The organism is Marivirga tractuosa (genome assembly GCF_042140215.1).
GTDB lineage: Bacteria > Bacteroidota > Bacteroidia > Cytophagales > Cyclobacteriaceae > Marivirga > Marivirga tractuosa_A.
On the sequence record NZ_CP159478.1, the window covers coordinates 1,211,101 to 1,326,443 of the forward strand.

The 115,343-nt window shown below is 34.9% G+C and carries 102 protein-coding genes and 4 pseudogenes (2 of these 106 only partly in view); 65 read left to right on the forward strand and 41 right to left on the reverse strand.

Going from position 1 to position 115,343, the window contains the following annotated elements:
- Together ABWH96_RS05510 and ABWH96_RS05515 are read right to left on the reverse strand one after the other, a co-directional pair.
- Window positions 1-1,195 carry the 5' portion of a hypothetical protein gene (locus ABWH96_RS05510; RefSeq protein ID WP_375580492.1) on the reverse strand. 236 nt of this gene lie to the left of the window's left edge, so 1,195 of the gene's 1,431 nt are visible here — the first part of the coding sequence; the start codon lies at window positions 1,193-1,195; its stop codon lies off the left edge, out of view.
- Window positions 1,196-1,358: 163 nt separating this feature from the next.
- The gene (locus ABWH96_RS05515) at window positions 1,359-2,075 is read right to left on the reverse strand and encodes a YebC/PmpR family DNA-binding transcriptional regulator (protein WP_375580493.1); all 717 of its coding nucleotides are present in this window, start codon (window positions 2,073-2,075) and stop codon (window positions 1,359-1,361) included.
- A gap of 197 nt (window positions 2,076-2,272) precedes the next feature.
- Between ABWH96_RS05515 and hemN the strand changes: the two genes are divergently transcribed.
- From hemN to ABWH96_RS05545, 6 genes and pseudogenes are all read left to right on the forward strand, one after another.
- Window positions 2,273-3,625, forward strand: a complete 1,353-nt coding sequence (gene hemN, locus ABWH96_RS05520) for an oxygen-independent coproporphyrinogen III oxidase (protein WP_375580494.1) — start codon at window positions 2,273-2,275, stop codon at window positions 3,623-3,625.
- Between the two features lie 294 nt (window positions 3,626-3,919).
- Window positions 3,920-5,431, forward strand: a pseudogene (locus ABWH96_RS05525) (IS1182 family transposase); the annotation flags it as partial.
- A 382-nt stretch (window positions 5,432-5,813) separates the two neighbouring features.
- Window positions 5,814-6,197 carry a group III truncated hemoglobin gene (locus ABWH96_RS05530; protein WP_375580495.1) on the forward strand — a complete coding sequence of 128 codons (384 nt, stop codon included), beginning with the start codon at window positions 5,814-5,816 and terminating at the stop codon, window positions 6,195-6,197.
- A gap of 31 nt (window positions 6,198-6,228) precedes the next feature.
- Window positions 6,229-6,435, forward strand: a complete 207-nt coding sequence (locus tag ABWH96_RS05535; protein ID WP_375580496.1) for a hypothetical protein — start codon at window positions 6,229-6,231, stop codon at window positions 6,433-6,435.
- 83 nt (window positions 6,436-6,518) lie between these two features.
- Window positions 6,519-7,040 carry a hypothetical protein gene (locus ABWH96_RS05540; protein ID WP_375580497.1) on the forward strand — a complete coding sequence of 174 codons (522 nt, stop codon included), beginning with the start codon at window positions 6,519-6,521 and terminating at the stop codon, window positions 7,038-7,040.
- Window positions 7,030-7,200, forward strand: a complete 171-nt coding sequence (locus ABWH96_RS05545; protein WP_375580498.1) for a hypothetical protein — start codon at window positions 7,030-7,032, stop codon at window positions 7,198-7,200. The genes ABWH96_RS05540 and ABWH96_RS05545 overlap by 11 nt, the downstream gene beginning before the upstream one ends.
- Before the next feature lie 29 nt (window positions 7,201-7,229).
- Here ABWH96_RS05545 and ABWH96_RS05550 read toward each other — a convergent pair whose 3' ends face one another.
- Window positions 7,230-8,774 carry a hypothetical protein gene (locus ABWH96_RS05550; protein WP_375580499.1) on the reverse strand — a complete coding sequence of 515 codons (1,545 nt, stop codon included), beginning with the start codon at window positions 8,772-8,774 and terminating at the stop codon, window positions 7,230-7,232.
- A gap of 156 nt (window positions 8,775-8,930) precedes the next feature.
- Between ABWH96_RS05550 and ABWH96_RS05555 the strand changes: the two genes are divergently transcribed.
- The 11 genes and pseudogenes from ABWH96_RS05555 to ABWH96_RS05605 all read left to right on the forward strand — a co-directional run bounded on the left by ABWH96_RS05555 (window position 8,931) and on the right by ABWH96_RS05605 (window position 23,093).
- A complete protein-coding gene (locus ABWH96_RS05555) occupies window positions 8,931-10,091 on the forward strand; it encodes a 2-isopropylmalate synthase (protein WP_375580500.1) in 1,161 nt (386 codons plus the stop codon).
- Window positions 10,092-10,106: 15 nt separating this feature from the next.
- The gene (leuC, locus tag ABWH96_RS05560; protein ID WP_375580501.1) at window positions 10,107-11,510 is read left to right on the forward strand and encodes a 3-isopropylmalate dehydratase large subunit; all 1,404 of its coding nucleotides are present in this window, start codon (window positions 10,107-10,109) and stop codon (window positions 11,508-11,510) included.
- A gap of 6 nt (window positions 11,511-11,516) precedes the next feature.
- Window positions 11,517-12,107: a 3-isopropylmalate dehydratase small subunit gene (gene leuD, locus ABWH96_RS05565; RefSeq protein WP_375580502.1), complete on the forward strand. Its 591-nt coding sequence runs from the start codon at window positions 11,517-11,519 to the stop codon at window positions 12,105-12,107.
- A 285-nt stretch (window positions 12,108-12,392) separates the two neighbouring features.
- On the forward strand, window positions 12,393-13,478 hold the full coding sequence (gene leuB / locus ABWH96_RS05570; protein ID WP_375580503.1) for a 3-isopropylmalate dehydrogenase: 1,086 nt from the start codon (window positions 12,393-12,395) through the stop codon (window positions 13,476-13,478).
- A gap of 230 nt (window positions 13,479-13,708) precedes the next feature.
- Window positions 13,709-14,599, forward strand: coding sequence for a branched-chain amino acid transaminase (locus ABWH96_RS05575; protein WP_013453776.1), 891 nt, complete (start codon window positions 13,709-13,711; stop codon window positions 14,597-14,599).
- A pseudogene (gene ilvD, locus ABWH96_RS05580) lies at window positions 14,599-16,280 on the forward strand (dihydroxy-acid dehydratase). Before ABWH96_RS05575 ends, ilvD begins: the two are co-directional and overlap by 1 nt.
- Before the next feature lies 1 nt (window position 16,281).
- Window positions 16,282-18,015 (forward strand): biosynthetic-type acetolactate synthase large subunit, encoded by a 1,734-nt coding sequence (ilvB, locus tag ABWH96_RS05585; RefSeq protein ID WP_375580504.1) that lies wholly within the window; start codon window positions 16,282-16,284, stop codon window positions 18,013-18,015.
- A 230-nt stretch (window positions 18,016-18,245) separates the two neighbouring features.
- Entirely contained in the window at window positions 18,246-18,779 is a 534-nt protein-coding gene (gene ilvN / locus ABWH96_RS05590) for an acetolactate synthase small subunit (protein WP_375580505.1), read from the forward strand.
- A gap of 143 nt (window positions 18,780-18,922) precedes the next feature.
- On the forward strand, window positions 18,923-19,969 hold the full coding sequence (gene ilvC / locus ABWH96_RS05595) for a ketol-acid reductoisomerase (RefSeq protein WP_375580506.1): 1,047 nt from the start codon (window positions 18,923-18,925) through the stop codon (window positions 19,967-19,969).
- Window positions 19,970-20,364: 395 nt separating this feature from the next.
- On the forward strand, window positions 20,365-21,630 hold the full coding sequence (ilvA, locus tag ABWH96_RS05600) for a threonine ammonia-lyase IlvA (RefSeq protein WP_375580507.1): 1,266 nt from the start codon (window positions 20,365-20,367) through the stop codon (window positions 21,628-21,630).
- Between the two features lie 176 nt (window positions 21,631-21,806).
- Window positions 21,807-23,093 (forward strand): hypothetical protein, encoded by a 1,287-nt coding sequence (locus ABWH96_RS05605; RefSeq protein WP_375580508.1) that lies wholly within the window; start codon window positions 21,807-21,809, stop codon window positions 23,091-23,093.
- Window positions 23,094-23,257: 164 nt separating this feature from the next.
- Here the strand turns inward: ABWH96_RS05605 and ABWH96_RS05610 are convergent, their stop codons facing one another.
- Complete coding sequence (locus ABWH96_RS05610) at window positions 23,258-24,010, reverse strand: hypothetical protein (protein WP_375580509.1); 753 nt, start codon at window positions 24,008-24,010, stop codon at window positions 23,258-23,260.
- A 390-nt stretch (window positions 24,011-24,400) separates the two neighbouring features.
- On the opposite strand from ABWH96_RS05610, the gene ABWH96_RS05615 reads away from it, so the two are divergent.
- The 3 genes from ABWH96_RS05615 to ABWH96_RS05625 are packed head-to-tail and all read left to right on the forward strand — an operon-like array spanning window position 24,401 to window position 26,518.
- Window positions 24,401-24,904 (forward strand): hypothetical protein, encoded by a 504-nt coding sequence (locus ABWH96_RS05615; RefSeq protein ID WP_375580510.1) that lies wholly within the window; start codon window positions 24,401-24,403, stop codon window positions 24,902-24,904.
- 10 nt (window positions 24,905-24,914) lie between these two features.
- Entirely contained in the window at window positions 24,915-25,379 is a 465-nt protein-coding gene (locus tag ABWH96_RS05620) for a DUF2147 domain-containing protein (protein ID WP_375580511.1), read from the forward strand.
- Window positions 25,352-26,518, forward strand: coding sequence for a DUF6268 family outer membrane beta-barrel protein (locus ABWH96_RS05625; RefSeq protein WP_375580512.1), 1,167 nt, complete (start codon window positions 25,352-25,354; stop codon window positions 26,516-26,518). The genes ABWH96_RS05620 and ABWH96_RS05625 overlap by 28 nt, the downstream gene beginning before the upstream one ends.
- A gap of 84 nt (window positions 26,519-26,602) precedes the next feature.
- Here the strand turns inward: ABWH96_RS05625 and ABWH96_RS05630 are convergent, their stop codons facing one another.
- The 8 genes from ABWH96_RS05630 to ABWH96_RS05665 form a co-directional block, all read right to left on the reverse strand.
- Window positions 26,603-27,448 (reverse strand): universal stress protein, encoded by an 846-nt coding sequence (locus ABWH96_RS05630; RefSeq protein ID WP_375580513.1) that lies wholly within the window; start codon window positions 27,446-27,448, stop codon window positions 26,603-26,605.
- 82 nt (window positions 27,449-27,530) lie between these two features.
- On the reverse strand, window positions 27,531-28,427 hold the full coding sequence (locus tag ABWH96_RS05635) for a 1,4-dihydroxy-2-naphthoate polyprenyltransferase (protein WP_375580514.1): 897 nt from the start codon (window positions 28,425-28,427) through the stop codon (window positions 27,531-27,533).
- 2 nt (window positions 28,428-28,429) lie between these two features.
- A complete protein-coding gene (locus ABWH96_RS05640; protein ID WP_375580515.1) occupies window positions 28,430-28,954 on the reverse strand; it encodes a glutathione peroxidase in 525 nt (174 codons plus the stop codon).
- 46 nt (window positions 28,955-29,000) lie between these two features.
- Window positions 29,001-29,324 carry a type II toxin-antitoxin system PemK/MazF family toxin gene (locus tag ABWH96_RS05645; RefSeq protein ID WP_375580516.1) on the reverse strand — a complete coding sequence of 108 codons (324 nt, stop codon included), beginning with the start codon at window positions 29,322-29,324 and terminating at the stop codon, window positions 29,001-29,003.
- A gap of 1 nt (window position 29,325) precedes the next feature.
- On the reverse strand, window positions 29,326-29,544 hold the full coding sequence (locus ABWH96_RS05650; protein WP_375580517.1) for a hypothetical protein: 219 nt from the start codon (window positions 29,542-29,544) through the stop codon (window positions 29,326-29,328).
- A gap of 179 nt (window positions 29,545-29,723) precedes the next feature.
- Window positions 29,724-31,514 carry an arginine--tRNA ligase gene (argS, locus tag ABWH96_RS05655; protein ID WP_375580518.1) on the reverse strand — a complete coding sequence of 597 codons (1,791 nt, stop codon included), beginning with the start codon at window positions 31,512-31,514 and terminating at the stop codon, window positions 29,724-29,726.
- Between the two features lie 36 nt (window positions 31,515-31,550).
- A complete protein-coding gene (ctlX, locus tag ABWH96_RS05660) occupies window positions 31,551-32,495 on the reverse strand; it encodes a citrulline utilization hydrolase CtlX (protein ID WP_375580519.1) in 945 nt (314 codons plus the stop codon).
- Between the two features lie 35 nt (window positions 32,496-32,530).
- The gene (locus ABWH96_RS05665; protein WP_375580520.1) at window positions 32,531-33,448 is read right to left on the reverse strand and encodes a dimethylarginine dimethylaminohydrolase family protein; all 918 of its coding nucleotides are present in this window, start codon (window positions 33,446-33,448) and stop codon (window positions 32,531-32,533) included.
- Between the two features lie 120 nt (window positions 33,449-33,568).
- Between ABWH96_RS05665 and ABWH96_RS05670 the strand changes: the two genes are divergently transcribed.
- The 7 genes from ABWH96_RS05670 (at window position 33,569) to ABWH96_RS05700 (ending at window position 40,703) form a co-directional block, all read left to right on the forward strand.
- Complete coding sequence (locus ABWH96_RS05670) at window positions 33,569-34,957, forward strand: arginine decarboxylase (RefSeq protein ID WP_375580521.1); 1,389 nt, start codon at window positions 33,569-33,571, stop codon at window positions 34,955-34,957.
- A 212-nt stretch (window positions 34,958-35,169) separates the two neighbouring features.
- Entirely contained in the window at window positions 35,170-36,132 is a 963-nt protein-coding gene (locus tag ABWH96_RS05675) for an SDR family oxidoreductase (RefSeq protein WP_375580522.1), read from the forward strand.
- A gap of 521 nt (window positions 36,133-36,653) precedes the next feature.
- Window positions 36,654-36,893: a hypothetical protein gene (locus ABWH96_RS05680; protein WP_375580523.1), complete on the forward strand. Its 240-nt coding sequence runs from the start codon at window positions 36,654-36,656 to the stop codon at window positions 36,891-36,893.
- A 176-nt stretch (window positions 36,894-37,069) separates the two neighbouring features.
- A complete protein-coding gene (locus tag ABWH96_RS05685) occupies window positions 37,070-38,581 on the forward strand; it encodes an NADP-dependent isocitrate dehydrogenase (protein ID WP_375580524.1) in 1,512 nt (503 codons plus the stop codon).
- Between the two features lie 171 nt (window positions 38,582-38,752).
- Window positions 38,753-39,598 (forward strand): hypothetical protein, encoded by an 846-nt coding sequence (locus ABWH96_RS05690; RefSeq protein WP_375580525.1) that lies wholly within the window; start codon window positions 38,753-38,755, stop codon window positions 39,596-39,598.
- 87 nt (window positions 39,599-39,685) lie between these two features.
- Window positions 39,686-40,069, forward strand: coding sequence for a DUF983 domain-containing protein (locus ABWH96_RS05695; RefSeq protein ID WP_375580526.1), 384 nt, complete (start codon window positions 39,686-39,688; stop codon window positions 40,067-40,069).
- Between the two features lie 172 nt (window positions 40,070-40,241).
- On the forward strand, window positions 40,242-40,703 hold the full coding sequence (locus tag ABWH96_RS05700; RefSeq protein WP_375580527.1) for a fasciclin domain-containing protein: 462 nt from the start codon (window positions 40,242-40,244) through the stop codon (window positions 40,701-40,703).
- 1 nt (window position 40,704) lies between these two features.
- On the opposite strand, the gene ABWH96_RS05705 is transcribed toward ABWH96_RS05700, so the two are convergent.
- From ABWH96_RS05705 to ABWH96_RS05720, 4 genes are all read right to left on the reverse strand, one after another.
- Window positions 40,705-41,913: an ATP-binding protein gene (locus ABWH96_RS05705; protein ID WP_375580528.1), complete on the reverse strand. Its 1,209-nt coding sequence runs from the start codon at window positions 41,911-41,913 to the stop codon at window positions 40,705-40,707.
- Between the two features lie 82 nt (window positions 41,914-41,995).
- Window positions 41,996-42,874 (reverse strand): ACP S-malonyltransferase, encoded by an 879-nt coding sequence (fabD, locus tag ABWH96_RS05710; protein ID WP_375580529.1) that lies wholly within the window; start codon window positions 42,872-42,874, stop codon window positions 41,996-41,998.
- Between the two features lie 225 nt (window positions 42,875-43,099).
- Window positions 43,100-43,504, reverse strand: coding sequence for a thiol-disulfide oxidoreductase DCC family protein (locus ABWH96_RS05715; protein WP_375580530.1), 405 nt, complete (start codon window positions 43,502-43,504; stop codon window positions 43,100-43,102).
- Window positions 43,505-46,294 (reverse strand): gliding motility-associated C-terminal domain-containing protein, encoded by a 2,790-nt coding sequence (locus ABWH96_RS05720; RefSeq protein WP_375580531.1) that lies wholly within the window; start codon window positions 46,292-46,294, stop codon window positions 43,505-43,507.
- Window positions 46,295-46,514: 220 nt separating this feature from the next.
- Here ABWH96_RS05720 and ABWH96_RS05725 point away from each other — a divergent pair, with 220 nt between their 5' ends.
- The 14 genes from ABWH96_RS05725 to ABWH96_RS05790 all read left to right on the forward strand — a co-directional run bounded on the left by ABWH96_RS05725 (window position 46,515) and on the right by ABWH96_RS05790 (window position 60,011).
- The gene (locus tag ABWH96_RS05725; protein ID WP_375580532.1) at window positions 46,515-47,186 is read left to right on the forward strand and encodes a succinate dehydrogenase cytochrome b subunit; all 672 of its coding nucleotides are present in this window, start codon (window positions 46,515-46,517) and stop codon (window positions 47,184-47,186) included.
- 16 nt (window positions 47,187-47,202) lie between these two features.
- On the forward strand, window positions 47,203-49,137 hold the full coding sequence (locus ABWH96_RS05730) for a fumarate reductase/succinate dehydrogenase flavoprotein subunit (RefSeq protein WP_375580533.1): 1,935 nt from the start codon (window positions 47,203-47,205) through the stop codon (window positions 49,135-49,137).
- A 26-nt stretch (window positions 49,138-49,163) separates the two neighbouring features.
- Window positions 49,164-49,913 carry a succinate dehydrogenase/fumarate reductase iron-sulfur subunit gene (locus tag ABWH96_RS05735; protein ID WP_375580534.1) on the forward strand — a complete coding sequence of 250 codons (750 nt, stop codon included), beginning with the start codon at window positions 49,164-49,166 and terminating at the stop codon, window positions 49,911-49,913.
- Window positions 49,914-50,079: 166 nt separating this feature from the next.
- Complete coding sequence (locus ABWH96_RS05740) at window positions 50,080-51,681, forward strand: sodium:solute symporter (protein ID WP_375580535.1); 1,602 nt, start codon at window positions 50,080-50,082, stop codon at window positions 51,679-51,681.
- 4 nt (window positions 51,682-51,685) lie between these two features.
- Window positions 51,686-52,123, forward strand: a complete 438-nt coding sequence (locus tag ABWH96_RS05745) for a GNAT family N-acetyltransferase (RefSeq protein ID WP_375580536.1) — start codon at window positions 51,686-51,688, stop codon at window positions 52,121-52,123.
- 2 nt (window positions 52,124-52,125) lie between these two features.
- Window positions 52,126-53,196 (forward strand): alanine racemase, encoded by a 1,071-nt coding sequence (locus ABWH96_RS05750; protein WP_375580537.1) that lies wholly within the window; start codon window positions 52,126-52,128, stop codon window positions 53,194-53,196.
- A gap of 17 nt (window positions 53,197-53,213) precedes the next feature.
- On the forward strand, window positions 53,214-54,359 hold the full coding sequence (locus tag ABWH96_RS05755; RefSeq protein WP_375580538.1) for an amidohydrolase: 1,146 nt from the start codon (window positions 53,214-53,216) through the stop codon (window positions 54,357-54,359).
- A gap of 84 nt (window positions 54,360-54,443) precedes the next feature.
- On the forward strand, window positions 54,444-55,631 hold the full coding sequence (alr, locus tag ABWH96_RS05760; RefSeq protein ID WP_375580539.1) for an alanine racemase: 1,188 nt from the start codon (window positions 54,444-54,446) through the stop codon (window positions 55,629-55,631).
- Window positions 55,632-55,738: 107 nt separating this feature from the next.
- Window positions 55,739-56,176 (forward strand): hypothetical protein, encoded by a 438-nt coding sequence (locus ABWH96_RS05765; RefSeq protein WP_375580540.1) that lies wholly within the window; start codon window positions 55,739-55,741, stop codon window positions 56,174-56,176.
- A 60-nt stretch (window positions 56,177-56,236) separates the two neighbouring features.
- Window positions 56,237-56,914 carry a hypothetical protein gene (locus ABWH96_RS05770; RefSeq protein ID WP_375580541.1) on the forward strand — a complete coding sequence of 226 codons (678 nt, stop codon included), beginning with the start codon at window positions 56,237-56,239 and terminating at the stop codon, window positions 56,912-56,914.
- Window positions 56,907-57,296 carry a membrane protein insertion efficiency factor YidD gene (gene yidD / locus ABWH96_RS05775; RefSeq protein WP_375580542.1) on the forward strand — a complete coding sequence of 130 codons (390 nt, stop codon included), beginning with the start codon at window positions 56,907-56,909 and terminating at the stop codon, window positions 57,294-57,296. The genes ABWH96_RS05770 and yidD overlap by 8 nt, the downstream gene beginning before the upstream one ends.
- Entirely contained in the window at window positions 57,293-58,117 is an 825-nt protein-coding gene (locus tag ABWH96_RS05780; RefSeq protein WP_375580543.1) for a hypothetical protein, read from the forward strand. The genes yidD and ABWH96_RS05780 overlap by 4 nt, the downstream gene beginning before the upstream one ends.
- Window positions 58,086-58,928, forward strand: a complete 843-nt coding sequence (locus tag ABWH96_RS05785) for a tol-pal system YbgF family protein (protein WP_375580544.1) — start codon at window positions 58,086-58,088, stop codon at window positions 58,926-58,928. The genes ABWH96_RS05780 and ABWH96_RS05785 overlap by 32 nt, the downstream gene beginning before the upstream one ends.
- Before the next feature lie 12 nt (window positions 58,929-58,940).
- Window positions 58,941-60,011 (forward strand): hypothetical protein, encoded by a 1,071-nt coding sequence (locus tag ABWH96_RS05790; RefSeq protein WP_375580545.1) that lies wholly within the window; start codon window positions 58,941-58,943, stop codon window positions 60,009-60,011.
- A gap of 2 nt (window positions 60,012-60,013) precedes the next feature.
- Here ABWH96_RS05790 and ppgK read toward each other — a convergent pair whose 3' ends face one another.
- Both ppgK and gcvT read right to left on the reverse strand, forming a co-directional pair.
- Window positions 60,014-60,742 (reverse strand): polyphosphate--glucose phosphotransferase, encoded by a 729-nt coding sequence (gene ppgK / locus ABWH96_RS05795; RefSeq protein ID WP_375580546.1) that lies wholly within the window; start codon window positions 60,740-60,742, stop codon window positions 60,014-60,016.
- A 199-nt stretch (window positions 60,743-60,941) separates the two neighbouring features.
- Window positions 60,942-62,032, reverse strand: a pseudogene (gene gcvT / locus ABWH96_RS05800) (glycine cleavage system aminomethyltransferase GcvT).
- A gap of 217 nt (window positions 62,033-62,249) precedes the next feature.
- On the opposite strand from gcvT, the gene ABWH96_RS05805 reads away from it, so the two are divergent.
- Both ABWH96_RS05805 and ABWH96_RS05810 read left to right on the forward strand, forming a co-directional pair.
- Entirely contained in the window at window positions 62,250-62,459 is a 210-nt protein-coding gene (locus ABWH96_RS05805) for a hypothetical protein (protein WP_375580547.1), read from the forward strand.
- On the forward strand, window positions 62,459-62,731 hold the full coding sequence (locus ABWH96_RS05810) for a type II toxin-antitoxin system YafQ family toxin (protein WP_375580548.1): 273 nt from the start codon (window positions 62,459-62,461) through the stop codon (window positions 62,729-62,731). Before ABWH96_RS05805 ends, ABWH96_RS05810 begins: the two co-directional genes overlap by 1 nt.
- A 15-nt stretch (window positions 62,732-62,746) precedes the next feature.
- Here the strand turns inward: ABWH96_RS05810 and ABWH96_RS05815 are convergent, their stop codons facing one another.
- From ABWH96_RS05815 to ABWH96_RS05850, 8 genes are all read right to left on the reverse strand, one after another.
- Complete coding sequence (locus ABWH96_RS05815) at window positions 62,747-63,448, reverse strand: sulfite exporter TauE/SafE family protein (protein ID WP_375580549.1); 702 nt, start codon at window positions 63,446-63,448, stop codon at window positions 62,747-62,749.
- A gap of 3 nt (window positions 63,449-63,451) precedes the next feature.
- Window positions 63,452-63,871 carry a FixH family protein gene (locus tag ABWH96_RS05820; protein WP_375580550.1) on the reverse strand — a complete coding sequence of 140 codons (420 nt, stop codon included), beginning with the start codon at window positions 63,869-63,871 and terminating at the stop codon, window positions 63,452-63,454.
- Window positions 63,872-63,873: 2 nt separating this feature from the next.
- Window positions 63,874-65,283, reverse strand: a complete 1,410-nt coding sequence (gene ccoG / locus ABWH96_RS05825) for a cytochrome c oxidase accessory protein CcoG (RefSeq protein WP_375580551.1) — start codon at window positions 65,281-65,283, stop codon at window positions 63,874-63,876.
- Between the two features lie 244 nt (window positions 65,284-65,527).
- The gene (locus tag ABWH96_RS05830) at window positions 65,528-66,490 is read right to left on the reverse strand and encodes a c-type cytochrome (RefSeq protein WP_375580552.1); all 963 of its coding nucleotides are present in this window, start codon (window positions 66,488-66,490) and stop codon (window positions 65,528-65,530) included.
- Window positions 66,474-66,677 carry a hypothetical protein gene (locus ABWH96_RS05835; protein ID WP_013453753.1) on the reverse strand — a complete coding sequence of 68 codons (204 nt, stop codon included), beginning with the start codon at window positions 66,675-66,677 and terminating at the stop codon, window positions 66,474-66,476. The genes ABWH96_RS05830 and ABWH96_RS05835 overlap by 17 nt, the downstream gene beginning before the upstream one ends.
- A gap of 12 nt (window positions 66,678-66,689) precedes the next feature.
- The gene (ccoN, locus tag ABWH96_RS05840; protein ID WP_013453752.1) at window positions 66,690-68,807 is read right to left on the reverse strand and encodes a cytochrome-c oxidase, cbb3-type subunit I; all 2,118 of its coding nucleotides are present in this window, start codon (window positions 68,805-68,807) and stop codon (window positions 66,690-66,692) included.
- A complete protein-coding gene (ccoS, locus tag ABWH96_RS05845) occupies window positions 68,797-69,003 on the reverse strand; it encodes a cbb3-type cytochrome oxidase assembly protein CcoS (protein WP_013453751.1) in 207 nt (68 codons plus the stop codon). Before ccoS ends, ccoN begins: the two co-directional genes overlap by 11 nt.
- A complete protein-coding gene (locus tag ABWH96_RS05850) occupies window positions 69,000-71,429 on the reverse strand; it encodes a heavy metal translocating P-type ATPase metal-binding domain-containing protein (RefSeq protein ID WP_375580553.1) in 2,430 nt (809 codons plus the stop codon). Before ABWH96_RS05850 ends, ccoS begins: the two co-directional genes overlap by 4 nt.
- Window positions 71,430-71,698: 269 nt before the next feature.
- Here ABWH96_RS05850 and ABWH96_RS05855 point away from each other — a divergent pair, with 269 nt between their 5' ends.
- The 5 genes from ABWH96_RS05855 (at window position 71,699) to ABWH96_RS05875 (ending at window position 75,602) form a co-directional block, all read left to right on the forward strand.
- Entirely contained in the window at window positions 71,699-72,178 is a 480-nt protein-coding gene (locus ABWH96_RS05855) for a Fur family transcriptional regulator (protein WP_148230143.1), read from the forward strand.
- 460 nt (window positions 72,179-72,638) lie between these two features.
- A complete protein-coding gene (locus ABWH96_RS05860; RefSeq protein WP_375580554.1) occupies window positions 72,639-72,989 on the forward strand; it encodes a hypothetical protein in 351 nt (116 codons plus the stop codon).
- Window positions 72,989-73,312, forward strand: a complete 324-nt coding sequence (gene hpf, locus ABWH96_RS05865) for a ribosome hibernation-promoting factor, HPF/YfiA family (protein ID WP_375580555.1) — start codon at window positions 72,989-72,991, stop codon at window positions 73,310-73,312. Before ABWH96_RS05860 ends, hpf begins: the two co-directional genes overlap by 1 nt.
- Before the next feature lie 194 nt (window positions 73,313-73,506).
- Window positions 73,507-74,160, forward strand: a complete 654-nt coding sequence (locus ABWH96_RS05870) for a peroxiredoxin family protein (RefSeq protein ID WP_375580556.1) — start codon at window positions 73,507-73,509, stop codon at window positions 74,158-74,160.
- Complete coding sequence (locus tag ABWH96_RS05875) at window positions 74,157-75,602, forward strand: GAF domain-containing protein (protein WP_375580557.1); 1,446 nt, start codon at window positions 74,157-74,159, stop codon at window positions 75,600-75,602. The genes ABWH96_RS05870 and ABWH96_RS05875 overlap by 4 nt, the downstream gene beginning before the upstream one ends.
- A gap of 8 nt (window positions 75,603-75,610) precedes the next feature.
- Here the strand turns inward: ABWH96_RS05875 and ABWH96_RS05880 are convergent, their stop codons facing one another.
- Both ABWH96_RS05880 and ABWH96_RS05885 read right to left on the reverse strand, forming a co-directional pair.
- Complete coding sequence (locus ABWH96_RS05880) at window positions 75,611-77,425, reverse strand: ATP-binding protein (RefSeq protein ID WP_375580558.1); 1,815 nt, start codon at window positions 77,423-77,425, stop codon at window positions 75,611-75,613.
- A gap of 95 nt (window positions 77,426-77,520) precedes the next feature.
- Window positions 77,521-78,333: a 5'-nucleotidase, lipoprotein e(P4) family gene (locus tag ABWH96_RS05885; RefSeq protein ID WP_375580559.1), complete on the reverse strand. Its 813-nt coding sequence runs from the start codon at window positions 78,331-78,333 to the stop codon at window positions 77,521-77,523.
- A gap of 285 nt (window positions 78,334-78,618) precedes the next feature.
- On the opposite strand from ABWH96_RS05885, the gene hemB reads away from it, so the two are divergent.
- Window positions 78,619-79,593, forward strand: coding sequence for a porphobilinogen synthase (gene hemB / locus ABWH96_RS05890; protein ID WP_375580560.1), 975 nt, complete (start codon window positions 78,619-78,621; stop codon window positions 79,591-79,593).
- 345 nt (window positions 79,594-79,938) lie between these two features.
- Complete coding sequence (locus ABWH96_RS05895; protein WP_375581507.1) at window positions 79,939-81,648, forward strand: amidohydrolase; 1,710 nt, start codon at window positions 79,939-79,941, stop codon at window positions 81,646-81,648.
- A 105-nt stretch (window positions 81,649-81,753) separates the two neighbouring features.
- Here ABWH96_RS05895 and argH read toward each other — a convergent pair whose 3' ends face one another.
- The 7 genes and pseudogenes from argH to ABWH96_RS05930 form a co-directional block, all read right to left on the reverse strand.
- Entirely contained in the window at window positions 81,754-83,085 is a 1,332-nt protein-coding gene (argH, locus tag ABWH96_RS05900) for an argininosuccinate lyase (RefSeq protein WP_375580561.1), read from the reverse strand.
- Entirely contained in the window at window positions 83,082-84,170 is a 1,089-nt protein-coding gene (locus ABWH96_RS05905; protein WP_375580562.1) for a M20 family metallo-hydrolase, read from the reverse strand. Before ABWH96_RS05905 ends, argH begins: the two co-directional genes overlap by 4 nt.
- Entirely contained in the window at window positions 84,170-84,961 is a 792-nt protein-coding gene (argB, locus tag ABWH96_RS05910; protein WP_375580563.1) for an acetylglutamate kinase, read from the reverse strand. Before argB ends, ABWH96_RS05905 begins: the two co-directional genes overlap by 1 nt.
- Window positions 84,958-85,908 carry an acetylornithine carbamoyltransferase gene (locus tag ABWH96_RS05915; protein ID WP_375580564.1) on the reverse strand — a complete coding sequence of 317 codons (951 nt, stop codon included), beginning with the start codon at window positions 85,906-85,908 and terminating at the stop codon, window positions 84,958-84,960. The genes argB and ABWH96_RS05915 overlap by 4 nt, the downstream gene beginning before the upstream one ends.
- 10 nt (window positions 85,909-85,918) lie before the next feature.
- The gene (gene argC, locus ABWH96_RS05920; protein WP_375580565.1) at window positions 85,919-86,884 is read right to left on the reverse strand and encodes an N-acetyl-gamma-glutamyl-phosphate reductase; all 966 of its coding nucleotides are present in this window, start codon (window positions 86,882-86,884) and stop codon (window positions 85,919-85,921) included.
- Between the two features lies 1 nt (window position 86,885).
- A complete protein-coding gene (gene argG / locus ABWH96_RS05925; RefSeq protein WP_375580566.1) occupies window positions 86,886-88,070 on the reverse strand; it encodes an argininosuccinate synthase in 1,185 nt (394 codons plus the stop codon).
- Between the two features lie 125 nt (window positions 88,071-88,195).
- Window positions 88,196-88,867, reverse strand: a pseudogene (locus tag ABWH96_RS05930) (GNAT family N-acetyltransferase).
- A 431-nt stretch (window positions 88,868-89,298) separates the two neighbouring features.
- Between ABWH96_RS05930 and ABWH96_RS05935 the strand changes: the two are divergent.
- The 7 genes from ABWH96_RS05935 (at window position 89,299) to ruvC (ending at window position 97,746) form a co-directional block, all read left to right on the forward strand.
- The gene (locus ABWH96_RS05935) at window positions 89,299-90,234 is read left to right on the forward strand and encodes a phosphoribosylaminoimidazolesuccinocarboxamide synthase (RefSeq protein WP_375580567.1); all 936 of its coding nucleotides are present in this window, start codon (window positions 89,299-89,301) and stop codon (window positions 90,232-90,234) included.
- A gap of 48 nt (window positions 90,235-90,282) precedes the next feature.
- The gene (locus tag ABWH96_RS05940; protein ID WP_308351076.1) at window positions 90,283-90,666 is read left to right on the forward strand and encodes an STAS domain-containing protein; all 384 of its coding nucleotides are present in this window, start codon (window positions 90,283-90,285) and stop codon (window positions 90,664-90,666) included.
- Between the two features lie 6 nt (window positions 90,667-90,672).
- Complete coding sequence (locus tag ABWH96_RS05945; RefSeq protein ID WP_375580568.1) at window positions 90,673-91,587, forward strand: ribonuclease Z; 915 nt, start codon at window positions 90,673-90,675, stop codon at window positions 91,585-91,587.
- 1 nt (window position 91,588) lies between these two features.
- Window positions 91,589-92,392 (forward strand): queuosine precursor transporter, encoded by an 804-nt coding sequence (locus ABWH96_RS05950; protein ID WP_375580569.1) that lies wholly within the window; start codon window positions 91,589-91,591, stop codon window positions 92,390-92,392.
- Window positions 92,393-92,645: 253 nt separating this feature from the next.
- Window positions 92,646-94,010, forward strand: coding sequence for an amidohydrolase family protein (locus tag ABWH96_RS05955; protein WP_375580570.1), 1,365 nt, complete (start codon window positions 92,646-92,648; stop codon window positions 94,008-94,010).
- A 105-nt stretch (window positions 94,011-94,115) separates the two neighbouring features.
- Window positions 94,116-96,926 carry a DNA polymerase I gene (gene polA, locus ABWH96_RS05960; protein ID WP_375580571.1) on the forward strand — a complete coding sequence of 937 codons (2,811 nt, stop codon included), beginning with the start codon at window positions 94,116-94,118 and terminating at the stop codon, window positions 96,924-96,926.
- Window positions 96,927-97,197: 271 nt separating this feature from the next.
- Window positions 97,198-97,746 carry a crossover junction endodeoxyribonuclease RuvC gene (gene ruvC, locus ABWH96_RS05965; protein ID WP_375580572.1) on the forward strand — a complete coding sequence of 183 codons (549 nt, stop codon included), beginning with the start codon at window positions 97,198-97,200 and terminating at the stop codon, window positions 97,744-97,746.
- A gap of 18 nt (window positions 97,747-97,764) precedes the next feature.
- Here ruvC and ABWH96_RS05970 read toward each other — a convergent pair whose 3' ends face one another.
- The 5 genes from ABWH96_RS05970 to ABWH96_RS05990 all read right to left on the reverse strand — a co-directional run bounded on the left by ABWH96_RS05970 (window position 97,765) and on the right by ABWH96_RS05990 (window position 104,144).
- Entirely contained in the window at window positions 97,765-99,009 is a 1,245-nt protein-coding gene (locus ABWH96_RS05970; RefSeq protein ID WP_375580573.1) for a hypothetical protein, read from the reverse strand.
- A 109-nt stretch (window positions 99,010-99,118) separates the two neighbouring features.
- Window positions 99,119-100,222: an AI-2E family transporter gene (locus ABWH96_RS05975; RefSeq protein WP_375580574.1), complete on the reverse strand. Its 1,104-nt coding sequence runs from the start codon at window positions 100,220-100,222 to the stop codon at window positions 99,119-99,121.
- Between the two features lie 7 nt (window positions 100,223-100,229).
- Complete coding sequence (locus ABWH96_RS05980) at window positions 100,230-101,279, reverse strand: hypothetical protein (protein ID WP_375580575.1); 1,050 nt, start codon at window positions 101,277-101,279, stop codon at window positions 100,230-100,232.
- Entirely contained in the window at window positions 101,266-102,954 is a 1,689-nt protein-coding gene (locus ABWH96_RS05985; protein WP_375580576.1) for a hypothetical protein, read from the reverse strand. The genes ABWH96_RS05980 and ABWH96_RS05985 overlap by 14 nt, the downstream gene beginning before the upstream one ends.
- A 149-nt stretch (window positions 102,955-103,103) precedes the next feature.
- Complete coding sequence (locus ABWH96_RS05990) at window positions 103,104-104,144, reverse strand: AI-2E family transporter (protein WP_375580577.1); 1,041 nt, start codon at window positions 104,142-104,144, stop codon at window positions 103,104-103,106.
- Window positions 104,145-104,242: 98 nt separating this feature from the next.
- Here ABWH96_RS05990 and ABWH96_RS05995 point away from each other — a divergent pair, with 98 nt between their 5' ends.
- The 8 genes from ABWH96_RS05995 to ABWH96_RS06030 all read left to right on the forward strand — a co-directional run bounded on the left by ABWH96_RS05995 (window position 104,243) and on the right by ABWH96_RS06030 (window position 111,584).
- Entirely contained in the window at window positions 104,243-105,148 is a 906-nt protein-coding gene (locus ABWH96_RS05995; protein WP_375580578.1) for an aldo/keto reductase family oxidoreductase, read from the forward strand.
- A gap of 197 nt (window positions 105,149-105,345) precedes the next feature.
- Entirely contained in the window at window positions 105,346-106,719 is a 1,374-nt protein-coding gene (gene mnmE / locus ABWH96_RS06000; RefSeq protein WP_375580579.1) for a tRNA uridine-5-carboxymethylaminomethyl(34) synthesis GTPase MnmE, read from the forward strand.
- Window positions 106,720-106,950: 231 nt separating this feature from the next.
- Window positions 106,951-107,304 carry a helix-turn-helix domain-containing protein gene (locus tag ABWH96_RS06005; RefSeq protein WP_375580580.1) on the forward strand — a complete coding sequence of 118 codons (354 nt, stop codon included), beginning with the start codon at window positions 106,951-106,953 and terminating at the stop codon, window positions 107,302-107,304.
- A complete protein-coding gene (locus ABWH96_RS06010) occupies window positions 107,301-108,416 on the forward strand; it encodes a tyrosine-type recombinase/integrase (protein ID WP_375580581.1) in 1,116 nt (371 codons plus the stop codon). The genes ABWH96_RS06005 and ABWH96_RS06010 overlap by 4 nt, the downstream gene beginning before the upstream one ends.
- Window positions 108,417-109,112, forward strand: a complete 696-nt coding sequence (locus ABWH96_RS06015) for a hypothetical protein (protein ID WP_375580582.1) — start codon at window positions 108,417-108,419, stop codon at window positions 109,110-109,112. It abuts the gene before it with no gap.
- A 153-nt stretch (window positions 109,113-109,265) separates the two neighbouring features.
- Complete coding sequence (locus ABWH96_RS06020) at window positions 109,266-109,559, forward strand: helix-turn-helix domain-containing protein (protein ID WP_375580583.1); 294 nt, start codon at window positions 109,266-109,268, stop codon at window positions 109,557-109,559.
- Window positions 109,556-110,266 carry a DnaB-like helicase N-terminal domain-containing protein gene (locus ABWH96_RS06025; protein ID WP_375580584.1) on the forward strand — a complete coding sequence of 237 codons (711 nt, stop codon included), beginning with the start codon at window positions 109,556-109,558 and terminating at the stop codon, window positions 110,264-110,266. The genes ABWH96_RS06020 and ABWH96_RS06025 overlap by 4 nt, the downstream gene beginning before the upstream one ends.
- A complete protein-coding gene (locus ABWH96_RS06030) occupies window positions 110,250-111,584 on the forward strand; it encodes a DUF3987 domain-containing protein (protein ID WP_375580585.1) in 1,335 nt (444 codons plus the stop codon). Before ABWH96_RS06025 ends, ABWH96_RS06030 begins: the two co-directional genes overlap by 17 nt.
- A gap of 453 nt (window positions 111,585-112,037) precedes the next feature.
- Here the strand turns inward: ABWH96_RS06030 and ABWH96_RS06035 are convergent, their stop codons facing one another.
- On the reverse strand, window positions 112,038-115,343 hold the 3' portion of the coding sequence (locus tag ABWH96_RS06035; RefSeq protein ID WP_375580586.1) for an NACHT domain-containing protein. It continues 1,029 nt past the right edge of the window; 3,306 of the gene's 4,335 nt are visible here — the last part of the coding sequence; the start codon falls outside the window, past its right edge; its stop codon occupies window positions 112,038-112,040.

Genomic DNA, 115,343 nt, shown 5'->3' on the forward strand with positions numbered 1-115,343 from the left:
CAGAAATATTTAATAATGCATTAACAGCAAGAATTGTTGATTGTAAACTATCCCCATTATTGATAATACCTCTAGATGACCAACTGCCATTTTCTTTATATTCTCTAATAACAAACTCTTCTATTAGTTTACTACTTTCACCCAATCCCTTTACGTCATTTTTGTATGCCTTTGAAATATAATAGGGTAAATGATATTTGTTGGGGTAATAAGTAGCAGCATATTCATAGTTTTCCTTAATTATTTCGTCTTCAATAAATTGGATTGATTTTTCTGCTGAATGACTTCGGTCATTGTTATATTTACTCAAAACCCTAAGAATATTTGCATTAACGACAGGATCAAGATCATTACTGCCATATGGAATATAGGGTTGATAAGCATGAGGATACATTTTACTTATAGGTAAATAAAAAGTACCAAGATGAAAAAACTCTTGAACTGGGTTCCAATTTTTTGAAAATTTATGTTCATCTGCAAGCCAAGTGAGATATGCACCACTCTCAGAGCCTTGTTTTTGCCAAAAGTTGTACCATAACCTATTATTTCTATTGGAATCCGTATATTCATCAAAAATATTATGGATGTCTTTCAAACTGTCAGGAATTTGATTTCCATTTATTTTATTCCTTAAATAGATAGCCAATAAGCCTGCAGCAGTATCGTCTGCATCATTTGCCACATTAGCTGCTTTATGCATAAATTTAATTTTTAGTGGAAAATTATTGGGTCTTCTAACCAATTCATCAGTTTCTTTTTCAAAAAATCTGTGTGCTTTTTTAGGGGGTAATAAATTCCAGAAATTGAAAGTGCCATCTGATTGATAATTCATAATTCTATCAAATGCCATATCCAGCATAGGAGGGATTTTTCGGTATTCAGGATATTCTAAATAAATATTAGCCAGGATATTATGAATAGTGGCAACTGAAAAGCAATTCGAGTCATAGGAACTATTCTCTCTGCCCAACAAGGGGAACCAAAAATTCATACTCATTTGAGTTTCCCATTCTCCTTTATACTTAAAAATAGAATCACTTTCTTTTTGTTGTGCTGACTCCAGATAAGAAAGCCCTTTATCAATATGATTTAATGTTTTGGTATAAATTTCTTGAGCATGCTCCTGATTTTCAATTTGTGAAAATGAATAAAATGGTAAGAGGTAAACGAAAATGAGTAGATACCAAAAATACATACTTGGAATATACGGTTATTTTAAAGAATGTTCATTTCTTAAATTTTTATTAAAATCAATTTTGTATTCAGGTGTGTTTTTTCCGTGATGTGATGGTTTCAATCTAAACAAAAAAAGCCATTAGTTTTCGTTAATGGCTTTTGTTAATCAATTAAAATTATGTTTAGGCAATGTTTGTATAAACCGCCTGAACATCATCATCCTCTTCAATTTTATCAATCAGCTTTTCAATATCAGCTAGTTGCTCATCACTAAATTCTACCGAGTCATTTGCAAATCTTTTCAGGGATGCATTTTTTACATCTATGTTGAGTTCTTCTAATTTTTTAGAAAGGTTTCCAAATTCTTTGTAATCTCCATAAACATAAAGTTTACCATCATTCTCCTCGATTTCTTCCATTCCAGCGTCAATCAATTCTAATTCCAGCTCCTCTATATCCATGTCTTCTGATTTTTCAAATTCAAAAACAGCTGTTCTTGAAAACATAAATTCCAATGAGCCATTAGGTACTAAATTTGCACCCACTTTATCTTTATTGAAATAAGATTTTATATTAGCTACGGTACGGTTATTATTATCAGTGGCACATTCTATGAAAATCAATACACCATGAGGCCCTTTACCTTCAAATGTGACTTCTACATAATTTTCAGCCTCAGAACTAGATGCTCTTTTAATGGCAGCCTCAATATTATCCTTCGGCATATTCTGAGCCTTAGCATTTTGAATGGCAGTCCTTAAGGAAGCATTCATTTCAGGATCAGGGCCGCCTTCTTTAGCCGCCATGGTGATGGTCTTCCCTAATCTTGGAAATAAACGGGACATCTTATCCCATCTTTTTTCTTTTGCCGCTCTTCGGTATTCAAATGCTCTTCCCATTTTTATTCAATTCTTTTGTTGCAAAAATATAAAGAAGAGATTAAGATACCGCAATCTGGAAGTAGTTTTATCATATTCAAAATTAAAATTGTATTTCATATGCTCAAATTGATATTTTTCAAGCTATAAGATGATTTAAGTCAGAGTTTTTCGAAAATAGAATCTATAATTTTGAACGGTAAATAAATAAAGGTTCAATGACAGATTTAAGCATCAAATACAATAAAGCGATTCCCCGATACACCAGCTATCCTACTGTCCCACATTGGAAATTACAAAATCCAGATCAAGGAGAATGGTTAAATGAAGTACGAAATGTCTATTTTTCACAAAAGGATAAAAGTATCAGCCTATACATTCATTTACCTTTTTGCGAAAGCTTGTGTACTTACTGCGGCTGTAATAAAAGAATTACCAAAAATCATAGTGTTGAGGAGCAATATATTGAGGCAGTATTATCCGAATGGAATATTTATATAAATGGTTTAGGTGAAAAGCCTATCATTCGAAATATCCACCTTGGGGGAGGAACTCCTACTTTTTTCTCATCCGAGAACCTCCATAGACTTTTATTTTCTATTTTAGAAACTTCAGAAATCCATCCTCAGAAAGCTTTTAGTTTTGAAGGCCATCCCAATAATACGACTTATGAACAACTAAGAATTTTAGCGGAATTAGGTTTTGACAGGGTTTCTTATGGGGTTCAGGACTTTAACCTAAAAGTCCAAAAAGCCATTCACAGAATTCAGCCGATTGAAAATGTTAGAAAAACCACAGATTGGGCGAGAGAATTGGGATATGAATCCGTAAACTATGATTTGATTTATGGATTGCCTTTTCAAACTTTAGAGAATATAGAAGAGAATATTGAAAAGGTGAGAGAGTTTAAACCTGAAAGAATTGCGCTTTATAGTTACGCTCATGTGCCCTGGAAAAGTAAGGCGCAAAGAGGTTATGGAGATGATAATTTACCTAAGCCAGAAGAAAAATTGGCGATGTATCTTCGAGCTAAGCAAATGCTAAATGAAATGGGCTATCATAATATCGGTATGGATCACTTCGCGTTAGAAAAAGATGAATTAACCGTTGCAAAGGAAAAAGGGTATCTGAACCGAAATTTTATGGGCTATACCACCGATCAAAACCAATTGATGATAGGTTTAGGCTGTTCAGCCATAAGTGCTACAGGAACGGCATTTGTTCAGAACGAAAAAGTAGTAGAAAAATATCAAACTGCAGTTCTGAATAATGAATTACCCTTAATAATTGGACATTATTTAACAGAAGAGGAACAGATTTCAGCTAAATTAATAAATCAGATTATCTGCAATGGGGCAGTTGATTTTAACAAGAGTTCTTTAGCAATGCAATTATGGGAAGATGCCCAGGATGAGCTAGCCGAAATGCAAAAAGATGGTTTGCTGGAAATGGGTAATTATGCATTAAAGGTTACGGAAAAAGGAATGTTGTTTGTTAGAAATATTTGCAGCCTCTTCGATCCAAAACTGAAACTAAAATCCGATAAACCTCAGTTTAGTCAGAGTATTTGATTTTGTTTAAATTTAAGCTTAGATTATGAGTTTTTTATCGTCTACCTACTTACTCTCATCTGTGCGTCATTCCTGCGAAGGCAGGAATCTATTGATTTTAACCTTTGTTTAAAATATTAAAGAAACAGGCTGTCAACCTGCTTAATTAAGTAATCAATAGCCGTGATTTCTAGGATAAGAGTATTGAAACAGAGTTTCAATAAAACAAGGAGGGTGTCCGAAAAGTCGAGACACCCTTTTTTGTTTGTTGATTTTCTCTAAAAATATTATTTTAGAGTCGTACAAAATACAACGATGGCTAAGATAGTTTTTAAAAATCAAACAGGCAATTGCCCAGAATTATTTCCAGTAAACATTTTTGATAAAATCCCTGAAAATCATCCTGTCCGTTTAATTGACTCGGTGGTCAATTCATTGGATATCAGCGACATTCTTAAGAAGTACAAAGGAGGTGGGACATCGGCCTATCATCCCAGGATGATGATCAAGGTTTTATTTTACAGTTATCTCTCCAATGTGTATTCCTGTAGAAAAATAGCCAAGGCACTCCATGAGAATATTCATTTTATGTTTATATCGGGAAATTCAACTCCTGATTTCAGGACGATCAATGATTTTCGTGGTAAAATTTTAAAAGACTCGATCAAGACCTTATTTGCAGAGGTAGTGAAAATGCTGGTGGAAATGGGGTATGTCAGCCTTGATGTCCAGTACATTGACGGAACAAAAATAGAGGCTAAATCGAATAAATACACCTTTGTTTGGCGGGGCTCGGTTGAAAAGTACAAAGACAAGCTGGAAACAAAAATCAATAGCGTTCTATCGGATATTGAAAGGAGTATTTTATCAGACAATCAAGAAGTCAATAAGGAGGAATTGCCCCAAAAAATTGATTCGAAGGAGTTAAAGGAAAGACTTTCGCTACTCAACAAAAAACTAAAGGAGCCATCAAAGAAAGTTGCCAAAGAACTGCAAAAGCTTCAAGAGGAGCATCTTCCAAAGTTAGAGAAGTATGAAAAGGACTTGGAAATATTGGACAAGCGAAAATCCTACAGCAAAACCGATAAGGGTGCCACATTCATGAGAATGAAAGACGACCACATGAAAAACGGCCAATTAAAGCCTGCTTATAACTCCCAAATATCAACAGAAAATCAGTTTATCACCCATGTTTCCATCCATCAAACACCTGGTGACACCACTACTTTAAAATCACATTTGACCGGTTTTGAAGAACTCTACCATAAACAGAGTAAAGAAATAGTGGCCGATGCAGGATACGGCAGCGAGGAAAATTATGAAATGCTTGAAGAAAAAGGTGTTGAAGCCTACGTGAAGTATAATTACTTCCATAAAGAGCAAAAGAAAAAGATGAAGAACAACCCGTTTCTTCCACAAAACCTCTTCTATAATGCCGAGCAAGATTTTCACGTATGCCCCATGGGGCAAAGAATGGAAAAAATTGGAGAGGGGAAACGCACTTCAACTAACGGTTATGAGTCTAAAGTCGCTTACTACCAAGCAAAAAGATGCGAGCAATGTCCATTGAGAACATCTTGCCATAAGGCTATAGGTAACAGAAGAATAGAGGTAAACCACAGATTAAACCTTCTAAAACGGCAGGCCAGAGAAAACTTAACAAGCAAAAAAGGACTTGAGCACAGAAGTAAAAGACCAATAGAGCCAGAGGCTGTGTTTGGTCAATTAAAAAGCAACAATAAATTTAACCGTTTTACATTTTCAGGATTAGAAAAAGTAGAATTAGAGTTTTTGTTGATGGCAATAGGTCACAACTTCAGGAAAATGATAGCCAATAATGTGATTTTAACATCAAAATCAGATGCCGAATTACCAAGAGTTGGTAAAAATGCCCCTTATCATAAAATGTCCACAGAAATTAAGTCGAAAATCCATGGACAGCAAAAAATAAGTGAAAATGGATGTGGGTATCTGAAAATAGCGGCATAAAAAAAACTGTCCTTTTTGGACAGCCTCGACGTTCTAATTATCTTTTGTGCTATATTTATATTGATGAAACACTATTTTTCTTGCAAAACAAATAATTATACTGCTATATAAAATCCGTGCGTCATTCCCATGAAGATGGGAATCTATTGATTTTAACCAAAGGTTAAAATATAAAAAAACGATCAATCAATTTTATCCGTCTAATCACAAAAAGGAATCTATGCCCAAAAAAGACATTACCCAAAAAGAAGACATTCAATTATTAGTCGATAGCTTTTATGAAAAAGTATTGAAAGACGAAACTATCGGCTACATATTTACTGATGTTGCCAAACTGGATGTTCCTGCTCATATGCCTATTATGTATGATTTCTGGTCATCAGTTTTATTGGGAACTACCGAATACAAACGCAATCCCATGGACAAGCATTTTGCATTAAATGAGCAAGAACCATTACAAAAAAAGCATTTCGATAGATGGCTTGAATTATGGTTTGAAACTGTAGATGAACTTTTTGAAGGAGCAACCGCCAAAGAAGCAAAAAACAGGGCAAGCACAATTGGGAGATTAATGCTTTTTAAAATGGAAGAAGCTAGAAACTAAACAATTGCATTTATATATCGGTTTAAATAGTATGGACAAACTGATATTTCCCATAAGCCTAGTAACATTTATAGCCTTTTTCTATGTGGTGGCAGTAGGATTTAATTTTCCATATCCAATTGTAGCTGGATTGTTTGGAATTCTACCAGTAGCTCTTATTTGGATGGTTTATAAAGTCCTAAAAGATGGAGAACATAGTGGAAAAACTTTTGAAAAGCACTTTTATGAGTTTGAGTGAGAAATAACATTAGAAATTTTAAATATAGAGCTTTTATCTCTTAGAATCCTCTCGAAATTTCCTAAATTGCTTTACAAGAAGCAATGAAAGAAAAAGGAATAGATATTGAAATAGATAAACTTACCCGTTCCATTGAAAACAGCGTTACGGGTGATAGTTTCCCAACTGATATCACTCTCATTTCCACAAATGATCTAAAAAATATTACAAAGAAAAATGGTTGGCTTTTTGATTGGAAGGCAGAATTTTCGCAGAAACAAAGAGAGATTTACAAACTTACAATTGTTAACAATCCCTCTATTATTCAAGGATTAGTTAGCTTGGAAATGAAAGAAGATCATGTGTTTTTACATTTGATAGAAAATGCTCCTTTTAATAAAGGGAAAGATAAAATGTATTTGGGTGTTGCGGGAAACTTGGTGGCATTTACTTGTAAAGTTTCATTTCAACGCGGACATGAGGGTAATATTTCTTTCATTTCTAAAACCCAATTAATCAACCATTACGTTAAAACATTGGGAGCCTTGCATTTTGGTGGAAGAGTTATGATAATTGAAACTAAAACAGCTATAAAGCTGATAAATAGATATTTCCATGATGAATAAAATTAAATCTAAAAAAGAGCTAAATATTGATTTTTTAGGCGGAGAAGAACTCACTTCGCAAGAAGAACTAGATTTGAAAAAATACTTTGCTAATCAAAAAATAGAGAGGCAAAGGAAACTGATTGCTAAAAGCAAAAAATCAAAGGATAAAGTAAAGTGAAGTTTAGGTTGCTGCCAGTGCAAATAATCTCACCTCATCTTCACCCTAGCCCGTTCCTGTATCCTGTTCTGAACACTTTTTCCCATAATTTTACTTTCCAGCCAGGCGATAATATCAAAGTAAATAAATGACCTTTTTTCGTATCTGATATCTTGTAATGGCTCAAGATTATTTAACAATTTTTTAAATTCAGGGATCAACTCTTCTTCTCTAAATTCTCCAGCTAATTTTCTCAAAAATCTTAAAATGTATCTCTGAAATAAATGCATTTCTCCTTTCTTCAAGAGAAAGCGATAAGTGGAACGAATATAGTAATCTATCACTTCCATATTGCCCAATTCATAATGAGCTATCAGACTCAAAATTCTGGCAAAGGAATGAATGTCTTCTCTTAAATCTGTCTTTTCATCCTGCTGAACACGGTTGAGCCACTCCAATGCTTTATGGTATTGACTATCTCCAAAATATAGACAAGCTATTTTATAAAATAAGATAATTCGTGAATGCTCATCCGAACGCTGAATAAAAGCTTCCAAATCCGGGCTTAGTCTTTTTAATAGCTTTACTCCCAGATTAAATTTTCCCAGCATGAATATCCTGTTGAACTCATGCACATACACATATTTAATTAGTCTGTTACGGATATTTTCATTGACAGAGTTTTGCATCTGTTCATTCAAATCATGTAGTCGTTGTCGTGATTTAAGGAAATTCTGGTAATAGAATAATTTATATTCAGCTATCATCACCTGATTTACTGCACTTAAATAATCATTTAACTGACTATTTTTTAAATCAGGATGTTGGTCATAAAGTTGCAGCCATTTCAGTGCATATTGATAGCCCACTTCCATATCCTCTAAGAAATAGTAGTAGTTGACATAGAGTCTATAAAGACTTAATTTTTCATGTATGGATAATGCGTCTTCCTCGTGCTGCGGTAATCCCTCATAGAATAAATTCTGCACTTCCTTTAAATGCTCATCATTCCTTATATAGCCAGTTTTGACATAAATAGCATTTAGTTTTACTGCCAGATTAGTGAACTGATTGATCAGATTAATTTTACTATTGGCATCTTCCACTTCTGAAATTACTCTCTGAACATTTTGACTGTATTGACTGCCCACACTTTGGTTCAATAGGTTTTTCTCCCATTTCAAAAGCTCCAGCTTTAATTCCAAGTTTCCAGTTTTGGCTACTTTTTTGTAAGCTTTTTTTAAGATATCAAAAGCCTGACGAAAAAGCCCTCGATTATACAATAACTGCACATAATCGATCATCTCACGAATATGGATCTCACTATTTTTTGCACTTTCAAATTGTCTTAATGCCTGCAATATCTTTTGCATTAAATGCGCTTTCATATTTGAAATCTGACTGGTTTTTATAAAAGTAATCTCCTCCAAATCAGTTGTTGAATAATTTTCTTTTTGTTCCAGAAAATCAAAAAGCTGCATGTATTTGGATTTGCTCTCATTCTGCTGCTGTGAAAGCAAGCGGAAATAGCGCTTTTCACTTTTGGTTAGCGATTTTATTAAATCAAATAAATGGTCAGATGATTGCTTAGACATCGTAATTAATAATCTATTTATAATTGATTATATCGTCATTTGAATATAAATGTGAACAATAGAAATCGTAAATACAAAAATATTTGGCATTACATGCGCTATTTCATCCTCCTACATTAGTTACTTCAAAATATTTAAACCACAAAAAATTGATGTATGGCACGTAGGATAGCAATTTTTGATACCACTTTAAGAGACGGAGAGCAAGTGCCCGGTTGCGGCTTGAGCAAGAATGAAAAGCTTAAGATTGCTAAGGAGCTTGAAGCTTTAGGTGTAGATGTGATTGAATCTGGTTTTCCCATATCTTCACCTGGGGATTTTGAATCAGTTCGTCTTTTATCCAAAGAAATCAAAAATTCATCAATTTGTGCCCTTTCCCGTGCGGTGAAAAATGACATTGAAACTGCCGCAAGAGCATTAGAAGGAGCAGTAAGACCAAGAATTCATACAGGTTTAGGGACTTCCGACCAGCATGTTTTCACAAAATTAAATTTTACCAGAGAGCAAGTATTGGAAAAAGCGCATGAATGTGTTACACATGCCCGTTCTTTTGTGGATGAAGTGGAATTTTATGCTGAAGATGCAGGAAGAACTTCCAATGAATTTTTAGCTCAAGTGATTGAAGTTGCCGTGGCTGCTGGTGCAAAAGTGGTCAATATTCCCGATACAACAGGCTTTTGCTTGCCTGAAGAATATGGGGCTAAAATCAAATATCTAGTAGATAATGTAAAGGGTATTGAAAATGCCACCATTTCCGCTCATTGTCATAATGATTTGGGATTGGCAACCGCCAATAGCATAGCCGCCATTAAAAATGGAGCAGGACAGATTGAATGTACCATCAATGGAATTGGGGAGCGAGCTGGAAATACTTCTTTAGAGGAAGTCGTCATGGTGATAAAAAAGCACCCCGAACTTGCCTTCGAAACAGGAATAAATACACAACTTCTTTTCCCGATAAGCCAAATGGTTTCGAACACAATGTGCATGCCTGTTCAAGCTAATAAAGCTGTAGTAGGTTCCAATGCCTTTTCTCATTCATCAGGCATCCATCAGGATGGGGTGATCAAGAACAGAGATAATTACGAAATCATTGATCCTTATGAGGTTGGAGTCAATAAATCAAGCATCATTTTAACTGCAAGAAGTGGAAGAGCTGCCTTGAATTTTAGATTGATCGAATTAGGTGTTCATTTAGGAAAAGAGGAATTGGAAGAAACATATCAGGAATTTTTAGAGATGGCAGACCGCATTAATATAGTGGAGGATAAAGATTTAAAGTATTTGGTGAAAAACCATGAAGTAGTAGTAAAGTAAATTTCAGCTAAAGCAATGTCAGCAAAAACATTATTTGATAAAATTTGGGATAAACATGTGGTTCATTCAGTTGAGGATGGTCCGCAGGTTCTATATATAGATAGGCATTTCATCCATGAAGTGACCAGTCCGCAGGCTTTTTCTGGCTTGAAAGCAAGGGGAATTCCTGTTTTCAGACCAGAACAAACCATTGCTACTGCCGATCACAATGTCCCAACAGAAAATCAGCATTTACCTATTAAAGATGCGCTTTCCCGCCATCAGGTAGAAACATTAATTAAAAATTGTGATGAATTCGGGGTGGAGTTATACGGTTTAGGTCATCCTTACCAAGGGATAGTGCATGTGATAGGCCCTGAATTGGGCATTACACAACCGGGCATGACCATAGTTTGTGGGGATAGTCATACTTCTACTCATGGTGCTTTCGGAAATATAGCTTTCGGAATCGGGACCAGTGAAGTAGAACAAGTAATGGCTACTCAATGTGTGTTACAGAAAAAGCCTAAAACATTAAAAATTCAAGTGGATGGAGAGCTAAATCCTGGAGTAGTTTCTAAGGATATTGTTTTGCATATCATCTCAAAGCTTACGGCAGCGGGTGGAACAGGTCATTTTATTGAATTCTGCGGCTCCACTATTGAAAGTTTATCCATGGAAGCCCGTATGACAATCTGCAACATGAGCATTGAAATGGGAGCTAGAGGAGGATTAATTGCTCCTGATGAAACCACTTTTGAATATCTTGAATCAAAGCCATTCACCCCAAACGGTGAAAAATGGAATAGAAAAGTGGAGGAATGGAAGGCTTTAAAAACTGATGATGATGCTCAGTTTGATTTGGAATATTATTTCAATGCGGAAGAAATTGAGCCGATGATTACTTATGGCACAAATCCAGGAATGGGGATTGGAATTACAAAAGATATACCTCTTCCCAACGGAAAAACCGCTTCAGGCCTTGAGAAATCATTGAAATACATGGATTTGGAAGGTGGAAAACAATTACTAGGTCACCATGTGGATTATGTTTTCATTGGTAGTTGCACCAACAGCCGAATTGAAGATTTGCGTTTGGTAGCTGAATTAGTAAAGGGCAAGAAAAAAGCTGATCATGTACAAGCTATGATTGTACCGGGCTCCAGACAAGTAGAAAAACAAGCTAGAGCAGAAGGCTTGGATAAAATATTGGAGGCAGCTGGTTTCGAATTAAGACAACCGGGTTGTTCGGCATGCTTAGGCATGAATGAGGATAAAGTGCCCAAAGGAAAATATTGTGTGAGCACATCTAATAGAAATTTTGAAGGAAGGCAAGGACAAGGTGCCAGAACCTTATTGGCGAGTCCATTAACTGCAGCAGCGTCTGCACTTTCTGGCAAAATTTCTGATGTGAGGGAATTAATGAAAGTAGAAGCATAAGATATTATGGAAAAGTTTAACACATTAAATAGTCAGGCTGTATTGCTTCCTTTTGAGGATGTGGATACCGATCAGATTATACCCGCTCGTTTCCTGAAATCCGTCAGCCGGGAGGGGTTCGGTGAGAACCTCTTCCGTGACTGGCGGTATTTAGAAGATGGATCGCCCAATCTTGAATTTGTATTGAATCAGGAAGGAAATCAGGGAGAAATTCTGGTGGCAGGGAGAAATTTCGGTTGCGGATCTAGCCGCGAACATGCTGCCTGGGCTTTGGTCGATTATGGGTTTAAAGCAGTAGTTTCTAGCTTTTTTGCAGACATCTTCAAAAACAATGCACTGAATAATGGTCTTTTGCCAGTTCAGGTAACGGATGATTTCTTAGCTCAGGTGTTTGAAATATTAAAGAGAAGGCCTGAAGCCAAATTGCAAATTGATTTAAATGAGCAAGAAATCAGCTTGGTTGGTTCGGCTTTATCGGAAAGCTTTGAAATCAATTCTTATAAAAAATATTGCCTTCAAAATGGCTTTGACGATATAGATTTTCTCTTGAATAAAAAGAATGAAATCGAAGCTTACGAGCAATCATTAGCAGTCTGAACACGGTCTGACGCTTAGCCTTTAAACATTGCAATGGTTATTTATGGTCTGACGCATAGTTTGATTATAGTCGAGAGGGTATTTTATAACTATAAAATCTCATTTTGAGAATTAATTTTATAACAGAGGCGTCTGACCGTTTTGAGATTAAAATAGAGGTTGATTACGGTCTGACGCTTATTCTAGTTTGACATAGGTAAGGTTATTTATTTGAGTAAAAATGCTTTTTGGCAGAAGCGTCTGACCGTTATGTCAAATTTTGCACTAGCTTAAAAAGAACAAAACATGAACAAAAACATAGCAATATTAGCCGGAGACGGAATTGGTCCTGAAGTAACAGCTGAGGCAGTGAAAGCCTTGGATGCCATAGCTGAAACTTTTGGTTATCAATTTCAATACAACGATGCTCTGATTGGAGCAGCCGCAATTGATGCCACTGGAAACCCTTTTCCGGAAGCAACAGAAGAGAGCTGTAAATCAGCCGATGCCATTTTATTTGGTGCTATTGGTGATCCAAAATATGACAATGACCCCAACGCAAAGGTTCGCCCAGAGCAAGGGCTATTGAAAATGCGCAAAAACTTAGGGCTTTTTGCCAATGTACGTCCAGTAAGTAGTTATGATGCACTATTGCCTATTTCTCCTTTAAAAGAAAACATCATTAAAGGAACTGATTTTGTGGTTTTCAGGGAATTGACAGGCGGGATTTATTTTGGTGAACCAAGAGGCAGGTCCGAAGATGGAAATACCGCTTTTGACAGTTGTGTTTATTCCAAATCCGAAATTGAAAGAATAGCTCATCTCGCATTTAAGGCTGCGATGAATAGAAGAAAGAAACTCACATTGGTGGATAAGGCAAATGTTTTAGCAACTTCTCGTCTTTGGAGGGAAACGGTGAAAGATTTATCAAGCCAATATCCGGAGGTAGAACTGGATTTTATGTTTGTGGACAATGCTGCCATGAAAATCATTCAGAATCCGAAAGATTTTGATGTAGTGCTTACTGAAAATATGTTTGGGGACATCATCACGGATGAAGCCTCTGTGATTTCTGGTTCTTTAGGTTTATTGCCTTCCGCTTCATTAGGATTGAAAAGCAGTTTATTTGAGCCAATTCATGGTTCTTATCCTCAAGCTGCAGGCAAAGGAATTGCAAATCCAATAGGTGCAATACTTTCAGCTGCCATGCTGTTGGAATATGCTTTTGATTTAAAAGAAGAATGTCAAATTATAAAAGATGCTGTTAATTCTGCACTTAACATTGGATATGGTACGGAAGATATTTTTCCTGATGAAGGAAAAAGCACCTCTGAGGTTGGTGACTTTATTAGTCAAAGTATTGTAAATCAGTATAAAACAGAATCCGTATGAAAAAAATGAATAAAATAGTTTGGTTTATTCAATTGATTGATTCTACATTTGTAATTAAATATAAGACATGTACAAAACAAGCATTACCATAGTATCAGCAATTATTATTGTCATTATTCCAATGACTTGCCTGATGTGGTAGTGCTATAACTATATAAAAATTTTTAAAAGCGCCACTTCATCAGAAGTGGCGCTTTTTTTTGTCCAAATTCAAACTGACTTTTTTGATTATGTATTACAACAACAAAACTCTGGTATTTCTTAATGGCGATTGGCAGTATGCCGAAGATGCCCAAACAAGCTTGTACGGACAAACATTGCATTACGGAAATGGTGTATTTGAAGGGATTCGTGCCTATAAAAATGATGTGGGATTCAATATTTTCAAAGCCCATGAGCATTATGAGCGTTTACACAAATCTGCTGATTTAATGCACATTAAAATCCCATATTCAGTAGAAGAATTAGTGAGCATAAGCTATGAATTGCTGGATAGAAATAATTTGACGGATGCTTACATCCGTCCATTGGTTTATTTGGGTGCTAACATGGCTTTGCAACCTACTGATGAAGTAAATGTATTTATCTGTGCTTGGAAATGGGAAAAGTATTTGGGTCATGATCCTATCAAGGCTAAGATTTCATCATATCAGCGTATCCATCCTGCCTCTCAACATGTGGAAGCTAAAGTAGTGGGGCATTATACCAATTCAATTTTGGCAACCACTGAAGCTAAGAAATTGGGTTATGATGAAGCCATTTTATTGGATTACACACAGCATGTATCTGAGGGTTCGGGTGCTAATATCTTTATTGAGAAAAACGGGGAGTTATATACACCTTCAAGAGGTAATATTTTGCCGGGAATTACTCGTCAAACTGTTTTGGAAATCTGCAAAGAGCACGGAATCAAGGTGACAGAGAAGCCAATTTCTAAAGCTCAATTATTGGAAGCGGATGCGGCTTTCTTTACCGGAACTGCTGCTGAAATCGCCCCTATTGCGCAAGTAAATGATACTGTTTTCCCTTTAAGCTGGGAAGATTCCATAGGACAGAGCATTTACCACATCTACCGACAGAAAGTATTATTCAACGATTTACAAAATCAAACCATCATATAATGGCGAAGGAATTAAATCCATATAGTAAAGCAGTTACACAAGATCCTACACAACCTGCCGCTCAAGCCATGTTGCATGCCATTGGTTTGTCCGATAAGGATTTGGAGAAACCACAAATAGGCATTGCTAGCACTGGTTTTGAGGGCAATCCCTGCAATATGCATTTGAATGATTTGGCTGTAGAGGTCAAGAAAAGCATTAAATCATATGAGTGGGTGGGTTTGATTTTCAATACCATTGGGGTTAGCGATGGCATTTCCATGGGTACCAACGGAATGCGCTATTCATTACCCTCCCGCGATATCATAGCCGATTCCATGGAAACGGTGGTGAATGCACAAGCTTATGATGCCATGATTGCCATTACCGGATGCGATAAAAATATGCCTGGAGCACTGTTGGCAATGGGTAGGCTGAATAGGCCTTCAATGATTATCTATGGAGGAACCATTGCCCCGGGTTGCCATAATGGTGAAAAACTGGATGTGGTTTCTGCTTTTGAAGCTTTAGGTAAGAAGCAAGCCAACACTATTTCTGAAGAAGATTTTAAGGGAGTAGTGGCAAATGCATGCCCAGGTCCTGGAGCGTGTGGAGGAATGTACACTGCCAATACGATGGCTTCTGCCATTGAAGCTTTAGGATTATGCTTGCCATATGGGGCATCAAATCCTGCTCAAAGTGAGGAGAAGAGAAAAGAATGTGCTGAAGCTGGCTTAGCGGTTAAAAAATTGATTGAGAATGATCTGAAACCAAGGGATATAGTCACTAAAAAATCATTTGAAAACGCCATACGGTTGATTACAGTTTTGGGCGGATCTACCAATGCGGTCTTACATTTGTTGGCAGTAGCCAATGCTTTTGAAATCGATTTAACATTGGGAGATTTCGCTCGAATCAGTGCCGAAACTCCTTATCTGGCTGATTTAAAACCTTCTGGAAAGTATTTAATGGAAGATCTACATAAAAATGGAGGGATTCCTGCAGTCATGAAAATGATGCTGAAGGAAGGATTGCTAAATGGTGATTGTATGACTGTAACAGGCAAAACTTTAGCTGAGAATTATGAAAATGTTCCTGCTCTGGGTGAAAAGCAAGACATTATTCATTCGGTGAAAAACCCCATCAAAAGTTCTGGTCACTTGCGAATTCTGAAAGGAAATTTAGCACCTGAAGGATCAGTTGCCAAAATCACAGGAAAAGAAGGAGAAATATTCGAAGGAACTGCAAGGGTTTATGATGGCGAATTTTTAGCTAATGATGGCATTGCCAGGGGCGAAATAAAAGAAGGAGATGTTGTGGTTATTCGTTACGAAGGTTGCAAAAGGCGCAACCTGGAATGCCAGAAATGTTAAAACCTACTGCAGCCATTATGGGAGCAGGTTTAGGCAAGAAGGTAGCACTCATTACAGATGGAAGATTCTCAGGAGGAACTCATGGTTTTGTAGTGGGACATATTTCACCCGAAGCTTTTGACAATGGCCCCTTAGCTTATGTAGAGAATGGAGACCGAATTAGAATTGATGCAATAGAAAATTCCATAAGTCTATTAATTGAAGAAAAAGAATGGGAAATGCGTAAAGCCATAACTCCAACAAAGCCTGCCAGAAATGTAAGCGGAAGCTTAAAGAAGTACAGCAAATTGGTATCATCAGCATCATTAGGATGCATAACGGATTTATAGTATGGAAGAAGTAGCCACTAAATCAAAGAGACCTAAAGCGAAAACGACCATGAGTGGTGCAGCCGCCTTGGTAAACTGCCTTATCCGTGAAGGAGTGGAAACACTTTTCGGTTATCCCGGTGGGGCAATTATGCCGGTTTATGATGCTTTATTTGACCAAAAGGATAAAATAAAACACATCATGACTCGCCACGAGCAAGGGGCAACTCATGCAGCTCAAGGTTTTGCCAGAGTTTCAGGTAAAGTGGGCGTTTGTTTGGCTACTTCTGGTCCGGGAGCCACAAATCTGATAACTGGTTTGGCAGATGCTCAGCTGGATTCAACTCCTATGGTTTGCATAACAGGGCAGGTACCGGGCAAAATGATTGGATCGGATGCTTTTCAGGAAACCGATATTGTCAGTATGTCGATGGCGGTAACTAAATGGAATATTCAAGTTACTAAAGCTGAAGATATCCCTGCAGCTGTGGCAAAAGCATTTTATATAGCCAAAAGCGGAAAACCTGGACCTGTTTTGCTGGATATTACTAAAGATGCTCAATTTGAAAAAGCTGAATTTGAAGATTACCAAGCTTGTGATCAAATCAGAAGCTATGTGCCGAATCCTAAATTAAGTGAAAAAGCATTAGATCAAGCAGCCTCATTAATCAATTCAGCTAAGAAGCCTTTGATTCTTTTCGGGCATGGAGTGCTTTTATCCAATGCAAAAGAAGAATTTCAAGATTTTGTAGAGAAAACAGGAATCCCTGCAGCCTGGACTATCATGGGATTATCTGCATTGCCGACTTCACATCCTTTGAATGTAGGCATGTTGGGCATGCATGGAAACTATGCGCCCAATATTTTGACCAATGAATGTGATGTATTGATAGCCATAGGGATGCGCTTCGATGATAGGGTAACAGGTGATGTTGGCCGATATGCAAAGCAAGCCAAGGTCATCCATTTGGAAATAGACCCGGCCGAAATTAATAAAAATGTGGAGGCAGATGTGCCCGTTTTGGGAAACTGTAAAGAGTCATTAAAAGCACTTTTGGATATGGTCAATGAAAACCAGCATAATGAATGGCTGACTCGATTTAATGAACTGAATGCTCAGGAAGAAGAGAAAGTAATTAAAGATGAATTAAATCCTCGAGCAGATGAGCCAATGAGTATGGGTGAGGTGATTAAGCATATTTCCAATATTTCAAGAGGTAATGCGATTATTGTGACCGATGTAGGACAGCATCAGATGGTAGCTCAAAGATATTATGAATATGCCAATTGGAAAAGTAATGTAACCTCAGGCGGTTTGGGAACTATGGGATTCGCCCTTCCAGCGGCTATAGGAGCAAAATTCGCAGCTCCTCACAGACAAGTAATTGCTGTGATTGGAGATGGTGGATTTCAAATGACCATACAAGAACTGGGTGTGATTTTCGAAACTAAAGTGGATGTAAAAATTCTGCTTTTGAATAATGAATACCTCGGAATGGTAAGGCAGTGGCAAGATATGTTTTTCAAAAAGCGCTATTCCTCGGTGGACATGGTCAATCCCGATTTTCAAATGATTGCAAAAGGATACGGGATTGAGTCAGAGAAAGTATCAGAAAGAGAGAAATTGGAAGATAGCATTCATAGGTTTTTATCTCATGAAGGAAGCTATCTGTTAGAAGTAATGGTCGGAAAAGAGAATAATATTTTTCCTATGATTCCGACAGGAGCTTCGGTGTCCGAGATTAGACTGGAGTAAGCCATTTGATGGCACTTAGGTCATTACCGAAGATATTCATGCAGTAGACAATTGACAAGAAACAGTTGACAAAAGGGGATAGCAAAGTGTGAAGTTTATAGACTTAAAAAGCATGTTGAGAAAATTTTGTCAACTGAAATAGCCAAAGGCTATTTATTGTCAACTGTCAACTTGCTAAATAGAATGATGCGTTTTCGCAAATGAGCAGAAAAGTTAAAAAATGAAACAAAATGAAAGAACAATTCACCATATCAATATACACCGAAAACCTGATAGGTATTCTGCACAGAGTGACTACTATTTTCACTCGCAGGCATATCAATATTGAGAGTATAACCGCTTCTGAAAGCGAGGTGAAAGATATTCATCGCTATACGATAGTGGTAAGCTCAACGGAAGATAAAATCAAGAAAATCGTGAAGCAGATTGAAAAGCAAGTGGACGTTTTCAAAGCTTTTTATCATAAAAATGATGGTATAGTTTATCAGGAAATGGCTTTATATAAAATGCCTACTAAGTTATTATCGCAGACGAAGGAAGTAGAATACATCGTTCGAAAGCACCATGCTCGTTTGCTGGCTGTGGAACCAGATTTCACCATCATTGAAAAAACAGGCTTCAAGGAAGAAACACAAGAGCTTTTCGAACAGCTGAAACCTCATGGTATTTTGGAATTTGTTCGCTCAGGTAGGATTTCCATTTCCAAACCAATGAAAGAATTTCAGGAGTATTTCACTGAAGTGGAGGAAGCCTCTCGATTATAATTAATAATTAGTAATTAATAATTAACAATTAGGTAAGACCAATGTCAGACCAGAAACGGCTCACAAGGAGATAATCGCAATTAATGTAAATCAGAAATATAACCCGTCTAGATTCTAAAATCTAGACTCTAAAATCTAAAATAATGGCAAAACTAAAATTTGGAACAGTAGAAGAAGAAGTCGTAACACGACAAGAATTTCCTTTGGCGAAAGCACAGGAAGTATTAAAAGATGAAACTATAGCGGTTCTGGGCTATGGTGTGCAAGGGCCTGGTCAGGCACTGAATCTGAAAGACAATGGCTTTAATGTGATTGTTGGACAAAGGAAAGGTTCTAAAAGCTGGGATAAAGCTGTCTCTGATGGCTGGGAGCCCGGAAAAACGCTTTTCGAACTGGAAGAAGCGGCTGAAAAAGGCACAATTATACAATATTTATTATCTGATGCAGGACAAATCGCACAATGGGAAATGGTGAAAAAGCATTTGACACCTGGTAAAGCTTTGTATTTTTCTCACGGTTTTGGAGTAACGTATAAAGATCAAACAGGTATAGTTCCACCAAAAGATGTGGATGTAATCTTGGTAGCTCCAAAAGGATCAGGTACCAGCTTAAGAAGATTATTTGTAGAGGGAAGAGGTTTGAATTCCAGTTTTGCTATCCATCAAGATGCAACTGGAAAAGCCTGGGAAAGATGTGTGGCCTTAGGAATTGGCGTAGGCTCAGGTTATTTATTTCAAACCAATTTTCAAAAAGAAGTTTATAGTGATTTGACTGGGGAAAGAGGCAGTTTGATGGGCGCAATCCAAGGATTATTTGCAGCACAATATGATTTATTGCGCAAGAAAGGACATTCTCCATCAGAAGCTTTTAACGAAACTGTGGAGGAAGCCACGCAATCTTTATATCCATTGGTGGCTGAAAATGGTATGGACTGGATGTATGCCAATTGCTCCACAACTGCTCAACGTGGCGCATTGGATTGGTGGAAAAAATTCCGAGATGCTGTAAAACCGATTTTTGAAGAATTATACGATTCGGTTGAGACTGGAAACGAAGCAAAACTGACCATCACTGCCAACGAAAAAGCTGATTACAGAGTGGAATTAGAAAAAGAATTGGATGAATTGAAAAATTCTGAAATGTGGCAAGCTGGGGCTGCAGTTAGAAAGTTAAGACCGGAAAATGCATAATAATTTGAATTGCAAATATTTGAATATGTCTGATGTTTGGGATCGGCCTTATTCATTTTAGCTATTTTCACTTTATAATTGGATTAGAAACATAAACTGTTTGACCGCAGGGAGTTTTTTTGTTTCCCAATTATAAAGTGAAAATAGCGTTAAGAAATGAATACAGCCTTGAATTTTTGTTTCTTTTGTTTCAAGACAAAAGAAAAATAAGATTAATAGAGGTGTTAATAACTGGATTACAGATTAACCTATTAGTGTTTTACAGTTTTTTTTTAAAATCTATCTATTCGCTATTCTCGGAGAAATAAAAAGTAAAAGCCACCCAGCTTGATGGAGAATGTATCAATTAATAAAAAAAGTAAATATTAGTTCATTTAGCAATTTATATCAGAAAAATGTCGAAAACCCTAAAAGTATACTATCCAAAAATAGAAGCCATACAAAGTGCCGCGCAAAAATTGAAAGGCGTGGCACTTTTAACTCCCTTGACTCCAAATTTGAGTTTATCAAAGGAATTCGGAGCTAATGTTCAATTCAAAAGGGAAGACTTACAACCTGTAAGATCCTATAAAATCAGAGGGTCTTATAATAAGATTAGTAGTCTTAGTCGTACAGAATTGGATAAAGGGATTGTATGCGCTAGTGCAGGGAATCATGCACAGGGCGTGGCTTTTTCGTGTAAAAAATTGGAAGTGAAAGGCAGGATTTTCATGCCCGCACCCACTCCAAAGCAGAAAATTGCTCAGGTTGAAATGTTCGGAGAGGATTTCGTGGAGATAGAATTGGTGGGTGATACTTTCGATGATGCTTTTCATGCCGCACAGGAATATCAGGAAAAATCTGGGGCTGTATTTATTCATCCTTTTGATGATCCTAAAGTGATCGAAGGACAGGGAACGGTCGGTCTAGAAATTTTGCAACAAGCAGAGAACCCAATTGATTATCTCTTTTTGCCTGTTGGCGGGGGTGGATTATCAGCCGGGGTGAGCAGTGTTTTTAAGGCACTTTCACCGCAAACGAAAATCATTGGAGTAGAACCAGCAGGTGCACCAGCCATGAAAACTTCTATAGAAAAAGGGGAGAATACTGTCCTGAAGCGTATAGAAAAATTTGTGGATGGGGCAGCAGTCAAAAAAGTGGGAGATTTGAATTTTGAAATCTGCCGACAGAATTTGACTGAAGTCATCACCGTGGAGGAAGGGAAAGTCTGCGATGTGATTTTGCAATTGTATAATAAAGATGCGATAGTAGCTGAGCCAGCTGGGGCATTATCCATTTCAGCATTGGAACAATATGCAGAGGAAATCAAAGGCAAAAATGTGGTTTGTGTGCTGAGCGGAAGCAATAATGACATTACCAGAACCGAAGAGATTAAAGAAAGGGCTTTACTTTATAAAGGTTTAAAGCACTATTTTGTGGTACAATTTCCTCAAAGAGCTGGAGCACTTAAGCAATTTGTAGTGGAGGTGTTAGGTCCCGATGATGATATTAGCCATTTTGAATATACCAAAAAGAATTCCAGAGAAACGGGTTCGGCTGTGGTTGGGATTGAATTAAAAAATTCAGCTGATTTCCCTCAACTATTAAAGAACATGAAGCAGCTAGGCTTCTATGGGGATTACTTAAATGACAAGCAGTATCTGTTGGATTTGGTGGTTTAGTTTTCAGACTTAGTTTTTAATATTTTTGATCGATATTGAATAAAATGAATGAAGAAAAGGTCTTTAAACCTCTGATAAACAAACCTTAAATTTTACTAGCTTCAATATTACTATTTAAAGGGGTTAAAAAAGTTTAAATTTTATACTTTTGTCCCTTTGAATAATATTTTAGACTTATGAACAAATTATTTTATATAGTATTTTCTGTTTTGATTTTATTTTCTTTAGGGTGCAAAGAAGAAGAAATAGTAATTAATGTTGAGGAATTACCCGATGATAAAAAGAGTTTTATAGTAGGTGACAGTATTCTCCTCAAAGGAGAAAATCTTCATGAGGTTAACAAAGTATTTCTTGAAATTGAAAACGGTGAAACTATAAGTGCTGGTTTTAAGAGCATAGCAAGTACTTATGATCAAAATCATGATTTACAAGAAGATGAGTTGCTATTATACATACCAGAAACATCCATCTTATTGGGTAAAAGAGTGGAGTTGATTTTAGGTAGAGAAATTGATGATCCAAAAAACGGAACTTTTTATCAGGAAGAAAAAACAGGTATGTTTTTTGAAATTTTAGCACCTGAAATTAGATCAGTTTCTCGCTATGAATTTAATGATAAAGAGCCCTCCTATATTGTATTAGATAATTTTAAATTAAAAAGTAATTATTCAATAGACATTATTCAGTTTCGTGAAGTGGAGGATCCGAATGGTAAAATATTATATTATTATAGCAGACCTGAAGTGACCATCATTAGTGATGATTCTATTAAGTTGGAAACGAGTCGTAGAAACGGCCCCGTTTTTTTATGCTTTGGTTGGGAAGGGGATAATACAGGAAGTACCTATAATAATTTAACTGACGTTAAAGCAAATTTAATATTAAAAACTGACAGCATGAAGATGTATAACAGTTATACACTACCTGTGGATCAATTATACGCCCCTGGTTCATTTATGTTGATTACAGGCGAGCATACAAACAAGTTAAATAGCTTCTCTGAAGCTAAAGTTGGAGGTTATCCTGCAAGAAAAGGTTTTGATTGGCCAGGGGAGATTGGTATGGTTATGCCTACTACTATTCCGTTTAGTGATGGTGATAAATTTGAAATGGTACTTCCAAAAGAAAGCGGTTATTTGAATTTTGATAACTCTCATAATTATTTAGAATTTGTTGAAGGTAAATTTAGAATTGTTGATGAAGCACAAGAATATATGAATGTGGAAACTAATGTATATTACAGAACGCAATTTTTGAACTATGCAATTGTAACTACACAGAATGATACCTTATGGTATAATTCGCTAAGTGCTACTGATTACGAAACAAGCTCAGGTGTAAATTTTGGAATTAAGTTAGAAAAGCCAACTTTATCTCAGGGAACATATCAATTATTAATTTATTCTGATGACAGGAAATATCAATTAAAGCCAGCAGGAAATATTAGCTTTTCGGTAAAGTAGTTTTTTGAAATTGGAATTAGGTTTGCAAAACATCAATTTCCTTGGCTTTAAGGATTTTTGCTTTAATGACAAACAGTATTTGGTGGTTTAGACTGACTACGAGAATATTTTACCATGAAAATCGAAACTTTCACTTTCGATTTTCATGGTTGATATTATTTTTCTTATTCAACCAACTTTTCATATTTTTCAAACTCTTCCTTAATTCTCTCAGCAATTTCATATGCTGAAGCCCTAGCAATAAATGAATCCGCTAAATCCAGGAAATGGATAAAGTCTGTTAATTCATCACTCTCCAGTTGAGTTAAAGAGGCTACTAATGATCTATTAAATTTTTTATCTCTTATGATTTTGTCATCTTCATCAGCTTTAAGAGCATAATACTTTACTTTTTCTTCAAATTCACTGCTCAATTTTCTTGTGATGCTTTTTAATGGGTTTGTTATCACATATCCTAAACCACTATTCAGACTTCGGTTGTAAAGAGGAGGGATTTCAGACCTTGGCTTTGCGGGTTTCATGCCATAGGGTAAATTTTTACCGTCATCCTGCATAGGCATTGCGATCAATTTTTTACGGAAATCATTCGCAGTTTTAGGCAGGTTGCTTACGATCACTTCTTCAAGCTGAATTAGGTTAGGTTTTAAGAGAATCGAGATCCGGTTTTTTGTTTTCACGATAAACTGCTTGGTGATATAATTAATATTACTCACTATCAAAGTGTCACCTACTTCGCTCTCTATTTTAAAATTCCCAAGTTCTGAAGAAATTGCCATTTTATTTTGACTGATATTGACAATATGAGCGCCCTCAATGCTTAAGCCATCAGTCGATGATTGAATTATACCTGTTATGCTTTGAGTGAAAGCTGTTTGGATAGTTAAAAAAGAAATTAGTAAGCAAAAGGTCGATTTCATTTTTAAATGAAGGATTTACAGAAATACTCATTGCTAAACTAAAAGTCAGAAGATATATTATGTATTTGTTGAATAGTTTTTAATACATGAGTAAATGGGTTTTGATTTTTTATCTATTGGAGGCATTGGAATCTCTTTTGTTTTAGTTCAATTAAAACTGGCACTTATAGTTTTGCATAGCACCCTTCATTATTGTCAATCGTTTTATCGATGTTATTTTGTACAATAATTTTGCCTTCAATAATAACCTTAGGTTGATGTAGAATACTGATATTATAATATTTTATTATGTATATCATAACAAAATTTAATATTGTAAAAATCCATATAGTAAAACATTATTGTATAATTTCCCATTTTATAAAATTATAGTATATCTAATAGTGAGTGATGAAATTATATATGAAGAAGTTGATTAATCTAAGTTTGGTTTTGGTATTATTCCTTCTGGTTTCATGTGGAGAAACTGAGACCAAAACCATAAGCTCTACTAGCGTTGAGATGCTAGAAGAATACCCAATGGAAGGTTCAAATACTGTCACTGGTATTTGGAAGGTTGATTTGAAGGCTGTTGACCTTAATAAAATCAAGAATGCAAAGGTAACTTCTATCAATGTAGAAATGGTAGAACCCTCTCAATCAGATGTTATTACAGACATCATTATGCAATTGGCAGCTTCAGGTGCAAGCATGCAAAGGGTCGGTGTTCTTAATCCAGTTCCTGGAGATAGTAAATCTTTTGAAATGTCAATCGCAGAGGAGCAAGAAAACTTAGTTGATCTATTAAAACAAGACGAAATTACATTTGTGGCTGATGTGAATCTTAATACTGAGCCTTCAAACGGCTTTTCAATCAAAACTACAATAGGATTTGAATTAGAAGTTAAACAATAAAGAAAAACAGATGAAGAAGTTAATTATATTTTTATTAACCATAGCAGCACTTTACATTACTGAATCAGTTCAGGCCCAAGATGCAAAAGATGGAGATGCTTTAATTGGAATATGGGAGCCAAGTCATGGGAAGGCTAGAATCAAAATAGACAAAATTGCTGATAAATATTATGGCAGAATTGTTTGGCTTAAAGAACCCAATGACCCTGAAACAGGAGAGCCAAAACTCGACAAAAATAATCCTGATGAATCCATGCATTCTGCTCCTTTTAGAGGTTACAGAATGCTTAAAGATTTTCAGTATATGGGAGATGGAGAATGGGCTGAAGGAACAATATATGATCCAGAAAATGGAAGTACCTACAGTTGTGTGATAAAATTAGAGGATGAGAACACACTGGATATTCGTGGATACATTGGAGTGAAGACTTTTGGGCGTTCGGATGTATGGAAACGATTAATATTGAAAAAATGAGTGGTATGAAAACAGCCATTACTTCAATTTTAGCTCTATTTTTCTTACTGCTTTCTATTTCAAATGCTTACTCACAAGAGGAAGCAGAAGATGAAGAAATTGATTGGGATGCTTACGGGGAGGTGGAATATGTTGGTGGTCAAACTAAATCATATGCAAATGCTAAAATCGTAGGCTTGAGCCCTGCTAAGTTTGTGACGATCGGTTATGAACAACAACTCCCCTATGATGTTCGATTTTCAACAATCGATAAAGATGCATTCCCTTTTGATCAAGATAGAGAAGAAGCAATAGATGATAATTTAGCCCAAACTGACAGGGTAGGCTATACTGGAGGTTTAAGAATTAATGCTAATATTCCAGTGATATCTACTAACTCTTTTATTTGGCAAATGGGATTTAATTATATGCAATCAGCATACCGATTCAACGAGGATGACCTTTTAGAGGGTGGCTTGAAAGAGCAATTAGATGGAAGATCTCTACACACTACTGGCCTTTTCACTACTTTATACAAACCATTTAATGAAACAACATTTATGCTTTTGCAAGCACAAGCAGATGTGAGTGGTGATTATGATTTAAGTAATTTAGGAGATCAATATTTAAGATATTCAGCAGCTGCTTTGTTTGGTAAGCGTCCACATGACCGATTGCAATGGGCTGTTGGTTTGAGTAGAACCTACAGGGTAGGAGCTCCTAATTATGTTCCGATTATCTTGTATAACTATACATCTCCTAATAAGAAATGGGGTATTGAGGCGCTTTTACCTGCAAGAGCATTTTATCGCTATAGCATCAATCAAACCAATCTACTTTTAGCAGGATTTGAATTGGAAGGAGCAAGTTATCGAATAGGTGGTTTGTCTAATCCAACTGCTGGTCAAATAAGTAGTTTCGAAATTCGAAGAGGGGAGATCAAGGCAAGATTAGAATACCAAAGGAGATTAGTAGGATTTTTCTGGTGGTCAGTTCAAGCAGGAGTCAGAATAGATTATTCTTATGATGCGGATTACTTAGATAATGGTGATGAGACCTTAAGAGTTTTTGGAATTTTGGGAGATGCACCTTTTTCTATGAGAAATTCATTAGGACCTGCACCTTACTTTAACTTCTCTATCAGTTTTGTAAGTCCTTAGATTAAAATTTGAAAATAGATATTGTAGTATTAAAAAGGCTTGAAAATTTCAATTTCAAGCCTTTTTAAATTATTTCTATAGACTTTAGTCATCAATTTTTAAAGTAAGCACTGGTCTTTTGGAGTGGTTTACAACATCTTCGGCTATACTTCCGCTTAATAAATGCATTAAACCTTTTCTACCGTGGGTTCCCATAGCTATCAAATCAATTTTATTTTCTTTAGCGAATTCAAGTATTCCTTCTTCTTCATTAATGCCATTGTGAATGTGTTTTTCAGCCTCCAAACCATTGTTTTTCATATACTCATCCATTCGTTTATATGTAGTGGAAGAAGACTCAAAGTTGTTTGGTGTATTCACTTTCAATAGATGAATTTTAGCGTATGAGAAATGAGCAATTTCCTTAATTTTTGCTGCCAATTCATTATCATCATTTTTCAGAGAAGTAGCAAATACTATATTGTCAATATTAGCTAAGCTGATTTCCTCTTTTAGTGTTAGTACAGGGCATTTAGCATTTCTAACTACTTTTTCAGCATTAGAACCAATTAATATTTCATCAACTCCACTACTGCCACTTGTCCCCATTATTACCAGTTCAGGCTCATATTCATTGATGATACTAGCAATATTATAATAAGTATTTCCTGCTTTTAATTCGGTATTAAGTTTGACATCTTCCAGAAGGTCATCATTTCTAAGTTCCTTCAATTTTTTCTTGCCTTGTTCAATCATTTTCATAACAAAAACACCTTCCATTCCATCAATATTAGTAGCTTCTCCCATGGTATTGAATGAAGTTTGACCTGGAATTTCCACTACGTGCAATAGGATTAATTCTGAATCTGTTTTTTTTGCAATTTCTACAGCTAATTTTAATGCATATTTAGCTTGGTCTGAAAAGTCGGTTGGAACCAATATTTTTTTCATAGTGATATAGTTTTCGATTATTGTTCAATTAAATATACGAATCTTATGCTAAAATGATGGGGAAAGTACTATAAAATATGTTTTAAAGGTCTAGAATCGAAATACCAAATAAGACTACAAACAATAAAGTTAATAAAGCTAAAATTTTCAACTGTGGATCAAATTCTTTTGAATTTTCTGCTTTAAACATATTTACTAAATGCTTCCCGAAAAAGAAATAACAAAGAACTAGATATAAGATAGTTCTGTAATTTTTTGTTAAGATTAAAAAAACAACTGATGCTAATAAAGCAGTGATGATAATGGTAGCATGATAAATTTTAGCCTTTCGTTTGCCAATTCTAACTGGGATACTATTTTTTCCTGCAGCCTTATCTGATTTGATATCCCTAATGTTATTGATATTCAAAACCCCTGTGGCAAACAATCCACAGCTAGCAGCAGGTAATAAAATTAAGGGCTCCAGACTTCCAGCATGTAGAAAATAGGTACCGCAAACGCCAACTAGACCGAAAAAAATAAAAACTGAAATATCGCCCAATCCACTGTATCCATATGGTCTTTTTCCATTGGTATAAGCAATAGCTGCCGCAATAGCAGCTAGACCCAGGCCTAGAAAAACATAAAAAGCAGTGCTGCCAATCCCAACTGAAAAATGTAAAAGTAAAATACCACTTACAAAAGATAAGATAGCAAAAACGATAATGGAATTGAACATGGCTTTAGAAGAAATACTGCCTCTTTGCACACTGCGTTGAGGGCCTTCCCTTTCTGCGCTGTCGGCTCCGTGAACGCTATCACCGTAATCGTTCGCTAAGTTGGAAAGGATTTGCAGAAATAGGGTAGTGGTCAAACTTAAAATACAGACTGATAAGCTGAAATCACCATAAAAAGCAGCCAAAAAACTACCCATTCCAATACATGATAAAGCCAAAGGCAATGTTCTTAGCCTAAAAGCTTCTAACCAATTTTTGAGCATGCTTATAATTTTTCGGCTATCTCACCCGGGTTTACAGACGATGGATAAAAACTGATTTCCGTTCCATCATTGGAAACTAAATATTTACAGAAATTCCAAGTGGGCTCTTTGCCAGTTTTTTCTTTTAAGAATTTGAAAAGAGGGTGCTGATTTTTTCCTACCACTTCCATTTTAGAAAACATGGGGAAAGTAACGCCATAGTTTTTCTCGCAGAACTGAGCAATTTGTTGGTCGCTACCAGGTTCTTGTCCGCCAAAATTATTTGCTGGAAAACCTAAAACAGTTACTGTATCGCCAAAACTCTCATGTAATTCTTGTAAATCAGCATATTGAGGTGTATAGCCACACTCACTAGCAGTATTGACAATTAATATATTCTTACCTTTAAAATCGGCAAAATTAATAATTTCACCCTCTAAAGACTGTATTTCAAAATCGTATATGCTCATAGCTTTTTCGTTTTCATTTGAAGTTGTGAAAATAGATAAATTCAGCAAAAGAAACAGGATTTGGAGATGAATGTTCATTGTTGGAGAGGTTTTGATAAAGGGGATAAGAATTTAGGCTCAATATTTAATCACACAAATTCTCAATTAGGAATTTTGTTTTTTCTTTAAAGTTAGCGTTGATTTCCCCTAGTTTTATGTCAACCAGTGATTTTTCTAGAGTGGCAATTTTATTAATTCTGATTTCTGAAGCTTTTAAGAGTCCGAATTTTTGCCAATAATCTCCTAATGGAATGCAAAATGAATCATTTAAAATTTTGGTAGTGATCCGACAAACAACTATATCTCCATCTTTAGAGTCTTGAATTATTAAAGCGGGTCTCTTTTTAGCTTTAAGTCCATTTGTGAATGGAAACTTTAGTAATACTATATCACCAAATTCAAAATCCATTTCAATTATTTAATTCATCATAAATAGCGTCCGAATCATCATAACCTTTCAGAAATTGTTCCTCTACATTTGCTTGAAAGGAATCTTTCTTTGAACTCTCATCCCACAATACAATGACTTTTAAGTCACTGTCAATGTACCTATTAAAATCCTTTAAGTTTTCTTCAGGAATTTTAATTTTTCCATTTTCTATTTTTGATTGAAACTCTATAGCTTTCATAATCTTAAGTATTACTTTATAAAATATACGAAAAAGTTTCTAAATGATTGATGTTTGGTAGTATTTCCCATAAAAAGATAATATTTCTCTCTATGTATTTACTGTTTTGCAAATTCCGGTCGGACCTGCGGTACTGACCTAATTACAATCGATTCCGTTTTTTCAATTGTCTACTAATCCTACATTTTCTCAGGAACTTCTGCTCCCAATAAATTCATCGATTTTTCAATGGTTTCAGCTACTATTTTAGAGAATCCTATTCTGAAAGCTAATGCATCTTGATCAGATTCATTGAAAATGGAAACTTCCGAATAGAATTTGTTATAAGCTTTGGCTACTTCATACACATAATTAGCAATGATGGAAGGTGCATATCCATTTGCAGCTTCCTCTATTTTGTTAGGGAAATCTATGATCAATTGCAGTACATTGTTTTCAGTAGGCTCTAAAGAGTTTAGATTTTCACTTACCTTAGGTTCAATTCCTATTTGCTCCGCTTTTCTTAGAATAGCACAAATTCTGGCATGTACATATTGAATAAAAGGACCAGTATTTCCCTGAAAATCAATAGACTCTTCAGGATTGAACATCATTCTTTTTACTGGATCAACTTTTAGCAAATAATATTTCAAAGCGCCCAAGCCTAATTGACGGTAAAGTTCTTGGGCTTCCTCTTCATTAAAGCCGTCAATTTTGCCTAATTCATCTGTTCTGCTTTTGGCAGTGGCAAACATATCTTCCATCAAATCATCTGCATCTACCACTGTTCCTTCTCGGGATTTCATTTTACCTGTTGGTAAATCCACCATGCCGTAAGATAAATGATAGCAGTTTTTAGCCCATTCGTATCCAAGTTTAGCTAAGATGATGAAAAGTACCTTGAAGTGGTATTCCTGCTCGTTTCCTACTGTATAAATTTGTTGTTCGATTTTAGGGAAGTCTCTGTATCGTAAAATGGCAGTTCCAATGTCTTGTGTCATATAAACGGAAGTGCCATCTTTTCTGAGCAATAATTTCTCATCCAAGCCTTCTTCTGTTAAATCAATCCAAACGGAACCATCTTCTTTTTTATAAGCCAATCCTTCTTCAACAGCACGAAGTACTTCTTCCTTGCCTAATGAGAAAGTCTGGGATTCGTAATATAACTTATCAAAATCCACTCCCATGGTTTTGTAGGTGTTTTCAAAACCTTTATAAACCCAGCCATTCATCTTTTCCCAAAGCTCATAAGTCTCAGGATCTTTTTGTTCCCACTTCAGCAACATATCCTGTGCTTCTTTCATGATGGGGGCTTCTTTCTCAGCTTCTTCTTTAGTCTTTCCCGCCTCGACCATTTCAGCAATTTGGGTTTTGTATTTTTGGTCGAAAATCACATAATATTTCCCCACCAATTTATCGCCCTTCATGTTGGCAGATTCAGGAGTTTCTCCTTCGCCAAATTTCTGCCAAGCCACCATGGATTTACAGATATGAATCCCTCTATCATTGATGATTTGCACTTTATGGACTTTATTTCCATTGGCTTTTAAAATCTGAGCAACAGAGTAGCCTAGGAAATTATTTCTTAAGTGACCTAAGTGCAAAGGCTTGTTGGTATTTGGAGAAGAATATTCTACCATTACTTCTCTACCCGTTTCGGCTTTAAATCCGAAATTTGGTGTGTTTAATATATCAGAAGCAATTTGCAGCCATACTTTATCAGCTATCACTATATTCAAAAAGCCTTTCACCACATTAAATCCGCTAACCATTTCAGCGTTTTCCTGCATGAATTTACCAACGGCCTCGGCAGTTTGCTCAGGCTTTAATTTTGAAAAGCGTGACAGTGGAAAGCAAACTAAAGTATGGCTTCCTTCGAATTCTTTTCTGGTAGGTTGGATTTGAATAAGGTTTTCATCCAAATCTTGTTCAAATAAAGATTTAAATGCTTTTAAAGATAATGCTTTAAGTTCTTCTGTTAAATTTAACATGATAGAGAATTATTTAATAAATAGTGAATTGAATGATTAAGCTTTGGGTAAAAATACTTCTGCCATCATGCACCTGGCACTTCCACCACCTAGAGCTTCAATAGTATCCAATGAGCTACTTATAATTTCGCAATATTTTTCAATTCTTTTAACCTGTTCTTCACTTAATGATTGATGGGCAGCTGCAGACATCACCAAATAGGGCTTTCCATCTGTTCCATTTACTTGCAACATATTTCCTGCGAAATGGTGTTTTTGCTCTTCGCTTATTTCAATTACCTCTTTACCACTATTGTGCAAACTTTCAATAACGGTTTTTCTTCCTTTTTTATCGTCAATTGAATTTGCACAAAGAATAGCGAAATCATTAGCAATGCACATCATTACATTGGTGTGGTAAATTGGCAGTCTTTTGCCATCTACTGTTTGATTTGCTGTAAATTTTATGGCTTTGTAACCAAATTTATCACAGAACTCATCCAAAACTTTTTCGTCTGTTCTGAGCGAAATTGCTATATAGACTAACTTGTTTGGACGATCTAATATCATACTGCCAGTACCTTCCAAAAAGCGATCTTCAGCTTCATAATGTGAGAAATCTATAATCTCACTTATTTTTAGACCTTCTTTGCTTTGAAGTTTCTCTAGAATATCGGGTCTTCTTTCAAGCCTTCTGTTGGGAGCATACATAGGATATAAACCCACTTTCCCGTCTTCATGAAAAGAAACCCAATTGTTTGGGAAAATAGAATCAGGTGTACTTGGATCAGGCGTATCTTCCACCACAATTACATTGATCTTTTTGCTTCTAAGTTTATCAACAAAGTGGTCAAATTCTTCAGCCGCTTTTAATTGTGTTTCGGATGCACTTAATCCTTCAATTGCTTTTTGATAATAATTATTCACGGCAGTTTGTTCGTTAAATCGGAACTGAACCGGGCGAATCATCATTAATGTATTGGTACTTTGCTTATTTTCCATCTGACTAAAAATTTTCAAAAAGAATAAAAATTATTTTATTTCGCTCTTTCAAGCGGTAAAGTTGAACATCTTAACAAACCTTCCATTTTAGAAATTTCAGCATAAGGCACTTTTTCAACCGTATATCCTTTTTCCTCCAAAATGCCTGCTAAGCGAGTGAAATTTTCTTCCAAAACCACCACTTTAGGGCTGATTGAGAAAACATTAGAGTTCATTTCGTACATTTCGTCTCTGGTGATGTGGATTAAATTTTCCTCACCGAAATAATCTTTCAGGTAATTGTAGTCTTCTTCTAATTTGAACCCACCTTTGTAAATGATAGCTTGATTTTCACCTATTGGCTGAAAACAGCAATCTAAATGCAAGGCATTGTCTTTGGCTACTTCATCTGATTTATTGAGCTGAAATCCTTTTACTTTTTTGTTTGGAAATTCATTAGCTAAAAATTCTAATCCCGCTCTATTGGTTCTAGATACAATATATTTCTCGAAATCTTCTTTTTCAGAATAGCCCACAAAAATATGGTCTTTCCAAGGCATTACATCTCCGCCTTCAACGCGCACATCCTCTGGAACTGTAACAATTTGCTTTGGATTTATTTGCTCTAAAACATATTGAATGCCCTTGATTTCCTCTTTTCTGTCTTTAAGAATTCTAGGTTTGATGAATTTATCTTCAATTACAAATCCAATATCTCTTGAGAAAATCTGATTATAATCTTCTATGATTTCCGGTCGGTAAACTTTTACTCCGTGTTTCTCTAAAACCTTTGCAAATGCCTCCATTTCCTTCACCATATCGGCTTCTTTGGGATAAGTCCCTGCAGCAATATGTTCTTTAGACTTAGGATCATAGGCATCATCCAGATTGGGAACATCCCCAACTCCTTTGGCAGTTCCTAATATCACAGCCCTCAATGGGGAAGTCTCATCGTTTACAAATACATTTATCATAAAAAATATTGAATTATTTAATAGAAAAACCCGAATGTTTCAGCGTTAAAATTTTAGTTTTGCAAAGATTGCAAATATAATTCAATATTGCATTTCAACACCGTACTAAACTTTAGTTGAATGAAGAGTTACATAGATTTAATAGAACAAACCTTTTATTGGCCCCAAAAAGAATTTAACGTTGAGGATAATGCCCTGAAATTCCATGATGTCCCTTTAATGGATATTATTGAGAAATATGGTACTCCTCTAAAACTGACTTATCTACCCAAGATCAGTCAAAATATTAATCAGGCGAGAGAATATTTTGCCAATGCATTTAAGAAATTAAATTATAAAGGGGATTATACTTATTGCTATTGTACCAAATCCTCTCATTTTTCTTTTGTGATGGAGGAAGCTTTGAAAGCAGGCGTTCATATGGAAACTTCTTCTTCTTTTGACATTCCTATTGTAAGGAAATTATACAACAAAGGATTGCTTACTAAACAGCATTATGTGGTTTGCAACGGATTTAAAAGACCGCTTTACAGACAATACATAAATGAATTAATAAATGATGGGTTTGAGAATGTTGTTCCTGTTTTGGATGATCTGAATGAAATTGACAGCTATGAAGCGGAGGCTAAAAATCCTTATAAAGTAGGAATTAGAATTGCTTCAGATGAAGAGCCAACATTTGAGTTTTATACCAGCCGATTAGGAATTCGCTATAATGATGTACTGGATTTATATCAAAATAAGATTGCTAAAAGCGAGAAGGCGAAGCTTAAAATGTTGCATTTCTTTATCAATACCGGAATTAAGGACACAGCTTACTACTGGAGTGAATTAGGACGCTTTATTGATAAATATTGTGAGTTGAAGAAAATAGCACCTGAGCTAGATACCATTGATATTGGTGGAGGTTTCCCAATCAAAACTTCTTTAGGTTTTGAATACGATTACCAGTATATGGTGGATCAGATTGTAGAGAACATCCAATGGATATGTGAGAAGAATAATGTGGAAACTCCGCATATCATGACAGAATTTGGAAGTTATACAGTAGGAGAGAGCGGTGCCACTATTTATTCTATTTTGGATCAAAAGCTGCAAAATGATAAAGAGCTTTGGTATATGATAGATGGCTCATTTATTACGCACTTGCCAGATGTTTGGGGTTTAAACCAAAAATTCATATTAATGGCCATTAACAATTGGAATGAGCCATTTCATAAGGTGAAATTGGGTGGTCTTACTTGTGACTCCATGGATTATTATAATTCAGAAGCTCATTCCTTTGAGGTGTTCTTACCTAAAGTGGAGAGAAATGAAAAGCAATATGTAGGCTTTTTCCATACTGGGGCATATCAAGAATCTTTAGGTGGATATGGTGGAATTCAACATTGTTTGATTCCAGCCCCAAAACATGTATTGATTGATAAGGATGAGGAAGGTAAAATTTCAACTAGGCTTTTTGCCGAAGAGCAAACTAGTGAAAGTATGTTGAAAATTTTGGGATACTAGATTCTTTAGAATTTTATTTTATTAAGATTATTATTCCGAATTCTTTCTTTAGTTAATCCTAAGGGAAGAATTCGTTTTTGTTTAGTTAGAGCTCATTTAATCTATTTCTATTTTATTCCAGGAATAATATTCCTTCAATTGATTTTTAGCCTAATCTAAAGCCTAAAATCAATAGAGTTCCTATCTTTGCCCCCAAAGAAATTTATCGCAGCATGTCGCAAAAGAAAATCATAATTACAGGAGGAGCAGGCTTTATTGGCTCAAATTTGGTTGAAAAGTATTTGAATGATGATAGGGTAGAAAAAGTTAGAGTTATTGATAATCTCTCCAACGGCTACTACAGCAATATTGAAGAATTTGTAGGTCACCCTAAATTTGAGTTTTTCGAAGAAGATATTTGCGATTATGATAAGATGTTGGAACTCACCAAAGGCTTTGATTTAATAAGCCATCAAGCGGCTTTAGGTTCAGTTCCGCGATCTATTGAAAACCCAATGCAAAGCACTAAAGTCAATATAGACGGAACGGTGAATATTTTGTATGCAGCAGTTCAAAATAAGGTTGATAGAGTGGTTTTAGCATGTTCTTCAAGTACTTATGGAGATAGTCCAAATTTACCAAAACAAGAAGATATCATTGGGAAACCATTGAGTCCGTATGCTGTAACTAAATATGCGGTTGAGCTTTATGCTGAAGTTTTTCAAAAGACCTACGGTTTGAATTTTGTTGGGCTTCGCTATTTCAATATTTTCGGCCCCAGACAAAATCCTGATAATCCATATGCAGCAGTAATTCCAATTTTCTGTAAGGCTTTTATTCATGGAAATGAACCCACCATTAATGGCGATGGTGAAATCAGCAGAGACTTTACTTTTGTGGAAAATGCTGTTCATGCAAATGATCTAGCTCTCTTTTCGGAAAATAAAGAAGCCTTAAATCAGATTTATAATGTGGCATGTGGTGATCAAATGAGCCTAAATGATATGATTGGTTTATTGCAGGATTTAAGTGGGAAAGCTTTAAAGCCCAACTATGGCCCTGAAAGACCAGGGGATGTGAAACACTCCAAAGCCGATATCTCTAAAATTGAAAATCTATTAGGCTATAAACCTCAGGTTAGGTTTAAAGAAGGTTTAGGTAAAGTGTATGCCTGGTATAAGAAAATGGGTTTTTGATTTTCAGTTGAAAGGTTGATAGTATTTCAGTCTAATAGCTACCTCGATTTTCATTGTCTAGATTAATAATGTCAGCCCTACGGGCCTAAGATTATCTACTTCAGTCCTTGTTACCATAAGTTCGTCCCGAATGGGACTTCAGGTTTGGAGTCATTTCAAAAGAAGAGTATTTATTGCTTAACTAAAGATTAGAGTGTTGAATGAAAGTTTCATTACGTTTAAATTAATTTAATTTTTTGTCTAAATGGGCGCTTCATCCAAATTCCTAAAGTAAAAGAGATATACAATATCAACCCTAAGTTCCGTAGGAACGAAATTATGGTAATCCAAAACCTATAATGCAAAGCAAAGCTCCGTAGGAGTGACATTACCGCTAAAATGCATAATCTATCCATTTTAGAATGGTATACTTTTAAAGTATATAGAACCCTCATCTAAATTTCCCGCCCAATAATTTAACAATTCCCCAAGAAATTGATTAACTTTTGAATGCTTTTAGTCGAAAAATTGTATTAAAAGAAATGTCAGAAACATTCTTTCACTATATCATTCAAAATCCTGACTACCTCATATTGGTAGCAAGTTGTGCTTTTTTGGTATCCTACTTTATAAGATGGGTGCTGAAAAACGGAAATAATTCCGATGATGAAGACGGTGGTGGCGGAGGTGGTTCTAATGAAAATGATGACGATCCTGTTTTGGACCTTCCACCTGGTGTATGTCTTCCAAAAGATAAACCAGAACCCGAACTTACAGCCTGAATCTTATTACTTCTGTTTAAAACTTACAACGGCTTTGATTCCAATGCCTTCTACACTATTTTTGCAACAATTTTAGAGGCTATATCAACTATAATACATTTATACCGTGTATATCCTCATCAGTTAAATTACCCTTCAATCGGAAATAATAGTTTATAGAACATAAAAATCCAGTCATGAAAGATTCTGTTAATGCAGATTATTTAAAAAAAACTACCAAGCCACTTCCGGTAGTTGTTGCAAAAGGAGATGGAATTGGTCCTGAAATTATGGACGCCACTTTAAAAATCTTGGAAGCAGCAAATGTTAGCTTAGATGCTGACCACATTGAAATAGGTGAACAAGCTTATTTATCAGGTAATACCTCTGGAATTCCTGAAAGTGCTTGGGAAGCTATTCACAAAAAGAAAGTAATTCTAAAAGCTCCTATTACTACTCCACAAGGTTCAGGTTACAAAAGTTTGAATGTTACCATTAGGAAATCATTGGGTTTATTTTCAAATGTGAGACCTGCCGTTTCTTATCATCCAATTGTGGAAAGTAAGCATCCTGTCATGGATTTGGTGGTAGTTAGAGAAAATGAAGAGGATTTATATGCTGGAATTGAACACCAACAAACAGATGAGGTTGTACAATGCTTGAAATTGATTTCAAGGCCAGGTTCTGAAAAGATTGTTCGATACGCATTTGAATACGCTAAAAAATATAACCGTAAGAAAGTTACTTGCTTAGTTAAAGATAATATCATGAAAATTTCTGATGGTTTATTCCATAGCGTTTTCAAAGAAGTAGCTAAAGAATATCCAGATATTCAGGCGGAAAGCCAGATTATTGATATTGCCACAGCTAGAATTGCCAACCGTCCTGAGGATTATGATGTAATTGTTACATTAAACCTATATGGAGATATAGTTTCTGATGTAACGGCTGAAATTTCTGGCTCCGTGGGACTTGCAGGTTCTTCTAATATTGGAAAAGAATATGCTATGTTCGAAGCGATTCACGGTTCAGCTCCTGATATTGCAGGAAAGAAAATCGCCAATCCTTCTGGCTTATTGCATGGTGCAATCCAAATGTTGCAATATTTTGGAGAGGTTGAAAAAGCAGCATTAATTCATAATGCCTGGTTGACTACTTTGGAAGATGGAATCCACACAGGAGAAATCTATAAAGAAGGCCACAGCATGCAAAAAGTTGGAACAATGGAATTTGCAGATGCTGTAATTGAAAGATTAGGCCAAGTTCCTCAGCAATTCAAGAAAATTGAAGTGAAGGATGGTGAAGATTTTAGGATCAATATCCAAGAAAAAACGCATACTCCAAAAGAAAAGAAATTGGTTGGGGTAGATGTTTTTATTGATCATAGAGAGAGGGATGCTAATAAATTTGGTGATAGTTTAACAGAAAGCTCAAAGGATTTCTTAAAGCTTAAAATGATTACTAACAGAGGGGTGAAAGTTTATCCTGGTGGTATGGCTTCTACTTTCTGTACGGATCACTGGAGATGTCGATTTATTTCTAAAAATGCTCAAGTAATAGAAGGAAAGCCTGATTACAAAACTATCGATTATAAAGAAGTCTTGGAATTGATGACAGCCTTGAATGAAGCAGGATTTGATATCATCAAAACGGAAAACTTGTATACCTTTGATGGAGAATTAGGGTTTTCTTTAGGTCAAGGAGAATAATAGATCATGAATATTTATGCAGGGGTTGAGCTCAATCTCTGCATTTTTCTACCACAAAAATACGAATTTTCACCATTTCTTTTTAAGCTTACGTAAATAGTTGATAAAATATTCATATATCCTCTTAAAATGATATATTTGCAACTAACCAGCTAATAACCAATAACAACCATGAGACTTGCCCAAGTAGCGAGAAAACTTTCAATAACCACAGAAGATATAGTTGATTTCCTTGAAATCAGAGGTATTACTATTGAAAAGGATTCTAATACTAAATTAGAAGAAGAAGCTGTTCAGTTGCTTTATAGGTACTTTGAAATTGAAGAGGAAAATAAAGCTGAAGAATTACCTTCAGAAGAAGAATTTAAGGATGAGTCAATCAGTGATGTTATTATTGAGGATACTGAGCAAGAACCTAATGAGAAAGAAGAAGAGAAGGCTGAGGAAGAAACCATAAGTCAAAAGGAAGAGAAAGAGGAAGAGGAACCGACTGAGAAAGAAAATCAAGCAGTTGAAGAATCGGAAAAGGTAGATAAAAAATCATTTAAGACCGTTGAAGAATTATTAGAAACTGAAGGACAAGAAGTTGATGAGGATTTAGTAATTAAGCCAGCTAAAGTAGAATTAAGAGGATTAAATGTGGTAGGAAAAATAGATCTACCTGAACCAAAGCCAAAACCAGAACCAGAGGAAAAACAGGAAACAAAGCTTAAAGAAAAGAAATCATACTCAAAGCCGAGGAAAAAGTCTCCAAAAAGAAATCATAAACGTGAATTAAGCCCTTCGGAGATTAGAAAACGTGAAGAAGAACAAGAAGCCAGAAAGCGTGAAAGAATTGAAAAGGAGAGAAAGAAAAAGCGTGAGCAGTTTTACAAGGAAAAAATTTTAAAACCTAAACAGCTTGAGCAAAAGAAAAAGCCAAAAAAGAAAAAACCTGAAGAAGTTGAGCATAGTGAGATACAAAAACCTCAACCAAAGACAATACTAGGTAAATTTTGGAGATGGTTGAATACTTAATGTTACTTTAGTTACTTAGTATTCATTGCTAAAATTGGTTATTTGCAGTATTAAAGAAAATTGAATATAACACCTGAAAAGAATTAAATGCAAAAAGGGAATAAATTATATAGCATATTTAAATTTAAATGCCCAAGATGTCATGAAGGAGATTTGTTTAAGTCTAAAACTTATGACATTAAGAATTTCCAGAAAATGCCTAAGCATTGCTCGAATTGTGGTTTACGCTATATGTCCGAACCTTCCTTCTTTGATGGTGCTATGTATATAAGTTATGCGATGCAAGTGGCATTGATTATCACAGTTTTTGTTGCATTGAATATTTTAGGTTTTGCCGAACTTTGGTTAATTATTACCCTATCAGTATCCTTATCCCTCTTAATGATTCCTTTAACTTTTCGCTTGTCCCGATCTGCTTATATTAATTTGTTTGTTAAATATAATCCAGATAAAAGGTCAGAATACGAATAATCACTTTTGTTTAATTAAAACATACTTTTTTTTAAACAAAATATATTATCCCGTGTTAACAGCATAAATAATTTGTATTAATACGGTAATAATAATTAAAGAGTGATGAAAAGAAGAGACGTAATATTATTTATAGGAATTATAGTAGCATCAATTATAGGAACAAAAACTTTTGCAGGTTCGATTAGAAAAACCTAAGAAAGAAGAAATAGGCTCTGAAGAAGTTGACAGAATCATTAAAACCATTAAGGATAATCCTGAATTTTCAATGTTTTATGAAGCTATTGATCAGGCTAATTTATCGAAAGAGATTGCTAAGTTAGATAAAATGACATTAATGATTCCGAGCAATAAGGCTTTCAAATTATTGCCAGAAGATGTTTGGGAGAATTTCATGGATGATAATAATATACAAGCATTAGTGCAATTATTAAATTATCACGTTGTTCCTAAAAAAGTGAATTTTGATGATTTAAAAAACACTGACAAAATCAAAACACTGCAAAATCAATCCGTTAAGATATCTCATGAAAACGAACTAAAGATTGAAAATGCTGTGATTCAAGAAAAGCATGAAGAAACCTCAGATGTGATTATTTATAAAATTGATAGGTTGATTATGCCTTTAAAATAATTTATCCTTTTGGAGCTAAAGGAAGTGTAAATGAAAATACACTTCCTTTTTTTTCTTCTGATTCAATTTTCAGTTCAGATTTATGAATGGATAAGAATTCTCGAACAAGCTGAAGACCTAAACCTGTACCTTTCTCATTTCTTGTCCCCTTAGTAGAAACCTTTTTATCTTTCAGTTTTATTCTATCCAGTAATTCCTTTGATATGCCTACACCGCTATCAATTACTTTAATTCTAACTTTATTATCAACAGTTTTTTCAGATTCTACTGCTACTTCACCATTCTCCGTAAATTTAATTCCATTATTGATTAGATTTCTAATGATGAATCTCAGCATGGCAATATCTGCAAGAACTTCTAGTTCATTATTAATTTCGCATTTTAGTTTAATATTTTTTTCTAAAGCATTTACTTCAAATAAATAACAAACTTCAAACACTAAATCCTTGATATTTATCTCAATGAAATTTACATCATTTGTACTTCTTGACCATTCCAATAAATTCTCAACCAGTTCATTAAGGCTGTTAAGGTTGTTTTTGACCAAAGGAAATAATTGGGCTAAATCTTCTGGTTTGTTAGCATCTATGTAATTTGAATTCATATAAGCTCTCAAACTATTTATTGGCCCTTTTAAATCATGAGATATAATACTGGTGATGCGATTATTAAGTTGATTTAATGCTTCTAACTTATCATTTTTTATTTCTAACTCATTTTTTTTGTCTCTTAGCTCAATCAACTTTGAAGCTTGTCCCCCTAATATTTTTAAGGCTTTAATTTGATGATCGCTAAGTTTTTTTGGCTTAGAATCGATAACACAGAGGGTACCTAAATTAAAACCATTTTCAGATTTTATAGGCATACCTGCATAAAATCTGATGTTAGGGTCACCTGTTACCAATGGGTTGTCATAGAACCTTTCGTCAGCTACAGCATTTTCAATCACAAATATTTCATCACTATTAATAGCGTGCCCACAAAAGGAGACATCTCGTGCAGTAGAATCTACAGCAAGTCCTTTTTTAGATTTAAACCACTGTCTGTCATCATCTATTAATGTAACCAATGAAATAGGAACTCCGCAAATTATGGAAGCAAGTCCCACTAATTCGTCAAAATCTTTTTCCTGTTCAGAATCAAGTATATTTAACCTGCGGAGTTCTCTTAATCGTTCTTTTTCATTATCTGGAATTTCAGGCTTCTGCATCGATCTAATTTTCAATAAACAATTGAAGTTCAGCGTTTTTTAATTAAAAATCGACTTATTGCAATTATTTATTTGTTAAAATTTACGACAATTGAGCTACCTCGGATTCTCTGTTTATTTTTTTCACTAATCCTTGCAATACTTTTCCAGGTCCACTTTCAATAAAGATGGAAGCTCCGTCTTGAACCATTTGATGAACAGATTGTGTCCATCTGACTGGTGCAGTTAATTGAGCAATCAAGTTTGATTTTATTGCTTCCACATCAATTGAGCCTTGCGCATTTACATTTTGATAAACGGGGCATTTAGGTTCATTAAACTGTGTTTCTTCAATGGCTTTAGCTAATTCTTCTCTCGCTGGCTCCATTAGTGGCGAATGGAAGGCACCTCCAACTGGAAGAGGAAGTGCTCTTTTTGCCCCAGCTTCTTTCATTTTTTCACAAGCAATTTCAATTCCTTTATTAGATCCTGAAATCACTAACTGGCCTGGACAATTATAATTGGCAGGAACCACTACTTCATCACTAATTTCATCGCAAATTTTCTCTACAACCTCATCTTCTAACCCTAAAACTGCAGCCATAGTAGACGGATTGATTTCACAAGCTTTTTGCATTGCTAAAGCACGTTTATAAACTAATTTCAATCCATCTGAAAAAGTTAAAGTGCCATTTGCAACTAATGCAGAGAATTCTCCTAAAGAATGACCAGCAACCATCTCTGGTTTAAAGTCTGGATGAACTAATGCATTGATTACTGAATGTAAGAATACTGCTGGCTGAGTTACTTTGGTTTCTTTCAGTTCTTCGGCAGTTCCTTCAAACATTATTTTAGTTATATCAAAGCCTAAAATTTCATTGGCTTCATCAAATAGTTTTTTTGCATCAGCATTATTTTCATATAATTCTTTTCCCATTCCCGGATATTGGGCACCTTGGCCCGGAAATACATAAGCTTTCATGTGTATAGTTGTTTTTAAGTTTTCATATGCCCCAAAGGGATCCCTATGGGGGAATTCGCTACAAATTTTATTCCTACCAGAGGTAAGCCAGCTATCTTCGATTGTATGTTAAGATGGCTAAAATTTATGCTCATTTCATATAGTATTTATTTATTATTATAATTCAGAATGTAGAATTTGTGGCAAGTTATAAACTTTTGGAAAATCTAAATAGTCAGTGAATGCCTAATCCATTTCTAAAAATCTATTTTTGATATCTTTAGTAGGCATTCTGCAGCTATCTCTTTTTCCAAACCATTTATATCGGTTTCTGGCTATGAAATCGTAAACAAAATCTCTTATAAATTTGGGGATAATGATGAAGACATAAAAAACTTTCCAAAAACCATCTAGCTTTTTTGCTATTCTTAAAGCAGCACTGCTTTTGGAATAAAGATTTCCAGCATCCCAATAAAGAATACTGTCAGTTTTTTCAATTACTGATTGAGGAATATACTTTTTAGCAACTTCAGATTGTAAGGGAGCGAATTTGAAATAGCCTTTTTTATCTCTATCTATAATGAAATTGATAGCGCCATTACACAAGTTACATACCCCATCAAAAAATATAATAGGTTTTTCTTCTTCCAATTATCTTATAATTTGAACGTATCCTTTGTATTTTCTTTGCTTATTATCAGGGCGAAGCATGTCAAAGGTTGCAATAACTTCATAGAAGTAAGTTGCAGAAGGTAATGGATCTCCGCTAAAGTTCGTGCCATCCCAATTAATATATAAGCTATTCTCACCTCCACTTTCGTAGGCATATACTTGTTTTCCGTATCTATTAAATACTTTGAATTCAATTTTCTCCAAAAATCTAGGGCATCTTTCCAATGCTATTGAACCTGGCTCATTTGGCCTTTGATAGAAAGGAGTAAAGAAATCATTCTTAGTATCTCCATTAGGAGTAAAGACATTAGGGAATTCTAAATTTGGACAATTCTCTTTACAGAAAGTTTCAGAGAAATCACTTCTGTTTTCTGATTGATCCACCGCTCTAATCTTATAGCATCCTGCAAATTCAGTTAGATCGTCATGAATGAAGAAATCATCACGAGTTGTGCCAATTAATTCAAATTCACTTTCTAAGTCATTTTGGAAGAATATTTCGTAGTAACTAATTTGACTATCACAGCTGTCAGCTAAATCCGCTTCCCAGAAAAGTTCGTTTTGAAATTGATTGAATTCACAATCTTTATCAGCTAAAAACTCTAAACATTTGTCAGGAGAATCTAATTGAAAACCTACATCAAATGGAGGGCATGGATCTATTTGATCATCAGGTCGTGCACACAAAATTTGGGAGTCATTTAGCAGCGGTTCAAAAATATCTTCATTTCCATATCCTCCTGAAGTAGTTACATAATAGCAATATTCTTCATCATTAGATAAGTTTTGATTATTGAACTGTCCACTGTCTAAATATTGAAATCCATTTTGAGTGACATCTACTGAGTCAATCAAGATCATTTCATCAGGGTTGGAATTAACCTTATTTCTATAAATATAATGATAAGGGAAATCTTGATTAGTGTTTGACCAAGGTACACTAGCTTCCCAGCTTAGCTCAATAGATTCAAACAATCCAACTGATGAGAGCCTTACAGATGAAGCATTAGCAGAAATCTCAATCAAATTTTCTTCATTTACTTCATCGTTTAAAAGGTAAAGTTCTAATTGATAATTATATGATTCTGAAATTGTATTTAAACCAGTGTCAGTAAATGTTGTATCGTCTTCTACTACTGCTACAGGTTCAAGTTCACCTCCATTACTTCTCAAAATTTGATATTTATAAGGGGCAGGGTAAATTTCTGTATCAATATCCAAAGGAGGTAACCAACTTACTGTAATTTCTCCATTTTCAGAACTTGTTTCATCTACAGTAACATTGGTAACCACAGGGCCTGTAGCGGCTACTTTTTGACATACTTCTTCTGATGCATAACTTACTCCGCCTTTTGGTAATTCAAATATAGCTACTAATCTATAGCAATATGTGGCTCCGAAATCTAAGCCTTGTCCCGCATTATCATCTAAGAAAGTGTTTTGGCCCACTGGAATTGCACCAATTAACTCATAGCCACCATTTTCAGGAATGCCAATTTCACAATTTTCAGGTTCAAATTCGAAGCTATCTACTCTTCTGTAAACTTGAATCACTTCTGCATCACCACAGTTGTATTCATCCCAACTTACTTCAATTGAGCGTTGAGGCTTGCTTTCAGCTACTACATTTTTTGGAGAAGGAGGAACGACCGTTACACTCCAAGTTTCAAAAGCAGTTAATCTTAATCCTGAACCATTATCTGTTGCTTTAAACCTGACCAAATAAGGGTCTTCTCTAATATGAGAACAGTCAGTTTGCCAGGAGAAATTGGAAACTGTTGGAGATTCAAAAAAATCATCACTTTCTGGTGTTAAAACCGCTGGAGGCGATAAAACAAAAGGCCCACCAAAACCTTCAATTTTCACTAATGATTCTGGGTTTGGATCTGTTGCTATTATTTCGGCTTCAAGCAATGTTCCTGCTTCTATACAAGTGTCTAGTGGGATTTCCAGTTCAGGAGGATCATTTTCAGTTTCATCCACTATAATTTGCATATCGCGTGTAACACTTCCTAAAAAACGCCATTCGCCTGCAATTTTACGCCATTCTTCTGCAATAAAGGCAATATTGAATTCGCCTTTCATTCCAGGGGCATCCCATATTAAGTCACCAAGTACTTCATCAAGTGTTAAAGTAGCCGGGTTAGTTTGTTGGCTATTTTGGCCTCCTGCTGCTACTTCTGGAGATCTGAAATTAGGTACGTTTACACCTTCTCTGCTTTGAGGAGTTACCATTTTAAATGCGATACTATCACCATTGATATCAAAAGCTCCAGGGTTATGATAAAATAAGACTCCAACAGCCCCTTTATCTACAGGAGGAATTAAGAATATTGGAGTGTCATTACACCCAAAGAAAGGGTCTATTCTGATTAAAGTTTCCACATAAAAGGAAACTGAACCAGAATTACTCATATTTATAATGCCAACATTTCTAAAATCCTCTACATAAGAAACCACATAATTTCCATCGGAATTATAATTATGTTTTATTTTAAATTCTACGAGTTCAATCTCGTCATCAATTATTTCTTTTCTGCTAAAACCATCTGGGTTCAACATTATGGATTCACCATCACCAAATTTAAACTCGCCATTACCAAATAAAATATCAGAACCAGTATCTCTGTAAGCAGTAAGGGTAAATTCATACTCTCTACCACTACAACCAATTCTTTTGGCAGTAATTTCCCCGGCTCTAATATGAGTTGCTAAGGATTCACCTAAGGTGCAGACAATCAATATGATGAATAGAGTTAATTTTTTCACTAGTCAATTATTGGTAAGAACATTTAAAACGTTAATTTAAAAAATATTGTTCTCAAAACATCAAAACATTCAGATTTCATTTAAAGTTATTGATAAATACTTAATAAAGTGATATTATTTAGAATTGTTTAAAATAGAAAACACAATTGTTTTCTAAGTGTTCCAAATGTAACTTTGAGACGAACATTTTATTATAAACCTATTAATTAAAATAAAATATATGAGTTGGCTTTCTGACACTTTAACGAGTACAATCGGTAGGAAATTGGTGATGTCACTTACCGGACTTTTTTTAATCATTTTTTTGGTAGTCCATTTAGCGGGTAATTTTCAGTTATTAGCTGATGATGGAGGTTTAGCTTTTAATGCATATGCTAAATTTATGACCTCAAATCCCATTATAAAATTCACCTCTTATGGATTATATGCATTTATATTAATTCATATCATTATGTCAATTGCTTTGGTAATCAAAAACAAAAAAGCAAGGCCTGTTGGCTATGATAAAGTAAAAGGTTCTGCAAACAGCTCCTTTTCATCAAGAAATATGGGGATTTTAGGATTTATCATTTTTGTTTTTTTAGTAATCCATTTAAGGAATTTTTGGTATGAAATGCATTGGGGTTCTATTCCAATTGATGAAGCTGGAAACAAAGACCTATATGCAGTTGTTAATGCAGCATTCAGTGAATGGTGGTATGTTGCTATTTATGTGGTGTGTATGGTGGGATTAGCTTTTCACTTATCACATGGCTTTTCAAGCGCTTTTCAAACACTTGGAATTAACCATAGTAAATACACGCCATTCATTAAAAAATTAGGAATCGTTTATGCAATCCTTATTCCGGCTGCATTCGCTAGTATTCCATTAATCATGTTTTTCAATAGTTAAGGATAATTACTGTACTATGAATTTAGAATCAAAAATACCTGAAGGTCCATTAGCAGAGAAATGGACAAATCATAAATTTAATGTTAAGCTGGTGAATCCAGCTAACAAGCGTAAATATGATGTAATTGTAGTGGGTACTGGTTTGGCGGGGGCTTCTGCTTCGGCTTCTTTAGCAGAACTGGGATACAATGTAAAAGCATTTTGTTTTCAGGATAGCCCAAGAAGAGCACATTCTATCGCTGCTCAAGGTGGTATCAATGCTGCAAAAAACTATCAAAATGATGGTGATAGTGTTTACCGTTTATTCTACGATACTATAAAAGGTGGTGATTACCGCTCTAGAGAAGCGAATGTATACAGATTGGCAGAAGTAAGTGTTAACATCATTGATCAATGTGTTGCGCAAGGAGTTCCTTTTGCAAGAGAATATGGTGGTTTATTGGCCAACCGTTCTTTTGGTGGAGCTCAAGTTTCACGTACTTTTTACGCTCGTGGCCAGACTGGGCAGCAATTATTATTAGGTGCTTACAGTGCTTTAAGCCGTCAGGTTGCCAATGGTAAAGTAGAGCTATTTCCAAGAACTGAGATGTTGGATTTAGTGATGGTAGATGGGAAAGCAAGAGGTATCGTCACTCGTAATTTGGTAACAGGAAAAATTGAATCACACAGTGCACATGCAGTTGTTTTAGCTTCTGGTGGATATGGAAATGTATTCTATCTTTCTACCAATGCAATGGGCTCAAATGTAACTGCTGCCTGGAGAGCGCACAAAAAAGGTGCATTGATGGCAAATCCTTGCTATACGCAAATTCATCCAACTTGTATTCCTGTTAGTGGTGACCACCAATCTAAACTGACTTTGATGTCAGAATCATTAAGAAATGATGGCCGAGTTTGGGTGCCTAAAACAAAAGAATTAGCAGAGAAAATACGAAATAAAGAAATTCATCCTAACGACTTAAGTGAGGATGAAAGAGATTATTACCTAGAAACTAAATATCCAGCATTTGGTAACTTGGTTCCTCGTGATGTAGCTTCAAGAAATGCAAAATATGTTTGTGATGAAGGTAGAGGTGTAAATTCATCTGGAAAGGCAGTATATCTTGATTTTAGAGATGCTATCAATAGAGATGGAGAAGATACAATTGCCGGAAAATATGGTAATTTGTTCGATATGTATAGACAAATAACTGGAAGCAATCCTTATAAAGAGCCGATGATGATTTATCCTGCTGTCCACTATACTATGGGTGGTCTTTGGGTTGATTACAATTTGAAAACAAATATTGACGGATTGTATGCTACTGGAGAATCTAATTTCTCTGATCATGGAGCAAATAGATTAGGAGCTAGTGCTTTGATGCAAGGGTTGGCTGATGGTTATTTTGTGATTCCTTACACAATAGGTAACTATTTGGCTGGTGAGAAATACGAAAAAATTGGAACGGATCACGAAGCTTTCAAAGAAGCTGAAAAATCAGTAAAAGATAATATTGATAAATTGCTTTCTATAAAAGGAACAAAATCTGTTGACCAATACCACAAAGAATTAGGAAAGATCATGTGGGATTATTGCGGAATGTCCAGAACTGCTGAAGGTTTGAAGAAGGCCAAAGAAATGGTGAGAGAATTGAGAGCTGATTTCTGGAAAAATGTGAAAGTGTTGGGTACTAATGAAGAATTCAACAGTTCATTGGAAAAAGCTTCAAGGGTAGCTGATTTCTTAGAGCAAGGTGAATTGATGATTGATGATGCATTGCACAGAGAAGAATCTTGTGGAGGTCACTTCCGAGAGGAACACCAAACACCAGAAGGCGAAGCAAAACGTAATGATGAAGATTTTGCATATGTAGCTGCTTGGGAATATACTGAACCTGAACAACCAGAAAAGCTTCATAAAGAGCAATTGATATTTGAAAATGTAAAACTGACACAAAGAAGCTATAAGTAAGCTTTAGTCATCAAAAATATTTAATTATGAAATTCAATTTAAAAATCTGGAGACAGAAAAATAATCAAGATAAAGGAGCATTTAAAACTTATGGATTGGATGGTGTATCCTCAGATATGTCATTTTTGGAAATGATTGATGTTTTAAATGAGCAATTAATCGAGAAAGATGAAGATCCTGTACATTTCGATCACGATTGCCGTGAAGGAATCTGTGGAATGTGTAGTATGTACATCAATGGAGAGCCGCATGGTCCTTTGAGAGGTGTAACTACTTGTCAGTTGCACATGAGAAGCTTCCAGGACGGTGAAACCATCACTATTGAGCCATGGAGGGCTAAAGCTTTTCCTATAGTAAAGGATTTAGCGGTTGATAGAAGCGCATTTGATAGAGTGATTCAAGCTGGTGGTTATGTTAGCGTAAACACTGGAGGTACTCCTGATGCAAACGAAATCCCAATTCCAAAATCTGTGGCAGACGAAGCATTTGATGCTGCTACTTGTATTGGTTGTGGAGCTTGTGTTGCAGCATGTAAAAATGCTTCGGCTATGTTATTTGTGAGTGCAAAAGTTTCACAATTATCAATGTTACCACAAGGTAAAGTAGAAAGTGCAGAAAGAGCTCAAAAAATGGTTGCTCAAATGGATGAAGAAGGATTTGGAGCTTGTACTAATACAGGTGCTTGTTCAGCTGAATGTCCAAAAGGTATCGATTTGTCTAATATTGCAAGAATGAATAGAGAATATCTTGGAGCTAAAGTAGGTTCTCAAGAATAATCTTCTCATAAATAATTTTGAAAAGGGCTTCGGCCCTTTTTTTTATTATTAAAGTTTAATGAAATCATATTAAAAGTCAAAATAACTTCAAATTTCACCATTTGTTAAATTTTTTGTAGTTTAAGATTTCTTTGAATACTTCAACTTATATCAGATTTTCTATCGGATGCATATAATAGATATCTCAATTTTTATTGTTTATATGATTGCCATGCTTGGGGTAGGATACTATTTCCTTCGCTCAAATAAAGGCATGGATGATTATTATGTAGGCGGAAGAAAAATGACCAGTTGGCATATTGGCTTGAGCGTAGTGGCCACAGATGTAGGAGGAGGATTTTCCATAGGCTTAGGTGGATTAGGTTTCACAATCGGTATTTCTGGATCTTGGATGCTTTTCACTGGTTTAATTGGCGCCTGGTTAGCAGCCGTTTTTCTTATTCCTATAGTCAGGGGCAACAAAGCATTTGAAAAATTTCACACCATGCCTCAGCTATTTGCTTATTTCTTCGATAGAAAAACAGCATTAGTAGCAGCATTAATTTCAGCAATAGGCTATTTAGGCTTTACTAGTTCTCAAATTTTAGCGGGAGCAAAGCTTGCATCTGGTACATTTCCTGAGCTTGGGTTGAATCAAGCATTAATTATCATGGGTGTCATTGCTGTAGTTTATACGGTGATGGGTGGAATAAAGGCTGTGATTTATACTGATACTATTCAGTGGATTATTTTATTAAGTGGACTTATATTCATAGGGATTCCTCTTTCATATAATGCCGTGGGGGGATGGTCTGCAATAAAAGAAACTTTGGATCCGGAAATGCTCTCCTTAACTAATATCAGCTGGCAAGATATAGTGTATTGGGTAGTTACCATTATTCCAATTTGGTTTGTTGGTATGACCTTATATCAAAGAATTTATGCCAGTAGAGATGTGAAAACGGCAAAGAAAGCATGGTTTATAGCGGGTATTTTTGAATGGCCAATTATGGCATTTATGGGAGTAGCATTAGGGGTCTTAGCAAGAGTAGCGGCTGACCAGGGTATGTTTGCAAGTCTAGGTCCGGAAAATATTGCGCAAGCTGATCCTGAAAAGGGATTACCTATGATGTTAGCAACCGTATTGCCCGTTGGTCTTCTGGGAATAATGATGTCCGCTTATTTCTCAGCAATACTTTCTACGGCAGATAGTTGCCTGATGGCCTCTTCTGGAAATTTTGTTTCTGATTTTATTAAAAAATTCACAACTCGATTCAATTCGGATAAAAAAGAACTTAGACTATCCCAAATTGTCACTTTAATAATTGGCGGGGTTGCACTTTTATTGGCAAGTGCTATGGAGAATGTTTTAAGCCTAATGCTTTATAGTTATGCATTCATGGTATCGGGCTTATTTGTCCCAATTTTAGGAGGTTTGTTTTGGAAAAAGAGTAATAATAATGCCGCATTTATGGCAATGATAGCCGGAGGATTTACTACTGCATTATTACAAGCCAATAAAATTACCTTCAATACTGCAACTAAAATGCCTGAATTACGAACATTTATTAGTGAAGCAAAGTCAAAATTTGAATTTTCAGGGATAAATCTAGAAAGTATGACTCCTGGTCAGGTGGTAGAATCAATCAACAAAATGCAGATAATTGACCTTCCATTTACTGATTTTTTATTTAAATTACCTCTCGGATTAGATCCTAACGTATTTGGTATCTTAATTTCAGCAATAATTTTTGTAACTTACTCTCTAATATATCCTAAAAACAAATAATTACATGGAATATCAAACACTAACTTCAATAGACTCAGCAACAACATTACAAAAAAATGAGATTGCAGATTTCCTTCATACCCATCTCGATGAATTTGGTGATGCCAAAGATGATATCATGAAATGTTTGGATTATGCACTCAGCTCATTTGGCCACCAAGGTGGATTTGTAGTATTAGCTCGAGAAAGTGGAAGTATAAAAGGAGCAGTTGTAGTTAACCAAACGGGTATGTCAGGTTATATTCCTGAAAACATATTGGTTTACATAGCTGTTCATTCTGATCAGAGGGGGAAAGGTGTAGGTAAAGAGTTGATGAAAAAAGCAATTAATACTGCTAAAGGTGATATTGCCCTTCATGTAGAACCTGAAAATCCTGCTAAATTCTTATACGAGAAATTAGGCTTCACCAATAAATATTTGGAGATGAGGTTAAAAAAATAAACATGGCATTTTTAAAATTATACAAAGATAAATTAAAACATAACTTTGATTTTTTACATAAACTTTTTACTGACAATAATCTTGATTGGGGAGCTGTAACCAAACTTTTTTGTGGTAATGAACTCTATTTAAAAGAGGTTATAAATCTTGGGTTTCGTGAGATTCATGATTCAAGGATTAAAAATCTTCAGAAGGTAAAGGAGATTGATTCTACAGTAAAAACCTGTTATATAAAACCACCAGCAAAAAGGAGTATTCCAGATATCGTAAGCTATGCCGATATGAGTATGAATACTGAATATTATACTCTTAAACTGCTTTCTGATGAAGCCGTTAGGCAAAATAAAACCCATAAAGTCATCATTATGGTAGAAACAGGTGACTTAAGGGAAGGGGTAATGGGAGATCATTTAATTGACTTTTATGCCAAGGTTTTTGAATTACCAAACATTCAAATTGAAGGAATAGGAACTAATTTGAATTGTTTGCACGGGGTGATGCCTTCTCAAGACAAACTCATTCAGCTTAGCTTGTATAAACAAATAATAGAACTGAAATTCAACAGAAAATTACCTTTGGTTTCAGGAGGTACTTCTGTTACCATCCCTTTAATCATGAATAAGCAAATTCCTGCTGGAGTCAATCATTTTAGGATAGGGGAAACACTGTATTTTGGTGCTAATTTATTTGATGAAACAACCATTGAAGGAATGCATGATGATTGTTTAGAGCTTTTTACTGAGATTATAGAAATCACTGAAAAGCCAAAAGTACCAATGGGTGAGATGGCAGCTAATCCGCAGGGAGAAACTACCGAAATAGATGAATCATTATACGGAGAAACTAGCTTTAGGGCTATATTGGATATAGGGGTTTTAGATATTGATCCCAAATACCTGATTTTAGAAAGTTATGATTTTGAAATTGTAGGATCAAGTTCCGATATGATTGTAATTGATCTAGGTGACAATAATAAAAAAAGAAAAGTAGGTGACTTGATCAATTTTAAGGTGAAATATATGGGAGCATTAGGAATATTGAATTCCAACTATATTGAAAAGACGGTAGAATAAGTTTTAATTTATTTTTTATGGATTTAAAACTTGATGTAGAAGAGCTTGTATCATTAAGACATCGATTACATGCCAATGCTGAAGTATCCAATCAGGAAGAAAAAACTTCAAAGATTATAATTGAATTTCTTGAAAAGTTCAAACCCGACCAAATTTGGCAAAATGTTGGGGGATTTGGAGTAATTGCCTTATTTAAAGGAGAAAAGGAAGGAGAGAATATTGGATTCCGTGCTGATCTAGATGCCCTTCATATTGCTGAAACTATAGAGCTTGAATACGGATCTAAAACTCCTCATACTGCCCACAAATGCGGACATGATGGACACATGGCCATGGTTGCAGGTATTGCTCCATATCTTAGACAGAAGAAAATGAAAAAGGGAAATGTCTACTTGGTTTTTCAGCCTGCAGAAGAAACAGGAGAAGGAGCTGCACGCATTAATAAAGGCTTAAGAGAACTTGATATCCAATTAGATTATTTATTTGGATTACATAATATAGTGGGATATCCTAAAGGACAAATTCTTACTAAAAAAGGGACATTTGCAGCAGCTTCAAGAGGGATGGTCATAAAACTTTTTGGTAAGACAAGTCATGCGGCAGAGCCCGAATATGGTATTAGTCCAGTGATGGCAATGGCCGAAATCACTACTAAAATGACAATTGTTCATATGATAAAGCCATTCTCAGACCTAACCTTAGCAACAGTTATTCATTCAGAATTAGGGGAAATTGCTTTTGGCACCTCTCCAGGTTATGGAGAAGTTAGAATAACCCTCAGAGCTATGAAGGATAAGGATATGCAAGAACTAATAGAGTACGCTGAGGGCTTGGTGAAAGAACAAGCTGAAAAAGAACAATTAGATTATGAAATATCTTATACTGAAACATTTCCTGCTACTGAAAATACAGAAGAAGCTTTTCAAATAATGAAAAATGCTGGGGAAAGTGTGAAGGTGGATTTTAAGGAATTAGAAAAGCCTTTTAAATGGAGCGAAGACTTTGGTCAATACAAACTTCAAATGAAGACAGGCTTTTTTGGAATTGGGGCAGGAGAAAATTCTCCACATCTCCACGATGAAACTTATGACTTCCCTGATGATATTATAGAATCAGGAGTTAATATGTATGCCGGACTTATTAATTATTTCAAGCTTATTTAATATCATTGAGTATAAGAACAATTTATTAAAACCCTATCATTTAGTATTTTGATTTGAATTGTTAATCACTCATTTCCCAACATCATGAACAAAAATTTATTTAGTACTTCCGCAATTACCTTGAGTAAGAGTGCTGTTAGGCAAAATGTACGATTTGTAAGAAAGAAGTTAGCTGAAAATGTATTACTATCAGCAGTTCTAAAAGGTAATGCTTATGGTCATGGAATAAAAGAAATGGTTCCGCTTTTTGAATCTGCCAATGTTAAACATCTTTCTGTATTTTCTACTCACGAGGCAGAGCAAGTTTGCCAAGTGAAGAAAAAATCAACTGATGTTATGATAATGGGATGGATGGAAGATGAAGAAACAGAATGGGCAATTGAAAAGGATGTAGAGTTTTATGTTTTTGAAATAGGTAGATTAAAGGCAGCCATTCATTTTGCCAAAAAGTTAGGTAAAAAAGCAAAGATTCATTTAGAAGTAGAAACAGGGATGAACCGCACGGGCTTTGAAGAGGAGCACTTAGAAGAGGTGATGGAAATGATAAAGAAAAATGAAGAATTCATTTCCTTTGAAGGACTTTGCACTCATTATGCAGGTGCTGAAAGTATCACAAACTATCTTCGAGTAGTAGATCAAATAAGAAAGTACAAAAAAATCTGTGATTTGTTTGAGGAAAATGGCTTGATTCCAAAGAGGAAACATACTGCCTGTTCTGCTGCAGCTATGTCCTATCCTGAAACGCAGATGGATATGGTAAGAATTGGTATATTGTTATATGGTTTTTGGCCAAGCCAGGAGACTTTTATTGCTTATCAAAGGAGTAATGGTCATGGGCAAGATGGACTTGATAGGAGAGTGAAGCATCCGCTAAAAAGAGTAATAAGCTGGAGGAGTAAAATTATGTCAGTAAAGGAAGTGCCTGTAGGAGAATTTATAGGTTACGGCACGAGTTATCAAGCAACTAAGAAAATGAAGATTGCTACTGTTCCAGTAGGCTATGCTTATGGATTTGCACGTTCTTTAAGCAATCAGGGAAGAGTAATTGTAAATGGAAAAAGAGTGGCAGTAATTGGGACGGTTAACATGAATCTGATGATTATTAATGTGACCGAATGTAAAAATGTTGGAAAAGGAGATGAGGTAATTTTAATTGGAAGCAATCGAAAAGTCAAGGTTACTGTGGCAAGTTTTGGAGAGTTAAGTAATCAATTGAATTATGAATTATTGAGCAGATTGCCAATGGATACACCTAGAAGTGTTGTGATTTAGTCAAAATATTCAAGAATTTAGAATAATTATTACAATTCTTATTGCTAATTAGGTATAATGTTTGTTAATTCAACGCTAAAATATGTAAAACTTAAAAACCATTTAACATGAAAAGATTACTATTAGCCACTGTGGCGTGCTTTATGTTTTTATCATCAGGCTATGCTACGAACACAGATTTATTTGAATTGAATGAAGAAAAGATTAATACTGAGTTTGCTGAGTTAAACGAACTTGAAGCTTATGTGTCTATGAATGAAAATGTTACTATCCATAACATTTATGAAGAAAATGCAGGTTTGGTTGCAGGCATGAATTTGTCTTACGGGCCAGAGGGTATGATGGGTCAGAATGGATTCTCGATTGATAATTTCGAGTGGGGATCTTTTGCTTGGGGATTTTGTTGTTTCCCAATTGGTGCAACTATAGGTATTTTCACTGTATTATTAAATGATAATAAGGGAAGTGATCATAAAATTTCTTATTTCATTGGTGCAGGGATTGGTTTCTTATTCAGTGGTGGTTTTGGTTTTTATTATTACTAAATTTATTAAATTAATATTTTTAATTCGGCCTAATCTTTATTAAGATTAGGCTTTTTAATTATGGAAAAAAGGTTATTTATTTTTTTATTTTTCTTTATAAGCTGGTTGCCCAATTCCAACTCACAAGCATATTTCAGAATAACAGCTGATTTTACTATTAAGGAAAATACGGCTAGTGGTAAAGAATTTTATAAAGGAGAAGTGTATTTTGATAAAAGGATAAACAAAATTATTTATCAAGTTTCTTTTCCTGAAAGGAAGACATTGGTAATGGCAGATACACAAATGTATGTTGTTGAAAAAGAACAGATTATTAAACAGGTATTCACTCCTAATACCAATAGATTTTCAATCTTTAACCTAGCATTAAGTGGGGATTTGAAAAATTATGGGCTGGATAAGACAGGTTATTATATCAATTCTATTGAAGAATCTAAGGATCAAACCATCATAGAGTGGTTTCCTGATGATAATTTTAAAGATAAGTTGGGAAAGGCTGTTTTATCCTTGAAGAATGATCAGCTATTTGGCATAGTAATGTTTAAACCTAATGGAGAAATCATGGGAAAAAGATTTTATAAAGATTATGTCAGTGTAAAAGGATTGCCTTTTCCTCAAAAAGTAATCCAAGTATCCTATCTTCATGGAGAAGAATATTATAAAATTACTACATTTAAGAATATAAAAGTTGATGAATTGGAAAATGACGAGATGTATCATATTGATCTTATTGATTAATACCTTAAGTCTGAATTTATGGTCACAAGTTTCAAATGAGTTAGCCTTATTGAGTGAGGTTAAATTTAGTGATCATTCGGTCGAGAAAATTAAAATAAAGAACCAGTATGAACACGTTCATCAAAATACAAACGAAGTTCAATTATTGTTTTCAGGATTATTTCTTTTTTATAAATCTTTTATATCCTCTCAGGATGCACAGTCTTGTTCCTTTACACCTTCTTGTTCTGTTTATGCACTTGAAGCTGTTAAGAAACAAGGTGTTTTAAAAGGAATGATGAATGGTTTTGACCGCTTGTCAAGATGTCATTCATTAGCTCCAGAGAAATACAAAGTTGACCCTGAAACCAATCTGTTAATTGATCCCCTAAAAGTACAATGAGAATATTATTTTTGATTTTCTTGGTCGTTTGGACTGCCGATTTTTCCCAAGCTCAAGATATTTATACACTCAATAAAAGTAAGGAATTTGCTTCCTATTTATTTAAAAGTAGTCAATATGAGTTGGCAGCTGTTGAGTATGAAAGGTTGCTTTTTATGGAAAAAGATAATGATTCATTAAAGATTGCTTTGGTGGATAGTTATTTTCAAAATGGAGAAATAGATAAAGCAGTTAAAAGAACTGAATCCCTATATCCTTCTTTAATCGATTTTTCTAATCCTATGGCCGAATTGTATTTACAGATGCTTGTTCTAGGAAAGAAGTTTGATAGGTTTGATAAGAATTCAGATAATCTGCCTATAGACCACCAGAAAAGAGTTGTTTATAACTTGCACCGAGATATTATGGCTGGAAATTGGCAGGAAGTAGAAACAAAAATTCCGCAATTATCTAATTCTGACCACCCTTCAATTTCTGGTTTGATAAGGCTTTCAAAACAAACTGAGTCATTTAAGCCTAAAAAGCCTTGGGTAGCGATGTTAATGTCTACTGTGTTACCAGGAAGTGGTAAGTTTTATACTGGAAATTACAAAGATGGTGTTTTTAGTTTTTTGGTGGTAGCAGGAACTGCTTTTCAATCCTACAGAGGATTTAGTAAAGGTGGTACATCTTCTACAGTTGGATGGGTGTTTGCAGGCGTATCAACAGGTTTTTATGCAGGGAATTTATACGGTTCGAGAAAAGCAGCTCAGGTGTATAATCAAAATTATTGGTTAGAAATTGAAAAAGATGCAGAAGCTATTATTCGCGCTAGTTATTAGTGTGTTTTCCTTTTTTCAAGTAAATGCTCAATCCGTGGAAGAAGCATTGCAATTTGCTCAAGAGCAATTTGAAGCGGGGAATTATTCCAACAGTGTTTTGGCTTATGAAAGGGCAATTTATTTTGCAGAAAACACAACACCCGATACTTATTTTAAACTAGCAGAAGCTTATTTCAAGAAAGGCGATGTGGAAAGAGCTATTCGCTTTTATAATAATGCATCTTTTTTGGAACAGGATATTGAAAAAAAGAATGATTACATTTTTAAAAAGTGTTTGGCTTATTTGAGTATTAACAATTACAACCAAGCTATTATTACGTTGGGAGCGGTAAATGATTTTAATAATCCTGAGATAAATCTCAAAAAACAATATTTTAAATCCATAGCCTACTATTTAAAAGAGGACTATGATCAATTTCAATATATATTCGATGGATATGCTGAAGAGATGAAATTGAATGATAAAAGTGCTTATTTGAAGGTTAATCAATTCAATAATAGAGCTGATAAAGTAAAACCGAACTTGGCCATGTGGATGAGCGTAGTAGTGCCTGGAAGTGGCCAGATTCTATATGGTAATTGGAAAGATGGGTTAAATTCCATGGGATTAACAGCTGCATTAGTTGGCGTATATTTTAATTTTGTAGTTCAATTTTCCATATTAGAAGGCTATTTAGTGGTTTTGCCATGGTTTCAACGTTATCATGAAGGAGGGTATAGGATAGCTAAGCAAACGGCATTAGATAAAGAGGAGGAATATAGGTCACAGGCTTATAAGGAAATTCTTAAATTACATCCTGCATTGTATTAAGGATAAGTGAAGATGAAAAACTATCTAAGAAAACTGATTTATTTCTACTTATTTATTCACTTTAATTTTACAGCCTTTTCTCAGATTGACAGTGAAAAAGATCAGCAATTCTTCGAAAAACTATATAACTTCCAATTTTCAGATGCCGATAGCTTATTAGCCACTATTGACAGCATTCAAGAGCCTTCACATTTTAATTTTCTTAAAGCTCATTATATGCGCTGGTGTTATTTACCAATTCATCAGCAAAACGAGAAGATATTGAAAAAATATAATAGATATTTAGAGGCAACAGACTATCAAGATGATGAAAAAGAGGATAATTATCATTATGTAAATAGTGCTTTATTGAGGGCTGAGTTTAATTATAATCAAGGAAATTATTATAAATCATTTCAAAATGGCGCTAAGGTATATGATGTGGTGAAAGATCATTTGGAAAGTAAACCCCAGCAAGATGAAGTTAAATTTCTGGCATCTTTATACCATTATTATTATCAGTATTACAAAACTGAAAATCCTGTATTCGGGACCTTAATGTGGTTTTTTAAAGAGGGGGATAAAGAAAAAGGTTTATTATGGTTGGAAGAAGTGGCTCAAGGTAATAGTATTTTAGCTACTGAGGCATTAGTGTACCTATCACATATTTACCTAAGACTTGAAAATCAACCTCATAAAGCATTGGGTTTTGCTTTGCAACTTTTACAAAAGCATCCGAATAATTTAAAGTTTCATGAGTTGGTGATTGAAAGCCACATCGCCACTAATAATGAGAAGGAATCTGTATTGAGTTTAATTCAAAAGTTGGAAAGCTCAGAAAAAACATATTTTAAGAAATATGGGGTTTGTTATAATGCAATTTATATGACAAAGTTTAATGAAACCAGTAAAGATGAAAAAGAGTTTAAACTAGAGGAGGCTTTGAAATTCATTCAAAATAACGGAGGAGGAAATCATCTTTCTTCTTTGTTGTATAATAGTTTATACGAGTTAACTGAAAATGATTTATATCTAAAAGAAAAGATTGAAATTGAAGCCTATAAGTACAGTCTGACTGGTTATTTGGAGAAGGATTTAAATTAATTTTATAAAAACTGACTAGCAGCCCCCACTATTCCTGCATGATTTTTTAATTCAGCAGGAATGACTTTAAGTTTTTCATCAATGTATTTTTCATACTTCTTAAACTTCTTGCTCACTCCGCCTCCTATGATAATGAGGTCTGGCCAGACTAATTTATGAACTTCAACCAAATATTGATTCAATCTTTTCCCCCAAACTTCCCAGCTTAAGTCTTCATCTTCCCTAATGGAATTAGCTGCATAAGCCTCCGCTATATCGCCTTTGAATTGAATATGCCCTAATTCGGTGTTGGGCATGAGTTGTTGATTGTGAAATAATGCTGAACCAATACCTGTTCCTAAGGCTAATATCAATACAGTCCCTTCATGTCCTTTTCCAGCTCCAAATCGCATTTCAGCTAAACCTGCAACATCTACATCATTCATGACCCTTGTAGCACAACCCGTGGCTTTTCGAATCATATTGGCCAATGGCTTGTCAATCCAGCTTTTATCAATATTTGAGGCAGTTTTTACGGTGCCGTCTATGATAGCTGCTGGAAATCCGCATCCTATAGGGCCTGTCCACTCAAAATGTTTTAGTAATTTAATTACGGTTACCATCATTGCTTCTGGAGTAGCTGGCTGAGGGGTTTTGTATCTTTTGCGTTTAGTGACGAATTCTCCACTTTTTAAATCCACTATAGCTGCTTTCATTCCAGAGCCTCCGATGTCAATACCTAATACTTCCAAGTTTTATATGTTAAGTTTCACCACTTAAGTTAGAATATTTTTTAGCTTGAAAAAAGTGATTTATGATTTCAAGTACGAAAAGTAAAAGTTAATAGAGGAATATCGAATTTTCGAAATGTCTGACATTGAAGAAGATTAAAAACTAAAAATAATCCCTGCTTATTAATTATCAACAGGGATTATCAAGTCAGTATTTTTATTAAATAAGAGGTGGTTTTTTAACCACAGCTTTAATTTGGTTTTTTCTAACGGCAATTTGAATTTCTGTTTCAGGCTTAGCAAATTCTGTTTTAACATAGCCCATTCCGATTCCATGATATAAGGTAGGAGATTGTGTTCCAGATGTTACTAATCCAATAGTATTACCTTCCATATCTAATATTTCATAGCCTTTTCTTGGAATCCCTCTGTCCAGCATATGAAAAGCAATTAATTTACGTTCAACACCTTCCTCTTTTTGTTTTTTAAGATTTTCAGCATTGATGAAATCTTTGGTGAATTTTGTCGCCCAACCTAGTTTAGCTTCAATAGGCGAGGTAGTGTCATCTATATCATTTCCATATAAACAAAAGCCCATTTCCATTCTTAAGGTATCTCTTGCACCTAATCCGATAGGTTTGATACCAAACTCTTCACCTGCATCTAAAATTTTGCGCCAAACACTTTCCGCATCTTTATTGTGTAAATAAATTTCAAAACCACCAGCACCAGTATAACCTGTATTGGACATAATTACATACTTAGTATCCGCAAAAGGCGCTACTTGAAAGTGGAAAGGCTTGATAGCCGATAAATCCATAGCAGTGGTCAGCTTTTGCAAAGTGTCTTCGGCTTTTGGCAACCTTGAACAGCAAAAAGAGAAAAATCATCAGAAATATCTTTCATAATAGCTCCGAAGTCCTCATTTTGTTTGGCTATCCAATTCCAATCTTTTTCAATATTGGAAGCATTCACCACCAACATATATTCTTCCTCACCGATTCTATAAATCAATAAATCATCTACAATTCCGCCTTTATCATTTGGTAAATAGCCATATTGCGCTTTACCTACGACTAAAGTAGAGGCATCATTACTAAAAACTTTTTGAATCAAGTCCAATGCTTTTGGCCCTGAAATCAAAAACTCTCCCATGTGAGAAACATCAAAAATCCCCACGGCATTGCGGACGGTATTATGTTCTTCTATTAATCCTGTATAAGAAACAGGCATATTATAACCGGCAAAGGGTACCATTTTAGCACCTAGTTGCTCGTGAATGTGGTTTATTGCAATTTTTTTCAATTCCATAGTAGTTGAATTATGATCTTAAGTTTCCTGATAGGCAAAAGTATGGAAAATCTAGGATTATGAAGCGGTTTGGGGTGACCTTTTCCAAAGTTCTAGAATTTGGAATTTTAAATATATATAGTAAGCTATTTATTAGGTTTGATAATGCTAGTTAGTATTATTTGTGATTAAAACTTCTTATCAAAATTTCGTATATTTGTTTTATAATAGTTGTGATATGAAAACAATAACTTTAGAAATTAATGAGAACAGCAAAGCAGGTCAAACTGTAATTGAAATTATCAATGCTTTTAAAAATAAAGGAGGTATCAAGGTAATTAAAACCCCTAATGAAACCACCTTGAAAGCAATGGCTGAAATAGAAAATAAGAAAGGAAAAAAAGTAGGTAAAACATCCACTGAGTTATTTGAAGAATTAGATATTTAATGTACACCCTTTATTATACAAGTCAATTTAAAAAAGATTTAAAAAAGTATAAAAACGAACAATCAAGCATTGAAAAGCTTAAATTAGTGATTACACAATTAGAAGAAAATGGTACAATAGATAAGGAATACAAACCTCATAAACTTACAGGAAATTATAAAGGGTTTGAGGAATGTCACATTAAGCCTGATTTATTGTTAATTTGGCAAAAAGATGAAAGTGTTAAAGAGATAAGTTTAGCTAGATTAGGCTCACACTCTCAATTGTTTTAGAATTAAATCCTCTTCTCACCTCTCCCCACAAATAGGAATATCCATAGTCGTTTGTGCTTGCCCTAAATCAGGAAGTGGAATGTGGATAAATTGAACTTCCAGTCCTCTTAGGAAAAGAAACAAAGCTAATGTTAACGCTAGTACTGGTCTTAATTTCTGAGTAAAGCCATTTAATTTTCTGAAAGTAACTTTTCCAGCCCAAACGCTTCCTACTATCCAAGGTAGCGTGCCCAATCCAAAAACTGCCATAAACACAACAGAATCCATTATGGTTTCGGTAGCAAAGGAGCTTAAAAGTGCTAAGTACACTAGCCCGCATGGTAAAAGTCCATTTAGCAAACCAATTGAAAATCTGGAGAGAATATCTTGCTTGCCTATAAATTTTTTGAATCCATCTTTTACTTTTTGATAGGGAACAGATTCGATTTTATTGATAAACTTTAAAAATCGGAGCCGGGCAGGCAATACATAAAAATAAACTATGAAAACGGCCATGATGATGGAAAGGCTATTTTGCCAGCCTAAAATGGATAAACTTTCTCCTACAAAAGCTAAGGCCAAACCTAAAATGATGTAAGTGACAATCCTACCAGTTTGGTAAGCAGCAAATCCCCAAGCCATGGATTGATTTCGGAAAACACCCAGCATTAATGGGGTACACATAAAAGTACAATGTATCCCGCCTAATAAACCTATGCTTAGTGCTGCCCAGATCATTTTTTAACGCTGAATAAAAATTTGTTCCTCTTTAAAATACCTTTTGCCATCCATTTCCCAGTTAAAAGAAATTTTCCAGCTGCCTGCCTTAAATTTTTCAATTGGAATGTTCAATTCCTCACTGATGGGAACAAAAAAATCTAAATCTGCATCTGCTGGTCTATAAAATTGAATTTTACCATTTACCTTTTCAGCTCCTTCAAATTTCAAGGCCAGATTATTGCCTTCCTGCTTCACCGAAACTACTCCATTCCAGTCATTTCCATTTTGGATTTCATCCATTTTTCCTTGGTAGGCTATTTCTTCTTCATAGTAATTCTCTTCCACAATGTCGAACTCTTGCTGTGTACTGAAAATGACCATGGAAACGATCAGAATCACGAATCCTATAAATACTAATGTTATTTTATTTCCCCAGTTCATAATTATTTTCTACTAAAAGTGTTAGGTTCAGGAAATCTTGAATCAATGGTTTGAATCAATTCATCCTCTCGGTAAATTTCAACTTGGATTTTTTCATCTATTTTTGCAAATTCTCTTCTAGTCATTTCCACAAAAACATAAACCTCATCTTTTTCCTGGCCTTCCAAAACCTCAATTGGTCCTGATGGGAAAAATAAGTAAGCTGATTTCGGTTTCACCTTATAAGTCAGATTCATAGGATCAAAGGACTTATTAATCATCTCCATTTGATACATATTGCTAATAATAGAATCATTTTTAATCTGATAAATAGAGCCAGGAGTTCGAGTCATAGTAACTTCAATTGGAGCTCTGCCCACCAATAAAAATCCCATTGCGCCAACCAAAATAGCCAAAACTACAGAGTAAGCCATAACCCTTGGAGTAATCAGCTTTTTCTTCTTTTTCTCTACGCCTTCTTCAGAGTCAAAGCGAATTAGTCCTTTTGGTTTATTAATTTTTGTCATTACTTCATCACAAGCATCAATGCAGGCGGTGCAGTTCACGCATTCCATTTGAGTCCCGTTTCTGATGTCAATACCTGTAGGACAAACTTGCACACACAAATTGCAATCAATGCAATCGCCTTTATCAGCTTGAGGTTCATTCTTCTTTAATTTCCCTCTTGGTTCGCCTCTCAACCAATCATAAATCACCACTATGGATTTTTTATCGAGGAAAACACCCTGTAGCCTTCCATACGGGCAAACTACTGTGCAAGCTTGTTCCCTGAAATAGGAAAATACAAAATAGAAAATGCCAGTAAAAACTAATAGTCCAGTAAAAGCACTCCAGTTGGCTTGCGGACCAGCTTGAATGACTTCAGTCATTTCACCGATTCCAATTAGATAAGCCATAAATGTATGAGAAACCCAAAAGGAAATGAGCAGAAATACTCCTTGTTTGGCCGTTTTCTTCCAGATTTTGTTCCAAGTCCATGGAGCTTTAGCTAGTTTTCTTTGTTGATTAGCATCTCCTTCAATCCAGTATTCAATTTTTCGGAAAACCATTTCCATAAATACGGTTTGCGGGCAAGCCCAGCCGCACCATACTCTTCCAAATACTACAGTGAAGAGCAAAATAAAGACTACAAATATCAGTAATAGGAAAATTAACAGGTGAGTATCTTGTGGCCAGAAAACACTTCCTAAAATCACAAACTGACGATCAAATATATTGAATAACAGTAAAGGATGCCCTCCAATTTTTATGAAAGGGCCTGCAAAGAATAATATTAATAGCAACCAAGCCAAAACCCTTCTGTAATTATGAAAAATCCCTTTTGGTTTTTTGGGATAGATCCAATTCCGCTTTCCTCCCTCTCCAACGGTGGAGAGTTGTCCTCTAAATTGTTCTTGGTCTAAATTGTCCATTTTACTTGTTGTATGTTGTACTTTTTGATCTTCCAGGTTTTCAAAACCTGAAAGGTCTTAATTTAATCTTGGTTCTAATTCAGGATGACTCCATCCCTTTTTTTTAATATTTTAACCAAAGGTTAAAATTTAAAGACCCCTGCCTTCGCAGGGGTGACGCACAGAAAAAAGCAAGTGCGAAAACACGCTAGGTGGTGCAACAATTACTTGCATCAATCTAAACCTGTCAGGTTTCAATTTATTTCTACTCCACTTCCTCCACCTCAGGCAATTCATCCACATTCTCTTCTATGCGTTCTTCCGCTTTTTCTTGCTTTTTGATTTCGCCTTGTGGTTCTTTCGGACTAGCAGGGGTAGTACCCACTAAACTCAAAACATAATTTGATACATCCTGAATTTGCTTCGGACTCATATTTCCTTTCCACGGAATCATGCCTTTTGCTGGAACACCTTCAGATACTGTAGTAAATACACCTTTAATGTCATTTCCGTGTATCCAATAATCATCTGTTAGGTTTGGACCAACTCCGCCACCACCATCATCGGCATGGCAAACGGCACAGTTCTTTTTGTATAAAACCTGTCCTGCTTTCATTACTTCTTCATCAGTTTGTAACTCAGCAGTTTCAGCTGTGATTTGAACCATGCCTGCTTTTGCACGAGCCTCAGCTCTTAGTGCTGCTTCCTCAATAGAAGCTTGATATTCCGTTTGCTGATCTGGAATAATATCGAAAATCAAGAAGGCGGGTACATAGAAAACAGCAAATAAAAATGTTCCTATAAATACGTACCTTAGCCAAGGTGGCATGCTGTAATCCATTTCCTGAATTCCATCATAATTATGGTCCAGCATCATGTCACCTTGCTTATCAACAGGCTTAAATTTACCAGTAATCCATTTTTGCTTAAATTGCTTGAAGAAACTTAAGCGTTCTTCACCTTTTTCAGCTGCTTTTTTATTTAAAATTAAATCAGCAGTTTTGACCATTAAAATGGCCAAGATCACCATTAATACAATCAACACAGCCAGAAGTCCGCCTATTAATAATAATAGACGGCCTTGTTCTGATTGCATGAGTTGTTCCCACATACTAACTTTTTCAATTTCCATTTCTTCCACAGTTTCTTCCACCTGTGCAAAAACTGGAGTTACGGCCAATCCTAAAAGGAAAAGGCTGCTCCATATCATTTTAGTGACTTTTTTCATCTTTTGAATCATTTTTGTATGTAACAATATCCTCTTCCATGGGTAAGGATTTCATTTTTTTGATATAGCCATTATCTGCTCTTATCACCCACCAAATCAGTCCGATAAAGAAAATAAAAAATATACTTAGCGAAATGATGGGGAATATTTCCACATTTTCAATTGTTTCGAAATAGTGCTTAAACATGTCTTTTCAATTTTATTTATCTGCAACTTTTATATCTGTACCTAATCTCTGTAAGTAGGCGATTAAGGCTACAATTTTGGCTTCAGGAACTGTTTCAATTCCGTCAGCCTCAAGACTTTTGACAATTTTTTCAGCTTGCGCCATTGCATTAGCCTGAACTTCATCTTCAAAACCTTCTTCGTAAGGAACTCCTAATTTTCTCATTACCGTAATTTTATCAGGAAGTCCTTCTAAGTCATAAGGCTGTTCCAATAACCACGGATATGGCGGCATGGTTGAACCTGGTGACATTGACCTTGGATCATACATGTGGTTGAAATGCCAGGAATCAGGATATTTGCCACCTACTCTGTGTAGATCTGGCCCTGTCCGTTTAGACCCCCATAAGAACGGATGATCATAGACATACTCACCTGCTTTGGAGTATTCGCCATATCGTTCCGTTTCATATCGGAAAGGTCGTATCATTTGTGAGTGACAACCCACACAGCCTTCACTGATGTAAATATCCCGACCTTCCAACTCTAATGGGGTATAAGGTTTTACTGCCTCAATTTTAGTGGCTTCATTATCTTTCATCATAAAGGATGGGATTAATTCGAATATTCCACCAATTAAAATGGCTACAGTAGTTAAGATGGTGAAGAAAATCGGTTTTCTTTCCCATACCCTGTGCCAGTACTCTTTTCCTTTGCTTACTGCTTTTTCCAAAGCTGGAGCTTCAGCAGCTTCATTGGCTACAAAACTTCCTGCTTTAGCAGTTTTGATTAAATTGTAAACCATTACAAAAACACCTGATAGGTAGAGTAAACCACCAAATGCTCTTAGCATATGCATCGGGATAATTTGTAGGGTAGTAGATAAGAAGTTAGGGTATTGTAATATACCTTCTGGAGTAAATTCTTTCCACATTAACCATTGTGTGAAAGCTGATACATACATCGGTAATGCGTAGAAAATAATACCTAAAGTACCCAACCAGAAGTGAGCATTTGCTAATTTGGTTGAAAATAATTTCGTTTTCCACATTTGTGGAATCATCCAGTAAAGCATACCAAAGGTTAAGAAGCCATTCCAACCTAAAGCACCAATGTGAACGTGCGCTACAATCCAATCAGTATAATGTGCTATCGCATTCACACTTTTTAAAGACAACATTGGGCCTTCAAAAACAGCCATACCATAAGCAGTAATGGCTACTACCATAAATTTTAAGATTGGGTCTTTTGAAACTTTGTCCCAAGCACCTCTTAAGGTTAGCAATCCATTTACCATACCACCCCAAGATGGAGCAATCAACATAATGGAGAAGGCAGTACCCAATGCTTGTGCCCATTCAGGTAAAGAAGTATACAATAAGTGGTGAGGTCCTGCCCATATGTATAAGAATATTAAAGCCCAAAAGTGAACAATCGATAATTTATAAGAATAAATAGGTCGATTTGCAGCTTTCGGTAAGAAGTAGTACATCAAACCTAAGTAAGGTGTAGTTAAAAAGAAAGCTACCGCATTATGACCATACCACCATTGTACCAATGCATCTTGAACACCGGCAAAGGCTGAATAACTTTTCATGAAGTCAACGGGTAGTGAAAAAGAGTTTACCACGTGTAAAACTGCAACCGTAACAAAAGAGGCAATGTAGAACCAAATGGCTACATACATGTGCTTTTCTCTTCTTTTGATGATGGTACCTATCATATTGATACCAAAAACAACCCAAATTAAAGTGATAGCAATATCAATTGGCCACTCTAGCTCAGCATATTCCTTTGAAGAGGTAAATCCCATAGGAAGGGTAATTACGGCTGAGAGAATAATGAGCTGCCAGCCCCACATATTAATCCATGAAAGAGTATCACTGAACATTCTGGTTTTCAGTAATCTCTGCATGGAGTAATAAACTCCGGCAAAGATGGCATTCCCCACAAATGCAAAAATAACAGCATTGGTGTGCAATGGCCTTATCCTACCGAAGGTAGTATATTCCGAACCTAAATTAGCCTCAGGTGCAAATAGCTGGGTTGCGGCCAAAAGACCAACCAGCATCCCTATGGCGCCCCAAACTACTGTTGCTATAGCAAAGTATTTGACGACTTTGTTGTCATAATGAAACTTTTCAATTTCCATGTGATTCTTGTTTATGATTTGTTGATTGATTACTTGATTTATTTTCTTTTTTAGTGATGGCATCATCCCACAACATGCGGTAAGATGGAGTGGAGGCATCATCGAATTGTCCGGAACGTACAGCCCAAATAAAAGCCACTAAAAAGCCACTTGCTACTATCAAACTCACTATTATTAATACTACTAGTATGTTCATATATCTCTGCTTTTTTCAGTTCCCAATAAATATTTATTTGCTAGATAGCGTGTTCCAAGGGTTGCTAAAAGCACCACTGAGAATGAACTGATTGGCATTAAAATAGCCGCTATTACGGGTGATAAAAGTGCTTGAACTGCAAAACTTAAGCCCACCACATTATATAAAAATGAGAGTATAAAGCCTGCTATCACTAATTTGAATGCGGCTTTTGAAAATTTCATGATATTAGGTAATTGCTTCAAATTCTCGCCCAGAAGAATGCCATCACAAGCAGGGCTAAATTGCCTTGTAGATTCAGTAATAGCCAAACCAAAGTCACTTTTGCGTAAGGCAGCGGAATCATTTAATCCGTCACCGGCCATCATAACTTTTTGCTGAGCATCTTGCCATTTCGTGATGAATTCTTTTTTGTCTCCTGGCAATTGTTCGAAATGCATATTTTCCTCTGCTAACCATTGAGTTAAGTATTCTTTCTCTGCAGCTTGGTCACCCGATAATAAATTCAATTTGTAATCAGTCTTGAGGCTGTCGAATAAATCACCTATATTTTCTCTGAATACATGCTTTACATTGAAGGATCCATAAGTCAAGCCATCTACATTGATGAAAACTTGAGAGCTATTGGCTTTTTTGTCAAAATCAGTTGCCTGATTATCCACAAATTGCTTCTTGCCTAATTTGATGATTTGTCCGTTTACTTTGGCACTAATTCCTTGTCCACTTATTTCCTTATAATCCTCAATTTCTTGAGTTGGATAAAAAGGTAGCCAGTTGTAAATAATTTGAGATAATGGATGTTTGGATTGATTAAATAGTGTTTTGACAGCGGCTAATACTTTATGTTCTGGCATATTTCCATCAAAAACCACCTCGGCTTTGTCTGAGTAGGTAAGTGTGCCTGTTTTGTCGAAAACAATTGAATCAATTTTGGATAAATCCTCTACTGACTGAGTGCTTTTTACAAAAAATCCAGCTTTGCTCAACATTCTCATGGCATAACCTAAAGTGACAGGTGTGGCCAATGCTAGTGCACAAGGGCAAGCTACAATCAGCACTGTGGTAAAAGCTCTTATCCCACTTTCAAAATCCCCTAAATAAAGCCAGCTACCAAAAGCTATGAAAGCAATGGCTAAAACAACTGCAGTGAAATATTTACTGATTTTATCTGTCGTGCTTTGAACTTGTGCTTTTGCGCCTTGTTGAATGGATTCATCATCCCAAAGTTGAGCTAAATAGCTTTGTGAAGGACTTTTCTTCACTTGCACCAAAATAGAAGCACCTTTTAATCTTCCGCCAGCATAAATCAATTCTTCTTTTTGCTTGATTTCAGGTAAGGATTCGCCTGTGACAAAACTATAATCGATAGAAGCCTCATCTGAAATCAAAAGACTATCAGCAGGAATGATTTCTTCATTTCTGATTTTTAAAATATCGGAAGGAATTATGCTATTGAGCAATACTTGTTCTTCTTGCTGTCCTTTTATTTTGGTTACAGATAAAGGGAAGAAGGACTGAATATCTCTATCGAACCTTAAATGGTCGAATGTTTTTTGTTGATAGTATTTCCCTAATAAAAGGAAAAAAACCAGCCCGGAAAGTGAGTCGATATAACCCAAACCAGACTGGAAAAAGATGATGTGATAACTATAGACAAATAATGTAACGATCCCTATACTAATCGGCACATCCATATTGATTTGCTTTTGCTTGAGCACTCCCCATGCTGATTTGAAATAATCTTGTGCGGCAAAAAATACTACTGGTAGCGCCAATACCGCATTAAGGAAAGGGAATATCTTCGAAATGATATCATCATCGAACAAGTTCAGCCCGAAGTATTCCGGTAAACTAAACAGCATACTATTTCCAAAAACAAAGCCTGCGATTCCAATTTGCAACCATATTCTTCTATAAGGAGAAGAAGTAGATTTTTTATTTTCTAATTGAATATCAGGTGTATAAGCAATAGAATCTAATAATTTTACTAATTCAAGCAATGAGATTTCCTGATGCTTAAAAGAAACTATTACTGTTTTCTTATTGAAATCTACTCGGCTACTGATAATGCCAGAATGAAGTTTATACAATTTTTCCAGTAGCCAGATACAAGCACTGCAGTGAATAGCCGGAATGTAAAATCTAATCTTACTAATTTCTTCATTTTTGAAATCTAAAAGGCTATTCGCAAAAGCCTCATCTTTGAGAAATTCGAAGTTACTGGCTTTTTTCTTTTTAGAACTTACACCTGGAGCGTCTGCAACACAATAGAAGTTATCGAGGTCGTTTTCCAGCAAAATTTCATAGACCATACGGCAGCCTTCACAGCAGAAATTCTGACCATTGCTTTCGATTAGCTCTTGGTCGCATTTTTCTCCACAGTGGCTACATTCAAGGTCTTTATCTTTTGCTGTTGATATACTCATTAATGGCTAATTTTTATTTTTCAAAAGTAATAGCTGTAGCAGTCCAAAAACATGACTTAAGTCAGGCTTCGGCTTGAGATTAATCATTCGTCAATCTAATAAATTTTGAGAACATTCGTAAATAGCCTACAAGTTAATTCTGGAATTCTTGTTTAGAATGTCTTTAAACTTTAATAAAAACCAGCTAGGATATTTCAAACTTCACATTCAAAACTTAACTTAGTCTTTAAAAATAAATAGATTGAAAGATGTCGATGTCTAAGCCGGTGATGAAGGAAATTTTGCAGCGCGCAAAAAATATATTAGATGAATATTTGAATGACCAACACTTAAGAAAAACAGCAGAACGTTATTCGGTTTTGGAAGAACTTTACTATTTGCCTCAAGATGAGCATATCGATGTAGAAACCCTTTTCTTGAGAATGCGGAATAAGGAATATACAATCTCTCGTGCTACAGTTTATAATTCTATTGATTTATTGGTAGAATGTGGTTTAGTAGTGAAGCATAATTTCAAAGATAAAAATGCACTTTATGAACCAGCACTTACCTATGAACATCATGATCACTTGGTTTGTAATAATTGTCTAAAAATCAAAGAATTTTTAGATCCTAGCATAGAAGATATTAAAAAACGGGTTGGAAAATCATTAGGCTCAGATATTAAAAACCATTCTTTAGTTTTTTATGGAGATTGCACTATCGAAAACTGTGAAAATTTGAAAAGAAAAGAGGTGGTTAAGGGTTGATTTTAAGTTATGGTGGTTTTTAAGTGAGTTTTGGGATACGTAAAATTATCTACCCTTATATTATCTTCTGATTCAGATAAGTCTCATTTTTTGCACTTCTTTTCCATTCAAATGATTATTTGTCAACAGATCAATAATAAGGTCACTCCTACGGAGTTTAGTAAATTGGTTTTGCATGATGTTACCATAAGATAGCCCCTACAGGGCTATGAAAGTAATAGAAAAGACAATGGATTGGATTTCGAATGGTCATGTAATTAAAAAGAACGAAGGAAATAGTGTTTACCCTATTTTGAAAAGTCCCAGAGGGACGTTCATATGGTAATCCTTAGCTAACCTGTACAATAAGTTCCATAGGAACGACCTTATGGTTTTTAGGAAAAGCCTGAGTTAAACAGCCTACAATCACCTTAATTTAAAATAACCGCAACAATTCCCTCTTTTAATCGCTTAATATAGCATGATGCAATTACAAGAAACAATTCAACATTTAAACAGAATAGTAGATAATATAGCTCAGGTGAATGCCCAAACGGATGGCATGACCTATGAAGATTTTAGACGAAATGAGCCAGTTAAAGAAACGGTCTTCGAATATCTTCAAGAAATTGGTCAGGCCGCTCGGGAATTATCCAATAATCAAAAACTTCCAGGGGATATTAATTTAGAACCTTTAGTGGCATTCCGAAATGCACGTTATAACCAAGAAGCAGAAACTGGACATCAGCAGGTTTTTAATATGTTAGCCGACTTGAGGCAAATTGCTGAATCAATTGAAAAATCAGATTTATACCAAAATAACTTATCATAATGGATATTACTTTAGAACCCGTAGATTTTAATATAAGTCAAGAATTGAATGACCACATGCGTGAGATGTTCAATAAATTGTCTAAATATAATGACCAAATAGTAGGCATAGACTTGTATTTGAAATCAAATGCTAATGATGAAGATAGAGAGAAAACAGTTGATGCAAAAGTTTTTTTACCTGGGAATGATATTTTTGTATCAGGAAAGGGTGATAGCTTTGTTACAGCGGCACAAGATTGCTATGATGTAGCCAAAAGGCATGTCAGAAAAGCAAAAGAGAAAGTAAAAGATAGACAACAAGGAAGACCAGATAAGTACTAATAATATTTAGTTTTCTTGAACTGTCAGAATTAATTGAAGATTATCATCTTTTTAATTCTGGCAGTTTTTTTATGCTTACCTAAATAATTATGCTTCAATAGCTCCTCCGAAATCCAACCACTTAATTTATTTCGTATCTTTAGAAACAATTATCAGATAAAAGTATTATTTTGGTAAACAATAGGGGGGAATTTATGAGAGTAATTTTTGCGGTATTATTAACCTTAACAATTTTATCAGGAATTGGGTTAATTTTTTGGCATCAGGAATGGAAGTTTTCTAAACCTACACCTGTTCCTGCCAATTTTTCTAAAGTTCAAAGTGGGGATTCCATTTCCAATGAATTACTTTCTTCACTGGGGATGAAAGCTAATGATCAACTTTTTATTCATTTCTACAATTTTGATTGTCCTTGCTCAAGATTTAATATAAAAGAATTTCAGAATCTGGTGATTAAATATCAATCAGAAGTTAAGTTTTTAGCTGTTTTGGAAACCATTGATAAAGAAGAAAGTGAAATCAAAGAATTTAAAGAGAAGTATGATTTGGGTATTGATATCCATTTGGATAGGCATGGCACAATTGCAGAACAACTGGGAGTTTACAGCACACCGCAAGCAGTTTTAATCAAAAACCAACAAATTTATTTTAGTGGGAATTATAACAAAGCAAGATTTTGTACTACTCAAGACACAAAATTTGCGAGCATTGCACTTAATGCAATGGTTAAAGGAAAGGAAGCACCTGTTTTTCCAGAATTAGCTACTATAGCTTATGGATGTGAGCTGCCTGCAAACGGGAATACCAATACGAGAATTGATAAGTTTTTTAATTTTTTAAGTTTATGACAACTATTTCTAAAGGAAAATTTAAGCCTTATTTTGATGAAATTTACAACAGGGCAGATAGAGTTACAGAAATTACCATTGGAGGTTATTTTTTGTTTGGAATATTTCTGGCATTCTTTTACGATACATGGTTGGTAGGATTGGGAGTTGGTTCCTTATCTTTAATCCTTTATTTTGGAATTAAATTCTTACTCAAAGGAACTTATGTACATCATTACATAGCAAGTTTAGTAGTGGCTATTTTTATGGCACAATTCATATATCAAATGCATGGCTTATTTGAAATGCATTTTACTGCTTTTGTGGCCATTATAGTCTTAATGGCTTACCAAAATTATAAAGTATTTATTCCTGCAACACTATTCATAGTAATTCACCATGGAATATTTGCCTATATCCAGTATATAGGCTTTGTGAATAATGATGAAGCTTATCAAGCTATTTATTTCACACAGCTTGATTATATGGATTTACAAACTTTTATTTTTCATGCAGGTCTTGTAGCGGTAGCTGTGCTGATTGCTGCCTCATATTCTGTTTATAGCCGAAATCGATCTAAATTTCTATTTCTTAAATTGATTGAAAGTGAAAAACAGCAAAAAATTACGGAAACCAATATTTCTTTTGCTAAAGAAATTTCCAATAATAACTACGATAACGAATTTGACTTAAATAAAGAAGATCCATTGAGTAGCGCATTATTGGATATGCGAGAAAGCTTAAAGAAAAGTGCTATTCGCGAGGAGCAAGAACGATTTACCAACAAAGGCTTGGCTGAGCTTTCCAATATCATTAGAGATAATGGTAATAATTTAAAAAACTTAACTTATGAGGTCATTGAGTTTTTAGTGAAATATATGAAATTGAATCAAGGCGGCTTTTTCATTGTGAAAGAAGAAGGAGATGATGTTTTCTTGGAGTTGGAAGGATGCTATGCTTATGATAGGAGAAAGAAAATCAATAAAAGAATTCTACCTGGAGAAGGATTGGTAGGTCAATCTTATCAGGAAAAAGACAGTATTTATTTAACTGAAGTGCCTGAAAATTATATCAATATAAAATCAGGTTTAGGAGATGCTAATCCTAGGGCAATTGTGATTACTCCTGTTAAAAGAGATGATATTATTGAAGGAGTTATTGAACTGGCAAGCTTCAGGGTCTTAAAAGATTATGAAAGAGGATTTTTAGATAAGGCAGGGGAAAGCATTGCAGTAGCATTAAATACTGCTAAAGTCAATCAGAAGACTACTGAGCTTTATGAGCAATCTCAGCAACAGACCGAAGAAATGAGAGCTCAAGAAGAGGAGATGCGCCAAAATATGGAGGAATTATCCGCCACTCAGGAAGAAATGCAAAGAACACAAAAAGATTATGAAAAGATGTTGGCAGATTCTCAAAAAGAAAATGAGGAATTGAAAAAGCAATTAGCTGTTCAATCTTAATTGTGTAATTATACAGGAAGTGCCACAAAAAAGGTGCTTCCTTTTCCTTTCTCTGATTCAACCCAAACTTCTCCATTCAATAAATCAACATATTTTTTAACGATAGATAATCCCAGTCCAGTTGAATTTTCCCCAGCCGTTGGTTGAGCACTTAACTTCTGAAATTTCTTGAAAATAAGTGCCTTGTCCTCTTCTGTTAAACCTGGTCCTTGATCTTTTATAGAAAAGAGAACTTTATCTTTTTTCTTTTCAGCTGAAACAAAAATTTCGCTAGCAGGATCGGAAAATTTTATAGCATTTACTATGATGTTTTCTAATATTTGAGTTAGAAATAAGTGGTCTGATTTAAATTCAATATTCTCCTTTAGTTGGTAATGAATTCTAGTGTTTTTTTTATCTGCTGTTACTTTTAATTCTTCCTCTACTGTTTTTAAAAGTTCTTTCACTTTAATTGCTTCGGGCATTACTTTCATACGATTGCCTTCCAGCGCATCAAAGTCTAGAATTTTAGAAATCATTTGATTCAATCTTAGCGCTGAATCCTGAGCTTGATGAATAATTTTTTCTTCATCATCAGTCAAAGTATTATGGCTTAATTTTAATATATCGAGCAATCCTGAAATTTGATTGATTGGTGATCTTAAATCATGTGCAAGAATTTTAACCAAATTATTTTTTTCTTCATTAAGACTGGTAAGCTGTAAGTTTCGGTTGTATAATTGCTCATTTTTGCTTTTAATACTATTTTGTTGGAGCTCTATTTGTTTGTTTTTTCGACTTAACAGATTAGATATTTTTTGTTCACGGTAAAATAGAGCAATGATGACACCCAATAAAATAGTAACAACTACTGTAATAATGATATAGGTTGTCCTCGTATTTTTTTCCTTTTCTAATAGTAAATTAGTGTTCTTTAATTGCTCTAATTGTATTTCTTTTTCCTTGGTTAGAATTGACGCACCCAAATTATCCTCACTATAAAGACCGTCAATAAAATTATAGAGTTCAGGACCCATATATTTCGAGGTGATAGTCGCCAATTTCATAGTTGTTTTTGGCTCTGCTAAAAATTCATTAAAAATGCTAACCCAATCACTATTCGGAGGGGCAATAAATGCATAGCCATTTCCTTTGATGGTAAAGAAATTTTGTCGGGTGAGCGTCCCACCTCTTTTAATAAGCATCAAATAAATGGGTAAATCAATGAATCCAAACCTATCATCAGCTTTACTGATTTCATCTAGAATGTTTTTATCAGATTCTATATAAAGTATTTCAAAATTTAAGTTTAACTGTTTTTTTAAATCAAGTATAAACTGCTCGTATGTAGTACCTTTTATGGTTACCGCAGTCATTTCTTCCATCATGTTATTGATTTCGCCTAGAGTTCTTACAATAGGTGTTCCTTTACTTGAAACTAATACTGCTACATCTGAAAGGTATGAATTTGTAAAATCAACTTTTTCTTTTCGTTTTTCAGTAATAGAAAATGCGGATACCCCTAGTGTATTAGGTTTAGTTTCTAAAGCTATCTCATTCAGTATATAGTTAAAACTTTTTGATTGAATCCAATTTAGTTTTAAGTCTATCTGATAATTTTCCTGCACATAAGATTGGAATGATTCTATTATTTCGACTTCCAAACCCTCAGGTTCACCATTTTTATTTTCATAAATAAAAGGATTGGAGATGTACCAATGTAAATCTAAAGTTGCTTTTCCTTCTTTTTGTGCTTCTTCCCAACTTAAGGATTGTGCATGAAGCTGACTTTGTAAAAGGATAATGAAGCTAAGAACTATAAGTAGACTACTTTGAATCTTCATATTTGCACTAAAATTTAGACAAATTATGAAAATTACTCTATTAAGTAAAATTTATTCTATAGGAATGCTTATTTTAAGCATATAATAGGTTCTATTTATTTTTCAAGCTTTATATTTAAAGCCTTTCTTCTCAATTCTAATTTTTTAGCTGCAGTTTTAGAAAAATCATTTCCATAAATTGCAGATTCCCATTCACCATACATCGGATTAGGAAGCATAATAAAATTATGTAATAATTCTTTTTGATGTTTTTTCACCAAGTCTTTACCTAATGTTGAATCTCTTTCTGCAAAAATTTGACTGTAATCAGTCAAATTATCACCCACATATAATAAGATTTGATGATCAGCTTTCACCATTTCTCTCCTCTCGGTTTTGTCACTTTTAGTTGTCCGCAATAAAAGATGTTCCTTTTCCGATTGTGGTAATTTCAGCGTTTTTAAATTTTTCAAAGTGGGTTCAAAAACTCCAATTTTTCGATTAGATATGTAGAATATTTTCAGTCCTAAACTATCAGCAAAATTTAGGAAGTCTGCAGCTCCTGGTAATGCATCTGCTTGTGCTTCCTTGCACCAGTTTTCCCAGCTTTCAGAACCATAGTTCTCTCCATTTAAAAATAGTCGTGCTTCATAAGGACTATTATCCAAAACAGTTTCATCCAAATCTAAAACTATCGCAGGCTTTAAATCTGATTTAGATAGTGTATCCATTTTAATTTTTAATAACATTTTACCTTTATCAAAAGCCTGTATATAAGAAGCTTCCATTTCTACAGATTGCTGAAACCACATTGTAGCATTTCCTAATTGCATGGAAAGCTTTTGTTCAGCACTAGCTGGCATTTCTTTGGATATTTGCTGACAAGCACTAATTGTGATAATAGAAATGATAAAGATAAATGACCGCATATTATCGAATTTTAAAACTTTCACAAAAGTAGAAGGTAATTTGGTAAATTGAAACAATTCGTCATCTCGGAAATTCTAATTTTATTTTATTTAAAAATAAAACTATCCCTGATCTTATGTTTTTTAATTCTGATTTCAATTTCCATTTCATAAAAGCTTAACTTTGAAGCATCAAATAGAGTCTTTTAGGCAATTACTAAGAATCTGTAATAATTATCTGCCATTGAGTAGCAAATGATTGAGATTTGTGTGATTGAATTTTAGAATCAATACAAAACAATATTTATGTTAATACGCCCAAGAAGAAATCGTAAGTCAGCCGCCATTCGCGAAATGGTAGAGGAAACAACCTTAACCACCAAAGATTTTATTTTCCCACTCTTTTTATTAGAAGGTCAAAATAAAAAAGTGGAAGTCGCTAGCATGCCAGGTATTTATCGTTTCACGGTTGATTTAATGTTGAAAGAGATAGAAGAATGTCTGAAATTAGGCATTAAAGCTTTTGATATTTTCCCTGTTGTGGAGGAAAAGCATAAAGACAAAATAGCCACTAAAAGTGCAGACGAGAATTTTTTCTATATAAAAGCTCTAAAAGAAATCAAATCCAAATTTCCTGAAGCTTGCATTATGACTGATGTTGCGATGGATCCTTACAGCAGCGATGGTCATGACGGAATAGTGGATGAAAATGGAAATATTCTGAATGATGAAACTTTAGATGTATTGGCCGATATGGCTTTAGCTCAAGCCGAAACAGGAATTGATATCATTGGGCCATCAGATATGATGGATGGAAGAGTTGAGTATATTCGTGATGTCTTGGATGAAAATGGATTTGAAAACACTTCCATCATGAGTTATTGTGCTAAATATGCTTCGGCTTTTTATGAACCTTTCCGTGATGCTTTGGATTCAGCTCCTAAATCAGGAGATAAGAAAACTTACCAAATGAATCCTGCTAATAAATATGAAGCATTAATTGAAGCAGAATTGGATGCACAAGAAGGGGCTGATTTTTTGATGGTGAAACCTGCTTTGGCCTATTTGGATGTCATACATTTATTGAAAGAAAATAATGAATTACCTTTAGCAGCTTATAATGTGAGCGGTGAGTACAGTCTGATAAAAGCAGCAGCAGAAAAAGGTTGGTTAGATGGAGAGGCAACTATGATGGAAAGTTTATTGAGCATCAAAAGAGCTGGAGCAGATATCATTTTGAGTTATTTTGCTAAAGAGGCTGCTCAGGTGCTAAGAAGGTAAAGTTAAATTGAAAGGATAAAGGCTATTCAATCCTTACCCTTAAAAAAATTCAGTGCTAATGTCTGACTTTTCAAAGTCGGACATTTTTTTGCGGGGATAATCCCGGTCTCACTATTCTCTGACATATGCAGTTCCCCAAGCAGGGCATGCCTACAGAGCGGTTTGACGGTTGAAACCGTCTAATCGCTACTGGTAAACTGTTCATTATTATCGGTCAGATGCTTTTAATCCAGAAGGAGATACATTTTTTAATATATTTTGGCATTTCAATCTCCACTCAAATAATCTTTATTGTATTTCAAGGATTTTCAAATTAATTTCAATCAAAATTTTAATGATATAATGATGAAAATAAAAATTTTACTTTCCATAATGGCAATTTTCAGCTTGTTAAGTTGCCAAAACCAAAAGGAAACAGCCGACCTTATTATAAAAGGAGGGACCATTTATACTGTAAATGATAACCAACCAGCTGTAGAGGCAGTAGCAGTTAAGGACAATAAAATCCTTTTTGCTGGAAGTGAGGCAGAAGTGGAGAAATATTTATCAGAGAACACTAAGGAAATTGATTTAGCAGGGAAAACCATGACACCTGGTTTTATTGAAGGCCATGGTCATTTTATGGGTTTGGGCTACAATGAATTGAATGTTGATTTGTTGCAGACAAAAAGCTACGATGAAGTAATTCAAAAAGTGAAAGAAGCAGTGGAAGCAGCGGAACCTGGACAATGGATCACTGGAAGAGGATGGCATCAAAGTAAATGGAATAAAATGCCTGAAAATACTATCAATGGTTTTCCTCTACATCACGCAATCAGTGAAGTTTCACCTGATAATCCGGTTTACCTAAGACATGCAAGTGGACATGCAGGTATGGCAAATGAAAAAGCAATGCAAATTGCTGGAGTACTTCCTTTGTCTAAAGAAAGCATGGCGAATTTGGATGTAGAAGGAGGGGAGATATTTAGGGATGATAAAGGAAATCCTACAGGGGTTTTTAATGAAAGAGCAATGATGCTTATCACAAAACATATTCCTGAAAGTACACCAGAAAAAGATCAAAAAGCATTTGAATTAGCGGTAAAAGCTAGCCACAGAAATGGAATTACAAGTTTTCATGATGCTGGGATTGGTAGAGAAAATATTCAGCTTTATCGCGACATGAAAGCAGAAGGAAAACTGGATGTTAGGATGTATGCAATGCTAACTGGATGGGATAAGGAGCTTTTAGAAGAATGGTATGAAAAGGGGCCTGAAGTGGATAGTGCTCATCTTTTAACTATCCGTTCTATCAAATTGAATTGTGATGGTGCTTTGGGTTCACGAGGAGCTTGGCTATTGGAAGAATATACAGATCAACCAGGTCATTTTGGACATGAGACTTTACCTATGAGTTTTGTTTATACAACTTCTAATAAAGCTTTACAAACAGGCTTTCAAGTTTGTTCTCATGCAATAGGAGATCGCGCCAATCAGGAAATACTCGATAGATACGAAAAAGCGATGAATGAAAATGCGGAATTAACTGACAACCATAGATTCAGAATTGAACATGCTCAGCATTTGCATCCTGATGATATTCCAAGATTCGCTGAGTTGGGCGTAATACCTGCTATGCAAGCAGTGCACATGTCATCAGATAGACCTTGGGCAATTGATAGATTGGGAGAAAAACGCATAAAAGAGGGTGCTTATATGTGGCAGGCTTTATTGCAATCAGGTGTGCCAATTGTAAATGGAACCGATGTACCAGTGGAGCCAATTGACCCTTTAGCTTCATTCTATGCCAGTGTGAGCCGTAAGACTTTGGAAGGAACACCGGAAGGCGGCTATGAACCAGAGCAAAAAATGACTAGAGAGCAAGCTTTAAGGTCTTACACTTTAGATGCTGCTTATGGGGCTTTTGAGGAAGATATCAAAGGCTCTATAGAAGTGGGTAAATTAGCCGATTTCACCATTTTCGATAAAGATATCATGAGCGTACCTGAGAATGAAATTCTTGACACAGAAATAGCAATGACTATTTTTGATGGTAGAGTGGTTTATGAAAAATAAGATGTAAGATTCAAGAAATCATAAATAAATTCTTTTTTGAATATAAATTTAAACTGTCCCTAATTTCTTGCTTAGGGACAGTTTATTTGAACTTCTCAGTTAATTTCAACCCAATAATTTACTCTTACTCAGCTCGATTTTACTAAAATCAAATCGCTTAATTTTAGCCTCCATTTTAGCCTTTATCTCTTCAAGACATAAATTCCCAATACTTCCTTCATGAGTATGATCTAATTGAGTAGTCGCCTTAAAATCTCCATTTTCTATAGCTAAGCCCACCTTTTTATAGGCATCTCTAAAGGATAGTCCCCTTTTCACCAATCGGTTTACTTCTTCCACGCTAAAGAGATGCAGGTATTTTTCATCTTCCAATATATTTTCCTTTACCTTAATTTCCTTTAACATAAAATGAGTGATGTTCAGGCAATCCATAGTGGTTTGAATTCCTGGGAAAATGTATTCCTTCAGCAACTGCTTATCACGGTGGTAGCCCGTAGTCAAATTGGTATCATTTAAGGTAATAGCATTCGGAATAGAATGCAGTTGATTGCTTTTAGCTCTTACTAGTTCAAAAACATCAGGATTCTTCTTATGGGGCATAATACTACTGCCAGTGGTGTATTCATCAGGGAAGCTGATAAATCCAAAATGCTGATTTATAAAAAGGCAAATATCCGAAGCCATTCTATTCAATGTACTGCCTATTGCACTTAGGGCAAAAGCCAAAGTTTTTTCCGTCTTACCTCTGCTGTTTTGTGCATTGATGACATTATGATGCATATCTTCAAATCCCAATAATTCCGTGGTGTAGGTTCTATCCAAAGGAAAGGAGGAGCCATAGCCCGCAGCAGAACCTAATGGATTTTTATTGATGATTTGATAAGCAGCGTATAGCATATCCATATCTTCAGCGAAAGACTCAGCGAAACTACTAAACCATAAGCCAAAAGAGGAAGGCATGGCTAGTTGTGTATGCGTATAACCAGGCATTAAATCAGTTTTATGCTTTTCAGCTAATTGTATAAGCAAATCAAATAATTGCTGACTTGCTTCTACAATTTCCTTGATTTCATCTCTGTAAAACAATTTTAAATCTACCAGCACTTGGTCATTTCTAGATCTACCGCTATGAATTTTTTTACCCGTATCTCCCAATCTTTCGATCAGTAAAAACTCAATTTGGCTGTGGACATCTTCCACGCCTTCTTGAATTTGGAATTTGCCCTCTTTAATTTCCTTATAAATGACTTTCAATTCTTTTGATAAACCCTCAAGTTCTTTAGAAGAAATCAAATCGATTTTTGCCAACATTTTGATATGGGCTAATGACCCTATAACATCATAAGGAGCCAATAAAAGATCAAACTCAGTATCTTTTCCTATGGTAAATTGCTCTATTTCTTTAGAGGAGTCTGTATTTTTTTGCCAGATTTTCATTTTGCAATATTTTTATGGTTCATATATTTTTCCAGCAATTGGATATAAATCTTAATGCCTTCTTCTATTTCTTTCAATTCAATAAATTCATCTGCCGTATGAGATCGTTCCGATTTTCCTGGACCTATTTTTACTGAATCAAATGGGATGAGTGCCTGATCAGACAAGGTTGGGCTTCCAAATTTTTCCAATCCCAATACATGAGCTACCTCCATCATTTGGTGGTTTTCAGGAAGAAAAGAGCTTTGCAATCGGAATGATCGGGCATTCAGCTCAGCCTTTAATTGGCTTTGTAATTCCTCGAAAGCTCCTTCCAAAGTGTAAGCATCCGTAACTCGAACATCCAAAGTGAATTTGCAAAGATCGGGTACAATATTATGCTGTTGACCAGCTTTTATGATGGTGGCACTGACCTTATTTTCCCCTAAATAGTTCGAGGAATTTTTGAATTTGAAATCCTTGACTTTCAAAATATCTTCCATGGCATTGTAGATGGCATTTTCTCCTTCATTTCTTGCGGCATGTCCTGCACTCCCTTTAGCAACTGCATCAATCACTAACAAGCCTTTTTCCGCAACAGCCAGTTTCATTTCTGTAGGTTCACCTACTATCGCTAATTCACATTTTGGAATATGTTCAAGTGCACTGCTAATTCCATTTTTACCACTTATTTCTTCTTCTGCTGAAGCAACAAAAATCAAATTGTATGGAATCTCCTTCGAAGAGAAATGAATGAAAGTTGCCAATAAACTGACCAGTGAGCCACCTGCATCATTACTCCCTAATCCATACAGTTTTCCATTTTGTTCGATGGATTCAAATGGATTTTTGGTATAGCTGGAATTGGGCTTGACCGTATCATGATGAGAATTAAGTAAGATGGAAGGCTTTTGCTCATCAAAATGAAGGTTATAGGCGATAATGTTATTTCCCATTCTCATGAATTCTATGCCTTGATGTTTCAGAAAAATACCGATTGCATTAGCAGTTTCATGCTCCTCTTTGCTAAAAGAAGGAATGGTTATCAATTCTTTTAATAAATCAATAGCTTTTGTTTTTACATTATTGAGATTAGTATTTTCCATTATGCACAAATAAAAGTCCCCGTATTTTCTTCTTTAATAGCAATATCAATATCATCTGCTGACCCAATTCTGATTATTGAAACTCCTGATTTTAATGCCTGAAATGCATTCTCCAGTTTGGGTTTCATGCCATCATGAATAAGGGATTTATCCAATAGCTCAGCATAAGTTTTCGGGTTTAGCTTTGGTATAATTGATTCTTCATCATTGACATTCAACATAACCCCTTTTTTATCAAAACAGAGCCATAAGTTGACTTCAAACTTCGATTGCAAGGCACAAGCAATTTCTTTAGCGATGGTATCACCATTAGTATTGAGTAATTGACCATTTCCGTTATGAGTAATAGGGCATATGACAGGCGTTAAATTTTGGGATAATAGGTTTACTAATAAATCCTTATTCACCTTTTGGATATCTCCTGCAAAGCCATAATTAATTTTTTGTACGGCTCTTTTTTCTGCCTTAAGCAAATTTCCATCCGCACCACTTAAGCCAATGGCATTGACACCGTGAGCCTGAAGCTTAGCAACCATCTTTTTATTAATCAATCCACCATAGACCATGGTGATTAATTCTAAAGTCTCGGTATCCGTAATTCTTCTGCCTTCATGAAAATTTGGTTTAATGCCCATTTTTTTACCTATCTGATTGGCTAAAATACCACCCCCATGAACCAATATCTTTTTGCCTTGTATTCTGGAAAAGGCTTTGATAAACTGAGCTAATGCTTCTTCATTATCGATGGTTTTGCCCCCAATCTTAATGATATTTACGACTTCTTTCTTCATGACTTTTTATTTGAAATGATTTCAAAAAGCACAGCCTGAGCTGCGTAAATTCTGTTTTCAGCTTGTAAAGACACCAGACTTTTATTGCCATCCAAAAGTTCATCTGCCAATTCCAGGTTTCTTCTCACGGGAAGACAATGCATGATTTTAGCACCTTTTTTTAATTGATGATCTTTTAATAACCAATCGCCCTCCACTTTTGGCAATTTTCCATAATCATGGTAACTGCTCCAATTTTTCACATATACAAAATCAGCATCAGCAACTGCTTTTTCTTGGTCATATTCAATTCTTGCCCCTTTGGTAAATTGCTCATGCAATTCATAGCCTTGGGGTTGGGTTATGGTCAAATCGTGCCCAAGACCCAAAGCCCATTCTGCAAAGGAATTGGGAACTGCATGAGGTAAAGCTTTTACATGAGGTGCCCAGCTTAAAACAATTTTTGGTTTTTTGGTCTGCTTCCAAGTTTCTTTTATGCTGATCATATCAGCTAAGGATTGTAGCGGATGACGGCTGGAACTTTCCAAACTCACCACTGGTTTTTGGCTGTATTTGATAAATTGATGGATAACCTTATCTGATATATCCTGTTTTTTATCTGTTAAAGTGGGGAAGGCACGGATAGCCAAGATATCAAAATAGCTACCTAATACTGATGCCGCTTCTTTGATATGCTCAGCTTTGTTTTCATTCATGATGACGCCTTCTTCAAATTCCAGTGCCCAGCCTTCTTTGTCGATATTGAAAACAATAGCCTCCATCCCGAGATTTTTGGCGGCAATTTGTGTGCTCACACGGGTTCTCAAACTGGGGTTTAGAAAAATTAGTCCTATTCTAATTTCTTTGCCCAATTCTTTTTGCAAAAAAGGCTTTTCCTTAAATTGAAGTGCTGATTGAATTAATTTTTCAGCTGTGGATTGAGTTTCAAATTTTATAAAATTTTGCATTTCTCTTAATTTAATAAGCGTTGGCTTTTAGTTGTAAACCTAAGTTTTCCTCCCAGCCTAAGTGTAGATTCATATTTTGTACTGCTTGTCCTGCAGCTCCTTTCAGAAGATTGTCGATGATGGAAGTAATAATCAACTGACCTGATTTTACTTCAAGATGCAATAGACATTTGTTGGTATTGACCACTTGTTTCAAATCAATTAAGTCATCAGATATATGAACAAAGCTTGAGGATTTGTAATATTCTATAAATTCCTTTTTTGCTTCTTCTAGATTTCCTTTAAAAGGAAAATAGGCAGTTATTAAAATCCCCCGTGAGAAATTTCCTCTGTAGGGCACAAACAGGATGTCTTCCTTGAAATCTGAATCTAATTGAGTGAAAGTCTGCTTGACTTCATGTAAATGCTGATGTTCAAATAACTTATAGGACGATATATTCTGATTTCTCCAGCTAAAATGGGTGGTATCTGTTGGGATTACGCCAGCTCCCGTGCTCCCTGTAATACCGCTCACATGAATGCTTTGCTTTATCCAAGATTGAGCGATTGCAGGAGCTAATGCCAACTGAATGGCAGTGGCAAAACAACCTGGATTCGCAATTCGCTTGGAAGATTTAATTTTATCAGGAAAAACTTCAGTCAAACCATAAACGAAATCCTCTTTTTCATCTCTAAAATCAGTGCTTAAATCAATCACCAAAACCTCATCGGCTATTTTATTTTCTTGAAGAAATTGCTGTGATCTCCCATGTGGTAAAGCAAGAAATATGACTTGTGCACTTTCTTTTAGTGATTGAGTGAACACTAGGTCTGTCTCACCAATTAAATCTGTATGGACCTCCTTAACTTTTTTTCCGTTTTGGCTATTGCTCAAAACAAAAACAATCTCTGCTTTAGGATGATGCAATAATAATCTTATCAATTCACCCCCTGCATAACCTGCGGCTCCTACTATTCCAATTTTTAGCTTTTCCATTTTATTTATTTACTTGGTGATAAATAGCGGTTTGATTGCCTATGATTTTGGTAAATCCTTTTACATCCTCAGCTGACCAGGCAAGGTTCATTTCTCCATAACTGCCAAACTTTGCCGACATTAAATCATGAGGTGATTCAATTCCTTTTAGCACGAAATGTTCAGGTTTCAATTTCACATAAACCTTACCGCTTACTTTTTGCTGACTGTCCAACAGCATGGCTTCGATATTTCGCATCACAGGATCCAAATAATGGCCCTCATGCAAATGATTGCCATAAAATTCTGAAAGCTGATTCTTCCAGAATATTTGCCATTTGGTAAGGGTGTGTTTTTCCAAAAGATGATGCGCTTTGATAATGATTAATGCTGCAGCTGCTTCAAAACCTACTCTTCCTTTTATGCCGATTATGGTATCGCCCACATGAATATCTCTACCAATACCAAAGGGTGCAGCGGTTTTTCCTAATGCTTGTATAGCTTCCGTGGGATGAGAAAATACCTTGTCATTGATTCCAACAAGCTCGCCTTTTTCAAAAGAAAGAGAAATTTCTTCCTCATCTTTCTTAGTGATAGGAGTAGGAAATGCTTCATCTGGTAAATATTGATCAGAAGTTAAAGTCTCTGCACCTCCAACAGAAGTTCCCCATATTCCTTTATTGATGGAATACTTAGATTTTTCAAAGTCCATTTCAACCCCTTGCTTCTTGAGGAAATCAATTTCCTGTTCTCGGCTCAACTTCAAATCTCGGATAGGGGTAATGATTTCAATATCAGGCAGTAAGGTTTGAAAAATCATGTCAAATCTCACCTGGTCATTTCCTGCTCCCGTACTGCCGTGTGCTAATGCATCAGCTCCGATTTCTTTTGCATATTGAGCCAAGGCTTGCGCCTGCACAATTCTTTCCGTGCTGACCGACAGTGGATAAGTCTGGTTTTTAAGAATATTACCAAACACCAAAAATCGGATAACATTCTGATAGAAAGTTTCCAGGCAATCGATGACCGTGAAGGAAGCAATTCCTAATTTTTTGGCTTTTATATCAACCGCTTTCAGTTCTTCAGATGAAAAACCTCCAGTATTCACTAAAACGGCATGTACTTCATAGCCTAATTCTTTTGATAAGTATAAGCCGCAGAAGGTGGTATCCAATCCTCCGCTATAGGCTAAAACAACTTTTTTCATTTTTTATATATTTAATTTTTTGAGACTTTTAGAATCTGATTATAAATTTCACAAATATTTATTATTTGGTACTGAATATCAGGTAGATACACACTCTTCTCGTGTAATTACCTAATAGGCTCTATTTAAAATAGATTCACCAGATGAGATGAATGCTTTTTAAGCTTCAGCATCACATGCTTTTTGATCCTGGTTCAGCGCTCAAATAGTTTGATGTTTTTGGTGAAATTCTTCCTGAGTGCTTTGCCTTTTTTTTCTGGTTTGGGCGTATAAAGCATCGCGGTGCAAATACAATTTTGCTTATTTTTGGATTGCAGAATATCATAATTCACACAGCTTTGACAGCCTTTCCAGAATTCCTCATCTTTTGTTAAGTCTGAGTAGCTCACGGGTATATAACCTAAAGCCGAATTGATTTTCATTACAGCACCGCCTGTGGTCAAGCCAAATATTTTCGCATCAGGATATTTCTTTCTGCTCAACTGAAATATTTCAGATTTAATGGCTTTGGCTAAACCAGTATTTCTGAACTCAGGAGCTACTATTAAACCAGAATTGACAACATATTTCTCATGATCCCAAGATTCGATATAACAGAAGCCTGCCCAAGTTTTACCGTGAGTCAAAGCAATTACTGCTTTGCCTTCCAGCATCTTTTTTTCGATATATTCAACTGATCTACGGGCAATACCAGTACCTCTTTTGGCAGCTGATGCTGCCATTTCTTCTATAATGGAAGATGCGTAAATTTGGTCTGCTTCTTGAGCAATTCGTATGATAAACTTTGATTTTTCCATTGAATGAAAAATTGAAGAGCCTCATCCTTAATTCTTCTCCAAATGGAGAAGGAGATTAGGTAATTAAGCACTATTGAACTTTATAATATGATATAATTGGGGTATTGGATTCCCGCATAGGGTATCCTAAAATAGAGAAGGGCTATGCCCTAAAGAAAAACCTGCGAACCTGGCGGTTGCGCAATACAGCCACAGCATCAAAAGCAATAATTGCTGATGAAGTTAAAGTTTGCGCTATGGTGTTATTTGTTTTCAAATCGAATTACAAAGGTTTACAATAAATATTGATAAAGCAATGAGAAAGTTTGAAAAATTTGAAATTCATTTAATTCCTGACTGCAAATAGGTCTTAATCCATTCGTTTTGAGATATATTTTTTCTTTTTCAATGCACTGTTTTATATCTGCCAACACTTAGCTATTTTTGCCCTAATGGAAGCAATTAGAGAAACCAATTTTCAGCTGCCGAATCAGCAAAATTTTTATAGAGGTAAAGTTCGGGATGTATATACCACACCCGAGCAATTAATTATGGTGGCTACAGATCGCCTTTCTGCTTTTGATGTGGTGATGCCGCGGGCTATTCCTTTCAAAGGGCAGGTTCTAAATCAAATAGCTGCAAAAGCTTTAAAAGCCACAGAGGATATAGTTCCAAATTGGCTGATTTCAAATCCAGACCCTAATGTGAGTGTGGGATTTAATTGTGAGACTTATCCTGTAGAAATGGTGATTAGAGGCTATTTGGCTGGTCATGCATGGAGGGAATATAGAGATGGGAAACGCAGTGTTTGCGGAGTTTCATTACCCGAAGGCTTGAAGGAAAATGATAAATTGCCTGAGCCTATTATCACGCCTACTACTAAAGCCCACGAAGGACATGATGAAGATATTTCCAGAGAAGAAATTTTAAAACAGGGCTTGGTTTCCACAGAAGAATACGAGAAACTGGAAACTTTTACTCAACAATTATTTCAAAGAGGAACTGAGATTGCTGCTAAAAACGGATTGATTTTAGTGGATACTAAATACGAATTTGGTAAAGTGGGCGATAAAATCTATTTGATAGATGAAATCCATACTCCAGATTCTTCCCGTTATTTTTATGCTGATGTTTATGATGAAAACCAAGCTAAGGGATTGAAACAAAAGCAATTATCAAAGGAATTTGTAAGAGAATGGTTAATCGAAAATGGCTTTCAAGGAAAAGAGGGCCAGCAGATTCCTGAAATGACGGATGAAAAGGTAGAGGAAATATCCAATCGCTATATAGAATTATATGAAAAAGTAACGGGTGAAAATTTCCAACCCAGAGATTACAAGGACGTATTAGAAATCATTGAACAAAATATCCTAAAAAGTATTAAATAAGAGCTTACATTTACAAAAATAGTTTTCGAAAGATATAAATAGATAAAAATGAAATATTCAATTGATAAAGAAGAAAAGTATTCATTAATAAAGATAAAGGAAGAAAAATTTGATTCTTCAGTAGCATCAGGCTTCAAATCTGATTTGGTTACCATGCAGGCAGAAGGAGTACAGAATATGGTGATTGACATGTCAGAAGTGAAATATGTAGATTCATCAGGACTGAGCGCTTTATTAGTTGGAAACAGAGTGATAGGCGAAAATGGTGGGGCTTTCATTATTGCGGCACCAACTGAGCATACTGAAAAATTAATCAAAATATCGCAGTTAGATAAGGTATTTGATATTTTACCTACCGTGCACGAAGCAGTGGAATCTGTTTTCATGCATGAATTGGAAAAAGGCTTGGGTGAAGAAGGCGATAGCGAGTAAAATTCCTTGTCTTTTGAAGTTCACATATTAGGCTCCAATTCTGCAGCCCCTGCACACGGAAGGCATCATACTTCCCAAGTATTGCGCATACAGGATATGCAAATCATGATTGATTGCGGGGAAGCTACACAATTGCAAATGAAAAGATATGGCTTAAGAAAAAATCGCTTAAGCCATATCTTTATTAGTCATTTGCACGGGGATCATTTCTTGGGACTAATGGGCTTATTGTCCACTATGCACTTGAACGGGAGAAAAACTGCACTATATCTTTATGGACCTGTGGGGTTATCGGAAATAATTCAGCTTCATTTGAAATATGCCAATACCCGATTAAGTTATCCCATTCATTTTCAGGAATTAAAAGGAGATCAATCCGAATTGATTTTGGATCATCCTAAAATCACTGTTCAAACTATTCCACTTCAACATAGAATTCCTTGCACAGGGTTTTTGATAAAAGAAAAACCTAAACCCAAGCGATTGAAAAAGGAAAGAGTTTCCGAATTAAGAGTTCGAGATATTAATATTCTGAAAAAGGGAGAAGATGTGTTGGATGAATCGGGAAATCTAAAATTTAAAAACACAGATTATACCTTGCCGGCCAAAAAATCCAGAAGCTATGCATATTGTTCTGACACCAAATATAATGAGGATATAATTCCTTTGGTTAAAGAAGTAGATTTGCTTTATCATGAAGGAACATTTTTGCACGATAATTTAGAAAGGGCAGAATCTACTTTCCATACCACAGCAAAGCAAGCAGGTATTATTGCTCAAAAAGCAAATGTAGGGCAGTTATTGATTGGTCATTTTTCCAATCGATATAAAGAATTACAACCTTTATTGGAGGAAGCCCAAAAGGAATTTGCCAATACTGCTTTAGCAGAGGAAGGAAAAGTTTTTACCATAGAGGAATAAGATGGATGCTGTAAAGCCAAATGGATCGCTCAATAGAAAGAAAAGAAACCTTTTCATTGTTTTAAGTGGAATCTTCTTGACTAATGCTTTATTAGCTGAAATTTTAGGAGTAAAGATTTTTTCCGCTGAGGCTACCTTGGGCTTTCCACCAGCCCAAATCAAACTATTTGGAGATTTCGTTCTGGATTTTAATCTCACGGCAGGAGTTATCATTTGGCCTATAGTTTTTATCACTACTGATATCATTAATGAATATTTTGGTAAAAAAGGAGTCCGCAGAATCAGCTTTTTGACTGCGCTTTTTATTCTTTATTCATTTTTTGTGATTTATGGTGTTACAAAATTAGCTCCCGCTGATTTCTGGTTAAATGTTAACTCACCGGATCCACAAGGCAATGAATTCAATATCAATTATGCTTATGGAGTAATTTTCCAACAAGGACTGGGAATTATAATTGGATCTTTAACTGCTTTCCTGATAGGCCAGTTTTTAGATGTATTGGTTTTTCAGCATTTAAGAAAATTTACTGGTAGTGGCAAGATTTGGCTTCGAGCTACAGGTTCCACTTTAGTGAGTCAATTAGTCGATAGCTTTGTAGTACTGTGGATTGCCTTCTTCGTTTTTGGAAATTGGACTATGGAACAAGTGTTGTCAGTAGGAGTCATTAATTACATTTACAAAGGCGCCTTGGCCATTTTACTTACGCCATTATTATATGTAGCTCATTTCTTGATAGACCGCTATTTAGGAAAAGAAAATGCAGAAAAAGTGACTGAGGAAGCTGCAGGCGAGGGTTTTTTCTGATTATCCAAACCTCACCTTTTAATAGCATATTCTACATTAATATTAATTAACTTTTTTCTACCACAAAAGAGCCATAAGAAAACAAGTGAAAATAGTCTAGATTATTTTTCAGATCTAATTTTTATCTGGATATGGGAGAGTTAAGTCTTAATGTAAGTTTTAATTTTATGTTTACATAAAAACTTTATGTTCTTTTGTCCCTTTTGTGGTTAAATTTTAATAGTTAACTTCATTTTATTTAAGTAAAACTGCCATGAAATTAATCTCCACGATATTCTATTCAATTATCATAGTATTTACATTCTCTTTTTGTACAACCAAAGACAAAATCTCAGTTGATCTTATAATACTCAACTCCACAATAGTTGATGTCCAAAATAATCAGCTCCTTGAAAACCAATTTATAGCCATTAAAGGAGATACTATTTTTTCAACAGGCTCTATGAAAGAAATGTCAGATTTTGATTCTCGGGAATCAATGGATTTACAAGGAAGATACGCAATGCCGGGCCTATGGGATAATCACGTGCATTTTCGAGGAGGAACGGATTTAATAGCCGAAAATCAAGATCTTTTAGGCTTATTTCCAAAGTTTGGAGTGACCACTGTTCGCGATGCTGGGGGTGACATGACCCCAGCTGTTATGGGATGGGCCAAAAAAATCAATCAAAAAGAATTGCTTGGGCCACAAATTTTCACTTCAGGCCCTAAGCTTGATGGACCAAAACCAGCTTGGGAAGGATCCATAAAAATCGAAAACCAGAATGATATTGAAATGGCTTTGGATTCATTGGAATCTATCAATGTTGATTATGTGAAGATTTATGATGGAAGTCTTAGTGCAGAAAATTTCTATTCTATTATTAAAGCAACTGAGAAAAGAGGCATGAAAGTAACCGGTCACATGCCGATGTCTGCTGATTTTAAGAAAGCTGTTGATTTAGGCATGGATGGAAGCGAACACATGTATTACATTATGAAAGCTTGTTCACCTAAAGCCGATAGTTTAACCGAATTAGGTTTAGGCTATGGCATGATGGAAACCATTACAGATACCTATGATGAGCAAATGGCATATGAGTTCTTTGCTGAATTGGCTCAAAAGCAAGTCTATATCACGCCTACCTTATACATCGGGAAAGTACTTTCTAATTTAGCAGATGAAGATCACAGCACTGATACATTATTAAGTGAAATAGGAGTCGGCATACAAAAAACTTTTGAAGGAAGAGTTGAATCAGCCAAAAGAGCAAAGTCATCTGGAAGTCAGATGCGAGAAAAAGTGTCGAACTTGGCAAAGGAAATGATTCGGCCGATGTTCGATGCCGGAGTTCCTATTTTAGCAGGTTCTGATTGTGGCCCATTTAATTCTTTTGTATATCCAGGAGAAGCGCTTTGGGGTGAGTTGTTTAATTTAGTAGAAGCTGGTTTAACTCCTGCTGAAGCGCTGAAAACTTCCATGATTTACGGTCCTGCTTTTTTCAGGATGGAAGATCAATATGGTAGTTTAGAAAAAGGAAAAGTAGCCGATATCATTATCTTAAAAGAAAACCCATTGGACGATATCCAGCACTTAAGGTGTCTGGAAGAAGTAATTCTAAAGGGTAAATTAAATTGATTATAGAATTTGAATTAATATTCACGGAATTCTCTGCTTGACATTCCTTTTCGAGCCACAATTTTCTAACTTTAAAATCTGTTTAACTCCAGAATCAAATTTCAAATGAGCAATACACCCGAATCAGATAAAAAATTATTTCTTCTCGATGCCATGGCACTAATCTATCGTGCACACTTTGCCTTTAGTAAAACACCGAGAATCAACTCCAAAGGAATGAATACAGGAGCTGCTTTAGGATTCACCAATAGCCTGTTAGAGATATTAAAAAAAGAAAAACCAACTCATATAGGCGTTGCCTTTGATACTTCTGCTCCCACTTTCCGGCATGAGGAATTTCCAGAATATAAAGCGCAAAGAGAAGAACAACCTGAAGATATTAGGGTTGCTATCCCCTATGTGAAAAAAATAGTAGAAGCTTTTAATATTCCGGTTTTGATTTTGGATGGTTACGAAGCAGATGACATCATAGGAACCATTGCCAAACAAGCAGGCGAGGACGGGTTCAAAGTTTATATGATGACACCCGATAAGGATTATGCGCAATTGGTAACGGATAATGTTTTCCTTTACAAACCTGCTTTCATGGGCAATGGAGTAGATGTTTTGGGGATTGAAGAAGTTAAAAAGAAATTTGATATTGATAAAGTTGAGCAAGTAATTGATATTTTGGGCTTACAGGGAGATGCAGTGGATAACATCCCTGGAATTCCTGGAGTTGGTGCTAAAACGGCTATTAAATTCTTGAAGCAATATGGCTCAGTAGAAGGTTTATTGGAACATACTGATGAATTAAAAGGGAAGATGAAAGAGAAAGTGGAAGCCAATAAAGAACAGGCCTTGCTTTCTAAAAAATTGGCCACTATCAAAATTGATGTCCCATTGGCTTACGAGCCTGATAAATTAACCCTTGACGACCCTAACGAGGAGGCTTTAAAGGAGTTATTTGAAGAACTGGAATTCAGAACCATTATGAAAAGGGTTTTGGGGGAAGAACCAGCAACTGCCTCAAAATCATCTGCTAAAGTTGATCCAGCTCAAATGTCCATGTTTACGGATACCCCAGAAGAAGCAGCGGAGAAAGATGAGGAACCAGAAGAAAGAAGGACATTGGCCAATACAGTTCATCAATATCATTTGATTGACACTCCCGCATTAAGAGAAGATTTAATCACCTATTTATCCATTCAGGATGAGTTCTGTTTTGATACGGAAACCACTGATTTAGAACCCACTGATGCGGAATTAGTAGGACTTGCTTTTTCTTATGTTGCAGGTGAAGCTTACTATGTTCCTTTTCCTGCTGATCAAAAAGAAGCTCAGAAAATAGCGGATGATTTCAAAGAGGTATTGGAAAATGAAGACATCACTAAAATAGGGCAAAATCTAAAGTATGATATTCAGGTGATGCGTAATTATGGTATCAGAGTAAAAGGTAAGATGTTTGACACCATGTTGGCACATTACCTACTGGATCCTGAAACCCGTCATAATATGGATGTGATGGCAGAGAATTACTTGAATTATAGTCCGGTTTCTATCACCGATTTGATAGGTAAAAAAGGAGTGAAACAAGGAAATATGCGGGATGTTCCTGTAGCCGATGTGGTGGAATATGCAGGAGAAGATGCCGACATTACCTTACAACTAAAGCATATTTTAGAAAAAGAAATCAAAGAAAATAATCTTGAAAGTCTGCTACATGATGTGGAAGAGCCACTTTCCTATGTTTTAGCGGAAATGGAATATGAAGGCGTAAAAATTGATAAAGATGCCCTGGCTAAAATGTCAAAGGAATTGGAAACCGCAGCTTTGGAGGCGCAGGAGAAGATTTTTGAATTAGCTGGTCAAGAATTCAATATCGCCTCACCAAAACAATTGGGAGAGATTCTATTCGATAAAATGAAACTGGTGGATAAACCCAAGAAAACCAAAACAGGTCAATATGCCACCGGAGAAGAAATTTTATCTAAGCTAGCCAATGAACATGAAATTGCAGATAAGATCTTAGAATTCCGCGAGTATCAAAAATTGAAATCAACTTACGTAGATGCATTACCAAGATTGATAAGTAAAAAAGACGGCAGAGTGCATACTGATTATCGTCAGGCTGTGGCTGCCACGGGTAGATTGAGCTCTAATAATCCTAATTTACAAAATATTCCGATTCGTACCGAAAAAGGAAGATTGATTAGAAAAGCATTCGTGCCAAGAGATGAAAACTATCAGTTGATGGCCGCGGATTATTCTCAAATAGAATTGCGCATTATGGCCGCTTTTTCTCAGGATGAAGCCATGATGGAAGCTTTCAAAAATGGAAGAGATATTCATGCTACCACTGCTGCCAAAGTTTTTGGTGTTGATTTGGAAGATGTAGATCCGGGTATGAGAAGAAAAGCCAAAGAAGTAAATTTCGGTATCATTTATGGGATCTCTGCTTTCGGTTTGGCTCAAAATCTAAATATTTCAAGAACGGAGGCTTCTGATATAATCAAAGCTTATTTCAAGGAATTCCCTAAGGTGCACGACTATATGGAAAAAGTAAAGGAAGAAGCTAGAGCCAATGAATATGTGACAACAATTCTAGGCAGAAAAAGATGGTTGAGGGATATTAATTCTCGCAATCAAACCATTAGAGGTTATGCAGAACGAAATGCCATTAATGCGCCTATTCAAGGAAGTGCTGCTGATATGATTAAAATAGCTATGATCAACATTCAGAAATGGATGGAAAAAGAGAATCTAAAGTCAAAAATGATTATGCAGGTGCATGATGAATTGATTTTTGATGCCCATAAAGATGAAATTGATAAGCTAAAAGATAAAGTGGTTGACCTGATGAAGAATGCCATGGAATTGGATGTTCCGATGGAAATTGGGGTTGGAATTGCAGATAATTGGAGTGAGGCGCATTAAAAAATTAGAAGTAGGGAGTTGGAAGCTTGAAGTAGTGAAGTATAGATTTGCGAAATAGAAATAAGGTTGAAATAAAATGGAAATAAGGTTGAAAAATATGTAGATATAAATAGTTGTAAGTAAGATGATGGGTGGTTGGATGATTAGGTCAGTATCGAAGGTCAGACCGAAATCAGTTAGATGAAGTAAATATTATATAAACTTTTAGTGAATTTATGTGCCTTCTGTGAGTTCTAAAAAGAGTGTTTAAAAAAATAAAGAATTAAAATATATGCCAAGTGATAAAATCATATTAGGGCTTGATCCGGGTACTTCGGTTATGGGGTATGGAGTGATACAAATCACTGGCAATAAAATGTCTATGTTGCAATATGGGGTCATTCATTTATCCAAATATGCCAACCATGAGATTAAGCTTAGAAAAATATTTGATAGAGTTACCAGCTTAATAGAAGATTATGCTCCTGATGAGGTGGCTCTAGAAGCCCCTTTCTACGGAAAAAATATTCAATCCATGCTGAAGCTCGGAAGAGCTCAAGGAGTTGCCATGGCAGCGGCACTTCGATTAGATTTACCTATTTCTGAATACGCCCCTAAAAAAGTGAAGCAATCCGTAACGGGCAATGGAAATGCTTCTAAAGAACAAGTGGCCGAAATGCTTAAAACTTTATTGGGGATTAAAGAAATACCCAAATTATTAGATGCTACCGATGCTTTGGGAGTAGCCATCTGTCATCATTTTCAAGGTGGCAAAACTTCAAGCGGTTCCAAGAGTTGGAAAGCTTTCATTAATGATAATCCTAGTAGGGTGAAGAAATAATTAATTGGAATATAACCACTATTCAGTAATGATAATATTTCTATTTTCTAATTCTTCAATTTTTATTTCTTGCATGCCTGCCGTTAAATAAACCTCATAAGTTCCCGCATTTGATATTACTTCATAAGGTATATTATAACCCATTTTCATTTCTTGAACATCTTCAGGAATACCTCGCACATATGGTATATTATATTGATAAACTTCCTCAGTTTCCAGACTTTTAAAGAAAATTTTAATAGTACCACCATAGTAAACATGACTCAATGTAATAAAACCACCTGTTGAAGAAAATTCATTTACATTCCTTTTATAATTATCTAAAGTGAAATAAGGGGAGTCAACAGTCAATTCATTGTTAGAATCTATAATATAGGGGATATCTTTAGAGTATACTCTCAAGGGTAAGCCAGAAAGATTTTCACTAGTTTCAGGAAGCTCAAAGTAACCATTACCGTAAAGAGCAATATAATATAAAAGAGGAAAATCCCCAATATAGGCCTTTGCATTTGATATTGTTGAAGTGCCCAAACCATAGCCCGCATAGTTGAAATCTAATTGTATTCCAGATCCTTGGGCAAATGAATTAGGGTTATGATTATCTTTAATTTTAATTTTAGATGTAAAAGTTAGTTCTTGATCTAGATCATAAATGACACCATCAATTTCATAGCCTAAATACACCTTTGAAAATAGTAATCGTTGAGCTGCGCTGGATTGAATGATATTGACAGTAGAATCACTAATGATTTCTTTTTCAAATTCATAACATAGGCAATTATCTAAGTTAGTAATTTCTTCACTTTTGTCATGAATAAAAAAATTACCATCTTCTTCTATTCCTTTAATTTTTAATAGAAGGGTATCCTTGTAAGCAAATAAAGTTTCGTTTATTGAAATTAATTTCGGTTTTTGAACAGACCATTTTAAGGTTATTTCATAATCATTTTCAAACTCTAAAATTATATTGATGCTATTTGCCTCTTTTAATGTTTTAATATCTGGTATTTCAAAAGAAATTAATTCCTTATCTCGTGTATAATCTTCCAGCCTACGTTTCCCGCCATATTGATTATCACTTTCCTCTAAAAAAATAGCAGATAATTTAATGTCCTCGTCTTGAGTTAATTCAATTTTAATGTCTTCATATATATATCCCGATTCATTTAATAGTTGTGCTTCAGGGATAATTATTTCTTCTTCTTCAATTACATCTTCTTTGCAACTTAGAGTTGTAAAAAGTAGAGAACTAATTATTACCAACCAGATTTTATTAAATGTTGTGAAGCTAAAATTCATACTATCAATATATTGTGATTTTAAATAGTGAAACTACAATATGTCTATATAATAAACAAGAAAAACACATTAACTAATTCTTAATTTTATCCTTCAATTTTTTAAATAGTCCTCTTTTATCTCCCTCACCATCCTGAAAATTGGAATTACCTATTAAGAGAGCCAATGGCTGTAAAGGTTCATATTCTTCACAAACTACCTTCAACATGGCTGCAAAAGGCAGGAATAACACCATGCCAGCTACTCCCCAAATAGCAGCCCCTATAATCAAACTTAAAATAGCAGCAAAGGCATTTACATTTACGCTATTTCCTACCACTTTCGGACTTAGGAAATTACTTTCAATCAATTGAACAGCCCAAAATAAAATGGCAACAGCTAAAGGAACAAAGAGTGAATCATGCGACATAAATGCATATAAAACAGGAATGGTAGCGCCTAAGGTAGTGCCTATATAAGGAATTATTGAAAGTGAAGCTGCTAAAAAGCCAAACAGAAAAGGACTGTCTATTCCGATTATCCAGAGCCCAATACTATTAGCAAAACCTAAAATGACAATTAAAATCAGCATACCAGAAAGATACTTTTGTCCTACTTGCTGAATTCCCTTTAGCATATTAAAAAATTGCTCTTTTTTCTCAGCAGGGGAAAACTTCATGAAAGCTCTTACTAAACCTTTATGATAAATCAGGAAGAGGAACATATAAATAAACATAGTTACTAATCCTGTAAAGAAATTGGCTGTACTATTGAAGGTGCCTCCTAAAAGACTACCAGCAGACTCTTTCAGCCATGATTTTAGATCTTTAAGTAACTGATCCTTATTCAAATCTTCTACCAAGCTCACATTTTGATTGACATAGAAAATTACATCTGCGTAAAGTTTAGATAGCTTTTTACCAAAATTGCTAATCTCATCTGATAAGGCTATAATTTCCGCAGAGAAAAAAGTAATCCCGCCACCTATGATGATGATCAAGAGTAAAATAGAGAAAAATGCAGCTAAAATATTTCCTACACCCCATTTCAGAAATTTTTTATGAACAGGATATAAAATAAATGCAAGAAGTAAAGCTATACCAATTGGTATTAAAATGGATTTGGCCACTACCATAAAGGCAATCAATAAGGCAATAAATGCCAAAGTAAAAAATGAATTCTGAAAAGATATTTTCATAGTTCTATTAGTTTAAAAAGTTGTATTTGAATTCAGCTTCTATAGCTTTTAGTGCTGGTTTATTTTGAGGTGTGTAAGCCTTTATATTCCTTCTATTTAAGCCATTCCGGTTTAAATGCCATTTCCAAATAAATCCCCCTTGCCACCATTCTTCCGCTTTTAAAGATTCATATAATGCCTCAAAAGCAATTTTTTGATTTTCGAAATTTATGGACAAACTATCTTTAGATAATTTCCAATGGCCCATAGTGTTATACTCAATGCTTTCATATCCATACTCAGTAAATAGAATCTCTTTTTCATACTGTTCTGAGAGTTCCTTCATCTCTTTTTTTGGTTCATTCCAAGCCTTTATCAAGCTAGCTTTATTGGGAGATTTCTCTTCACTTAAAGGGAAATATGCATCTATTCCAATATAATCTAATTCATGCCAAAATTTTATGGTGCTAAATTCATCCCAATTGGCGGCATACGTAAGCTTTCCTTTAAAGTCTTTTTTGGTATTATTTATCAGATTAAGCCAAAATTCATTTCTATTGCCTGTAGATTTTCGGATTTCGGTACCTATACAGTATAACTCTACATTTAATGAGTCGGCTATTTTTGCATAAGTGCTAATGTATGTTGCGTATTGATGTTCGAAAACCTGCCATAGGCTGTCAGATTCAAATTCTAAATCTCCTGCCCAACCTTGTCCACCTACCCATAAATGAGGTTTAAGCATCACTTTCAAGCCTAAGGATTTAGCCATGTTAATGGTCTTTTTTATTCCTTCTGGCTTTTCTCCCCACCATTGCCTGGGATGGTCAAAGGTAATTTCCGCTGTTTGGCTATTACAAAAAGCATAGGGTACAACCGCCACCCAAGCAGCACCCGTTTTTTTTATGTTTTGCAATGAATCAATAGGAAATGATTGTGGTGGTGCTACTAAGTTAAAACCATTTATTCTCTGTTGCTTTTTAGGTTCTTCTTCAGTAAAAAATAAAGAGTTACTAAATGCGGCAATTGCACTTAAAATAATAAGTCCTAATATGAATTTCCATTTATTCACTTTCATCCTTTATTCCAAATCCAATTTTTTGCCACAGGTTTTTATCCTTGTTTTCGTCCTTATTTAATTTTTCAATTCTAGCAGCTTTTCCAATCCCAACTGTTGATTGAAATCCTGATACTAAACTATTAGACCAATAGCTAAACATAGATTTACGAGTGTCCCTTGTAAATTGAATTTTCCCAACTCTAAATTTGCCATTTTTTCTCGGATTTTCTTGAGATAAGGCAATATTTGCCAACCAACTTAAAGCTTTATCTCCTTGTTCATCCTTATTTATAATCTCATGAAATTTAATTTTTAAGTCAGAATATTTAAATTCCATTTCTCCAATTACGGCTTTATTGCCACCTGAATAACTAAAAAATAATTCATCTACATTTCCTGAAATAATCTCAACGGGAGCAGATTTGGACATATATTGATTAATAGCCATAATAGGCATGGGCTCTAAGTTTCCTGCTACTGTAAAATAACCGTAATCAGAAGTTAAATTATATCGAATATCTGCGGTTAACTTGCCTTCATTATAAAGATTTCCATTCGCTTTAATCACTAAATCCGTTCCATACTTTGCAATACTATCTTCTCTATTGGTGATATTAGTGATTTCGCCTTCAATATTCGTGATGCTCACTGTGCCTATTTCCTGGCTACCATCTGGAATTTCAAAATAAGCCAAATTCATGTTTTGAATAATGCATTTTCTAACATCAATAGAAATATCACTATTTTTCAGTAATTCAACTAAAATGGGTATGAACCGATCATCTGGAAGGATGTAATTTTTGTCTTTATTAACTTTTAATTCTATCTTTTTTGAAAGAATAGTATTAATACTCACCATGCTATCTCCTTGCCATTTCATGGAGTTCAGGTGAATACTATCTAAATGAATATCAATATGATTTGCTTGTTCTCCTTTTAATTCAGCAAATTTTTCTGGTGAGTATATGGGACGAAAATGAGCTTTACTTATGATGATGTCTTGTTTGAATAAATCAAATGAAAGTTTTTTAATGTCCACTTTGTGAAGGTCATCCTTTAAAAAGTAATTGAGGTCATGAAACTCCAGAAATATATTCTTTGCTATATCCTTGAATGTTTTAGGTATTTCTCCTTTTTTAAATTTCAGCTCTTGAGCGAATAAGTTATATTCCGTCTTTATCCTTCCTGATTTGGTATTATGTTCATCATAAAATAGAATCTCCCCTCCTTCAACAAGGAAATCTTTAATTTCTAATTCAAATTTACCTTCAAAAGAGGGGCGGGAAGCTTTAGTTCTCTTAATTTTATCGAAATCAAATGGAAGTAAAAGCTTTACATTTTTTAATTCTAATGTATTGAATTTATATAATTCATTATTGAAGGTTTCCCAATAGTTACCCCAGGAGATATTAAGATTTGGTAATTCCAGACTAGCGAGTGTATCTTTTTGATCAGTAAATAAAAAGATTTTAACTTCTTCAAATATTATTTCTTTCTCTAAAAATCTAAACGAAATATCTTCAACATGAAAGCGTACAGAATCCTCAAAATAGTGGTTAAGCTCTGTCTGCAGTGAATCAACCACAAAAGCTTTAATTTTAAATTCTTTTAGTAATTGCCACGCTATAAAAAGTGCAATAATGCTACTAAAAAAAATTATACCGCTTCGCTTAAGGTTCTTTTTTTTCGGCATAGAATTTCAATCAGGAAATAGTTTTATTGAAAATACGAAAAAAAACTGAGGATTAGTATTTAACCTGAATTCTATTTTTGACTTAGATTATAGCGGCATTTAAATTGGAATGCAATAGTAACTGCTTCAATTTTAAAGTAATTTCATGGTCAAGACATCAATTGAGCAAACTTTTTACCTCCCGGAAATTCATTCAGAATTGTTTTGAAAAGTACAGTAAGTGGAATTGATAAAATCAAACCAGGAACTCCCCAGATGAAACCCCAAAACATCAACATCACTAATACTACTATAATGTTGATAGAAAATGATTTCCCCATGAAAATGGGTTCCAATACTGCACCAAATAAAACCTGAGCACCTGTAAAAAGAATGGCGGCTAAAAGTAAAGTACCCGGACTTTCTATTTCGATGAAAGCAAAAAGCATCACTAAAACGGTTGAAATAACAGAGCCCACCATTTGCACAAAATTGATCACAAATGCCATTAATCCCCAAAATAGTGGAAAGCTAATCCCTAACGACCATGCAATAATTCCAAAAGCTACCCCAGTTAGAAAGCTGACAAATATTTTTACTTTTAAGAAATCTGATACGCTACGCTCCACTTTCATAAAGGTCTTCACCGATTGTGTTCCACCCGTAAACAAGGTGCTCTGTAAAATATCTTTAAAATTGAGTGAACCCGCTAATAATAACATTAAAAAGAAGAGCGTCATCAAGATGTTGACTACTGTGCTTTGTATAAAGGAAATGGTAATGGTGAAATTATCTAAAATAAAACTCTCAATTTTTTCACTTTTTAATAATCCTTTAATAGTACTTTCTCCATTTGTTTGATTTAAACCTAATGTTTCAGCAAAAGGAGTAACCACTTCTTCTACTTTATTATCTAATTTTTTGAATATTTCAGATTTACCTTCTTCAATTTGTTTGCCTGATAACTGAACAATTTTGATAGCGGAGAATCCTGTTAAAGCTAAAATAAGGATGACTGTTCCCAGAGCAATAAATTGAGGCACCTTCCTTTTTTTCATCCATCGCATCATGGGAGTGAAAAGCAATGCAATAAAGATTGCAAACATTAAAGGAATGAAAATAAAAGACAATAACTGTAAACTATAAAAGATAACAGGTATCACTAATACTAATAAAAGCTTATTGGTGGTTGAATGTTCGTTTAATTTCATTTTACATTGAATCTATGTGCAAGCTAACGAAGAAGTTTAATTTTGGATATGCGATGTTGAAATATTTGTGTAAATTTTAATCTTATTTTAAATATGCAATGAGACAAACAAGCTTATCTAAAAACGACATAAAATTTTCATCCTATTTAGTAGGGACTATGCGATTGGGGAAATGGGGAGAAAACTTCAATACTAATCAATGGATTGACTTTGTTGAGAGATCTCTGGAGCTCGGATTGCGAGATTTTGACCATGCTGATATTTACGGAGATTATACAACAGAAGCTGATTTCGGATATGTGCTAAAAGAAAAACCACATTTGAGAGATGAAATGCAAATCACTACTAAATGTGGAATAAAAATGCCAGCAGAAAATCGCCCTGAAAATAAAATAAAATCATACGATAGCAGTGAAAAGCATATTATTCAATCGGTAGACAACTCATTAAGAAATCTTCAAACGGACTATATAGATGTTATCTTGCTACATCGGCCTGATTTCTTGATGAATCCCAATGAAATTGCAGAAGCTTTTGAAAAATTAAAGGATGATGGTAAAGTGAAATATTTTGGAGTGTCTAATTTTTCTACTTCTCAATTTGAAATGATAAATTCAGTTTTTCCTTTGGTAACGAATCAGATTGAAGCTTCCTTAAGTCATTTGGACCCATTTGAAGACGGTAGTTTAGACCAGTTATTAATGAAAAATATCAGACCAACTGCTTGGTCTCCTCTCGGTGGAGGCCATTTTATGCATAAAGGGAATTCAAAATTGGATCAAGAACTAAACAAAATTCTTAAAAAGTTATGTGAGAAATACGAGCTGGACACTGCACAATTAATGTTACTTTTCCTTAAAAAACATCCATCAGGAATTGTTCCAGTATTAGGAACTTCCAAAACAAAAAGATTAGAGGAAGCACTAGAAGTGGAATCCAAAAGCATGGAAAAAGAAGATTGGTATGCCTTATATTCAGCAGCAAAAGGGGAAGAATTACCTTAGTAAACATATCTCAATGCACTTGATTTTTTCCGTGCGTCATTCCCACGAAGGTGGGAATCTAATGATTTTAATCTTTGATTAAAATATAAAATTTATCTGATTTGCAAATAGATTAAATATCTGACAGCTTTTATTGACTATTAAGTATAATCTAAATATCCGTTTTTTAATCCCTTAGAATTATTGAAATTTGCAAAATGTTAGATCATTTAAAGGAAACCATTATTGCATTATCTACTGCTCCTGGGGTTGGGGCCATTGCTGTCATTCGTCTTTCAGGAGATGATGCCATTCAAATAACAAATAGTGTTTTTAAAGGGAAAAATCTTTTAGAACAAAAAAGTCATACGGCTCATTTTGGTACAATCCGTAATGATGAGGGAGAAATTATAGATGAAGTAGTGGCCACATTGTTTATTGCGCCTCATTCCTTCACCAAAGAAAATGTAGTGGAGATTTCTTGTCACGGTTCACCGTATATCGTTCAAAGACTGATTAAATTATTTTTAGCTAAAGGAGTTCGCTTAGCAAAAGCAGGTGAATTCACCCAAAGAGCTTTTTTAAATGGTCAATTTGATTTGGCACAAGCTGAAGCTGTAGCTGATTTAATTAATGCAGATACAGAAGCATCTCATAAAGCAGCATTGAATCAAATGCGTGGTGGCTTCTCGGAACAAATCAAAAACCTAAGAGCTGAGTTGATTCATTTTGCCAGCATGATCGAACTGGAATTGGATTTTGGGGAAGAAGATGTAGAATTTGCCGATCGAGATGATTTGAAAAAGTTGGTCAACCAATTGCTAAGTGTGATTACCGCCTTAGTCAGCAGTTTTGATTTGGGAAATGTGATTAAAAACGGAGTCCCAACCGTGATTGCTGGGAAACCCAATACTGGGAAATCCACTTTACTTAATGCCCTTCTCAATGAAGAAAAAGCCATAGTTTCGGATATAGCCGGAACCACTCGAGATTTCATAGAAGATGAAATCAATTTGGAAGGCGTGGTTTTCCGCTTTATAGATACCGCTGGTTTGCGTGATACGGAAGATAAAGTAGAGGCAATTGGCGTGCAACGCACTAAGGATAAAATGAAGCAAGCCTCTTTGATTATCTACATGTTCGATTTGAAAAATGATACCTTAACAGAGGTCAATAGAGATATTAATATGCTAGAAAATTTGGGTATTCCTTTTTTAAATGTAGGGAATAAGCTCGATGAGGCTCAGCAAGATCTTTATAATGAAATGAAGAAAGATAAAAACACACTTTTCATTTCTGCCATCAACAAAGAAGGCTTAGAAGCTTTAAAAAGCAAACTGGTTGAAACGGTAAATCTCGATAATTTTAAAACTGGAGACACAGTAGTGACCAACATCCGCCATTATGATAATTTGGTGCAAACCCAAAACAGCTTAAATGCAGTGCTTAGAGGATTGGATAGCAATATCACAGGAGACTTTCTTGCGCTGGATATCCGCCATGCTTTGCGATTCTTAGGCGAGATTACAGGGGAAATTACTACGGATGATTTGCTGGCTAATATTTTTTCGAAGTTTTGTATCGGCAAATAATTGCTTGCTTTTTAATTCTTATGTATTCCTATATTTTCATAAATACCTGTAATTCAATAATTTATATTCTTTTAGCTTCTGATTAATTCCTTTGGATTCCGATGTTTTGATATTAGTTTTGTCTCTATTCTGTCTCTGTTTTTTATTTCAAAAATATAGCGTAAATTAGTGGCGAAATTATGTTACATACTGATACATTGAGATACATCAAGTGACATCAAGATACTTATTATGAGCTCTAATATTCGTTTACCTAAAATTTGTGAAGAGTGCGGTGAAGAATTTATCGCCAAAACAACGGTGACCAAATTCTGCGGTGATAATTGTGCAAAGAGAGGGTACAAAAGACGTAAGAGAGAAGAAAAAATAGCTAAAGTAAAGCCAGTTGAAAAGCAAAAGCTAGATGTCAGAATGGAGAATATAAAACTGAAAGACTTTATCAGTATCCAGGAAGCTTGCAAATATTTAGGCGTAAGTAGAATGACTATTTACAGGCAAATCAAATCTGGAAATATACTGGCTGGGAAAATCGGTAGGAGAACCATAATTGATAAAACTTCAATCCTTAAACTTATTTCATCATGAAAGTCACTTTAAGAGAAAGAAATCAAGGTAAGACGATTAGTTTGTTTTTGGATTTTTATGACAAGGGCAAGCGCAGAAAGAAAAGTCTAGGCATTTATTTAGACCCTGATCCCAAAAACAAACGGCAACGGGATATCAATAAGCAAAAACGTGAGATTGCTGAATTGAAAAGGAATGACATGGAACTTGCTCTTTTAAAAGGGGAATTGAAATTTGAAAAGTTAGGTAATCAAGAATTCGTTTCATTTTATGATTACTTGCAGAAGGAAGCTAATAAAAGAATTTATAACCCAAATACTTATGCCAACTGGCAAAGTATGATCAAGCACTTTAAAGCTTTTAGAAAAGAAGATCTTGATATTTCGGAAGTAGATAGAAATCTTGCCAATGATTTTAGAAACTATATTGACAATAAAGCCAAGTCATTAAAAGGCAATGTTAAATCGGCTTTATCTGCTTCTACGAAAAATTCGTATTTCAATAAATTTAAGGCTGCATTAAAAGAAGCCTATCAACAGGAGCTAATCGAAAAGGACGTAAATAGATTTGTTAAAGGCTTCCCTGAACCTGAAACGGAAAGATCGTATTTGGTTCCGCATGAACTGCAACAGTTAGCTGATTCTGAATGCGAATCCCCCTTGATCAAAGCAATGTTTCTATTTAGCTGCATTACGGGCATGCCGTATAGCGATATTAAGACACTTAAAATGGAACATGTACACGAAGTAGAATCTGGAAAATATAGATACTATTTCAATAGACAGAAAACTGATGGTTCTAACTACCTCCCTATTTCAGTACAGGCAAGAAAAATCTTAGATTCCGTCCATCTTAAGAATAAAGCATTATTCTCTGAAGTAAAAGATCATAAAATGATTGCAGTTTTGAAAAGTTGGATTCCAGATTCCAGATTTAATAAACATATTACCTTCCATTGTGCCAGACATACTTTTGCTGTTATGCAACTAGCAATGGGGACAGATATTGCAACCCTTCAAAAACTGATGGGACATAAAAATATTAGTACTACTATGATTTACGCTAAAATCGTAGATAAATTAAAGGAGGATGCAATAGAAAAAACAAACATAATTAACCTTAAATTGATATAGATGAATTACTTGAATTTTGATCAACCAATTATAGTAGATATCAAAAAAAATCCTAAACCATCTGATTGCGATATATCCATAAAGGATTTGAAAAAAGATCAGATACCAAAAAATCTCAAATCAGACTTCACCATAAGTAAGGAATTTAGTCAGCGAGCTTATAGAGATGCTATAAGAAATAAATTACTTATAGCTAACAAACCATACATCTTGAGATTCTTTCTACACCACTTTGATTTGCAGGATGACCCCTTAAAATGGTTAGATGCTGTTGACCGAACAATTCGATATGAAGAACCAGATATTAGTGCAAAATATATTGAAAGTTCTAATTTAGATACTTTTATCGAAGTAAAAGAGGTCATTGAATTAATAATTAATGAACCAAGATATCACTTCGAAAAACTAAAAATAAATAAGTCTAAAAATATCAGATTAAAATTTAGTCGACCAGAAATATCACTTTTAAATCAGCTATTGGTTAGAACAAAAGTATTTGAAGAGGACGATTTACACTTATTAGAATCAGTTCTTTCTAATAATTTTGCTTCTAAAGAATCGCAGGGTAATATTATCAAGTCACAATTAATGAATAATCGTTACTCATACAAGGAAAAAAACATTGATAGTATTGAGGAATTCATAAATGATCTTAAATATTTTTTAAAAGATATAAAAAATAATTTACACTCTTAGCATCTGAAAGTCAGTGTTTTGCAGTGATAATTACTCTACCCTTACTCCATCCCTTTTCTCAAATTTTCTTTTCTCCTTTGTTGCCAACATCGGAAGATAAAAGCGCTTTTTGATTTCTGATGATTTCATGTTTAACATTTAAATCATTAAGAAATGAAAAATTTATTAAAAGACGAGCAAATTGAGCTTTTAGAATTATTTAAAAAGGCTCAACAGCAGAACAAGAGTATTCTCACCATGAGTGAGGCAGCGGAATTTATGGGCTTATCCATGTCTTATTTGTATAAGCTTACTCACTGGAATAAAATCCCCTATTATAAGCCGTCAGGTAAAATAGTCTATTTCAAAAAAGAAGATTTGGAAGATTGGATGCTTCAAAACCGATCTACTACTGAAAAGGAAATAGAGGCTATTGTTGATGAGGAGCTTAAAAATACTGGAAAATGATAGAGCAGCGAATAAGAATCGAAATGGAGCTTATTGGATTAGCTCTGGAAGGCAGGTTTGTCAATTTGACCGATATTTTACAGCCAAAGCATTTCACTAGAAACTTGGGTGCAAACCATCAGATGATCTGGCAAGCTTGTAAGGAATTGTATCCTAAATCCAGTATTAATCTCATTACCCTCTCCACTCATTTGAGAAGGAAGTATGATTTGCAGTATGGCTCCTATTTATGCAACTGTTTGGCTTCAGTGGTAAGTAATAATCCTGCTGAAATGGCATTGCATCTACTGGAATTTAATTTTCGGGATTCATTCATTGAATTGACAAAGGAGGAAATAAAGAACAATCCTGCAAAAAGGGAAATACTGGAGGAAATCCTAGAAGAAATCCAGCATCCAGCTAATGATATTATTCAACTACTGGATGACTTGACCTTATATTCTTTGCAGGAGAAGCTTGACATCTACGATAAATTTATAGAGTTCAGAAAGAGGGTTCACAAGATTACAGATGCTATAAAAGAACTAGCACAAGTAAGATCCTTGATTACGCATTTAAAACAGATCAAAGGACTTCCACTAGATACTGATAGAGTTTTGGCAATTCAAGAATTGACTGAACTTCTCATAATGGTTTTAGGCAGCCAAAAAATGCCTGAAAATTTTAATCAAACACTAAAGAAAATCAAAGATGAATACTTCAAATAATAGATTTAGAGACTTTAGAAATCAAAGAAGCACTGAAAAGGAAAATAGGTATGAATACCCTATAGAATCGTTTCCAGACGAAATACAACAATTAATTTTAGAAATGAAAGAGAAGCTTGATACTCCAGTTTCCTTCACAGGTTCAACTATATTAACTGCATTTAGCACGGCAATTGGTTCTAGTATGTATGTAAAAACAGCCTTAGGAAAAACGCATCTTTCTTTATGGACTTGTTTGGTGGGTATTTCAAGCTCAGGGAAAAGTATTGCTTCCAATGAACTGTTTCAACCGTTCTATGAAATTCAAAATGATTTGGATAATGAAAGGGAAGAATCAGAATTGAGAATGAATGAAAATGATAGGGAAAGGGCAAAATTTAAACAGGTTATGTATTCGGATGGAAGTGTACCTACTTTAATTAAAGAGTTACTAAAACCGAACCCTAAAGGTATTCTTTTTGACACAGATGAGATTTTAATCTGGATAAATGGCCTCAACTCTTATGGCAAGAATGATACGGGTGGAGATGAACAGATTTGGATTAAAATTTGGGATAATAGAACCTTAAGGAAGGTTTTAGGCGGAAATAAAATCTTTAAAGTAAATAAGCCGTTTGTTAATATTTATGGAGGTATTCAACCCGCTTTACTTTATAGATTATACGATAAGGGTAAAGACTATTCTGGTTTTAGCTACAGAATTTTGTTTGCGTATCCTGAACAAAATAAAATTGCTCTTCCAAAATTAGATGTCCCGATTGATCAATCACTAATTAGAGAGTATTCAGATCTGATCAAAAGGTTATACAATGAATTAGAAGACGATGAATCGATAGAAATTCAACTTAGTGCCAATGCTTTTGATCTATATGATAGTTGGATTAAAGATAAAACCATTGAAAAAAATAACCTTAAAAATCAATTTGAACTGGAACACTCTGCCGGCATATTTGGTAAAATGAAAATATACGCTTTGAGGATTGCTGGTATTCTGGCTGTAATAGAAAGAGGTTATGCTTCTAATGAAGTGAAAGCTGAAATCAAGATTGATGCCGAGGTAATGATGAAAGCTATTAAGTTAGCCGATTACTACCAGGGGACAGCCATGCAGAGTTTGATTGCAGCAAGACAGAAACAGCTTGCACCACCAGTTGTAAAACAGCTTGCTACCTTACATAATAAGGGATTGAATTTTCAGGAGATAGGGGATAAGCTTTACTCTCACCTCAAAGGGGATACTAGAAGACAGAGAGCTAGAAGGGAGTTTTATAAATACTCTGAGATGTATCCTGCCATATTTGGTTTGAAAAACACATAAGTTGTCACAAATAGACTTTAAAGCCCTAAGTCACTATAAAACAGTGATTTAGGGCTTTATTTATGTAGCTTTTTGTGACTTTTTAAACTTTAAACAACTGATTTACTTCAACTTACCTTTTTTATTTTGTGACAAATAAGAGGTTACCTACTAATAGTAAAGTGTCACAATCGACACTTTGTAAGGTATTGATTATCAGGACGCAAATTTAAGGTCGTCACAGAAAAATTAGTGTAACTATTTGTTTTTCAAAAACTTGCCTCGATTATTACCATTGTGACACGACCCTAATAAATCTCTTTTAATATTTCTCTTTATTTTATTTAGCATATACTTTTAAATAAAATGCTAAAACAATGGTATTTTGCTTTATTATAAAATGACCAACTTGAAATTTGGCTGCAATGACGCTTTGTTTTCTAAGGAACGATTAAAATTCTTCAAAATATGATTTTATGAATCTACTTGGTCGGTAACATTGTTAGCAGATTGCCTAAATCTATCATCTTTTAATAGCTGATCAAATATTCTCATACTTTTTTCTTTATAATCATCTGACTCTCCCACACTTCGAAGACTATTGTAGGCTCCAAGTAAAATTTTTACAGGGTCATCATCATAGTAGCCACTTTTGGAAATATCGGGCTTATGATAATTTTTAAACCTAGAAACAAGATCAATGCACTCTTTTGGGTACTTCTTTGCATTTGACAACAAGTACTCATAAAAGTAATGAGGAGAGCTTTTTACAACATTAGATTTGGAATACTTCACAAGTAAAGGATAAATCTTTATAAAGAAATCTTCTCCCTGATCATCTAAGTGCAAAAAAGCAGTAGAGTACTCCTGTATAACTTTCTCATCCTTGCTATCCAAGAATTTGAGAAATAGCTTTTTAGCTCTCTTTCTCGATATAGAATTTTCGTTTAATAGATTACGAAATGCGACATCTATCATTTTTGATCGAGCTTCTTCGCTTTTCTTCAAAAATTTATTTAAAAGACCATAGCATTGTTGCTGGTCATCAATCCATAGTAATGCCAGAATAACAGCAGAATCCCCATGCATTTCTTCGTGACTCAAGGAAGTTTTGAAGTAAGGCTCAAGCTCTTCAAAAAAATATTCGGCTAGGCATTGAGCACTTCTAAGTGTATATTTCAGTACTTCAATTTCATTTTGCTCTGCCGCTCGCAATAATACCTTTAGTGTTCTGTCTTTATCAAGGTCCATAAGGTAGTAGAGTTGAGGCATTAATGTTGCTTTGACCCCAACACTAAAATCGTCCAGAACTTTATCAACGGTATCAAATATTAAATCTTTATAATCAAGATAGGAGAATAAATAAGGTATTTTGCTAACTGCTGCACCTCTTACTGTATTAATTCCATGTTGAATTGAATCTTTTACTTCTTTGTTAGAAGTAGGATCTTCATGGTTAAGTGCCGTATTACATAAAAAAATAATTACCTCATCATCACAATTCTTTGTATTAATAAGGTAACTACTTATCGATAGAAGCATCCTATTATTTAAACTATCAAGGGGAAGATTTAGTACTTTTTTGAATAATCTCTTAAATTCATTTGTGTCGTATTCACTTGCTTTTAGACCATCTAGTCCTGAGATTAAATAACTATGATCAACTTTGTCCTCTTCAATCAATTTTTCGATAAATCCTGCAAAATATAGAGGTCTTTCTGATACTTGTTTTTCAAAAGCCCTTGAATGTTCTAATTTTGATCCTTTCCAAGGGCCATAACCATGAAATCGCTTTACATCATATTGAATGAATGAGTTTTCCCATTCTTCGAAATTCATGTTTTCATAGGCAGACAAAGAAAGAGGTGAAGGAACTGCTCTAAGAACACTATCTTTTGATTTTTCTTCTTTAAATTCTCCAAATTTCCGTTCAAGTTCTTGATAAACTTTTCTTAGTAATGGCTGCTCAAACAATAAGTCATATGGAATAGCACAGAGATATTCATATTTAATCCATCCAGAGCACTGCAGGTAATGATATCTCTTTCCTTCTTCATTGATATAGACTCTGCAATCCTTCTCAGGCAAAATGCCAAGAACTAGATCATTGACTTTTAGCCTTTGTTCATCTGTAAAGTGTGCATATGATTTTGAAATTAGCTGCCTTACATAATACCCTGCTTTGGATGAAATCTCAAAGCCTCCCTTACCTGAGTATGACTTTATTAATTCAAAAATTAAGTCTATATATTTTTTTGGTTGTTCTTGTAAACCGATGGTTATTATTACAAGAATGGTTAATGAATAATCGTGTAAGTGATCACTAACAAACTTTTCGTATTTTGTAGGGTTCTCAATTTGTAGCTGTTTGCTTTTATCGATTAAAAGCTCAAGTACTTCTTCAAAGTCGTTATGATTTGACCCAGGATATGCAAAAGAGTAAGGTAGGTCAAAATGTAGTTTCAATTCATTTTCATCATACAGTTTTCTGTTATTTATTGACTTTATAAAATTGAGTGTGAAATCAAACATTTGCTCAAGATCATTTTCAAATAACTTCTTAAATAGCTGACAATCATCGTATCCTAAGTTAATTTTATAATCGTGGGTTTTCTGTGATTTGATCTTCTTTCTTAGGTGTTGGCCATAAATTTTTAATGTCCAAAGCAGATTGTCTTCAGAAGCATCCTTGAGAATATGATAAAACCCATGGGTGTCTTTTATAATCTCATCGTCAGCATACTTTTCGAAAAGTTGAGTAGCTGAGGGGTGATCCCACTTTTTGATAAAATATAATAGTCTATAAACAAATCTGGCCTTTTCTGTAAATTCAGGAAATTCAGTAATAATCAAAAGTATTTGCTGCCTGCTTTCAGGAAGAAGCCTTCTGAAGAGATTAAAAAGCTGATTTAATCTATATTCGTAAGGCTTTTGTTGTTTTCCAAGTACTCTTCCTATTAGGTCTTTGAATATATAGTTGTGTGATTGTTGAGAAACTAGTTTTTTTAATTCATTTTCTTGATGCAAAAAACCTAACCAGGCAGACGTATTTATTGCCTCCACAAAAATTTCTTTCCAAATTTTACTACTTAGAATCTGTCGACTTACAAAGTGCTTTTCAGAATCATTTGGATATTCTCTATAGCCCAATTCAGTAATAAGTAAGACTTTTATGTGGAATCTGAATTTGGAATTGGTCAAAATCCTTTTTAAAATATTTATGTATATCTCCAGATCATGATCCCTCAAGAAGCTCATCACCATCTTAAGCTTTGCTCTTATGTATAGCCCTTGATGATTACTTAATATGTACTTCTCTATGGATTTACCGCTCTCAACGAATTGTTTTGCGAAGCAATAGTCAAAGAATGTCTGATGAAAAAATTGAATCTCAGCCTGAGATTCTACTAGCAGCCCATTACTTTTTAAGTACTCAATTGAACTAAAATACTTTTCTTCAATTTTAAATTTGGAAAGGTTGATGCTCGAGGTTCTGTCCATTTGAGACGCGACTTCGTAAACAGCTTCCTTACACCATGAACCATGCGTATATTGAGTGATTTTTTGATACCAAAGCTCATTATATAAATCATGTAATGTTTGAATACCGTGCAAGGTTTGGTTTCCTGAACTGACTTTACATAATACGTTCAGGTGATGAGGTACCCGGATCAACTCTAAGAGTTTAGGATTTACTTCTTGCTGGTCTATTTCCTTCTCCTTCAGAACCTGCTGTACATCTTGTGGCTCAAGTAGCCCAACTTTTATGCTTTTTTGATT

Coding starts and splice junctions, on each gene's coding strand:
- ABWH96_RS05815 (WP_375580549.1), bottom strand. CDS start 63,448: ATGATCTGGGCAGCACTAAGCATAGGTTTATTAGGCGGGATACATTGT.
- ABWH96_RS05535 (WP_375580496.1), top strand. CDS start 6,229: ATGGACAAACTGATATTTCCCATAAGCCTAGTAACATTTATAGCCTTT.
- ABWH96_RS05650 (WP_375580517.1), bottom strand. CDS start 29,544: ATGAAAGCTATAGAGTTTCAATCAAAAATAGAAAATGGAAAAATTAAA.
- ABWH96_RS05555 (WP_375580500.1), top strand. CDS start 8,931: ATGGCACGTAGGATAGCAATTTTTGATACCACTTTAAGAGACGGAGAG.
- ABWH96_RS05785 (WP_375580544.1), top strand. CDS start 58,086: ATGCAGAAGCTATTATTCGCGCTAGTTATTAGTGTGTTTTCCTTTTTT.
- ABWH96_RS05975 (WP_375580574.1), bottom strand. CDS start 100,222: ATGAAAATATCTTTTCAGAATTCATTTTTTACTTTGGCATTTATTGCC.
- ABWH96_RS05790 (WP_375580545.1), top strand. CDS start 58,941: ATGAAAAACTATCTAAGAAAACTGATTTATTTCTACTTATTTATTCAC.
- ABWH96_RS05620 (WP_375580511.1), top strand. CDS start 24,915: ATGAAGAAGTTAATTATATTTTTATTAACCATAGCAGCACTTTACATT.
- fabD (WP_375580529.1), bottom strand. CDS start 42,874: ATGAAAGCTTATGTATTTCCGGGCCAAGGTGCCCAATATCCGGGAATG.
- ABWH96_RS06015 (WP_375580582.1), top strand. CDS start 108,417: ATGAATTACTTGAATTTTGATCAACCAATTATAGTAGATATCAAAAAA.
- ABWH96_RS05550 (WP_375580499.1), bottom strand. CDS start 8,774: ATGTCTAAGCAATCATCTGACCATTTATTTGATTTAATAAAATCGCTA.
- ABWH96_RS05880 (WP_375580558.1), bottom strand. CDS start 77,425: ATGAAGATTCAAAGTAGTCTACTTATAGTTCTTAGCTTCATTATCCTT.
- ctlX (WP_375580519.1), bottom strand. CDS start 32,495: ATGGAAAATAAGCAAAGTACCAATACATTAATGATGATTCGCCCGGTT.
- ABWH96_RS05905 (WP_375580562.1), bottom strand. CDS start 84,170: ATGGAAAATACTAATCTCAATAATGTAAAAACAAAAGCTATTGATTTA.
- ABWH96_RS05950 (WP_375580569.1), top strand. CDS start 91,589: ATGGATGCTGTAAAGCCAAATGGATCGCTCAATAGAAAGAAAAGAAAC.
- ABWH96_RS05870 (WP_375580556.1), top strand. CDS start 73,507: ATGAGAGTAATTTTTGCGGTATTATTAACCTTAACAATTTTATCAGGA.
- ABWH96_RS05515 (WP_375580493.1), bottom strand. CDS start 2,075: ATGGGAAGAGCATTTGAATACCGAAGAGCGGCAAAAGAAAAAAGATGG.
- ABWH96_RS05935 (WP_375580567.1), top strand. CDS start 89,299: ATGGAAGCAATTAGAGAAACCAATTTTCAGCTGCCGAATCAGCAAAAT.
- hpf (WP_375580555.1), top strand. CDS start 72,989: ATGGATATTACTTTAGAACCCGTAGATTTTAATATAAGTCAAGAATTG.
- ABWH96_RS05915 (WP_375580564.1), bottom strand. CDS start 85,908: ATGCAAAATTTTATAAAATTTGAAACTCAATCCACAGCTGAAAAATTA.
- ABWH96_RS05780 (WP_375580543.1), top strand. CDS start 57,293: ATGAGAATATTATTTTTGATTTTCTTGGTCGTTTGGACTGCCGATTTT.
- hemB (WP_375580560.1), top strand. CDS start 78,619: ATGTTAATACGCCCAAGAAGAAATCGTAAGTCAGCCGCCATTCGCGAA.
- ABWH96_RS05765 (WP_375580540.1), top strand. CDS start 55,739: ATGAAAAGATTACTATTAGCCACTGTGGCGTGCTTTATGTTTTTATCA.
- ccoN (WP_013453752.1), bottom strand. CDS start 68,807: ATGGAAATTGAAAAGTTTCATTATGACAACAAAGTCGTCAAATACTTT.
- ABWH96_RS05860 (WP_375580554.1), top strand. CDS start 72,639: ATGATGCAATTACAAGAAACAATTCAACATTTAAACAGAATAGTAGAT.
- ABWH96_RS06005 (WP_375580580.1), top strand. CDS start 106,951: ATGAGCTCTAATATTCGTTTACCTAAAATTTGTGAAGAGTGCGGTGAA.
- ABWH96_RS05810 (WP_375580548.1), top strand. CDS start 62,459: ATGTACACCCTTTATTATACAAGTCAATTTAAAAAAGATTTAAAAAAG.
- ABWH96_RS05680 (WP_375580523.1), top strand. CDS start 36,654: ATGTCAGAAACATTCTTTCACTATATCATTCAAAATCCTGACTACCTC.
- argG (WP_375580566.1), bottom strand. CDS start 88,070: ATGAAAAAAGTTGTTTTAGCCTATAGCGGAGGATTGGATACCACCTTC.
- ABWH96_RS05530 (WP_375580495.1), top strand. CDS start 5,814: ATGCCCAAAAAAGACATTACCCAAAAAGAAGACATTCAATTATTAGTC.
- ilvN (WP_375580505.1), top strand. CDS start 18,246: ATGAAAGAACAATTCACCATATCAATATACACCGAAAACCTGATAGGT.
- ABWH96_RS05645 (WP_375580516.1), bottom strand. CDS start 29,324: ATGGATTTTGAATTTGGTGATATAGTATTACTAAAGTTTCCATTCACA.
- ABWH96_RS05615 (WP_375580510.1), top strand. CDS start 24,401: ATGAAATTATATATGAAGAAGTTGATTAATCTAAGTTTGGTTTTGGTA.
- ABWH96_RS05695 (WP_375580526.1), top strand. CDS start 39,686: ATGCAAAAAGGGAATAAATTATATAGCATATTTAAATTTAAATGCCCA.
- ABWH96_RS05940 (WP_308351076.1), top strand. CDS start 90,283: ATGAAATATTCAATTGATAAAGAAGAAAAGTATTCATTAATAAAGATA.
- ccoG (WP_375580551.1), bottom strand. CDS start 65,283: ATGGACAATTTAGACCAAGAACAATTTAGAGGACAACTCTCCACCGTT.
- ABWH96_RS05540 (WP_375580497.1), top strand. CDS start 6,519: ATGAAAGAAAAAGGAATAGATATTGAAATAGATAAACTTACCCGTTCC.
- ruvC (WP_375580572.1), top strand. CDS start 97,198: ATGCCAAGTGATAAAATCATATTAGGGCTTGATCCGGGTACTTCGGTT.
- ABWH96_RS05995 (WP_375580578.1), top strand. CDS start 104,243: ATGAGACAAACAAGCTTATCTAAAAACGACATAAAATTTTCATCCTAT.
- ABWH96_RS06030 (WP_375580585.1), top strand. CDS start 110,250: ATGAATACTTCAAATAATAGATTTAGAGACTTTAGAAATCAAAGAAGC.
- ccoS (WP_013453751.1), bottom strand. CDS start 69,003: ATGAACATACTAGTAGTATTAATAATAGTGAGTTTGATAGTAGCAAGT.
- ABWH96_RS05805 (WP_375580547.1), top strand. CDS start 62,250: ATGAAAACAATAACTTTAGAAATTAATGAGAACAGCAAAGCAGGTCAA.
- ABWH96_RS05755 (WP_375580538.1), top strand. CDS start 53,214: ATGGATTTAAAACTTGATGTAGAAGAGCTTGTATCATTAAGACATCGA.
- alr (WP_375580539.1), top strand. CDS start 54,444: ATGAACAAAAATTTATTTAGTACTTCCGCAATTACCTTGAGTAAGAGT.
- ABWH96_RS05985 (WP_375580576.1), bottom strand. CDS start 102,954: ATGCCGAAAAAAAAGAACCTTAAGCGAAGCGGTATAATTTTTTTTAGT.
- ABWH96_RS05545 (WP_375580498.1), top strand. CDS start 7,030: ATGATGAATAAAATTAAATCTAAAAAAGAGCTAAATATTGATTTTTTA.
- ABWH96_RS05725 (WP_375580532.1), top strand. CDS start 46,515: ATGAGTTGGCTTTCTGACACTTTAACGAGTACAATCGGTAGGAAATTG.
- ABWH96_RS05730 (WP_375580533.1), top strand. CDS start 47,203: ATGAATTTAGAATCAAAAATACCTGAAGGTCCATTAGCAGAGAAATGG.
- leuB (WP_375580503.1), top strand. CDS start 12,393: ATGAACAAAAACATAGCAATATTAGCCGGAGACGGAATTGGTCCTGAA.
- ABWH96_RS05640 (WP_375580515.1), bottom strand. CDS start 28,954: ATGAACATTCATCTCCAAATCCTGTTTCTTTTGCTGAATTTATCTATT.
- leuC (WP_375580501.1), top strand. CDS start 10,107: ATGTCAGCAAAAACATTATTTGATAAAATTTGGGATAAACATGTGGTT.
- ABWH96_RS05835 (WP_013453753.1), bottom strand. CDS start 66,677: ATGTTTAAGCACTATTTCGAAACAATTGAAAATGTGGAAATATTCCCC.
- argS (WP_375580518.1), bottom strand. CDS start 31,514: ATGTTAAATTTAACAGAAGAACTTAAAGCATTATCTTTAAAAGCATTT.
- ABWH96_RS05575 (WP_013453776.1), top strand. CDS start 13,709: ATGTATTACAACAACAAAACTCTGGTATTTCTTAATGGCGATTGGCAG.
- ABWH96_RS05745 (WP_375580536.1), top strand. CDS start 51,686: ATGGAATATCAAACACTAACTTCAATAGACTCAGCAACAACATTACAA.
- ABWH96_RS05675 (WP_375580522.1), top strand. CDS start 35,170: ATGTCGCAAAAGAAAATCATAATTACAGGAGGAGCAGGCTTTATTGGC.
- polA (WP_375580571.1), top strand. CDS start 94,116: ATGAGCAATACACCCGAATCAGATAAAAAATTATTTCTTCTCGATGCC.
- ABWH96_RS05665 (WP_375580520.1), bottom strand. CDS start 33,448: ATGATAAATGTATTTGTAAACGATGAGACTTCCCCATTGAGGGCTGTG.
- ABWH96_RS05980 (WP_375580575.1), bottom strand. CDS start 101,279: ATGAAAGTGAATAAATGGAAATTCATATTAGGACTTATTATTTTAAGT.
- ABWH96_RS05670 (WP_375580521.1), top strand. CDS start 33,569: ATGAAGAGTTACATAGATTTAATAGAACAAACCTTTTATTGGCCCCAA.
- ilvC (WP_375580506.1), top strand. CDS start 18,923: ATGGCAAAACTAAAATTTGGAACAGTAGAAGAAGAAGTCGTAACACGA.
- argB (WP_375580563.1), bottom strand. CDS start 84,961: ATGAAGAAAGAAGTCGTAAATATCATTAAGATTGGGGGCAAAACCATC.
- leuD (WP_375580502.1), top strand. CDS start 11,517: ATGGAAAAGTTTAACACATTAAATAGTCAGGCTGTATTGCTTCCTTTT.
- ABWH96_RS05955 (WP_375580570.1), top strand. CDS start 92,646: ATGAAATTAATCTCCACGATATTCTATTCAATTATCATAGTATTTACA.
- ABWH96_RS05990 (WP_375580577.1), bottom strand. CDS start 104,144: ATGAAATTAAACGAACATTCAACCACCAATAAGCTTTTATTAGTATTA.
- ABWH96_RS05770 (WP_375580541.1), top strand. CDS start 56,237: ATGGAAAAAAGGTTATTTATTTTTTTATTTTTCTTTATAAGCTGGTTG.
- ABWH96_RS05885 (WP_375580559.1), bottom strand. CDS start 78,333: ATGCGGTCATTTATCTTTATCATTTCTATTATCACAATTAGTGCTTGT.
- ABWH96_RS05875 (WP_375580557.1), top strand. CDS start 74,157: ATGACAACTATTTCTAAAGGAAAATTTAAGCCTTATTTTGATGAAATT.
- argC (WP_375580565.1), bottom strand. CDS start 86,884: ATGGAAAAGCTAAAAATTGGAATAGTAGGAGCCGCAGGTTATGCAGGG.
- ABWH96_RS05630 (WP_375580513.1), bottom strand. CDS start 27,448: ATGAAAAAAATATTGGTTCCAACCGACTTTTCAGACCAAGCTAAATAT.
- ABWH96_RS06020 (WP_375580583.1), top strand. CDS start 109,266: ATGAAAAATTTATTAAAAGACGAGCAAATTGAGCTTTTAGAATTATTT.
- ABWH96_RS05820 (WP_375580550.1), bottom strand. CDS start 63,871: ATGAACTGGGGAAATAAAATAACATTAGTATTTATAGGATTCGTGATT.
- ABWH96_RS05895 (WP_375581507.1), top strand. CDS start 79,939: ATGAAAATAAAAATTTTACTTTCCATAATGGCAATTTTCAGCTTGTTA.
- hemN (WP_375580494.1), top strand. CDS start 2,273: ATGACAGATTTAAGCATCAAATACAATAAAGCGATTCCCCGATACACC.
- ilvB (WP_375580504.1), top strand. CDS start 16,282: ATGGAAGAAGTAGCCACTAAATCAAAGAGACCTAAAGCGAAAACGACC.
- mnmE (WP_375580579.1), top strand. CDS start 105,346: ATGTTAGATCATTTAAAGGAAACCATTATTGCATTATCTACTGCTCCT.
- ABWH96_RS06025 (WP_375580584.1), top strand. CDS start 109,556: ATGATAGAGCAGCGAATAAGAATCGAAATGGAGCTTATTGGATTAGCT.
- ABWH96_RS05610 (WP_375580509.1), bottom strand. CDS start 24,010: ATGAAATCGACCTTTTGCTTACTAATTTCTTTTTTAACTATCCAAACA.
- ABWH96_RS05685 (WP_375580524.1), top strand. CDS start 37,070: ATGAAAGATTCTGTTAATGCAGATTATTTAAAAAAAACTACCAAGCCA.
- argH (WP_375580561.1), bottom strand. CDS start 83,085: ATGAAAATCTGGCAAAAAAATACAGACTCCTCTAAAGAAATAGAGCAA.
- ABWH96_RS05690 (WP_375580525.1), top strand. CDS start 38,753: ATGAGACTTGCCCAAGTAGCGAGAAAACTTTCAATAACCACAGAAGAT.
- ABWH96_RS06010 (WP_375580581.1), top strand. CDS start 107,301: ATGAAAGTCACTTTAAGAGAAAGAAATCAAGGTAAGACGATTAGTTTG.
- ABWH96_RS05850 (WP_375580553.1), bottom strand. CDS start 71,429: ATGAGTATATCAACAGCAAAAGATAAAGACCTTGAATGTAGCCACTGT.
- ilvA (WP_375580507.1), top strand. CDS start 20,365: ATGTCGAAAACCCTAAAAGTATACTATCCAAAAATAGAAGCCATACAA.
- ABWH96_RS05740 (WP_375580535.1), top strand. CDS start 50,080: ATGCATATAATAGATATCTCAATTTTTATTGTTTATATGATTGCCATG.
- ABWH96_RS05605 (WP_375580508.1), top strand. CDS start 21,807: ATGAACAAATTATTTTATATAGTATTTTCTGTTTTGATTTTATTTTCT.
- ABWH96_RS05625 (WP_375580512.1), top strand. CDS start 25,352: ATGGAAACGATTAATATTGAAAAAATGAGTGGTATGAAAACAGCCATT.
- ABWH96_RS05750 (WP_375580537.1), top strand. CDS start 52,126: ATGGCATTTTTAAAATTATACAAAGATAAATTAAAACATAACTTTGAT.
- ABWH96_RS05830 (WP_375580552.1), bottom strand. CDS start 66,490: ATGAAAAAAGTCACTAAAATGATATGGAGCAGCCTTTTCCTTTTAGGA.
- ABWH96_RS05855 (WP_148230143.1), top strand. CDS start 71,699: ATGAAGGAAATTTTGCAGCGCGCAAAAAATATATTAGATGAATATTTG.
- ABWH96_RS05635 (WP_375580514.1), bottom strand. CDS start 28,427: ATGCTCAAAAATTGGTTAGAAGCTTTTAGGCTAAGAACATTGCCTTTG.
- ABWH96_RS05735 (WP_375580534.1), top strand. CDS start 49,164: ATGAAATTCAATTTAAAAATCTGGAGACAGAAAAATAATCAAGATAAA.
- ABWH96_RS05705 (WP_375580528.1), bottom strand. CDS start 41,913: ATGCAGAAGCCTGAAATTCCAGATAATGAAAAAGAACGATTAAGAGAA.